Source organism: Bacteroides sp. AM07-18 (assembly GCF_003602695.1).
Classification (GTDB): domain Bacteria; phylum Bacteroidota; class Bacteroidia; order Bacteroidales; family Bacteroidaceae; genus Bacteroides; species Bacteroides uniformis.
Genome location: NZ_QTLM01000006.1, coordinates 92,930 through 208,272 on the forward strand (window position 1 = coordinate 92,930; position 115,343 = coordinate 208,272).

Annotated in this window: 72 protein-coding genes and 2 tRNA genes (2 of these 74 running past the window's edge); 51 read left to right on the forward strand and 23 right to left on the reverse strand. The window is 49.0% G+C overall.

Annotation, left to right across the window (positions count from 1 at the left end):
* Window positions 1-695, reverse strand: partial view of a glycoside hydrolase family 2 protein gene (locus tag DW096_RS10205; RefSeq protein ID WP_005830268.1) — the start only. 1,303 nt of this gene lie to the left of the window's left edge; the window shows 695 of its 1,998 coding nt (coding positions 1-695); the start codon lies at window positions 693-695; the stop codon falls past the left edge of the window.
* Window positions 696-939: 244 nt separating this feature from the next.
* On the opposite strand from DW096_RS10205, the gene DW096_RS10210 reads away from it, so the two are divergent.
* The 28 genes from DW096_RS10210 to DW096_RS10350 all read left to right on the forward strand — a co-directional run bounded on the left by DW096_RS10210 (window position 940) and on the right by DW096_RS10350 (window position 59,668).
* Entirely contained in the window at window positions 940-4,950 is a 4,011-nt protein-coding gene (locus DW096_RS10210; RefSeq protein WP_057281385.1) for a hybrid sensor histidine kinase/response regulator transcription factor, read from the forward strand.
* Window positions 4,951-5,069: 119 nt separating this feature from the next.
* A complete protein-coding gene (locus DW096_RS10215) occupies window positions 5,070-8,246 on the forward strand; it encodes a TonB-dependent receptor (RefSeq protein ID WP_005834643.1) in 3,177 nt (1,058 codons plus the stop codon).
* A gap of 43 nt (window positions 8,247-8,289) precedes the next feature.
* A complete protein-coding gene (locus DW096_RS10220; protein ID WP_009037735.1) occupies window positions 8,290-9,912 on the forward strand; it encodes a RagB/SusD family nutrient uptake outer membrane protein in 1,623 nt (540 codons plus the stop codon).
* Window positions 9,913-9,952: 40 nt separating this feature from the next.
* Window positions 9,953-11,410 (forward strand): glycan-binding surface protein, encoded by a 1,458-nt coding sequence (locus DW096_RS10225; RefSeq protein WP_057281386.1) that lies wholly within the window; start codon window positions 9,953-9,955, stop codon window positions 11,408-11,410.
* Window positions 11,411-11,540: 130 nt separating this feature from the next.
* The gene (locus DW096_RS10230) at window positions 11,541-12,974 is read left to right on the forward strand and encodes a cellulase family glycosylhydrolase (RefSeq protein ID WP_005830286.1); all 1,434 of its coding nucleotides are present in this window, start codon (window positions 11,541-11,543) and stop codon (window positions 12,972-12,974) included.
* Between the two features lie 31 nt (window positions 12,975-13,005).
* Window positions 13,006-15,078, forward strand: a complete 2,073-nt coding sequence (locus tag DW096_RS10235) for a glycoside hydrolase family 97 protein (RefSeq protein ID WP_005834638.1) — start codon at window positions 13,006-13,008, stop codon at window positions 15,076-15,078.
* Entirely contained in the window at window positions 15,075-18,800 is a 3,726-nt protein-coding gene (locus tag DW096_RS10240) for a glycoside hydrolase family 2 TIM barrel-domain containing protein (RefSeq protein WP_227212764.1), read from the forward strand. The genes DW096_RS10235 and DW096_RS10240 overlap by 4 nt, the downstream gene beginning before the upstream one ends.
* A gap of 26 nt (window positions 18,801-18,826) precedes the next feature.
* The gene (locus DW096_RS10245) at window positions 18,827-20,887 is read left to right on the forward strand and encodes a beta-galactosidase (protein WP_057281388.1); all 2,061 of its coding nucleotides are present in this window, start codon (window positions 18,827-18,829) and stop codon (window positions 20,885-20,887) included.
* A 22-nt stretch (window positions 20,888-20,909) separates the two neighbouring features.
* Complete coding sequence (locus DW096_RS10250; protein WP_120028747.1) at window positions 20,910-24,017, forward strand: glycoside hydrolase family 2 TIM barrel-domain containing protein; 3,108 nt, start codon at window positions 20,910-20,912, stop codon at window positions 24,015-24,017.
* Between the two features lie 57 nt (window positions 24,018-24,074).
* Window positions 24,075-25,691: an alpha-L-fucosidase gene (locus DW096_RS10255; protein WP_057281390.1), complete on the forward strand. Its 1,617-nt coding sequence runs from the start codon at window positions 24,075-24,077 to the stop codon at window positions 25,689-25,691.
* Between the two features lie 14 nt (window positions 25,692-25,705).
* The gene (locus tag DW096_RS10260; protein ID WP_009037730.1) at window positions 25,706-28,096 is read left to right on the forward strand and encodes a TIM-barrel domain-containing protein; all 2,391 of its coding nucleotides are present in this window, start codon (window positions 25,706-25,708) and stop codon (window positions 28,094-28,096) included.
* Window positions 28,097-28,145: 49 nt separating this feature from the next.
* Window positions 28,146-30,986, forward strand: coding sequence for a family 43 glycosylhydrolase (locus DW096_RS10265; protein ID WP_227212766.1), 2,841 nt, complete (start codon window positions 28,146-28,148; stop codon window positions 30,984-30,986).
* 158 nt (window positions 30,987-31,144) lie between these two features.
* Window positions 31,145-31,270, forward strand: coding sequence for a hypothetical protein (locus DW096_RS19660; protein ID WP_255342453.1), 126 nt, complete (start codon window positions 31,145-31,147; stop codon window positions 31,268-31,270).
* 137 nt (window positions 31,271-31,407) lie between these two features.
* Window positions 31,408-34,089 carry a DNA gyrase/topoisomerase IV subunit A gene (locus tag DW096_RS10275; protein WP_009037727.1) on the forward strand — a complete coding sequence of 894 codons (2,682 nt, stop codon included), beginning with the start codon at window positions 31,408-31,410 and terminating at the stop codon, window positions 34,087-34,089.
* 61 nt (window positions 34,090-34,150) lie between these two features.
* Complete coding sequence (locus tag DW096_RS10280) at window positions 34,151-35,005, forward strand: DUF3316 domain-containing protein (RefSeq protein WP_005830316.1); 855 nt, start codon at window positions 34,151-34,153, stop codon at window positions 35,003-35,005.
* A 44-nt stretch (window positions 35,006-35,049) separates the two neighbouring features.
* Window positions 35,050-36,066 carry a S41 family peptidase gene (locus DW096_RS10285; RefSeq protein ID WP_085931088.1) on the forward strand — a complete coding sequence of 339 codons (1,017 nt, stop codon included), beginning with the start codon at window positions 35,050-35,052 and terminating at the stop codon, window positions 36,064-36,066.
* A gap of 76 nt (window positions 36,067-36,142) precedes the next feature.
* Window positions 36,143-36,224: transfer RNA gene (locus DW096_RS10290), tRNA-Leu, on the forward strand.
* Window positions 36,225-36,392: 168 nt separating this feature from the next.
* Entirely contained in the window at window positions 36,393-39,257 is a 2,865-nt protein-coding gene (locus DW096_RS10295) for a hypothetical protein (protein ID WP_117963385.1), read from the forward strand.
* Window positions 39,258-39,435: 178 nt separating this feature from the next.
* Window positions 39,436-42,459, forward strand: coding sequence for a TonB-dependent receptor (locus DW096_RS10300; protein WP_005830322.1), 3,024 nt, complete (start codon window positions 39,436-39,438; stop codon window positions 42,457-42,459).
* Between the two features lie 18 nt (window positions 42,460-42,477).
* Complete coding sequence (locus DW096_RS10305) at window positions 42,478-44,028, forward strand: RagB/SusD family nutrient uptake outer membrane protein (protein WP_005830324.1); 1,551 nt, start codon at window positions 42,478-42,480, stop codon at window positions 44,026-44,028.
* Between the two features lie 12 nt (window positions 44,029-44,040).
* Window positions 44,041-46,140 (forward strand): family 43 glycosylhydrolase, encoded by a 2,100-nt coding sequence (locus DW096_RS10310; RefSeq protein ID WP_118930971.1) that lies wholly within the window; start codon window positions 44,041-44,043, stop codon window positions 46,138-46,140.
* 17 nt (window positions 46,141-46,157) lie between these two features.
* Window positions 46,158-47,549: a glucoamylase family protein gene (locus tag DW096_RS10315; protein WP_118930970.1), complete on the forward strand. Its 1,392-nt coding sequence runs from the start codon at window positions 46,158-46,160 to the stop codon at window positions 47,547-47,549.
* A gap of 119 nt (window positions 47,550-47,668) precedes the next feature.
* Entirely contained in the window at window positions 47,669-49,960 is a 2,292-nt protein-coding gene (gene bglX, locus DW096_RS10320; RefSeq protein ID WP_005830329.1) for a beta-glucosidase BglX, read from the forward strand.
* Between the two features lie 137 nt (window positions 49,961-50,097).
* The gene (locus DW096_RS10325) at window positions 50,098-53,133 is read left to right on the forward strand and encodes a TonB-dependent receptor (protein ID WP_035447064.1); all 3,036 of its coding nucleotides are present in this window, start codon (window positions 50,098-50,100) and stop codon (window positions 53,131-53,133) included.
* 80 nt (window positions 53,134-53,213) lie between these two features.
* Window positions 53,214-54,734, forward strand: a complete 1,521-nt coding sequence (locus DW096_RS10330) for a RagB/SusD family nutrient uptake outer membrane protein (protein ID WP_005830332.1) — start codon at window positions 53,214-53,216, stop codon at window positions 54,732-54,734.
* Window positions 54,735-55,049: 315 nt separating this feature from the next.
* Entirely contained in the window at window positions 55,050-57,386 is a 2,337-nt protein-coding gene (bglX, locus tag DW096_RS10340; protein WP_034525957.1) for a beta-glucosidase BglX, read from the forward strand.
* A gap of 39 nt (window positions 57,387-57,425) precedes the next feature.
* Window positions 57,426-58,289 carry an endonuclease/exonuclease/phosphatase family protein gene (locus tag DW096_RS10345; RefSeq protein WP_008662722.1) on the forward strand — a complete coding sequence of 288 codons (864 nt, stop codon included), beginning with the start codon at window positions 57,426-57,428 and terminating at the stop codon, window positions 58,287-58,289.
* A 44-nt stretch (window positions 58,290-58,333) separates the two neighbouring features.
* Window positions 58,334-59,668: a glucoamylase family protein gene (locus tag DW096_RS10350; protein ID WP_034525907.1), complete on the forward strand. Its 1,335-nt coding sequence runs from the start codon at window positions 58,334-58,336 to the stop codon at window positions 59,666-59,668.
* 87 nt (window positions 59,669-59,755) lie between these two features.
* On the opposite strand, the gene DW096_RS10355 is transcribed toward DW096_RS10350, so the two are convergent.
* The 13 genes from DW096_RS10355 to DW096_RS10410 all read right to left on the reverse strand — a co-directional run bounded on the left by DW096_RS10355 (window position 59,756) and on the right by DW096_RS10410 (window position 80,324).
* On the reverse strand, window positions 59,756-62,287 hold the full coding sequence (locus tag DW096_RS10355; protein WP_008662721.1) for a TonB-dependent receptor domain-containing protein: 2,532 nt from the start codon (window positions 62,285-62,287) through the stop codon (window positions 59,756-59,758).
* Window positions 62,288-62,437: 150 nt separating this feature from the next.
* The gene (locus tag DW096_RS10360) at window positions 62,438-63,733 is read right to left on the reverse strand and encodes a DUF4010 domain-containing protein (RefSeq protein ID WP_005830344.1); all 1,296 of its coding nucleotides are present in this window, start codon (window positions 63,731-63,733) and stop codon (window positions 62,438-62,440) included.
* 34 nt (window positions 63,734-63,767) lie between these two features.
* Entirely contained in the window at window positions 63,768-64,235 is a 468-nt protein-coding gene (locus DW096_RS10365; protein WP_009037712.1) for a CYTH domain-containing protein, read from the reverse strand.
* Window positions 64,236-64,254: 19 nt separating this feature from the next.
* Window positions 64,255-64,389, reverse strand: coding sequence for a hypothetical protein (locus DW096_RS19665; RefSeq protein WP_005830349.1), 135 nt, complete (start codon window positions 64,387-64,389; stop codon window positions 64,255-64,257).
* An 80-nt stretch (window positions 64,390-64,469) separates the two neighbouring features.
* The gene (prfB, locus tag DW096_RS10370) at window positions 64,470-65,585 is read right to left on the reverse strand and encodes a peptide chain release factor 2 (RefSeq protein WP_005830350.1); all 1,116 of its coding nucleotides are present in this window, start codon (window positions 65,583-65,585) and stop codon (window positions 64,470-64,472) included.
* Window positions 65,586-65,699: 114 nt separating this feature from the next.
* Window positions 65,700-66,452 (reverse strand): carbohydrate-binding family 9-like protein, encoded by a 753-nt coding sequence (locus tag DW096_RS10375; protein ID WP_008662718.1) that lies wholly within the window; start codon window positions 66,450-66,452, stop codon window positions 65,700-65,702.
* Window positions 66,449-67,849 (reverse strand): family 10 glycosylhydrolase, encoded by a 1,401-nt coding sequence (locus DW096_RS10380; RefSeq protein WP_008662717.1) that lies wholly within the window; start codon window positions 67,847-67,849, stop codon window positions 66,449-66,451. Before DW096_RS10380 ends, DW096_RS10375 begins: the two co-directional genes overlap by 4 nt.
* A gap of 5 nt (window positions 67,850-67,854) precedes the next feature.
* Window positions 67,855-69,081 carry a DUF5009 domain-containing protein gene (locus DW096_RS10385; RefSeq protein ID WP_008662716.1) on the reverse strand — a complete coding sequence of 409 codons (1,227 nt, stop codon included), beginning with the start codon at window positions 69,079-69,081 and terminating at the stop codon, window positions 67,855-67,857.
* A gap of 11 nt (window positions 69,082-69,092) precedes the next feature.
* Window positions 69,093-71,543 (reverse strand): glycoside hydrolase family 9 protein, encoded by a 2,451-nt coding sequence (locus tag DW096_RS10390; protein ID WP_057258726.1) that lies wholly within the window; start codon window positions 71,541-71,543, stop codon window positions 69,093-69,095.
* 85 nt (window positions 71,544-71,628) lie between these two features.
* On the reverse strand, window positions 71,629-72,714 hold the full coding sequence (locus DW096_RS10395) for a M57 family metalloprotease (RefSeq protein ID WP_008662714.1): 1,086 nt from the start codon (window positions 72,712-72,714) through the stop codon (window positions 71,629-71,631).
* Between the two features lie 129 nt (window positions 72,715-72,843).
* Window positions 72,844-74,445: a SusD/RagB family nutrient-binding outer membrane lipoprotein gene (locus DW096_RS10400; protein ID WP_005834583.1), complete on the reverse strand. Its 1,602-nt coding sequence runs from the start codon at window positions 74,443-74,445 to the stop codon at window positions 72,844-72,846.
* Between the two features lie 15 nt (window positions 74,446-74,460).
* A complete protein-coding gene (locus DW096_RS10405) occupies window positions 74,461-77,550 on the reverse strand; it encodes a SusC/RagA family TonB-linked outer membrane protein (protein WP_005830357.1) in 3,090 nt (1,029 codons plus the stop codon).
* 968 nt (window positions 77,551-78,518) lie between these two features.
* Window positions 78,519-80,324, reverse strand: coding sequence for a long-chain fatty acid--CoA ligase (locus tag DW096_RS10410; protein WP_009037703.1), 1,806 nt, complete (start codon window positions 80,322-80,324; stop codon window positions 78,519-78,521).
* Between the two features lie 217 nt (window positions 80,325-80,541).
* Here DW096_RS10410 and DW096_RS10415 point away from each other — a divergent pair, with 217 nt between their 5' ends.
* On the forward strand, window positions 80,542-81,159 hold the full coding sequence (locus DW096_RS10415) for a porin family protein (protein ID WP_005834577.1): 618 nt from the start codon (window positions 80,542-80,544) through the stop codon (window positions 81,157-81,159).
* A gap of 90 nt (window positions 81,160-81,249) precedes the next feature.
* Window positions 81,250-82,320 (forward strand): M20 family metallo-hydrolase, encoded by a 1,071-nt coding sequence (locus DW096_RS10420; RefSeq protein ID WP_118930969.1) that lies wholly within the window; start codon window positions 81,250-81,252, stop codon window positions 82,318-82,320.
* A gap of 7 nt (window positions 82,321-82,327) precedes the next feature.
* On the opposite strand, the gene DW096_RS10425 is transcribed toward DW096_RS10420, so the two are convergent.
* From DW096_RS10425 to dut, 4 genes are read right to left on the reverse strand one after another with little or no spacing between them, the layout of a single operon-like run.
* Window positions 82,328-83,629: a murein hydrolase activator EnvC gene (locus DW096_RS10425; protein ID WP_044468528.1), complete on the reverse strand. Its 1,302-nt coding sequence runs from the start codon at window positions 83,627-83,629 to the stop codon at window positions 82,328-82,330.
* 49 nt (window positions 83,630-83,678) lie between these two features.
* Window positions 83,679-84,266: a DUF4292 domain-containing protein gene (locus DW096_RS10430; RefSeq protein ID WP_057086959.1), complete on the reverse strand. Its 588-nt coding sequence runs from the start codon at window positions 84,264-84,266 to the stop codon at window positions 83,679-83,681.
* Window positions 84,244-86,094, reverse strand: a complete 1,851-nt coding sequence (locus DW096_RS10435; protein WP_005830367.1) for a tetratricopeptide repeat protein — start codon at window positions 86,092-86,094, stop codon at window positions 84,244-84,246. The genes DW096_RS10430 and DW096_RS10435 overlap by 23 nt, the downstream gene beginning before the upstream one ends.
* Window positions 86,095-86,140: 46 nt before the next feature.
* The gene (gene dut / locus DW096_RS10440; protein ID WP_025831605.1) at window positions 86,141-86,575 is read right to left on the reverse strand and encodes a dUTP diphosphatase; all 435 of its coding nucleotides are present in this window, start codon (window positions 86,573-86,575) and stop codon (window positions 86,141-86,143) included.
* A gap of 212 nt (window positions 86,576-86,787) precedes the next feature.
* On the opposite strand from dut, the gene DW096_RS10445 reads away from it, so the two are divergent.
* On the forward strand, window positions 86,788-88,116 hold the full coding sequence (locus DW096_RS10445; protein ID WP_005830369.1) for a deoxyguanosinetriphosphate triphosphohydrolase: 1,329 nt from the start codon (window positions 86,788-86,790) through the stop codon (window positions 88,114-88,116).
* A gap of 28 nt (window positions 88,117-88,144) precedes the next feature.
* Here the strand turns inward: DW096_RS10445 and DW096_RS10450 are convergent, their stop codons facing one another.
* The gene (locus DW096_RS10450) at window positions 88,145-89,122 is read right to left on the reverse strand and encodes a GNAT family N-acetyltransferase (protein WP_005830370.1); all 978 of its coding nucleotides are present in this window, start codon (window positions 89,120-89,122) and stop codon (window positions 88,145-88,147) included.
* A 43-nt stretch (window positions 89,123-89,165) separates the two neighbouring features.
* Window positions 89,166-89,984, reverse strand: coding sequence for a 1-acyl-sn-glycerol-3-phosphate acyltransferase (locus tag DW096_RS10455; RefSeq protein ID WP_005830371.1), 819 nt, complete (start codon window positions 89,982-89,984; stop codon window positions 89,166-89,168).
* A gap of 215 nt (window positions 89,985-90,199) precedes the next feature.
* On the opposite strand from DW096_RS10455, the gene DW096_RS10460 reads away from it, so the two are divergent.
* The 17 genes from DW096_RS10460 (at window position 90,200) to DW096_RS10545 (ending at window position 110,362) form a co-directional block, all read left to right on the forward strand.
* A complete protein-coding gene (locus DW096_RS10460) occupies window positions 90,200-90,703 on the forward strand; it encodes an RNA polymerase sigma factor (protein ID WP_008662699.1) in 504 nt (167 codons plus the stop codon).
* Between the two features lie 376 nt (window positions 90,704-91,079).
* Window positions 91,080-91,583: an RNA polymerase sigma factor gene (locus DW096_RS10465; protein ID WP_005830374.1), complete on the forward strand. Its 504-nt coding sequence runs from the start codon at window positions 91,080-91,082 to the stop codon at window positions 91,581-91,583.
* 168 nt (window positions 91,584-91,751) lie between these two features.
* A complete protein-coding gene (locus tag DW096_RS10470; RefSeq protein ID WP_085931532.1) occupies window positions 91,752-93,173 on the forward strand; it encodes a glycoside hydrolase family 125 protein in 1,422 nt (473 codons plus the stop codon).
* Between the two features lie 521 nt (window positions 93,174-93,694).
* The gene (mraZ, locus tag DW096_RS10480; protein WP_005834563.1) at window positions 93,695-94,171 is read left to right on the forward strand and encodes a division/cell wall cluster transcriptional repressor MraZ; all 477 of its coding nucleotides are present in this window, start codon (window positions 93,695-93,697) and stop codon (window positions 94,169-94,171) included.
* Window positions 94,172-94,181: 10 nt separating this feature from the next.
* The gene (rsmH, locus tag DW096_RS10485) at window positions 94,182-95,102 is read left to right on the forward strand and encodes a 16S rRNA (cytosine(1402)-N(4))-methyltransferase RsmH (protein ID WP_008662693.1); all 921 of its coding nucleotides are present in this window, start codon (window positions 94,182-94,184) and stop codon (window positions 95,100-95,102) included.
* A 9-nt stretch (window positions 95,103-95,111) separates the two neighbouring features.
* A complete protein-coding gene (locus DW096_RS10490) occupies window positions 95,112-95,462 on the forward strand; it encodes an FtsL-like putative cell division protein (RefSeq protein ID WP_005830386.1) in 351 nt (116 codons plus the stop codon).
* An 87-nt stretch (window positions 95,463-95,549) separates the two neighbouring features.
* Entirely contained in the window at window positions 95,550-97,688 is a 2,139-nt protein-coding gene (locus tag DW096_RS10495) for a penicillin-binding protein (protein WP_005830388.1), read from the forward strand.
* Window positions 97,689-97,733: 45 nt separating this feature from the next.
* On the forward strand, window positions 97,734-99,182 hold the full coding sequence (locus DW096_RS10500) for a UDP-N-acetylmuramoyl-L-alanyl-D-glutamate--2,6-diaminopimelate ligase (protein WP_016272445.1): 1,449 nt from the start codon (window positions 97,734-97,736) through the stop codon (window positions 99,180-99,182).
* A 122-nt stretch (window positions 99,183-99,304) separates the two neighbouring features.
* Window positions 99,305-100,573, forward strand: a complete 1,269-nt coding sequence (gene mraY / locus DW096_RS10505) for a phospho-N-acetylmuramoyl-pentapeptide-transferase (protein ID WP_005830392.1) — start codon at window positions 99,305-99,307, stop codon at window positions 100,571-100,573.
* Between the two features lie 95 nt (window positions 100,574-100,668).
* The gene (gene murD, locus DW096_RS10510) at window positions 100,669-102,003 is read left to right on the forward strand and encodes a UDP-N-acetylmuramoyl-L-alanine--D-glutamate ligase (RefSeq protein ID WP_034525910.1); all 1,335 of its coding nucleotides are present in this window, start codon (window positions 100,669-100,671) and stop codon (window positions 102,001-102,003) included.
* 91 nt (window positions 102,004-102,094) lie between these two features.
* A complete protein-coding gene (locus DW096_RS10515; protein WP_005830397.1) occupies window positions 102,095-103,411 on the forward strand; it encodes an FtsW/RodA/SpoVE family cell cycle protein in 1,317 nt (438 codons plus the stop codon).
* A 99-nt stretch (window positions 103,412-103,510) separates the two neighbouring features.
* Complete coding sequence (murG, locus tag DW096_RS10520) at window positions 103,511-104,734, forward strand: undecaprenyldiphospho-muramoylpentapeptide beta-N-acetylglucosaminyltransferase (RefSeq protein ID WP_117878562.1); 1,224 nt, start codon at window positions 103,511-103,513, stop codon at window positions 104,732-104,734.
* Window positions 104,735-104,803: 69 nt separating this feature from the next.
* On the forward strand, window positions 104,804-106,249 hold the full coding sequence (murC, locus tag DW096_RS10525; protein WP_055288254.1) for a UDP-N-acetylmuramate--L-alanine ligase: 1,446 nt from the start codon (window positions 104,804-104,806) through the stop codon (window positions 106,247-106,249).
* On the forward strand, window positions 106,242-106,979 hold the full coding sequence (locus DW096_RS10530; protein WP_005830403.1) for a cell division protein FtsQ/DivIB: 738 nt from the start codon (window positions 106,242-106,244) through the stop codon (window positions 106,977-106,979). Before murC ends, DW096_RS10530 begins: the two co-directional genes overlap by 8 nt.
* 83 nt (window positions 106,980-107,062) lie before the next feature.
* Window positions 107,063-108,496, forward strand: coding sequence for a cell division protein FtsA (gene ftsA, locus DW096_RS10535; RefSeq protein ID WP_008662688.1), 1,434 nt, complete (start codon window positions 107,063-107,065; stop codon window positions 108,494-108,496).
* A 33-nt stretch (window positions 108,497-108,529) separates the two neighbouring features.
* On the forward strand, window positions 108,530-109,843 hold the full coding sequence (gene ftsZ, locus DW096_RS10540) for a cell division protein FtsZ (protein WP_005830408.1): 1,314 nt from the start codon (window positions 108,530-108,532) through the stop codon (window positions 109,841-109,843).
* 69 nt (window positions 109,844-109,912) lie between these two features.
* A complete protein-coding gene (locus DW096_RS10545) occupies window positions 109,913-110,362 on the forward strand; it encodes a GatB/YqeY domain-containing protein (RefSeq protein ID WP_005830410.1) in 450 nt (149 codons plus the stop codon).
* A 337-nt stretch (window positions 110,363-110,699) separates the two neighbouring features.
* On the opposite strand, the gene recO is transcribed toward DW096_RS10545, so the two are convergent.
* Window positions 110,700-111,428: a DNA repair protein RecO gene (gene recO / locus DW096_RS10550; RefSeq protein ID WP_087332315.1), complete on the reverse strand. Its 729-nt coding sequence runs from the start codon at window positions 111,426-111,428 to the stop codon at window positions 110,700-110,702.
* A gap of 288 nt (window positions 111,429-111,716) precedes the next feature.
* Between recO and DW096_RS10555 the strand changes: the two genes are divergently transcribed.
* The 3 genes from DW096_RS10555 (at window position 111,717) to gyrB (ending at window position 114,250) form a co-directional block, all read left to right on the forward strand.
* Window positions 111,717-111,788 (forward strand) — tRNA-Glu (locus DW096_RS10555).
* A gap of 40 nt (window positions 111,789-111,828) precedes the next feature.
* Window positions 111,829-112,083, forward strand: a complete 255-nt coding sequence (gene rpsT / locus DW096_RS10560; RefSeq protein ID WP_005830420.1) for a 30S ribosomal protein S20 — start codon at window positions 111,829-111,831, stop codon at window positions 112,081-112,083.
* Between the two features lie 205 nt (window positions 112,084-112,288).
* Complete coding sequence (gyrB, locus tag DW096_RS10565) at window positions 112,289-114,250, forward strand: DNA topoisomerase (ATP-hydrolyzing) subunit B (RefSeq protein ID WP_005830422.1); 1,962 nt, start codon at window positions 112,289-112,291, stop codon at window positions 114,248-114,250.
* 129 nt (window positions 114,251-114,379) lie between these two features.
* Here the strand turns inward: gyrB and DW096_RS10570 are convergent, their stop codons facing one another.
* Both DW096_RS10570 and gpmI read right to left on the reverse strand, forming a co-directional pair.
* Window positions 114,380-114,961, reverse strand: a complete 582-nt coding sequence (locus tag DW096_RS10570) for a DUF3109 family protein (protein ID WP_008662683.1) — start codon at window positions 114,959-114,961, stop codon at window positions 114,380-114,382.
* Between the two features lie 112 nt (window positions 114,962-115,073).
* Window positions 115,074-115,343, reverse strand: the 3' end of a protein-coding gene (gpmI, locus tag DW096_RS10575; protein ID WP_005830427.1) for a 2,3-bisphosphoglycerate-independent phosphoglycerate mutase. The gene runs 1,245 nt beyond the window's last position; the window shows 270 of its 1,515 coding nt (coding positions 1,246-1,515); the start codon falls outside the window, past its right edge — the gene reads right to left on this strand; the stop codon is at window positions 115,074-115,076.

A 115,343-nucleotide genomic window follows, 5' to 3' on the forward strand; every position in this document is an offset into this window, starting at 1 on the left:
TCTGCACTGGCAACACGGCAAAGCAACTTTTCCTTGTCATATAGTCGAAACTCCACCTCGCAACCGGTCACAGTAGTTTCCCTTGCCGAAAGCAGTGCTTCAATTTTCAAATGGGCCTTTTTCTCCGATACATCGGACTGAGTGAAGAATACACCTGAAGAGGCATAATAAGCAGGTTCTATGCAGACATCCTCCGTCACCAGCAGTTCCACCCCCCGATACAACCCACCAAACATATTGAAGTCGCCGCAAATGGGAGCGACATCCATAGTCTGAGCATTGCTGACACGAATTTCCAATACACTTTCTGTTCCCGGGACCAGGAAATCAGTCAATTCTGCCACAAATGCCGTATAACCACCCTTATGTTGCATCACAAAATGATGGTCGATAAAAATGTCGGCAACCGTCTGTGCAGCCATCACTTTCAAGAAAAAACGTTTGCCCCGATAATGGGCAGGAACAGACAACTTACGACTGTAATTGCATAATCCCCTATAATAATCGGCATTGCCAAACATGCCATCGCCCGCATTCCAAGTGTGAGGCAAAGTAACCTTCACTATTTCCGAAGCAGGTGCCTGAAAACCCCGGTGGAAATTCCATCCTTCATTCAGTGGAATCACCTCTACGGCAAATACACATGTTGACAATATTCCCAAAGAGAATAAAAATAAAATGATGAATCTGTTCATTTTCGATAAAGTATTAGAAGGTTAATCATATTGGCAGGAACCAGTCCTTCCCTGCAAAGGTATGAAATAAATGTTGAATAATAAATGAGAAAAACACTTCAAGACACGCAAGACAACAAACGGATGGCATGTTTAAGACTTATACGACCGCGATGCAACATTACAGACCTATTAATGCAACATATTTACGTTTATTTAAATAAGATATTGCTATCTTTGAGAATTCAATTTCAGATTATATAGTATGTCTTTTACAAACTATTTACACAAATTAGTGTTCCCCCTCATTATTCTGTTACTGGCTTATCTGCCGTTAGCAGGACAAACTCCGTATGTATTTCGCCATCTGAAAGTAGAAAACGGGCTTTCAAACAATAACGTAAAAACCATATTGAAAGACTGTGAAGGCTTTTTATGGATAGGGACCGCCAATGGATTGAACCGATACGACGGATATAGCTTTAAAGTGTATCAACCCAAAGAAAAAGACATCCATTCTTTATTGTCTAACGACATCTGGAACTTACAGGAAGACGGTTTGGGCAATTTGTGGATTGGAAGCGAGGCAAGATATTGTATATACGACCGAGACAAAGACAACTTCATTACCGATATTCCCTCATACCTCCTTAAAATAGGCATCCAGATAAATGGTACCTACAAAGTACATGTTGACAAAAGACACAATTTATGGGTACTGCAAGGCCAAAATGCTTTTTACTTCAATTTTTCTCATAAAACCCTTAAAACATTCAAAATAGAAAACTTTCCAGAAGAAACTCCGGAACTGAGTATCAGCGATGATGGTGAAAACCTATATCTTCTTTGGAATTCGACCTTATTGAAACTAGAGAACAACGCAAAGAAATGTAAACGGGTAGATAACATCAGCTTACCCTCCAACTCTATTATCGAAAAGCACATATACACTGATTATCATGGAGGCATCTGGCTATATTCATATACCGATGAACAAATATTCTATAAGAAAAACATAAAATCGGAATGGAACCAAATCAATCTCCATTCCAAAATAGAGACAAAAAGTAATGCGGTAAGGAGCATACTGGATGACTCGAACGGACATGTCTGGATAGGAACGGACCATAAAGGAGTATTCATTTATGACTACGTAAATGATAACCTTGTCAACCTCCTGAATACCCCTATGTCTTCCACATCCCTTGCTTCCAACAGAATAAATACAATCTACCGTGATGATTCAGGCGTCATTTGGTTAGGAAATTTCAAAAAAGGAGTTTCTTATTATCACGAAAGCTTCCATGAATTTATTGATACCCAGCATAAAGAATGCGGTGATATAGCCTCCATTTTAGAGGATAAGGCCGGAAACATTTGGCTGGGAACAGATGGGAACGGACTTTATGTAAAAGAAAAGCAAAAAGGATTTGCCATTCGCAAACTATCCATCCCCGACATAGCCATCATCAGTCTTCTCGAAGACCATAAAGGACGGATTTGGGCAGGAAGTTATCAAGACGGATTGTTCTGCTATGAGAACAACAGTATTCGCCATTTTACTCCAGAGAACAGCCAACTGCCATACAGTGGCGTATGGAGTATGAAGGAAGACCGATATGGAAACTTATGGATAGGTTATGTACTGGAAACTTTGGTTTGTTTTAATCCGGACGCAAATACTGCGACAAGTTATCTACTACCTGATGGGAATAATATCAATGTACTCAATATCTGTTATGACTATGGAGACAAAATGTATATCGGGACTACATACGGACTCTGTGTAATGGACATCGTGACGAGAAAACCCGAAATGATTTATGCCAATCGAAAAGAGACACAGCCATTCAAGCAGCTCTTCATTTCCACTGTATTCAAGGACGACAGAGATATATTGTGGTTAGCCCATAAACAAGGATTGACTGCCTGGGACTTAAAAAATGATTCACTACACTGGTTCGACGTAAACAACGGATTGTGTGACAATCTCATTAACAGTATAACCCAAGACAATCATGGTAACATGTGGCTTGCAACAAGTAACGGATTGTCTATATTGGAAGTAACCCCAGACACCCAGGAAGGAGTAGACTTTTCTTTCAAGAATCTTTCTACCAGAGACGGATTGCCAGAAAATCATTTCAACTCCCATTCCGCTTGTAAATTGTCCAGCGGAGATTTACTGCTGGGAGGCACCAGTGGCTATACATCTATAAATCCGAACAAGCTGACCGAAAAGAGCCGACCGCTGGCAAAGGTGTATTTTACAAATCTGACCATTGGCAATCAACATATAGAAGTAGACTCAATATATGAAGGGCGTAAACTATTAACAACTGTACTTGGCAGAACCCCATCATTGTCTGTCAGATATGACGATTATTTAATCTCCATCGAATTTGCCGCAGGCGATTTGCTGAATGCTGATAAAATAAGATATGCCTATAAACTGGAAGGATTAAATACCCAATGGTACTATACAAACGAGAACAAAGTAGCTTTCACCACCCTTCCTCCTGGCAATTACAAACTATTGATTAAAGCTTGTAACAGTGACGGTATATGGAATGACGAAGCTAGTGAGTTGAATATAACCGTTTCATCTCCAATATATTTATGTAATGTTGCTATCATCTTATACATATTGTTTGCCATTGGTATAATATCCTATGTAATATACCGATTCAAAAAGCATCACAACATAAGACTGGAGCAACAACGAGCAAAACTGGAGCAAGAACAAAAGTTGCTCCTGAATGAGATGAAGCTAAAGTTCTTTACAAATATAAGCCATGATTTACGTACACCACTGACGCTTATCATTAGCCCGTTACAAATGTTATTGTCAGAAACCCTGGATGACGGAATACGCAAAAAACTAAATACAATCAATAAAAATGCACAACAATTACTTACATCGATAAACTCTCTGCTTGATTTCCGGAAACTGGATGTAGGAGCCGAGACAGCTCATTACAAATCGGGAGATATTGTCAACTTTATCCGCGAGATTTGCAGTACTTTTCAAGAGTATGCTCTTGACCATACCATCAGCTTCTGTTTCATGTGCGAAGTAGAAAACCTGAACATGTCCTTCGATCCGGTTAAAATAAAAAAAGTAATGAACAACTTGTTGTCCAATGCCTTCAAATACACTCCTGATAAAGGAGAAATCAATGTACATCTTTATCGCGAAGATGACAATGTATGCATCTGTGTGGCAGACAACGGACAAGGTATCATAGACAAAGACAAGAAACATATCTTCGAACGTTTTTATCAGGTGCAACAAACTTCGGAAAAAACCGGCAGTGGAATCGGCCTGCATATTGCAAACGAATATGTACATCTACACAAAGGAACAATCTCCGTTACAGACAATTTTCCTAAAGGTTCCGTATTTACCGTTAAATTGCCTATCGTCACATATGCCAGTGAAAAGGAGGAATTACTTCCGGAACTGCTAAACAATGACAAAGCTCCGAATGAACTTCCCGTTCCAAATGCGGAAGAATTGCGGTATACCATCTTGTTGGTGGACGACAACAAGGATTTCTGTAGTTTCATGTCTGAATACCTGTCCGATGAATACGCCATACAGGTTGCCTACAATGGAGCAGAGGCATTGAAGATATTAGAAAAAAACAGTGTCAATATTGTAATAAGCGACATCATGATGCCAGTGATGAATGGAACAGAGCTATGTCGGCAAATCAAAACAAACATGCAATGGTCCCACATTCCCGTTATATTGCTTACAGCCCGTATGGCAGAAGAATACAAAAGTGAAGGATTTGAGCAAGGAGCCGATGACTATATCGTAAAGCCTTTTGACTTCAAATTACTAAAGCTGCGCATCAGGAAATTTATTGAATGGACAGAAAAAAGCCATCGTAAATTCAGTCAGAAAATAGAAGTGACACCTAATGAAATAACAATCACTCCACTAGACGAACAATTTATTGAAAAAGCTATCAAAATAGTAGAAGAGCGCATGAGTGATTCCGACTTCTCTGTGGAAATGTTAGGAGCAGAATTGGGGTTGAGTCGTAGCCATCTCTACAAAAAGCTGATGTGTATCACCGGTAAAGGTCCGGCAGAATTCATCCGGATTATCCGTTTGAAGCGCAGTAAGCAACTTCTAAAGGAAAGCCAGAAACAAATTGCAGAAATTGCCTATGAGGTGGGATTCAGTTCTCCAAAAAGGTTCACTGTAAACTTCAAGAATGAATTTGGAATATCACCATCTGATTACATCCGCAGTCTAAAATGATAACTTGAAACATAAAGGTATGTTATTTGAGACATGATAGACCTATGCTATTATGATAACTTTCCATATTTGCAGTAGCTTTTAATAACAGTTATTTTTAAATCTTAAATTAAAGTATTATGAAGTTACACGCAAATGTATGCTCTCAATGGGAATGGACAAAATTGAGACAATTGCTTGTTATCGTGTTACTAGGTTTGGGTATTGTTTCCACGTATGGACAAACCAAAACAGTATCCGGTATCGTTAAATCAGAATCGGGCGGTGAGCCACTTGTAGGAGCCACCGTCAAAGTGAAAGAAACCAATACGGGCGGCATTACCGACATCGACGGCCGTTACACCATCCAGGCAAATCTGGGACAAACATTGATAGTCTCTTACATCGGCTACCGCACCAAAGAGGTGAAAGTAGAGCGCACCACCCGCATCGACATACTGCTGCAAGAAGACAATGAGATGCTGGACGAAGTAGTAGTAGTGGGATACGGTACGATGAAACGCAGTGACCTGACCGGTTCCGTAGTCAGCGTGACGGGTGACGAACTGAAAAAGTCCGTAGTCACCTCGCTCGACCAAGCTTTGCAAGGACGTGCCGCCGGTGTGCAGGTGACCCAGAATTCCGGAACTCCGGGTGGCGGTATCTCGGTCAGCATCCGTGGTATCAACTCCTTGAACGGCAACGAACCGCTCTACGTTATCGACGGTGTAGCCATCTCAGGCAACAACACCAGCAACAGCAGCGTGCTCAGTTCCATCAACCCTGCAGACATCGTTTCCATGGAAGTATTGAAAGATGCATCGGCCACAGCCATCTATGGTAGCCGCGCCTCCAACGGTGTAGTACTCATCACCACCCGTCAGGGCGAAGAGGGCAAAACGAAGGTCTCCTACGAAGGTTACTATGCCTTGCAACAGCTTCCCAAGAAACTGGAAACACTGACACTCCCCGAATATGCAGTTTACCAGAACCTCCGCGCCGCCACCATCGGCTTCGGTGCACGCGAAGAGTTCAAAGACCCCTCACTCCTCAGCCGCGGTACCGACTGGCAGAATGAAATCTTCCGCACTGCCCCGATGCACAACCATCAGATAAACATCTCCGGAGGTTCGAAGAGCATGAAATACTCGCTCTCCGGCGGCTACATGCAGCAAGACGGTATTGTATTCGGTTCGGACTTTGAGCGTTTCTCTTTCCGCGTCAACATGGACAACGACATCAACAAGTGGCTCACCACCGGCTTGCGCGCCTCCGTAGCCCGTACACAGCAGACCAACAACGTAGACGGTTCGGGTGCCATCTACAATGCCCTGAACCAGCTCCCCGAAGTGCCTGCCCGCAACCCGGACGGCAGTTTCGGCATGCAGACGGAGAACATGTATGGAACTTACTTCTCCAACCCCCTCTCCGACCTTATCCAAAATGAAAACTATAGTCGCAACACACAAGTCTATGTCAACGCCTTTGCCGACATCAAGCTGTGGAAAGGACTCGTATTCCGCACGGAATATGCCGCCAACTTCAATTACAGCAACGACTATAAGTTTACCCCCTCCTACGACTACGAGCACTTCAAGCAGCAGTCGTCAGCAAGCCGTGGAGCCGGCAACGGAAGCAACTGGACATTGAAAACTTACTTTACTTATAATAATACCTTCGGCAAACACGGCCTCTCTGCCATGCTGGGACACGAAGCGCAAGAAAACAAGTACGAGTCGCTGAGCGGCAGCCGTACCAACTTCCTCTTCAACTCCGTACACGAACTGGATGCGGGTGATGCCACAACAGCAAAAGCCAACAGTTCCCGTGGTTCATCCGCCATCGAATCATACTTCGGCCGTCTGAACTACAACTACGACGACCGCTACTTGCTGACCGCTACGCTCCGTGCCGACGGTTCGTCTTCGTTTGCCAAAGAAAGTCGTTGGGGTTGGTTCCCTTCGGTAGCATTGGCTTGGAAAGTCAACAACGAAGCTTTCCTCAAAGATGTGGAAGCCATCAACTCACTGAAACTCCGCCTGGGTTGGGGTGTAGTAGGTAACCAATGGGCGGGTTCCTATGCCTACGGCGTCACCATGGCTTCGGCAGCCTCCATCTGGGGTACTGGTTTCTATGCAGGCAACTATCCTAATCGTGAACTGAAGTGGGAAGAAACAAACTCCTTCAATGTAGGACTCGACCTCGCCCTCTTCAACAACCGCATAGAGTTCATCGCCGATGCTTATTACAAGAAAACGGACAATCTGCTGATGCAAGCTTCTCTTCCTACCTACGTAAGCGGTCTGATTCGTGCACCGTGGGTCAATGCCGGTGCCATGACCAACAAAGGTGTAGAATTTACCCTGAACACGCACAACATCCAGACACGTGATTTCACCTGGACCTCAGGACTCACCTTCTCCATCAACCACAACGAAGTGACGAAGCTCTACTCCGAATCATCCGCTATTTCGGGAATCAACGGTTCGGAAACACTGACCTACACCATGGTGGGCGAACCGGTCGGGCAGTTCTACGGCTATAAAGTAATCGGTATGTTCAAGGAAGAAGGAGATTTCTACAAGAAAGGTGCCGACGGCAACTTCCTGCTCGACGAAACGGGCAACCGCATCCAAGTAGCCATCCCGAAAGACCAGACCATCGGCAAATCGGGCATCTGGGTAGGTGACTACATCTATGAAGACCGCGACAACAACGGTGTAATTGATGAGAAAGACCGCACGTTCCTCGGCAATCCGGCACCCAAATTCACGTTCGGCTTCAACAACTACCTTTCTTATAAAGGATTTGACCTCAACATCTTCCTGAACGGCTCGGTGGGCAACAAGGCTATCAACCTGATTCGCCGCACCTTCACCGATCCCATGCGTAACAGCAACCTGCTGAAAGAAGCTACCGGCATTGCCCAAATCGCCATGCACGACCCCGAAGTGGGCGACGAGGTACTTTCCAATGTTTACGTGGCCAACGCCGATGCAGCCAAAGTACAACGCATCACTACCAGTAGCGCCAACGACAACAACCGTATCTCCGACCGCTTTGTTGAAGACGCTTCCTACCTCCGCATAAAAAACATCTCGCTGGGGTACACCTTCCCACAGAAATGGTTGCGCCGTTTGCAGATAGACCATCTGCGCCTCTACGTCAACATCCAGAACCTCTGTACCATCACAGGCTACAAAGGCTACGATCCCGAAATAGGCGCTTTGAACTACAATGTATTGCTACGTGGTGTGGACGATGCGCGCTATCCTTCGCAACGTATCTATACATTTGGCCTTAACTTCAATTTCTAATGAGCCAGACAAATCATTTATCATTTAAAATCTCAATATAGTTATGAAACACAGATTTCTAACCCTTATATCATCGCTCCTTCTGCTTACGGCATGCAGCGACTCATTTTTGGAACGTGCTCCCGAAGGAAACTACGTAGATGTGACATACTACACTTCCGACGATGCACTCGAACAAGCCACTGCACCGCTTTACAACCGTGCATGGTTCGACCTCAACTCCCGCGCCATCGTGCCGCTGGGCAGTAACCGTGCCAACGATAACTTCAGTCGCTGGGGAGCTCCCGAGTTCACCAACTTCAAGGTGACAGCCCTGAGCGAAAACCTTGCCAATGCATGGACAGGTTTCTACTCGGTCATTACAATGGCCAATGCAGTTATCAGTGATGTGCAGACCAAATGTAGCAACAGCGTAAGCGAACGTGCCAAGCGCACAGCCATTGCCGAAGCCCGCCTGATGCGTGCTTGTGCCTACTTCTACATGGTTCGCCTCTGGGGACCGGTTATCATCATCGAAGACAACGACAAAGTGGTTGCCAATCCCATGCAACCGCTCCACCGTGAAGAAGATGTGCTGGAACTCGTTATTCGTGACCTCACTTATGCAGTCGAGAATCTTCCTGAAGTGGCAACCGCCAAAGGACGTGTCAACGCATGGGGTGCAAAAGGCATGCTTGCCAAAGTCTACCTCGCCCGCTCAGGCTGGAAAGGAGGCACACGCGACAACGCCGACCTGGAGAAAGCCAAGGAACTGGCCGCCGACGTGATAAACAACAGCGGCATCAGCCTTTACGAAAACTATGAAGACCTCTTCAAGTATAAGCACAACAACAATCCCGAATCGCTCATTGCCATGCAGTGGGTGCCACTGGGTGATTGGGGCGTATGCAACACTCTGCTTGCCGACCTCGCCGGCAACAGCAAGATGACCGGCGGTGTAAACGTATGGAGCAGCTATCAGGCAAGTATAGATATGCTCCAGCAATATGAGTTGGGCGACACTATCCGCCGCAACGCCACCTTCTGCACACCGGGTACATACTATTCATACATCTGCATTGCCGACGGTGGTTATACTTACGACGGCGCCACCTCTTGCATTAAAAAAGGTGTACCGGGCGGTCCGGACGACGACAACGACGGTTATATCCAGTCCATGAACTCTCCGCTCAACACCTACATCCTACGCCTTGCCGATGTTTACCTGACCTATGCCGAAGCTTGTCTGGGCAACAGCGAAGAACTGACCGGTGGTCCCGGCCTGGAAGCATTGAACCAGGTGCGCGACCGTGCACGTATCCCCCGCAAGGAACGCGTAACCTTCGAAGACATCATTCGCGAACGCCGCGTAGAGTTCTCGATGGAGTATTGTAACTGGTATGACATGGTATCGTGGTATCACTGGAAACCCGACTACATGCTGAATTACTTCCAGAACCAACACCGCGGCTACACAGTAGACCTCATCGTGAAAGACGAAGACGGTTACCTCCACTTCGGCAAGAAAGAAGGCGACACTTTCCTCGAAGGCATAGAAAATTGGCAGGAACCGGGCGAGAACATCGAAATCCACCACGGCAACATCCTGATGCCTTATCCGGAAAGCGATGTCATCCAGAATCCGCTACTGAACGAAGAACCGGTAGCATACGAATTCAGTGAATAAACCAAGTTATACATTCATTATCTCAAATAACGACTTTAATATGAAATATATACATTTTCCTTTTGTGTTGCTCACCATCCTGTTGGCATGCAACCTTTTCACCGCCTGCAACGATGACGAGGGCGGCGGTGTTCCCGTAATCCACCACATCCGTCTTGTCGACCCAGAGAAGGCCGACAGTACGTTCACCGATGTAAATCCGGGCACCATGATTGTAGTCATCGGCGAAAATCTGAATAATGTGCGGAAAGTGTTCATCAACGAACAAGAAGTTTCGTTCAATAGCAACTACGGCACTTCCACCAGTCTCATCCTCACTATCCCCGGCGAATTGCAACTGACGGGTGCCAACCCCGAACTGAAAGGCGAACTGCGTATCGAGACCTCGCACGGCATTGCCACGTACTCCATGCATGTACTCTCGCCCGCACCCTACATCACCCGTGTAGCCACAACCTTCCCCGTGGAGACGGGCACGCCTCTGCGCATCGTGGGCGGTAACTTCTACGAAATTCAGCGCGTTTATTTCACCACTGCCGTGGACGACATCACCAATGCACCTGTTTCGGTAGAAGTAACGGACTACACGGTAAACAAGAACTTTGACGAAATATCATTCAATGCTCCCGCAGGCCTGATTGATGAAGGCAGTCTGGTAGTGGAGTGCTATACCGCATCCGCATTTACTCCCTTCCGTCGCACAGCCCTCCCACCAAGTATCAGCAAGGTAAGCTCCATGATGCCTATCACGGGTACCACAGTTACCGTACTGGGACAGAATTTTATGGATATCGCCTCCATCACAATGGGCAATCGCTCGGTAGATCTCTCTACTGTTACCGTAAGCGAAGCTAACGATATGCTTACCTTTACCATGCCGCGTGCACCGCAAGGCACTTGCTCACTCGCCATTACCACAATGGGCGGTACTGCCGAAGTTCCGGGCTTCTATCCTTTGGAGAATATAGTATTGAACTATGACAACATCGGTTGGTTCTCCTGGGGCGGGCAAGCTGTACCCGTCACTGCCGACGGTACAGCAGCTCCTTTCTTCTCGGATGGTAAATGCTACAGCATATCAGGGGAACTTTCAGCATGGAATTACTGGTGGGGCCAATTGCAGAACGGTGCCGTATGGGGCATTGACACAGCCTTCCTGCCTACCGATACACCGACTTCCGAACTGGCTTTGCAGTTCGAATGCTTCGTGGCAGTGGAATATGGCGAAGGTCCTGTATTCCGCATCTACCTCAAAGGGAATGAGGCTCACAACTACACGAACTATCGTCCGGTGAGCGACTTCACCGGAAAAACCGAAGTAGGCCAATGGATGCAGTGCAGCATTCCGCTCTCCGAACTGGTAGACGAAACCACTTGGGGCGAGTTCCAAAAACGTGACGGTGACGAGTTGGCACTCCAGATGACAAATCCCAGCGAAAACGGTCCATACAACATCGAAATGTATTTTGATAATTTCCGAGTTGTCAAGATACAATAATTTGAATTAAATTCTGGCACAGGATTACACAAAGTGACACCTTCTTTTAAACTCTTAGACGCTGATTCAATTGAATCAGCGTCTAAAAATAAATACACCGAAATTATTAAAACGAAATTTTACCGATACCATGACACAAATCTTCAAGAAAACCTTATTAACCAGCCTGGTTCTATTTCTGATGACAGCTTGCTCTGACGATAAAAAGGAGCTGAAAATCATCGTAGAGCCTACTTCTTTCCATTTTGAACAAACGGGTGGTAGCAAGAAATTCGGTATCACCCCCAATGAACCAGCCACTTTCCAAAGTTCGGAAGCATGGTGCAAAGTAACCTCGGAAAGCAGCACTCCCGTACAGGCAATCTATAACATAACCGTAGAACCCAACACTACGCCCGACGTGCGCAACGCCATCATCACCGTCAGCGTAAAGGAGCATATACAAGAAATCAACGTGGAGCAGGCGGCCTATATCCAAAGCGATGAACCGGAAAAATACACTGTACGCGAGAATCTCACAACCCACCAACTGATTAACGAAATGGGACTGGGCATCAACCTAGGCAACACGCTGGATGCCGTGGGCGACTGGATAGACCCAAGCAACATTCTCAATTACGAACAAGCATGGGGAAGCCCTATTATCACACAAGAAATCATTGAAGGATATGCCAAAGCGGGCTACTCATCTCTGCGCATACCGGTCAGCTGGGGCAATCTGCTGTCCGACGACTTCAAAGTGCATCCTGACCTGATGGACCGCGTAGAGAAAATCCTAAACTGGACCCTCGACTGTGGCATGGTGGCTATCATCAATATCCACCACGAAAACGAATGGATTAAACAAGTACCCACCGACAGCAAAGCAAAAGAAAAATTCACTTCCATCTGGAAACAGATATGTGAACGCTTCGAAAAGTACGGTGACCACTTACTGTTCGAGCCAATGAATGAAATCGGATACGATGAGATTTGGACTCCGTGGGGCGGTAGTGAAGCCGACAAGGCAAAGGCACTGGGATACGTGAACGACCTCAACCAGCTCTTTGTCGACATAGTAAGAAACAGTGGCGGCAACAACGCCAAACGTCATCTGTTGGTGGAAATCTACAACACCAACTTGGAGTATGCTTACGACCCCTTGTTCAAGATGCCGAATGATCCCGCAAACCGACTTGCTCTTACAGTGCATTACTATACTCCCGCAAACTTTGCCATACTGGGTGGAGGCGAGGTTGTCGATTGGGGTGTAGGCCGGGAAAGCTGGGGAACGGAAGCTGACTTCAAGGAACTGAACGACAATATGGACCTACTGAAGAAGAATTGCGTAGACAAAGGAATCCCCGTCATCATAGGCGAATATTGCGCCGACTCCAGAAACAGAACAAAGGAAGTGATAAGACTCTTCTGTGTTTCCGTAACCGAAGCCATCTACTCGCGCGGCATGTGCCCAATGCTATGGGACACTCCGGGGGGACAATACAACCGACAGACTTGCCAGTTCGACGACCCTCTCTTCTTAGAAGAAATGATGGCTATTCCGGTTAAATATCCACGGAATTAAACAAATATTCATAATCAATAATCAAATAAAAATGAACAGAATCAGCACTTGTTTCGCCAGCCTATTGCTTTCTTGTGCATTGACGGCACAAGCACAGCAATATCAACTGAATTCACCGGACGGAAAACTAATTGTCAACATCGAAGCCGGACAAGCCCTCAACTGGGCGATTGCCCACGACGGTACCACCGTTCTTTTGCCTTCAGACATTGCCATGCAATGCACTGAATCTGAGGGAAAGCCCATTGCTTTCACCTTCGGCAAAGATGTGAAGGTGACCAAAGCTACCCGCACTTCCGTCGACACTTCCTTCCCCACTCCTTTCTACAAAAAGGCGAGTGTGAAGGACACTTATAACCAACTCACGCTGAAATGCCGTAACGGCTATAGCATACAGTTCCGCGCCTACGACGACGGAGCCGCCTATCGTTTTGTTTCCGAACTGCGCAAACCTTTCTGCGTGAAGGACGAGATTGCCGAGTTCAACTTCGACCGCGATTACCACGCTTTCGTGCCCTATATTAACGACAATCGCGCCGGCGAGCGTTACTGCTACTCCTTCGAGTCCTACTACGATGAGGCCCCCCTCTCTCGCATGTACAAAGACTCGCTTGCCATTACTCCGCTGATGGTAGAACTGGAGAACGGAAAGAAAGCCGTCATTATGGAAGCCGGATTGTCCAACTATCCCGGCATGTTCCTCACTGCCAACCCACAGATGCCCCACGGAGTGAAGGCAGAATTCGCCCCCTATCCACTGGAAACAGTCATCGGAGGCTATGACCGCTTGAACCTCGTCCCTACCAAACGTGCCGACGTTATCAGCAAGCCCAACAATGCCCCCTACTTCTGCCCCAACGGGCGTCCCACAGGGAAACAGACCTATCCTTGGCGTGCCGTGCTTGTTGTTACCCACGACACACAACTCGCCAACAACGACATGATGCAACGCCTCGCACCCGAATGCCGCATCGCTGACACATCCTGGATTAAACCCGGAAAAGTGGCATGGGACTGGTGGAATACTTGTAACCTGACCGGCGTGGACTTCAAGGCAGGCATGAATACGCCCACCTATAAGAAATACATCGACTTTGCCGCCGAAAACCAGCTGGAGTATATCATCATCGACGAAGGTTGGAGCGGAAAGGAATCATTAATGGAAGACATCAGTCCCGAAATCAATCTCGAAGAACTGGTGGCATACGGCAACCAAAAGGGCATAGGCATCATCCTCTGGGCAAGCTGGCGCAATCTTACGGGAGGAGGCGACATCTCCCCTGCCGTGGAACAAGTTATCAGCCACTACGCACAAATGGGAATCAAAGGTTTCAAAATTGACTTCTTCGACCGCGACGACCAACTCGCCATCTCTTCTACCGAACAACTCGCAGCATGTGCCGCCAAGCATCACATGTTGCTTGACCTACACGGACTGAAACCCTTCGGCATCCAGCGCGCCTATCCCAACATCCTCAACTTTGAAGGTGTGAAAGGACTGGAAAACAGCAAGTGGGAGCCCATCGTGAACGGTGCACCCTTGCATGACTTCCCGCGCTACGACGTTACCGCCCCCTATCTGCGCCAACTCGCCGGTCCGATGGACTATACGCCGGGAGCTATGGTAAATGCCACCCGTTCCCTGTTCCGCTCCGTCAACGACCACCCCATGAGTCAAGGTACACGTGTACACCAGATGGCTATGTACACCGTCTTCGAAGCACCCTTGCAGATGCTTGCCGACAGTCCCAGCAAATACATGAAGGAACAGGAATGCACCGACTTCATCGCCAAGGTTCCCACTACCTTTGACGAAACCATTGCTCTTGATGGTAAAATAGCCGAATACATCACGATAGCACGCCGCAAAGGAAACACTTGGTTTGTAGGCAGCATGACCAACTGGACTCCGCGTAGCTGCACCATCGACCTCTCCTTCCTCAGCGAAGGCAACTACGAAGCCGAAATCTTTGCCGACGGCATCAATGCCGACCGTGAAGCTACCGACTATAAAAAAGAAGTACGCATCGTCACTGCCAAAGACAAACTCAATGTACAACTGGCACCCGGCGGTGGATGGACAGCACGAATTACAAAAAAATGAATCTGAGAAAACTGTTTCTGCCATTGTGTTCAGTAGCCTTGTGCCTGCAATCCTATGCACAAGACAAATCCTTCCTTAAGGATATGCTCTGGTATATAGACAACCCTTCTGTATTTGAAAAAGGACAAGAGGAAGGACACGCTTGGCATATGCCCGAAAAGAGCATGCTACTGAATGGGACATGGAAGTTTTTCTGGTGCGATACACCGGAAGGGATACCTGCACACTTTTTTAACCCCGAATTCCCGGATAAGCAATGGGGCGACATCAAAGTTCCCTCAAACTGGGAAATGCAAGGTTATGGTGACAAGCTGTTCAGAAATGTATCTGCTCCCTTCGGGGTGAATCCACCACATGCTCCCAAAGAGTATAACCCTACCGGACTATACCGGCGAACATTCAAGGTACCTGCAAGTTGGGCAGCAAAAGACCAGATATTTTTAAGGTTCGAGAAAGTGGCATCCGCTTCTTTTGTATGGGTCAACGGTCATGAAGTGGGCTACAATGAAGGAGCACAAGAACCTGCCGAATACAACATCACTCCTTATTTGAAGCCGGGCGAAAACACGCTGGCTGTCTGTGTACTAAAGTATTCGGACGGCTATTACCTGGAAGGACAAGATTATTGGCGACTGGCCGGAATCTTTGACGACGTATGGTTGTACGCCACACCTGCTGTCAGGATATTCGACTGGCAAGTAATCACAGAGTTTGATAATACGTATACCGATTCGCAGTTAAGTATTCAGGTAAAAATCAAGGACTACCAAAAGAAGCCAAATGAGAATTATGGATTGAAAGCTTACTTAAAGGATAAAAACGGCAAGATTATCTGTAACTTTTCCGCAACTCCATTTGAAATGGACGCTGCGGAAAAGACAATACAGTTGCATACCTTGGTACAAGAACCCCGGAAATGGACAGCCGAGACACCCGAGCTTTATACGCTCGGTCTGGAATTATCCAATCCGGCCGGTCTGCAGAAAGACAAGATAGAAACGGTCATCGGATTCAAAAAGACGGAAATCAAAGACGGTGTTTTTTATCTTAACGGTATCCCACTGAAAGTCAATGCACAAAATTCGCACATGCAGCATCCCGAAGAGGGACATGTCATGGACGAAGCCACCATACGCAAGGATTTTGAATTGTTGAAACAGTTTAATTTCAATGCCGTACGTACCTCTCACTATCCTCCGGTGAATAAGTATTTGGAACTGGCCAATGAATACGGGCTTTATATCATAGACGAGGTGGGCGATGAAGCCCATGCCTCGGAATGGATTTCAAGTCTCCCGGAATACGAAGAGATGTATCGCGAGCGATGCCGCAGAATGGTGTTACGGGACAGAAACCATCCCTGCGTCTTGTTCTGGAGCGCAGGAAACGAAAGCGGTGAAGGTATCAACATTACCCACACCATTGAAGAAGGGAAATCGCTGGACCCCACCCGCTTCTGGATGTATGGCGGAAATGCATTCTCCCATCCGGCAGAAGATATTATCGGACCCCGTTACCCTACTCCTATGGAACTGGAAATGCAGGTAGGCATAGGAGAGGATTCCCGACCATCGTTTATGGATGAATACTTATCGGTTGCAGGCAATGCCGGCGGTGCCCTGGACGATTATTGGGAAGCCATCTACCGACATCCCCGCCTGATAGGAGGGGCCATCTGGGATTTTGTAAGTCCGGGACTGACCGAACGGATAAGGCAAGTGGACGACCTTTCGCCCTTCCATACTCCCGCCCATCTGATGGGAAATGCCCGCTTGGTGAAGGAAGGAAAGAACACGGTGCTGGACTTGAACGGTCACGACCAATGGGTAGAGGTCTATCGTGCAGACAATGTGGAGTTGAACAGTAATGAACTGACACTCACTTGCAGAATCTACCCCCGGAAACTGGTAAGCAGTTGCGGCTCATTCATCACAAAAGGCAATTATCAGTTCGGGCTGCAACAACGCGGTAAAGACAAACTGGAATTTTATATCTATACTGATAAAAAGCATTCCGTATGCGCCTCCTTGCCTACTGACTGGGAATACAACTGGCATCAAGTGACGTGCGTCTACGACGGACAGAAAATGTCCATCTATATAGACGGAGCAGAAAAGGCCTCCACACAAGCATCGGGCAATATCCGGAACTTCCCCTACCCCGTCAACATCGGTCGGAATGCAGAAACACACGGCCAAGAGACTTCGGTCTACATCTGCGATGCTCAAATGGACGAAGTCGGCATTTTCGCCAAGGCACTGACTTCCTCTTTTCACCCGGAAGAAGCCGCTCTGTGGCTAGATTTTGAGCAAGAGACGGAAAATGGTACATTCTACAGTTACGGCATCGGTGCACGTACGTACGGCAGCATCTGGCCCGACCGTAGCGTACAGCCCGAAATGTGGCAAATGAAGAAAACCGGACAACCTCTTTCTTTTTCCATGTCGGATGTGACAGAGGGAGTCGTTGAGTTATGGAATCGCAATCATTATACAAATGCTTCCCGATATGCCATACGATGGGAATTGAAAGAAGATGACAAGGTTATTCAATCGGGCGACTTGGCACTCTCAACAGCACCGCTTAGTCGTGAACTGGTGCACATACCTTATAAGAAGCCTGCCCTGATTCCCGGCAAAGAATACCGCCTGATGCTTCATGCCGTCCTGAAAAAAGATGAATTGTGGGCAAAAGCCGGACATGAGGTGGCATGGGAAGAACTTGAACTGCCTTGGAGCCTGCCATGCTCTTCGGAAGAAAAGGTTCAAGGCATACCTTCCTATTCACTTTCGGAGAAAGAATTGATTGTCTCCGGAGAGGGCTTCAAATATGTTTTCAACCGTACTGACGGACAACTGACGTCGATGGTTGTTCAAGATATGGAACTGCTGGAGTCACCGCTCCGGCTGAATCTTTGGCGTGCCCCGCTGGCCAATGAGCTGGACAACTGGAATGCTTCCAGTGCCCGCTCCTCCAACTGGAAAGAAGGTTACGGATACACGGTAGCCACAGAAATGTATTCTGCAGGGATTGACCGCCTGACACATCAGCCCCTCTCTTTTTCGGTGTCCGAAACCACCGAAGGCGTACATATACACATCATTGATGCGGAATTGATGGGCAAAGGAGAAAAAGAGAAAAAAGACCTCTACATCGAAGGAGTACAGAACAACGGCATCATCAACCACTATGAGTATATTATCAATAGTGAAGGGACGATAGAGATACGCCATGTATTGAAGCCTGAAGGGAAAATGCCGCTTTGGTTTCCTCGTATAGGACTTACGCTGACCGTAAGCGATGCGCTCGACCAAGTGAAATGGTACGGCCGAGGACCGCAAGAGAACTATCCGGACCGGAAAACCGGCTATCCGACGGGGATATATGCCTCTACCGTACAAGCTATGTACGAGCCCTATCTAATGCCACAAGATTACGGATTGCGGACAGATGTACGCTGGTTGCAACTGACTACGGACAAAGGCATCGGCCTTCAATTCAAGATGAACGAATGGTTTAACTTCAACATTTATCCGTACAGCACGGATAACCTGACGAAAGCGATGTATACCTACCAATTGCAGAAGCAGAAAGGCATGACCCTGAATCTCGATTATGCCACTACCGGGGTCGGTTGTACAGCCCGCGGTGTATTCGGTGCTTACAAAGCGATGCCGCAGGAATATCGGAGAACCATCAGCATAAAACCTATGATGAAATAAAAACATTGTATCGGACTGGTAAGATTATGAAAAACAAAAATTACTTTATTCTATTAGTGTTGTTTTTAAGCGCTCTACAAATAAAAGCGCAGTATTCATTCGACAACGTGCTTTATGGCGCAGCCTATTATCATGAGTATATGCCCTATGAGCGACTGGATGAAGATATCCGGCTGATGAAAAGAGCCGGCCTGACAGTAGTGCGCGTTGGAGAATCTGCCTGGGGAGTATTTGAGCCGCAAGACGGAACCTTTGAATTTGAATGGATGGACCGCATTCTGGACAAGATGCATGCAGCAGGAATCAAAGTCATCTTGGGAACTCCCACCTATTCCATTCCTGCATGGCTGGCATACAAACACCCGGAAGTGCTGGCAGAACACGCTAAAGGGAACAAAGCCTATTATGGAATCAGACAGAACATGGATTTTACAAACCCGACCTACCAATTCTATTGCGAACGGATTATCCGCAAGATGCTGGAAAGATATGCACAGCATCCGGCAGTCATCGGGTATCAAGTGGACAACGAAACAGAAGCGCGCGGAGTAAACAACAGAGACTATTTCTTCGGATTCAGGAACTACATCAAACAGAAATTCAACAATGACCTGAACCTGCTTGCCAAGGAATGGGGAATGAACTACTGGGGAATGAACATCAACACCTGGGAAGAGTTCTATCCGCGCGATGGAGTGACAAGCCCTTCGTACAAGAATGAATGGGAGCGCTATAACCGGAAGGAAGTGGCCGATTTCCTGAATTGGCAGTGCGACCTTGTAAATGAATACAAGCGTAAAGACCAATTTGTTACTCACTGCTTTATGCCCGACTTCCATAATATAGACCAAGTGGAAAGTTTCAGGCAAATGCAATATCCTGCCATCAATGTCTATCACGATGTACAGGATAAACAAGACGGCCAGCGCATCGCTTATGCCGGTGACTTCGTGCGCACCGTAGCCGACAACAATTACATCGTCATGGAAACCAACGCACAAGGCATCGGCTGGGATGCCCGCACCCAGTTTCCTCCATACGACAACCAGTTGCGGCAGAATGTGTACGCACATTATGCTTCCGGAGCCAATATGGTGGAATACTGGCACTGGTCTACCCTGCACTATGGGCAGGAGACATACTGGCGCGGCGTGCTGGGCCATGACATCCAACCCAACCGCATATACAAGGAATTCACCACCACCGCCAAAGAGTTGGAAAGAATAGGCAGCCACATCGTGAACTTGAAAAAGAAAAACCGAGCAGCTATCCTCTACAGTCATGATTCTTATCATGCTCTCGGCTTCATGCCCTACACTTACAAGAGCAATTATCCCATTGATATGGTGCATAAAGCCCTCTATTTCCAAAACATAGAAACGGACATCATCCCTTGTGACAAGACAACCGATTTCAGCGGATATGACATGCTTGTCATTCCCCCTTTGTATGTGGCTACCGACCAATTACTATTAGCCATTGATGAATTCGTACAGTCCGGCGGACACGTGGTAATGATGCACAAAAGCGGTTACTGCAATGAGCACTCCGCAGTTCGGGCCACCTTGGCTCCCGGGCCGCTACGCAAAGCCTGCGGCTTCCATTACCAAGAATTCTCCACTATCGGTGACTTATCATTAAAGGATAACCCCTTTCAATTAGAGGGAAAGAACCAGATAAGCGACTGGTATGAATTCCTGATTCCCGAGACAGCCACCCCGTTGGCTTATGCAGAGCATCCATTCTTCGGCAAATGGCCCGTTGTCACCGAAAACAAGTATGGCAAAGGCAAACTGACCTACATAGGAGCCTACCCTTCGCAGGAATTGCTGAATGCCATCGTGCGAAAGGCAGCCATCCATGCCGGTATCATCTCTTCAGAGAGCGACGTGTTCCCCATCATACAGCGTTCGGGAATAAACAAAGCCGGAAAAGCCATCCGTTACTTCTTCAATTACAGCAGCGAGAGCAAAGAAATCACTCATAACTATCCGACGTCCAAAGAGCTGATTTCCGGCAAGACTGTAAAAGAAGGAGACCATGTAACATTGCCCCCCTGGGGAATTCTCATCATGGAAGTTTATTGACCATCAGAAAACATGAGAAAAAATGAGAAAAAAGATATTTGCCTTTCTATTGCTAAGTGCCCTATATGCCGGCGCCCAAGAAGTTCCGGACTGGGAGAATCCTATTGTAGTCGGCATCAACAAAGAGCCGTATCATGCCACACTGACATTGCCTTCGCAAAAAGTCGATTGCAAAGAAATCATATCCCTGAACGGCAAGTGGCGATTCCAATGGTCTGCCGACCCGGGAAAGCGCCCGGCCGACTTCTACAAGAATGATTTCAATACCGACACATGGGATACCATCACAGTGCCGGGAGCATGGCAATTGCAAGGTTATGGGAAACCTATCTATTCCAACGTAAACTATCCCTTCCAGAAGGATGCACCCAGAGTGACAAGCGAGCCTCCCGCCGAATATTACAGTTACGGGCACAGAAATCCCACAGGCTCTTATGTCACCACGTTCGAAGTGACGCCCGATATGAAAGACAAGTGCCTATACCTTCACTTTGAAGGAGTAAAATCGGCCATGTATGTCTGGGTAAACGGAGAGCGGGTAGGCTACAGCCAGAATTCGATGTCGCCTGCCGAGTTTGACATAACCGAATTTGTGAAGAACGGAGCCAATCGTCTGGCAGTGGAAGTGTATCGGTGGTCGGACGGCAGTTATCTGGAAGACCAGGACATGTGGCGGCTTAGTGGAATACTCAGGCCGGTAGAGCTATGGGTACGTCCCCGGACAAATATCCGGGACTATAGGTTCAGCAGCGACTTGTCGGACGACATGCGTTCAGCTACATTCGGAACCGAAATTTGGATAAGAAACCAGACCGACCGCAAAGTAAAAGACCTGACCGTAGAAATAAACCTGGTGGGGAAAGACAACAGAGGAAATAAACTCGACAAAAAAATGGTGGCTCCCGTAGGTACTATTCAGGCCTTTTCTGAAACGAGCGTCACACTGTCCGAAATGCTCCGGGAGCCTCAACTATGGTCTGCCGAAAAACCGCATCTATATGACATCCACATCAAGCTTCGCAGGAAGAATGAACTTTTGGAATCGTTCGAATACCATTGGGGCATACGGAAAATAGAAATCGCGGGAGACGTCTTCAAAGTCAACGGGAAAGCCGTCAAGCTGAAAGGAGTGAACCGTCACGACTTCCATCCCCGTATGGGATTCTTTGTCGACAGCCGGACGATGGAGAGAGATATCCGGCTGATTAAACAAGCCAACATCAACATGATACGCACGTCCCACTATCCACATCTGCCATTGCTGTACGAGCTATGTGACAAGTATGGAATCTACGTAATGGACGAAGCGAACCACGAAAGTCATGCCTACGGTTTGGGGAACAAAGTATTAGGAGACAACCCTCAATGGACACTGGCCCATGTGGACCGGGCAGTAGCCGTGGTGGAAAGGGACAAGAACCATCCGTGCATCCTATTCTGGTCATTGGGCAACGAGGGTGGAAGCGGTGCCAATTTGCGAGCTATGGCAGACACAATCCGTGCCTTAGACCCCACCAGACCGATATACGACGATACAGACCGCACCGTATCCGATGTCTATGACGAAGCTTATCTGCATCCCAACGCTTTGAAGGAACTTGGCGAGAAAATAACCGACCGCCCCGTATTCATGAGAGAGTATGCCTACGCCATGGGAAATTCCATCGGCAACCTCAAGGAGTATTGGGATGTGATTGAAAAGGACGAAAGTATTATCGGAGCTGCCATTTGGTGCTGGGTAGACCAAGGCATTCCTAAAAAGCTTAACGGTGCACCGTTAAGTTTCGGCGAGAGCCCCTCGTCACTCCCATTACTGCCCGATGAATTCTGGGCGTATGGAGGAGATTTCGGGGACTATCCCAACGACGGTCCCACCGGCATTAACGGGCTGGTATCTCCCGACCGGGTGCCTCACCCCCATTACTATGAAGTACAAAAAGTATATCAATACATCAAGTTTGAAAAGAAGGGAACACAGCAAATCAAATTGACCAACGGGTATGCGTTTTCCGATTTGGATGAATTCGATTACAGCTATGAGTGGATATGCAACGGAAAGGCTGTACGCAACGGCGACCTCCACTTGTCCGAAGGGAATCTGCTGGAGGTACCTTCAAGACCGGATAAGTGTGGGGAACTTTGCCTCAATGTATATGCCACGTTGAAGGAATCCACGACGTGGGCAGAGAAGGGCTTCAAAGTTGCCAAGGAACAACTTACGTATCATGACTATGAATTCCCACAATTGAAGGATGACGGCGGGAAGGCCACGTTTAAGGAGACACCCGAAGCGGTGGAAATTATAGCCGCCGATGCCTTGTTCACCATAGAAAAAGGTACCGGTGCTTTGGTGAGTTGGCGAGTCAAGGGAGAAGAGTTGTTGCACAGTGCCTTGGAACCCTATTTTTGGAAACCGGCAAATGACATTCAGGTCCGCAACGGCTACAATGAACGTTTGAGCGCTTGGAAAAATGCAGAGCAAAAACGTATCGTAAAGGCATACCAAGCAACCGTAAACGATGGTATGGTGATAGCGGATGCCAGTCTCTCCCTCCCCCGGATAGGAGCCGGTTACCATCTCCGCTACACTGTGGACGGCAAAGGCCGCATACAAGTAGAAGCAACCTATCAGCCTGAAAAGGAAGATATTCCGCTGATGCCCAAATTCGGTATGCGCATGAGAATGCCCTCGGCGCTGAACCGGATAGCCTGGTACGGACGCGGCAAGTTCGAGAACTATCCCGACCGCAAGAGCGCCGCTTTCCTGGGAGTCTACGAGTGTGGCATACACGAATTTATCACGAACTACATCGTACCGCAAGACAATGCCAACCGGTGCGATACACGCTGGTTCATGCTGGGAGACAGTGAGCGATGGAAAATACAAGTCAAAGGCTTGCAACCCCTATGTTTCCGTATATGGCCCTACGGGGAAGAAGACCTGGAAGGGAAAGAGCATGCGCACGAACTGCCCGAACGCGACTTCATCAACCTGAATATCGACTCCAACATACACGGAGTAGGTGGAAACGACGGATGGGGCGCACAGACCATGAAGCCATACACCATTGACGGCAATCGCTCTTACCGGTATGGGTTTATCATGGAGTATATGGACAAAACAGAATAATCCGTTCATCAATGCATTCAAAAAGGGAATAAACATTTTGTAAACAACAATAAAGGTATGAAAAGAAACATCTTTAAAACAATTCTCCTATCCGCCTGCATCCTGCAAGGGGGCAGTGCATTGGCACAACAAGAGAAAGCAGAACCGGGCAAGTTCTCACCTACCTGGGAGTCATTGTCCCAATACGAAGTGCCCGAATGGTTCCGCAACGCCAAATTCGGCATATGGGCACACTGGGGTCCGCAATGCCAACCCGAAGCCGGCGACTGGTACGGTCGTGGCATGTACGAAGAGGGCGGTGCTGCCTACAAGTGGCACTTGGAGCATTACGGACATCCTTCGGAATTCGGCTTCAAGGATGTAATCAACGAATGGAAAGCCGAAAAATGGAATCCGGAGAGGCTGGTAGCCCTTTTCAAGAAAACCGGTGCCCGATATTTCTTTGCTATGGGCAACCATCACGACAACATGGACTTGTGGGACAGTAAATACCAATCATGGAACTCCGTCAACATGGGCCCCAAGCGAAACGTACTGGGCGAATGGGAGAAAGCGGCCCGCAAAAACAAACTTCCCTTCGGTGTCAGCATCCACTCCTCCCATGCTTGGACATGGTATGAAACTGCACAAGGAGCCGACAAGAAAGGCCCATACGCAGGAATCTCCTACGATGCCCGCGTAGTGACTAAGGAAGACGGCAAGGGAAAATGGTGGGAAGGCTACGACCCGCAAGAGCTATACGTACAGAATCATGCCCTGAGCGGACATGCTTGGGCTGCATGGGACTGGCCCGAAGGAACCTCTGTCCCCCCACAGAGCTACTACGACAACTTCTTCGACCGCACAGTGGACATGATAAACAAGTATCATCCCGACCTGGTCTATTTCGACGACAGCGTACTCCCCTTCTGGCCCATCAACGATACGGGGCTGAAAGTCGTGTCGCACTACTATAACCAAAACATGAAGCTTCACAAGGGCAATCTCAATGCCGTAGTCTTCGGAAAGAAGCTGGAAGCTAAACATAAAGAGGCCATCGTATGGGATGTAGAAAAAGGGGTTCCATCGGAATGCCAGGACAAGGCGTGGCAAACCTGTAGTTGCCTCGGTACTTGGCACTATAACCGCTCTGCTTACGAAGACAACTGGTATAAATCAGCCGAGACCGTCATCCACATGCTCATTGACATCGTCAGTAAAAATGGCAACCTATTACTAAGCGTACCAATGAAAGGAAACGGCACCATCGACGACAAGGAAGAAAAAATTCTGGAAGACATAGCCGCCTGGATGGAGGTGAACGGAGAAGGAATATTCGACACACGTCCCTGGTGTATTTATGGTGAAGGTCCCTCCACAGAAACAGCAATACCTTTGGACGGAGCAGGATTCAACGAAGGCAAGAACGCACCCTACACTTCTGCCGACATCCGGTTTGTGAAAAAAGGGAAATACTTGTATGCCCATATCATGAAATGGCCCTCAGACGGAAAAATACAGATAAAATCACTGGCTATCGGCAGTCCCTACTGCAAAGGAGAAATCGAAAAGGTAGAATTATTAGGAGGTGGAAAGGCAAAGTTCAGAAGAACTTCCAAAGGCTTGCTTATTGACCTTCCCAAAGACAAGACACCCAATCCTATTTCTTTGGTACTGAAAATCACTAACCGTTAAACTGCTGATATTGTATGAAAAAGGGATTTTTTTTAAGACTATTTGTCCTGCTGATGCTGACATTTTTCATAGCAGAACAAGGCAGAGCACAAACCTACCAACGCACCTCACAAGGCATAAAAAGCACTGTGCAAGGTATAAATATAGATATTAGCTTCTTCTCTCCTGTCACAGTGAGAATCTTAAAATCGCCTGACGGCTGGAAGTATACCAAAGAAAGTTTGTCGGTCATCGGGCAACCGGAAAAAGTAAAACTATCCGTCTCTTCGAAAGGGGGCATATTGACTATCAAAAGCCATCAGCTTACAGTCCATCTCAACGAAGAGACCGGACAAATAACTTTTGCCTCTTCCGATGGAAAATCGCTGTTGCAGGAACAAAATAAAGGCGCACGTTTTGATGATTTCAACGATGCCGGCACAAAAACCTTCAGCGTTTATCAATCGTTCACCTTAGAGAAAGACGAAGCTATTTATGGATTGGGACAATTGCAAAACGGCAAAATGTCGCAACGTAACCAGACCAAACGCCTTATCCAAGACAATCTTGAGGATGTGATTCCCTTCTTCCAGTCCGTCAAAGGCTACGGTCTCTTTTGGGACAACTATTCGCCAACCATCTTCAAAGACAATCAAGAAGAGACATCCTTCCTTTCTGAAGTCGGCGACTGCATTGACTACTATTTCATGTACGGCGAAAATGCCGATGGAGTAGTTGCCCAGATGCGCTACCTCACAGGACAAGTGCCCATGTTTCCATTATGGACATATGGATTCTGGCAAAGCCGTGAACGCTACAAAAGCCAAAAAGAGATTGTTGGCGTAGTGCAAAAATACCGCGAACTGGGTGTGCCCCTCGATGGAATTATCCAGGATTGGAGATACTGGGGAAGCAACTACCTGTGGAACGCAATGGATTTTTTGAACGAAGAATTCTCCGACCCCAAAAAAATGATGGAAGACATACACGGAATGAATGCCCACATTATCATCTCCATTTGGTCAGCTTTCGGACCACATACCAAACCCTATCACGAGTTGGATAAAGGGAACATGCTCTTCAACTTCCGCACATGGCCCGAATCCGGTTCCGAGAAGTGGCCTCCCAATATGGACTATCCATCCGGTGCCCGCGTGTACGATGCCTACCATCCGCAAGCACGCGACATCTATTGGAAGTACCTGAACGAGAACCTACGTTCTGTGGGTATAGACGGCTGGTGGATGGACTCTACCGAACCCGACCATTTTCACCCCATTCCTGAAGATTTTGACACGCCCACCTATTTGGGGTCATTCCGTAAAGTACGCAATGCCTACCCTTTAATGAGTGTAGGTGGAGTGTACGACCACCAGCGTGCCGTAACTTCGGATAAACGCGTATTTATCCTTACCCGCTCAGCCTTTGCCGGCCAGCAACGTTATGGTGCCAATACATGGACAGGAGATATCACAGCATCATGGGAAGTTTTGGAGAAGCAAATACCTGCGGGATTAAACTTCTCACTATGCGGCATTCCCCATTGGAACAGCGATATCGGCGGATTCTTCCTATGGCAATATCCCTTGATGCTGGATGACCCGGATTATCGCGAGCTTTATGCCCGTTGGATACAGTTCGGTACATTCTGTCCCATGATGCGATCACATGGGGAAGGTGCTCCCAGAGAAATCTATCAATTCGGCAAAAAAGGCGAGCCAATATACGATGCGATTGAGAAATACATTCGGTTACGCTACAGTTTGTTACCATACATCTACACAACTGCCTGGGAGGTAACTGCCAATCAGTCCAGCTTCATGCGTGCCTTGGCAATGGATTTTGCCCACGATCGCAACGTGTGGAACATCCACAATCAGTATATGTTTGGCAAATCCCTATTGGTATGCCCTGTAACCCAACCCATGTATACCCAAACAGTTTCGGACACCATCCGTGTAGAAGATTTCAGTACCGTTAAGTCTATGCGAATATATCTGCCTAAAAATACGGAATGGTATGATTTTTGGACCAATCAGAAACACTCCGGCGGACAATATATCGTGAAAGATACCCCTATTGACATTTTACCACTTTATGTGAAAGCAGGTTCCATCCTGCCAATAGGTCCCGAAGTGCAGTATAGCACCGAAAAATCATGGGACAACTTGGAGATAAAAGTGTATCCCGGTTGTAACGGCGAATTCACACTTTACGAAGACGAGAATGACAACTACAATTATGAAAAAGGAATGTACAGCACCATTACGATGAAATGGAATGACCGTACTCGCATGCTCACTATTGAAAATCGGAAAGGAGAGTTTTCCGGTATGTTGAAAGAACGGAAATTCAACATAGTAACTGCTGATGGCGCAAAAAAGGCAGTGGCTTATAATGGGAAAAAAGTAACGGTTAAAATGTAATGGTTTCTAAAAACAGCTATTAATTTGCATTATGGAAATAAATACTCGTATGAAAAAATATCATCATTATCTTACCCTTTTAAGTTTATTTATGCTGCTCGGCATCCTGAAATTGCAAGCAGCGATACAACTCCCTGCCATATTTTCCAACCATATGGTGCTACAACGTAACTCAGAACTTACTTTCTGGGGATGGGGTATTCCGGGAGAAACAATTTCCATCGCCCCCGAATGGATGAAAGGAGAAATAATCAAAACCCAAGTCAATAATACGGGGAAATGGTCAGCCCGTGTACCTTCCGGCGAAGCCGGCGGACCTTATGAGATTCGTTTCAGCGGCTCGTCAGAAGTAACCTTGACCGATGTCATGCTAGGCGAAGTTTGGCTGTGCAGCGGACAATCCAATATGGAATGGAGCGCCAACCACGGCATAAAGAACGGAGACGAGGAAACGGCAAATGCCCATTGTCCCAATCTCCGAATTTTTCACGTGGCCAGAATAGCCGCCCCGTTCCCTCAAGAAAACTGTTTCTCGCAATGGACACAGTGCACGCCCGAAACGATGCGCAGCACGAGTGCCCTGGCCTACTTCTTCGGCCGCAACATCCAGGAAGAGCTGGACGTGCCGGTAGGAATCATCGTAGCCGCATGGGGCGGAACCACCGCCGAGACATGGACGCCCCGCGAATGCGTAATGAGCGACCCGATCTTGTGCGACTATCCGTATGAATCCAATCCTTGGTTTCCGGCTGAAACAGGCACGTTGTACAACAGCATGATTTATCCCGTGATGCCCTACGGCATTGCCGGATGCATCTGGTATCAGGGAGAAGCCAACCAAGGCCGTGCCAGCTCCTACGCCCGGGTGATGCAGCGGCTAATAGGCTCGTGGCGTACCGGATTTAACAAGGAATTCCCATTCTATCTGGTCCAGATAGCCCCCTTCCAATACCACTCCAAAGACAACGGACCGGCACTGCTACGCGAGCAGCAGGCCATGTTGCCCGAAATGCTGGACAAGGTCAAGATGATTACCGTGTCAGATTTGGTGGACAATGTGCAGGACATCCATCCACGTGACAAAAGAAGCGTAGGCAAACGTCTCGCCAATCTTGCACTGGACGATACATACCATATATATGCAGGCCCCTATAAAAGCCCGGTCTTTGAAAGCGCCTGCCGCAAAGGCAACCATGTGACAATCTCTTTCAAAGACATAAAGAACGGACTGGCCGTACACGGGAAAAGGATAGAGGGGCTGATGATGGCCGCAGCCGGCCAGGAATGGCAAGAGGCCCGGGCCAGGATAGACGGGGGAAAGCTGATTGTCCCGGTAAAAGGAATCGAAAGCCCGGTTTCCATTCGCTACTGCTTCAGTGACGCTGCTCAAGGCAACCTTTTTTCAACGGAAGGCATCCCCTTAGCCCCCTTCCGGGCAGACAGCATCGCCTCTTCTGAAAACATTCCGGTTTCTACAGACAGCGCTTTGGAAGAATCTTTTGAATTCTCGCCCAAGTTCTCTACCGGCAATGCCAATCCCCTTCTCGACTTCCAATACATGGCCGACCCCACAGCAGTGGTGCACGACGGCCGCATTTATGTGTACGGCACTAACGACCACCAGCAATATGATGTAGTGGGCCGTAACGGGAAAAACACCTATCAGCACATCCATTCGCTGACGATGGTCTCTTCTGACGACATGGTGAACTGGACTTATCACGGAGTAATCAATGTAAAGGCTCTGGCTCCCTGGGGAATGGCTTCGTGGGCACCTTCCATCGCTTCGCGCAAGGAGGCCGACGGCAAAACCCACTTCTATCTGTACTACTCCAACAGCGGTTCCGGTGTAGGTATGCTGACTGCCACTTCCCCCGTGGGGCCCTGGACAGACCCATTGGGCAAATGTGTGGTAGACGGCAATACTCCAGGACTCGGCAAGTGTAAAGCTCCCTTCGATCCGGGAGTAGTCATCGACGACAAGGGCATCGGCTGGCTCTCCTTTGGCGGGGGCGACAGCGACGACTACATTCCCGGAGACGCACGCATCGTGCGGCTGGCAAATGACATGAAGACGCTGGACAGCGAAATAGTTGAAATAAAAGCGCCATACCACTTTGAAGCAAACGAACTGAACTATCTGAACGGCACTTGGATTTACACCTACAACACCAACTGGAAGAACCGGGATGCATGGCCCCACAAGGATATAGACAAGCCGAGCCGGTGCTGCATGAGCTACATGACGAGTCGCACGCCACTTGAGACAGACAGCTGGACCTATCGGGACAACTACTTCAAAAATCCCGGCGACTATGGCATGTCCGACAGCAACAACCATACACATCTGGTAAAATTTCAAGGGAAGTACTATCTCTTCTACCACTCACTGGGCTTGCAGGACAGCCGCGACCTCAAAGTGGGCGTCCGCAGTATCTGCGTGGAAGAAATAGAGGTGGACGAAAAGGACCTCACTATCCACATGGGCACAGCCACAGCCAAGGGCGTTTCACAAATCAAGCCTCTCGACCCGTTTGCGCAGCAACAGGCCGAGACCACAGCCGCCACACGCGGCGTTGCCTTTGAACCTACCGGACAGACAGGCAACATGTCTGCCGTAGGAAACAAGAGCGGACAGGCCATCTGTGTCCGCGGTGCGGAATTCCCGCAATCACCTCAAGCCATACAGATGAAGATAAAAGGGAAAGGCTCCATCGAAATACACATGGACAGTCCAGACGGTCCGCTCCTATCCACCTTGACCTTTGATACCGATACGTGGCAAACATTGACAAAGCCGTTGGACAAACAGATAAAAGGCAAACACGACATTTACTTCGTATTCGGGAACGGAAAGTTCTTATTTGACGAATGGAAATTCACAAAATAATGAATCCGTCGGCAGAATCTGCCCAGTATCTCTTCACCCTTGTGATGATATCGCTGCACAATTCGAGCCAACACACAACAAGCTAGCAAGTTACTTTGCCAGCGTTTTGCCACCATATTGGCAAAGTTTTGCCATGCCTTTGGCAAAGCTTTGCCAATGTGGTGGCAAAACCTTGCCAACTTGTCGGCAAGAAAGACAAAAGCAACATCGCTGTCCGCAAAGAGGCGGAAGCACGTCCTCAATATAATTCCGCTAACGGGAAAGAGACAGATTGGTTCCATTAACGGGCAGAAGTTTTAAAAAATGGGAAGGATTTGGCACAATAGTTCCGCGCAAATTCTCATTTATCGAACAAAAATTGTATTTTTGCCTGCGACTGAAAAATCAGTAATATCATAGAATAGACAATTCCCGAACAAATATGAGCGAAGATTTTGAAGCACCGAAAGATGATTTGGACAAGGAACTCCCGGCCGGGAGCGAAGAACACTCGGATTACAAACCTGCGGACGCAAAGGATGCCAATATAAAGCACCAACTGAGCGGCATGTACCAGAATTGGTTTCTGGACTACGCCTCATACGTTATATTGGAACGTGCCGTACCCCATATCATGGATGGTCTGAAACCCGTACAGCGGCGTATCCTCCACTCCATGCGCCGCATGGAAGACGGGCGCTACAACAAGGTGGCGAACATCGTAGGACATACCATGCAGTTCCATCCGCACGGTGATGCTTCTATCGGCGATGCTCTGGTACAGCTGGGACAAAAGGACTTGCTCGTGGATTGCCAGGGAAACTGGGGTAACATTCTGACGGGTGACAGCGCCGCTGCCCCCCGTTATATCGAAGCACGTCTCTCCAAGTTCGCACTGGACGTGGTATTCAACCCCAAGACCACCGAATGGAAACTCTCTTATGACGGGCGAAACAAAGAACCGGTTACACTACCGGTAAAATTCCCACTGCTGCTTGCACAAGGTGTGGAAGGTATTGCCGTAGGCCTGTCATCCAAAATATTACCACATAACTTCAATGAGCTGTGCGATGCTTCCATCAGCTATCTGCACAACGAAGAATTCAAGCTGTACCCCGACTTCCAGACGGGAGGCAGTATCGATGTATCCAAATACAACGACGGTGAACGTGGCGGTGCGATACGCGTGCGCTCCAAAATAGAAAAGATAGACAACAAGACACTTGCCATTAAGGAAATTCCTTACGGGAAAACGGTGGCCAGTGTATGCGACTCCATCGTAAAGGCCAGCGAAAAAGGAAAAATCAAGATACGTAAGGTAGAGGACCTGACATCCGGCAGTGTGGAAATATTAGTGCATCTAGCCCCGGGTGTATCATCCGACAAGACCATCGATGCCCTCTATGCCTTCACCGACTGTGAAGTGAGCATCTCTCCCAACTGCTGTGTCATCGACGACCAAAAGCCCCACTTCCTCACCGTGAGTGATGTATTGCGCAAATCAGTCGACAACACATTGGCACTGCTACGCCAGGAACTGGAAATCCGTAAGGGAGAGATACTGGAAAGCCTGCATTTCGCTTCACTCGAAAAGATATTCATTGAAGAACGTATTTACAAGGATAAGGAGTTTGAACAAGCCAAAAACATGGATGCCGCCTGCGAACATATCGATGAGCGCCTGACTCCCTACTACCCGACTTTTATCCGCGAAGTGACCAAGGAAGACATCCTCCGGCTGATGGAGATAAAGATGGCACGTATCCTCAAATTCAACTCCGACAAGGCAGAGGAACTGATAGCACGCATGCGAAAGGACATAGAGGAGATAGACTGCCATCTGGCAAACATCGTGGAATATACCGTCGACTGGTTCCGTATGTTGAAGGACAAGTACGGCAAAGCCTTCCCCCGCCGCACGGAACTGCGTAACTTCGACACCATCGAAGCAACCAAAGTCATCGAAGCCAACGAAAAGCTGTACATCAACCGCGAAGAGGGTTTCATCGGAACTGGATTGAAGAAAGACGAATTCATAGGCAACTGCTCGCCCATAGATGACGTGATTATCTTCTTCCGCGATGGAAAATATATCATCACACCGGTGGCCGACAAGAAGTTCGTGGGCAAGAATATACTTTATGCCAACATTTTTAAGAAGAACGACAAACGTACCATCTACAATGTCTGCTACCGTGACGGCAAGGAGGGGACAAGCTATATCAAGCGTTTTGCCGTCACTTCCGTGGTGCGTGACCGCGAATACGATGTGACGCAAGGTACTCCCGACTCCCGTATCACCTACTTCACCGCCAATCCCAATGGAGAAGCTGAAATCATCAAGGTAACCCTGAAACCCAATCCCCGTGTACGCCGTATTATCTTCGAGGAGGATTTCAGCAACATCAATATCAAGGGACGGCAGGCCATGGGAAATATACTCACGAAACTCCCCGTACACAAGATAGCCTTGAAACAACGTGGAGGCTCCACGCTGGGTGGACGGAAAGTCTGGTTCGACCGTGATGTGCTACGTCTCAACTACGACGGGCGCGGAGAATATCTCGGAGAATTCCAGAGCGAAGACACCATCCTTGTCGTACAGAACAGCGGAGAGTTCTATGCCACCAACTTCGACTTGAACAATCACTATGACGATGGCATACGCGTATTGGAGAAATACGATCCGAACAAAGTATGGACCGCCGTACTCTACGATGCCGACCAGCAGAACTATCCTTACATCAAGCGTTTCTGCTTCGAGGCAACCGCCCGCAAGCAAAACTACTTGGGAGAAAACAAGAACAGCAGCCTCATTCTGCTGACAGACGAGTGCTACCCACGTTTAGAAGTGGTGTTTGGCGGCCACGACAATTTCCGAGAGCCGATGGTGGTGGAAGCCGACGAATTCATCGCCGTGAAAGGCTTCAAAGCAAAAGGTAAGCGCCTGACCACCTATACTATAGAAACCATCAACGAGCTGGAGCCTACCCGTCAACCGGAACCCTCGCAGAAAACCGAAGAGCAGGAAACGGATGAAGAACCGGAAATTCTGGACCCCGACCACGGTAAAAGCGAAGGGGACATACTGGACGAGATGACAGGACAGATGAAACTCTTTTGATGAAGGACGGAAATGAAGTATTAGTGGCTAACGATTACTAATTTGTAATTGATAATTTAATATGTACATATACAAGATAATAATCCTATGCGGACTGCTCTTGGGAAGTGTCGGACTGAAAGCACAAGAAGCACAATGCAGCATCGACCGGAAGCTACGGGCTGACTCCACCAACCGTAACCGTATTATCACCCGTGCCACCATGTATGGTGTCGGCTTCACCAACGTGTTCGACACTTATCTTTCACCTCAGGAGTATAAGGGAATCGATTTCCGTATCTCCCGCGAAAGCATGCGGATGACACGGTTGATGGACGGCAACGTGTCTCTGCAAACTTTCTTCCAGGCAGACTTAGGATATACACACAACAAAGTAGACAATAACAATACATTCTCCGGACTGGCCAACTGGAACTACGGCCTGCATTATAATTTTCCAATCACGGGCAATTTCAAACTGCTTGCCGGAGGAGTCGGCGACTTCAACGGTGGCTTTGTCTATAATCTGCGCAACGGAAACAACCCCGCCCAAGCACGTGCCTATATCAACCTTGCCGCATCTGGAATGGCTATTTGGGACTTGCGCATCAAGAACCGTCCCATCACACTACGCTATCAGGTAAATCTTCCCTTGGCAGGTATCATGTTCATGCCCAACTATGGACAGTCCTACTACGAGATATTTACGTTAGGACATTGGGACGGAGTAGTGAACTTCACCTCCCTGCACAACCAGCCCTCTCTGAGACAAATGCTGACCGCAGACTTTCCGGTGGGACGTGCCCGGATGCGTTTCGCTTACATATGGGACGCACAACAGTCCAAAGTAAATGAAATAAAGACACATACTTACTCGCATGTATTCATGGTGGGGTTCGTAAAGGAACTCTATCTGTTTCCTAACAAGAGAAAGTAAAAAGTGACAAGGTGATAAACGATAAGATGATAAGGATAATGTGCATGAAAAGAAGATATATTTTAATAATTTGGAGTATCCTACTCACGTTATTGCCCCTATTGAACGGATGTATTCGTGAGGAAGAGTTCGACAATACCCCACAAGGCAATTTCGAAGCCTTGTGGAAAATAATAGACGAACAGTACTGCTTCCTGGACTACAAGCAAATAGACTGGGATGCCATCCATGACAAGTACCAGCCACTCATTACCCCGGGAATGAGCTACGACGGTCTATTTGAAATATTAGGTAACATGCTTGCCGAGTTAAAAGACGGACATGTCAACTTGTACTCTTCTTCCAACATGGCGCGCTACTGGGACTGGTATCTGGATTATCCTCGTAACTTCAACGAAAGTATCATTGAAAAGTACCTGGGAAGAGACTACCGCATTGCTGGAGGCGCCAAATATACCATATTGGAGGACAACATAGGATATATCTATTACGGTGATTTCTCCAGCGGCATCGGAAACGGCAACCTGGATGAGATTCTGTTATACCTTTCCGCTTGTAACGGCCTAATTATCGACGTGCGCAACAATGGTGGCGGCAACCTGACAAACGCCACCCGAATGGCACAACGCTTCACGAATGAAAAAGTACTGACGGGATATATTCAGCACAAGACCGGCAAAGGCCATAGCGATTTTTCAGATCCGACTCCCATTTATGTGGAACCTTCCAACAGTATCCGCTGGCAAAAAAAGGTAATTGTCCTGACCAACCGTCATTCCTATAGTGCAACCAATGATTTTGTCAACTCCATGCGCTGTTTTCCCAATGTCACCCTGGTTGGTGACAAAACCGGCGGCGGGTCGGGCCTGCCATTCTCTTCGGAACTGCCCAACGGATGGGGGGTACGCTTTTCTGCCAGCCCGCACCTCGATGCCCAAAAACAGCATATCGAGTTCGGCATCGACCCGGACAAGAAAGTGGATATGAGCAAAGAAGATGAGAACAATGACTTGGACACCATCATTGAGGAAGCAAGAAAAATACTGAAAGTGACTTTCTAAAACGACTTTATCTACAAAACAATTTGCCAAAACGAAAATTCTTTCTATCTTTGCTCCCGCTAATCGGAATTATTCCGCGGATGTGGCGTAATTGGCAGCCGCGCCAGACTTAGGATCTGGTGCCGTGAGGCGTGTAGGTTCGAGTCCTATCATCCGCACAATCCCTATAATAAATTTCAAAAGACAAACAACTAAGAGGGGAGGATATTCATTAAGAAGCATCCTCCCTAACCGCTTCAAGTACCTTTTTTATCTCATCAAAACACAATATTTAGAATACTTATTGTATCTTTGCTTCCAAGAAACACTTCGATTAACCTGAAAAAATGAAACAAAATACGATAAGACCGATGCTTTTCAAGTATTGGGTAGTGTGCCTTCTATTGTTCATCCTCTTCATCCAGGCCAGGGCTTCTTCCTTCATGCCCGCCGTCACCAACTATCTTGCCAAAGACTATGAAGCCGGTTATCAGAACTGGGCATGTGCGCAAGGCAGCAACGGCGAAATGTATTTCGGCAACAGCCAGGGGCTCCTGGTATATGACGGTTATCGCTGGACTCTCCACAAAGTGCCGGGGAACCATATTGTCCGTTCGGTGTATGTGAAAGAAGACCGTATCTATGTGGGGGCATTCGAGGAATTCGGCTATTTCAAGTATTCGGAGGCAGGCACTCTCCGGTACCATTCTTTGAGCAAATTCCTGAAAAATTTCCCCATGGAGAACAACGAGATATGGAACATTGTAGAGCTGGACGGTCGCATCTACTTCCAGTCGTTCAGCGCCTGGTTCTCCTACGACGGGAAGATGGTACGCGCTTTCCGCAACAGACAGCAACAGCCGCTCTACTTCTACACCCAAAACGGACATATCTACACACAGATGATTGATGAGGACTTCTATGAATTCGACGGCAAGGATTTCCATCATCTCTTCCCCCGCAGCCAAGTGAACGATGACAATGTAGTGTCATTGTTACCCGACGGGGACGACAGCTTCTTGATGGTCACAGAGAATAACGGATTGTTCCGCTACAACGGTGACATCACTCCCTGGAAAACGGACATTGATACGGAACTAAAGAAACAGCGGGTGAACCGTGCTGTAATGACCAATGACTCTATATTCATGATAGGCACGGTCTTGAACGGTATATACGCCATCGACCGCAAAGGACATTGCCTTTGGCACTTCAACCTGGACAACCGCCTGGACAACAACACCGTCCTGGGGCTGTTCTGTGACAAAGACAACAACGTATGGGCAGCATTGGACGACGGCATTGCATACATCCACCACAACTCCCCCGTTATGCTGCTAACCCCTGCCAACCATGAAACCAAATTGGGTATGGTGTACGACATAGCCCATCGGGATGACTGTTTCTATCTGGCCACCAACCAGGGCTTGTACGAATACCACCAGATTACCGGAAATCTGCGCCTGCTTCCCCATACCGAAGGTCAGAACTGGTATGTAAAGGACATTGACGGGCAACTCTTTGCAGGCAACAATGCCCATACCTTATTAATAGGTGAAAAAGGGAACGTTTCCGTCATAAGCAATACCAACAGCAGTACGTGTCTGATAAAGTGCACCCTCTATGGCGAAGAGATACTGTTGGAATCATCCTACGCCGACTTGCGTATCTATAAAAAGAAGAACGGGCAATGGACCTTTTCGCATGTCATAGACGGCTTCATTGCACCGGTCATGCACTTGGAGGTGGACCAAAGCGGTGTCATCTGGGCTTCACACATGTATCAGGGAGTCTATAAAATAGTCTTGAGCGATGACTTGTCGGCTGTAAAAGGCGTACGGCACATCTCCCATTTAGGCTCGGAATATATCATCGGCCCTATCCAAGTAATGAAAATGCGAGGACGTATCGTCTTTTCCAGTCCCAACGGCTTCTATACCTATGACGACATCACCCGGCAGATTATCCCCTTCCAAAAGCTGAATGCCATTCTGCCCTATATCAGGAATGCTCATTCTGTGGTATCCGTCACGAACGACCGCTTCTGGCTGTCCGGTTCACATGAGTACGTACTGGTAGAGTACGCAGAAGGAGAGTACATCGTGAAGCAGCGCATCCTCATCGAACTGTTTGATTCTCCATGCATAGAGAACTACAACAATGTGTTCGTCGACAATGACGTTGTCTATTTTAATCTGAACAACGGAATCGCCAGTTACAGCAAAAACACAGACAGCCTCAGTCCTACTCTGGAGTCCGCCCTCTCACTGAGCTCGGTCACTGCTTCCTCTTCCGATAAAAAGGAGAAACGCCTGCCTCTGTCTGGAAATGTCGAACTGGAAAGCAATTACCGGGATTTGCTGTTCTCAGTAAGCCTGCCGCATTACAATAAATTGTCCGTACATTTCCATTATGTCCTGCAAGGAGGACAAGGCATGGCGCTGACATCGGACCTGAAAGAGCCCGAAATCCGCTACGGTAGCCTGGATTACGGAGAATACACATTCCAGGCAGAAGCCTATAATGATTTGGGACAGAAAATCGGTGAGGTGGAATATCATTTTGCCATAGCCCGCCCTTTCTACCTCTCCTATTATGCCTTTGCGCTCTATCTCATAGTTCTCACAGCGCTTGTCTACTTTTTCTCCAAGTGGCGCGCCAACCGTGCCATGGAAAAGAAACGGAAGGAGTATGAGGCAGAGCAGGTGCAGCAGAACATCAAGATGCGCGAGCAGGAGCATCTGATAACTCTGCAGCAACAGCAATTGCTGGAAGCCGAGTTGTCGGCAAAGAGTAAAGACCTTGCCAGCATGGCACTGGGTGTATTTGCCAAGAACGAGGTCCTGGAGAAACTTCGTACTGTCGTACAAGAGTCCCTGGTGAAAGGGCAATATGGACGCAAGAACCTCGAATCTCTGCTGAAGCTCATCAACGAAAACATCGAGACACAGGAATTTTGGGATGTATTCCAGAACAATTTCGACCTGATTCATGAGAAATTCTTCCGTAATTTGCGCGAACGTTATCCCAGTCTTACCGCTACCGACCTCCGTTTTTGTGCGCTGCTGCGCCTGAATCTTTCTACGAAAGACATTGCGCAAATGACCAACCTCACTATCCGGGGAGTAGAGGCAGCACGCTACCGTTTGCGCAAGAAACTGGATATCCCCGACGGAACGGGATTAGTGGATTTTCTCATCGACTTGAAATAAAGCGGCTACAAATCATTCAATCATAACAAACTGATTATTAGAAACAAGTAACACGAAAACGTAGTAAAACGGTACCCATTTTTACCCTAAACGTATTATCGTGGTAGTGTTTTTTTTTGCCTTACTTACCGTAATTACTTCCTTTGCCGGCAGAATTATTAACTCTTAAATTTAGTTTATGAGAAGGCAAACTTTATTTCTTCTATTCATGATTTTGTTCTCATTGCCACTGACAGTTTTGGCACAAGGAACAAAGACAGTTAAAGGAACTGTTGTTGATCAGAACAACGAACCGATTATTGGAGCCACGGTTGTAGTAAAAGGCTCTACTATTGGAGCAGCTACCGACCTCGACGGTAACTATGTACTGAACGGCGTCCCCGAAGACGCAACTCTCGTATTCAACTATTTGGGCATGTTGCCGCAGGAAATAAGCGCTGCGGGACAATCCGTCATTAATGTAAAGCTACGTGAAGATGCACAACTACTGGAAGAAGTTGTTGTTATCGGTTACGGTTCGGCCAAGGCGAAAGACCTGACGGCCCCGATTGACGTTGTCAAAGAGAAAGAACTTATCAATGTTCCTACCTCCTCCCCGATGGCAGCATTGCAGGGAAAGGTACCGGGTGTTAACATCATCAATTCGGGAACGCCGGGCGAAGGTCCTAAAGTGACCATCCGTGGTATGGGTTCCTTCGGTGACACTTCTCCTCTCTATGTAGTGGACGGAATGTTCTACGACAACATCAACTTCCTGAACAATTCCGACATTCAGGACATGACCATCTTGAAAGACGCATCCGCATCTGCCATCTACGGTGTACGCGCTGCCAACGGTGTTGTAATCATCACCACCAAGAAAGGAAGCCGCAACCAGGATGCCAAGATTACCTATAACGGTTATGTAGGTATTCAGAAAGCCACCAACCTGCTGGAGATGTGTAACTCTCACGAGTATGCCACCATGATGTTGGAAGCCAACCCGGAAGCTTACCGGTCGATTTTCGAAAAGTCAGTAGCCGAATTCGGAGGCAATATGGAAAACCTGCAATTCAATGCCGATACCAACTGGTATGACGAACTGTTGCGCACAGCCATGATGACCAATCACAGCTTGAATATCTCCGGTGGTACGGAAAAAGCGACCTACTCTGCCGGCATGAGCTATCTGGCACAAGACGGTATCATGGACGTGGAAAACTACTACCGCCGCTTGAACTTCCGTGCCGCCCTTGACTACGAAGCCCGCAAATGGCTGAAAGTAGGCTTCAACGGCGTATTCAGCAACTCGCAGCAGCAGCTTCCCAAGAATGCCGCATGGCAACAGGCATACAACACACCGTCTATCATCCCGGTGTATGATGACCGCCGCGACGATGCCGTGTTCCCTAAGAAGTACACATCGCCCGAGCAGGTGGGCCTGACCAACAACTTCAACAATCCGGTAGCCACTGCCAACTATTACGACAACCGGAACGAGACCTACCAAGTGCTGACCAACTTCTATGCACAGCTCAACCTCATCCCCGACAAGCTGAATATACGCAGTAGCTACAGCTACGACTACTCAATGATTCGCGGTTCTGAGTTCACTCCTACCTACTATGTAGGCACCAACCAGAAGAAAGAGGTTACCGAACTCACTAAAAAGAACACTAACTACTACAAATATATATGGGACAACGTGGCCACTTATACTGACAAGTGGGGCAAACACTCCTTTACCGGTATGCTGGGTGCATCCATGCGTCAAGAGCAATACCGCCTGCTCGAAGGTACCGCCACCAACGTGCCCGAAGGTGAGGACGTGTGGAAATACATCGCACTGGGCAACAAGGAAGGCGCTACGGTGAAAGACGACGGCTGGAAATACCGCGGTCTCTCCTATTTCACCCGACTGAATTACAACTACAACGACAAGTACATGTTGATGTTCACCTTCCGTGCCGACGGCTCGTCCAAGTACAACGACAAATGGGGCTACTTCCCCTCCATCGGTGCCGCATGGGTCATCTCCCAAGAACCGTTTATGAAGAACCAGAATATCTTCGACTACATGAAGCTGCGTGCCAGCTGGGGTAAGCTGGGTAACGACAAGATTGCTGCCAGTGCAGGCTTCGCAAGCATACAGAACGTACAGTCCGTATTCGGTCCCAATACCGCCATCGACGGATTCATCAACACCACCAACTTCAGCTGGCTGGGTTGGGAAGTAGTGAACGAAACCAACGTGGGCGTCAACTTCAGTACACTGAAGAACCGCTTGAACGCCGACATCGACTGGTACTACCGTCTGACTGACAACGCCGTGATTTCACCCAAGCTCCCGATGAGTGGCGAGCTGCTGGCCGGCAACAACGGACAGATTCTGAATACCGGTATCGACCTCTCCTTGAACTGGAACGACAAGATTGGCCAGGACTTCAATTACAACATCGGCGTCAATCTCTCTTATCTGCATAACGAAGTGAAAAGCCTAAAAGGAAACATGAAAATCATCAAAGGCGGAAAGACCGTGAATATGGTGGGCGAGACGATGAACTCATTCTATGGCTACAAGGTCATCGGCATCTACCAGACTCCTGAACAATGTGCTGCCGACCCCATCGCCGTGGCCAACGGACTGGAACCCGGCGACTTCATCTACGAGGACGTGAACGGCGACCATGTGATAGACGGAAACGACAAGCAGGTGTTGGGCTCATACGTGCCCAGCTTTACTTATGGCTTCAATGCCGGATTCTCTTATAAGAACTTCGACTTCAGCCTCACTACCTACGGACAAGCAGGCGGCGAACTGTGGAACCGTAAGCGTGCCCTGCGCTATGCAGCCGACTACTATAACTTTGACCGTGCACAGTATGAGAACCGCTGGACGGGTGCAGGCTCTACCAACGAACATCCGTCGGCCAAGGCTCTTCTCAAAACCTGGAACAAATCAGACAGTAACAACGCTTCCTATTTCGTAGAAAGCTCCGATTACTTCCGCATCCAGAACATCACGCTGGGCTACTCGTTCAAGAACTTGAAGATAGGCAGCTACGTGATGCCGGGACTCCGCCTCTCATTGACGGCCGACCGCCCCTTCACTACCTTCAAGGCCAACAGCTTCACACCTGAAGTGTCGGATGCCGAAGGTTGGGATACCGAAGTATACCCTCTGACTTCAACCTATACTTTCGGAGTGCAAATAGATTTCTAAACCCTAAAACGTAAAACAATGAAATTCTTAAAGAAAACATTCGCATATATACTTCCGGCCATGATGGTACTGGGAGGAGCTACCGCTTGCACCGATTTCATAGAAATCGATCCGGAGAACAAAGTTCCCGAACAAGGCGTGGACTTTACCAACAAGAACAATATGTACCAACCCGTAGTGGGTGCCTACTCCAAAGTACGCACACAGGGCATGCACTGGTGCAACGCACTATTGATGTTCACCCGCGACGGTGACGTGTGGTCGGGCCGTACCGATGACCAGGGCGATGCCGTGGCCTTCGGACGCAAGTTCAACTACAACAACTCATTCTGGGCACTGAACCAGGTATGGATGAACTTCTACGACATCATCCGCATCACCAATGCCGCCCTGCAAAGCCTCGACGGTTATGCCGAATATCTTGCTGCAGGAAGCGAAGATTACAAAACCTACGAATCCTATTGCGGCGAAGTACGTACCATCCGTGCATGGGCCTACTATTGTCTGGTGACCAATTTCGGTCCCACCGTCATCTACCGTGACAACCTGCAGACCGATTTTCGCCGTTCTACCGTAGAGGCCGTATATAATTATATGCTGGAAGATTTGAACTACGCCATCGACAAACTGCCCCGCATGCGTCCCAACCAGATGGAACACAAGGGAGCCGTGACAGCCTTCACCGCCCAAGCATTGGCCGCCCGCATCTATCTGCTGAAAGGAGACTATGCACAAGTGGAGACACTGACCGATGACATCATCAAGAACGGTGGATTCCGTCTCTACGACGACTTCTACCAGCTGTTCAAAATTCCCGGAAAGTTGTGTGACGAATCTTTGTTCGAATGCCAGGTAACAGACTACGGCAATGGTTCCGGCGATTACCTGGGCGTAGACCAATGGTTCAATTTCCAGGGTCCGAACATGGCAGAGAGGTATGATGAAGTAGTGAACGCAGACGGTACCATCAGCTACAAGCAAGCCGAAGGCACCAAGTCCATAGGCGGCTGGAATTTCATAGGCTATGAACCCGAGTTCGTGGCATGGGCCGAAGCCCGTGGCGAAGGTGTGCGTGCCGAAACTTCTTTCCTGAAAGCCCTGAGCAAGACGCGCGAGGGTTGGCAGGTAGGTCCCACATCGGCCACCAAGACCGACTGTTGGAACGGCAAAGGTTACCTTCCCTACAATCAGATGACTCTTCCACGTACAACCTACGGAGCCAACAATAATGTGCGTATCATCCGCTATGCCGAAGTACTGCTGATGAACTCCGAAGCCAAAGTCAGACTGGGCAAGGATGGAGACGCAGGCTACAACGAAGTGCGCCGGCGTGCAGGCATGAGCACCAAAACCGGTGTTACCCTGAAAGACGTGATGGACGAACGCCGGATGGAACTTTGCGGCGAATGGTGTGCCCGTTATGTGGACTTGGTGCGTACCGGCGATGCCGCCACCGTACTCGGTCCCAAAGGATGGACAGCAGAAAAGACTTATTGGCCCATACCGGCCAACCAGTTGGACGACCTTCCTGATTTGAAGCTGGAACCCATTGACGGAATTGCCGAATAAATCCGTTCCAATATGGTAAAAAGATTCCTAATCAGTTGTGGAATAGCCTTTGCCGCTCTGGCGGCAAAGGCAACCCCTGACGATTCCATCAAAGTGGTGAAGGGGCAAGTCAGTGACTATTACATCACTGTAACCCAAGACCGTATCGTAAAAGGACACGTACTGGACACCAACCGCCAGCCACTCGCAGGCGCCACAGTCATGTTCTTCGCAAGTCCCATGCACAATACCACTGCCCACGACGGCAGCTTTGCCATCAAAGGAGCGAAGAACGACGTGCACCTGTATGTCTACTATCCCGGGAAAAAGATAGTGAACAGAATCCTGGCACTGGATGAAACCGATATTGAGGTAGTGATGGAAAAAGAGGTACACAAGGCAACCGCAATCTGCCGCCCCGCCCAGGCGACCCGGTGGTATGACCCACAGGCGCCTCTGTCGCGCACCTTCTGCAATCCGATGAACATCAGTTACAACTTCGAGCCTTTCAACAACAATGTGCGTCCCAACGGTTCGTTCCGTTCCTCTGCCGACCCGATGGCTGTGGAATACAAAGGAGAATATTTTCTGTTCTCCACCAACCAGGGCGGTTTTCATTATTCCAAGAACCTGGTGGATTGGGATTTCGTTCCTGCCAGCTTCCAGCGCAAGCCTACGGACGATGACCAGTGTGCGCCGGCCGCCTATGTAAGCGGCGACACGCTGTTCTATACCGGCTCCACCTACGAAGGTCTGGCCGTGTGGTACAGCACGCATCCCAAAACGGGACGTTTCAAACGTGCCATCGAAAAGAACGTACTTCCTTCATGGGATCCTTGTCTGTTTCTGGACGACGACGGCAGATTGTATCTGTACTATGGCTCCAGCAATGAATATCCCTTGAAAGCGGTAGAACTGGACCGGAATGATTTCTACCCCATCAGCAAGATTCACGATGTCATGATGCTCCGCCCCGAAGAACACGGCTGGGAACGTTTCGGCATGAACAATGACGATGAAGTGACACTCCGCCCATTCACAGAGGGCGCTTACATGACCAAACACAATGACAAATATTATTTCCAATATGGTGCTCCGGGCACTGAATTCAAAGTCTATGCCGATGGCGTATATGTTTCGGATTCCCCGCTGGGCCCGTTTGTCTACCAGAAGCATAACCCGATGTGCTACAAGCCGGGCGGTTATGTGCAAGGTGCCGGTCATGGAGGCACGTTCTGCGACGTGAAAGGCAATTACTGGCACGTGGCCACCTGCATGCTCTCCCTGAAGTACAAGTTCGAACGCCGCATCGGTCTTTATCCGGTGGCTTTCGACAAGGATGGTGTCATGTATTCGTCCACTGCCTTCGGCGATTATCCCAACTGGGCAGAACCGATGGACGTAAAGAACCCTGCAGAGCGTTTCACGGGATGGATGCTTCTGTCCTACGGCAAACCGGTGGAGGTATCATCTACGGATAGCATCCATGCAGCTTCCAACCTGACGGACGAAAGTATGCGCACCTACTGGGCAGCCCGTTCCGGCAACCCCGGCGAATGGGCCGGGATAGACCTGGGCAGTACAAAGAATGTACGTGCCGTGCAGTTGAACTTCTACGACCATAAAGCGGTTCAATACAACCGTGCCATGGATATTTATCACCAATACCGTATTTTTGCTTCCGAAGACGGAAAAGAATGGACATTGGTCATAGACAAGAGCGACAGTGACAAGGATTGTCCGCACGACTACATCGAGCTCAACGAGCCGTTGCGTGCCCGTTATCTGAAATACGAGAATGTGCACATGCCTACGGGAAATGTCGCCTTGTCCGGCTTCCGCGTCTTCGGGAACGGTGACGGCGATGTCCCGCAAGCCGTGAAAGGACTGACTGTGAAACGTGACAGGAAAGACCGCCAGAATGCCCTTATCTCCTGGCAACCCGAAGCAAGCGCCTATGGCTACAACATCTACTACGGCACCGCCGAAGGCAAGATGTACAATGCCATCACGGTACTGGGACAGACGGAATATGACTTCCGCGGACTGGATGCGGACACGGACTATTACTTCACTATCGAGGCGCTGAACGAAAACGGCCGCTCGCCATTGTGCAAGACGACAAAAAATTAAACACAAGAAATAAAGATATGAAAAAACCAATAATGATACATGTGCTGGCTTTGTTCCTGATTTCCACATTGGCGGGCTGTGCATCCTGCTCTTCCGACTTGAAGGAAAACGGGAAAGAGAACGGAAAAGAGGAAAAGCCCGACACAGAGGAAGTACGTCCCGAATCATTCGCTTCGGATGACGAAATGCTTGATTACATCCAGAAGGTACATTTGAACTACATGTGGGACGGTGCGGAACCGACCTCCGGACTGGCACGCGAACGCATCCACCTGGATGGGGATTATCCCGAAAAGGACCAGAATGTTGTCACCACCGGCGGCAGCGGATTTGGTATAGCCGGACTGCTGGTAGGCATCGAACGCGGCTTCATCCCCAGGGAAGAAGGCGTGAAGCGCCTGACCAAGATTGCCGATTACCTGAAACGCGCCGACCGCTTCCACGGCGTATGGCCCCATTGGTTGTACGGCCCTACCGGCAAGGTGAAACCTTTCGGACAAAAAGATAACGGCGGAGACTTGGTGGAAAGCTGCTTCCTGATGCAAAGCTTGCTTTGCGTACGCCAATACTTCCGCGACGGCAACGAGCAGGAAAAGGCGCTGGCAGAGAAGATTAACCAATTGTGGAAAGAGATGGAGTTCAGCTGGTATCAGAATGGCAAGGATGTCATCTACTGGCACTGGTCTCCTGAATACAACTGGGAAATGAACTTCCCGCTGGAAGGCTACAACGAAGCATTGATTGTGTATGTGCTCGCAGCCTCCTCCCCCACTTATCCCGTTCCGGCTTCAGCCTACCACAACGGCTGGGCACGCGGCGGCGGCATCAAGTCCGACTCTGCCCCCTACGGCCTGCCTTTGGAATTGAAACACAACGGAGCCGAGAAACTGGGCGGTCCCTTGTTCTGGGCACAATACTCGCACATCGGTCTGGACCCGCGCAACCTGAGCGACCGCTATGCCAACTACTGGAACGTGGTGCGCAACCATGCCCTCTCCAACTACCGCTACTGCGTGGAGAATCCCAAACAATACAAAGGTTACGGCGAGGACTGCTGGGGACTGACCGCCAGCTACTCTACCAAAGGCTATGCAGCCCACTGCCCGGGCGACAACGACCATGGTGTCATCACACCGACAGCAGCCTTGTCCAGTTTTCCCTACACACCGGAGGAATCCATGCGTGCACTGAAGTATTTCTATTCCAAAGGCGACTGGATTTGGGGCAAGTACGGATTCTACGATGCCTTCTCCGAGGGAAGTGACTGGACGGTGCCCCGCTATCTTGCCATCGACCAATGCACCATTGCCCCGATGATTGAGAACTATCGTTCCGGCTTGTTGTGGAAACTCTTCATGAGCTGTCCCGAGGTTCAGGAAGGATTGCAGAAGCTGGGATTTAAGGCTTAGGGATTTACGATTGAAGTTAGTATGCGACATGATGGAGCAGCTAAGCTTAAGTTGAATTTCTATATCACTATTCCCCTCCCCCTTCAGGGGGCCGGAGGGGATAATCAAAATTATATCATATGAAGAAATACACATTATTAGCAGCCTTGGCTTTCTCTGCCCTCACCGTGACGGCAACGCCCAAAGAAAACACATCCCAAGGCAATCCGCAGGAGATGGATAAATTCATTACGGAGCTGATGGGCAAAATGACGCTGCACGAGAAAATCGGTCAGCTCAACCTGCCGGTAACGGGAAACATCGTCACCGGACAAGCCAAGAGCAGCGACGTTGCCGGTAAAATCCGCAACGGTGAAGTCGGAGGTCTGTTCAACCTGAAAGGCGTGAAGAACATCCGCGAAGTGCAGAAACTTGCCGTAGAGAACAGCCGCCTGGGCATCCCCTTGCTGTTCGGTATGGACGTGATTCACGGTTACGAAACGGTATTCCCCATCCCCTTGGCACTCTCGTGCAGTTGGGACATGGAGGCTATAGAGAAATCGGCCCGTATCGCCGCCATTGAGTCGAGTGCAGACGGTATCTGCTGGACGTTCAGCCCGATGGTGGACATCTGCCGCGATGCCCGTTGGGGACGTGTATCAGAAGGCAACGGTGAAGACCCCTTCCTGGGTTCAGCCATTGCACAAGCCATGATTCGCGGTTATCAGGGCAAGGATATGAGTGCCAACAACGAGATAATGGCTTGCGTAAAGCACTTCGCACTGTATGGCGCCGGAGAAGCCGGCCGCGACTACAACACGGTGGATATGAGCCGCAACCGTATGTTCAACGAATACTTCCCTCCCTACAAGGCTGCCGTAGAAGCCGGTGTGGGTAGCGCAATGACCTCCTTCAATGAAATTGACGGAGTACCCGCCACTGCCAACCACTGGCTGCTGACCGACGTACTGCGCAACCAATGGGGCTTCGACGGCTTCGTGGTGACAGACTATACAGCCATCTCCGAAATGATAGACCACGGAATCGGCGACCTGCAGGAAGTATCCGCACGTGCCTTGACCGCCGGAACAGACATGGACATGGTAGCCGACGGATTTATCGGCACACTGGAAAAATCCCTGAAAGAAGGCAAAGTGACTGAGGCCGACATTGACAAAGCCTGCCGACGCATCCTAGAAGCCAAATACAAGCTGGGACTGTTTGCCAATCCGTATAAATACTGCGACGTGAAGCGTGCCGAAAAAGAAGTGTTCACTCCCGAACACCGTTCCATCGCCCGCCAGATTGCCACAGAGACATTCGTACTGCTGAAGAACCAGGACAATCTGCTGCCCTTGCAACGCAAAGGCAATATCGCCTTGATTGGCCCGCTTGCCAACACCCGTGCCAACATGCCGGGCACTTGGAGTGTGGCAGCCACAGCAGACAAATACAGCACCCTGCTGGAAGGTTTCAAGAATTCTGTCGGCTCCAAGGCCAACATTCTCTATGCACAAGGCAGCAACCTGATGTACGATGCCGACTACCAGACACGCGCCACGATGTTCGGCCGTGAACTGCCCCGTGGCAATGACCAAGAACTGCTGGACGAAGCCCTGAAAGTAGCCGCACAAGCCGATGTCATTGTAGCCGCCCTCGGCGAGTCCTCCGAGATGAGTGGTGAGAGCAGTAGCCGTTCCGAACTGGAAATGCCGGACGCACAGCGCCACCTGCTGGAAGCATTGCTGAAAACGGGCAAACCCGTAGTATTGGTATTGTTCTCCGGACGTCCCGTAGTGCTGACTTGGGAGAATGAAAATGTTCCTGCCATCCTGAATGTATGGTTCGGAGGTAGTGAAGCTGCAGACGCCATTGCCGACGTAGTGTTCGGAGACGTTTGCCCCAGCGGTAAGCTGACCACCACTTTCCCGCAGAATGTGGGCCAGTTGCCTATGGCATACAACCACAAGAATACCGGCCGTCCTCTGAAAGAAGGCAAATGGTTCGAGAAGTTCCGCAGCAACTACCTGGATGTGAGCAACGACCCGCTGTATCCTTTCGGCTATGGCTTGAGCTACACCACCTTCCAGTACAGTGACATCACGCTCAGCTCCAAGCAACTGAATGCGGACGGCAAGCTGACCGCTTCCGTAACCGTAACCAATACGGGTAACTACGATGCAGATGAAATCGTACAGCTCTATATCCGCGACTTGGTGGGCAGCATTACCCGCCCCGTGAAAGAGCTGAAAGGCTTCGAGCGCATCCACCTGAAAAAAGGCGAAAGCAAGCAGGTGACCTTCACCATTACCCCCGAATTGCTGAAGTTCTACAACTACGACATACAGTATGTATACGAACCCGGCGAGTTCCATGTAATGATTGGACCCAACAGCCGCGATGTAAAGACTACGAGTTTTGAGTTGAAATAGGTATAGTTTTGCTTTTAGGTAAGAGGGCAGTCCGCGAAAACCGGGCTGCCCTTTTTTAACACCGTCACCAAATCTTTTTTGCATTTTGATTGTTCAGAGGAGAAACTGAATGATTTATCCACTAAAAAATCAATGTAATGAAGAAGAACCTAAACCTTCCCAAGAAGAAAACCGGAAGACTGAGAAACCTATTTCTGACGGTGTGCCTGCTGGCAAGTGTCGCCGCATCGGCGCAGGAGAAAACAGTAACCGGTACCGTGACCGATGCCCTGGGTGACCCGCTGATTGGTGCCACCGTATTGGTGCAGGGAACCTCCAATGGCGTGATTACCGACATAGACGGCCGGTACTCCATCCAGGCCACCCCGGAGAACACATTGGATTTTTCCTATGTAGGCATGGTGAAGCAAGCTGTCAAGGTAGGCAGCCAGTCGGTAATCAACGTCCAGATGAAAGACGACTCGCAGATGCTGGCCGAAACCGTTGTCATCGGTTATGGCAGCGCCAAGAAGCGAGACCTTACGGGCTCCATCACCAACATTAAAGGCGACGAAATCGCCAACAAGCCGGTGGTCAACCCCGTATCCGCACTGCAAGGAAAGATTGCCGGCGTGCAGGTGATAAACTCCGGCAAGGCAGGCTCCGACCCGGAAATCCGTGTACGCGGAACAAACTCCATCAACGGCTACAAGCCACTCTATGTGGTGGACGGACTGTTCAACGACAACATCAACTTCCTGAATCCGCAGGACATCGAATCCATGGAGATACTAAAAGACCCGTCGTCGCTCGCCATCTTCGGTGTGCGCGGTGCCAACGGCGTGATTATCATCACCACCAAGAAGGCGAAAGAGGGACAGACACGCGTCAATATCAACGGCTCGTTCGGTTTCAAGTCCGTCACCGACAAAATTGCACTGACGGATGCCGAAGGCTTCAAACTGCTGTACAACGAACAGTTGAGGAATGAAGGCAACCCGGAATACAACTTCTCGGACTGGACGGGAAACACCAACTGGCAGGATGAAATCTTCCAGACTGGGTTCATCACCAACAACAACATCAGCATCACGGGTGCCTCGGACAAGAACAGCTTCTATCTCGGTGCGGGCTATGCCTACGAACAAGGCAACATCAAGCACGAGAAGTACAGCAAGATTACGCTGAACATCAGCAACGACTATAAAGTGACGGACAACCTCAAGGTAGGTTTTCAATTCAACGGGGCACGCATGCTGCCCGCCGACACGAAGAGTGTGGCTACAGCCCTGCGCGCAGCTCCGGTGGCGCATGTATTCAACTCCGAGTACGGCCTCTACACCTCACTGCCCGGATTCCAGAAGGCACAGATGAACAACCCGATGGTGGACGTAGACCTGAAGGCGAATACCACGAAAGCCGAGAACTACCGTGGCTCGGGCAACGTGTACGGGCAATGGGATTTCCTGAAACACTTCCAGTTCAAGGCCATGTTCTCCCTGGACTATGCCTCGAACAGCACACGGACATACACCCCGGTTATCCAGGTATATGACGCAAGCGTCGAGGGAGACATAGCCACGCTGGGCAACGGCAAGACCGGAGTGTCCCAAGCCAAAGAAACGGAAATGAAGGTACAGAGCGACTATCTGCTGACCTACACCAACTCCTGGGGAGACCACAGCGTGACGGCCACAGCCGGTTTCACCACCTACTACAACAAGCTCGAGAATCTGAACGGCGCCCGTACCCAAGGGGTAGGCCTGGTCATTCCGGACAATCCCGACAAATGGTACGTAAGTATCGGCGACGCAGCCACCGCCACCAACGGCAGTACGCAGTGGGAGCGCTCCACCGTGTCCGTGCTGGCACGCGTGCTCTACAACTACAAGGGCAAGTACCTGTTCAACGGCTCCTACCGCCGCGACGGTTCTTCCGCCTTCTCCTACACCGGCAACCAGTGGCAGAACTTCTACTCCGTCGGCCTGGGCTGGCTGATGAGCGAGGAAGCATGGATGAAGGACATCACCTGGCTGGATATGCTGAAACTGAAAGGCTCATGGGGCACACTGGGCAACCAGAACCTGGACCGCGCCTATCCCGCCGAACCGTTGCTGACGAATGCCTACTCCGCCGTGTTCGGCACCCCGTCTGCCATCTATCCGGGCTACCAGCTTGCCTACCTGCCCAACCCCAAACTGCGCTGGGAGAAGGTGGAAGCCTGGGAAGCCGGTGCAGAAGCCAACTTCCTCCGCAACCGCCTGCACTTTGAAGGGGTGTACTACAAGAAGAAAACCAAAGACCTGCTGGCCGAAGTGCCGGGCATCTCGGGCACCGTACCGGGTATCGGAAACCTTGGCTCCATCGAGAATTCGGGCGTAGAGCTTGCCTTGAGCTGGCGCGACCGGATAGGCGACTGGAACTACAACATCGGAATGAACCTTGCCACCATCAAGAACAAGGTACTGAGCCTCGTGCAGGAAGGCTACTCCATCATAGCCGGAGACAAGCAGCAGAGCTACACAATGGCAGGATACCCCATCGGCTACTTCTACGGCTACAAGGTGGAAGGCGTCTACCAGACCCAGGAGGAGATTGAGCACTCTCCCAAGAACACACTGGCAACCGTCACCCCGGGCGACCTGAAATTCCGCGACGTGAACGGTGACGGTGAAATCACCACGGCAGACCGTACGATGATTGGTAATCCTACACCCGATGTCACCTACGGCTTCACGCTCGGCCTGGGCTACAAGAACTGGGAGCTTGCCGTTGACATGATGGGACAAGGCGGCAATCAGATTTACCGTACCTGGGACAACTACAACTGGAGCCAGTTCAACTTTATGGAGCAACGCATGGACCGCTGGCACGGTGAAGGGACCAGCAACACCCAGCCGCTGCTGAACACCAAGCATACCATCAACAATCTGAACTCCGAGTATTACATAGAGGACGGCTCGTTCTTCCGCATCCGTAACGTGTCGCTGGCATACAACTTCGACAAGGCGCTGATTTCGAAGATAGGCATGCAGGCGCTGAAGCTCTACGTGAACATACAGAACCTGAAGACGTGGAAGCACAACACCGGATATACCCCGGAACTGGGCGGAAGTGCCATCGCCTTCGGGGTGGACGACGGCAGTTATCCGATGCCGGCGATTTATACGTTCGGATTTAATCTGACGTTCTAAAAGCCTCTCCCCTAAAAAAGAGTAACTTCAAACCTCCCCCGACTCCTTCAAAGGGAACGGGGAATGAAAAATATAAATTTATGAAACTGATAAAATACATATTTACATTGCTGGTGGGTGCAACAGCCCTCTCACTGACATCCTGCAACGACTTCCTGGACCGCGATCCGCTGGGGCAGTTCACGGAAGATGACTCTCCCAACGCCCTTGTAGGCGGGAAGATATTCAACGTCTACTACCTGATGCGCTCGTACGACATCACTGCCGGTATTCCTGCTTTTATGGTGCACATGGTGCGCAGCGAGGACTCCGAGAAAGGCAGTGACGCCGGCGACGGCAGCAACGAGGCCGCCATGTGGGACGACTTCGAATACACTGCCTCCAACGGGCCGCTCAGCGCCTATTGGGGACAGAACTACAAAATCATCTACCAGTGCAACGAAATCCTGGACGACATTGAGAAGAGCGGACACAAGGACGACACCGAAGCCATCCGCAACCGCGGCGAAGCGCTCTTCTTCCGTGCCTGGTGCTACTTCAACCTGGTACGCGCCTTTGGCGAAGTGCCGCTGGTCACCATCAAGGTAGTGGAAGCCTCCGATGCCAACGTGCCCAAGACCACGGCGGAAAAGATATACGAACAGATTGACAAAGACCTGACCGAAGCCGAAGAATGCCTGCCCCTGCGGTGGGACAGCGACTATACGGGACGGCTGACCTGGGGCGCCGCACGCTCCCTGCACGCACGCACCTATATGATGCGGAACGATTGGGACAATATGTACACAGCCTCCACCGAAGTGATAAAGTCGGGCATCTACAACCTGAATACACCGGTCGACAAAGTCTTCACCGTAGAAGGGGAAAACTGCGGCGAGAGCATCTTCGAACTGCAATGCGAAGCCACCGATGCCATGAAAGAGGATGCCAGCATCGGCAGCCAGTTCTGCCAGGTGCAAGGGGTGCGCGGAGCCGGCGAGTGGGACCTGGGATGGGGCTGGCACATGGCCACCAAACTGATGGGAGAAGCCTTTGAGCCGGGCGACCCGCGCCGGAACGCCACATTGCTCTACTTCCGCCGCAGCACGGACGAGCCCATCACACCGGAGAATACCAACCAGCCTTATGGCGAGTCACCCGTATCCACCGCCATGGGTGCCTACTTCAACAAGAAGGCCTACACGGACCCGACACTGCGCCGCAAGTACAGCCGTATGGGTTTCTGGGTAAACATCCGCCTCATCCGCTATCCGGACGTGCTGCTGATGGCTGCCGAAGCCGCCAACGAGAAAGGGCTGACGGGCGAAGCCGCCGGGTATCTGGAACAAGTACGCGCCCATGCCCGCGGCACACTGGCAGACGTGCTTCCGAAGGTAGAATCTGCCAGCCAGTCTGTGCTGCGTGACGCCATTCGCCACGAACGCCGCGTAGAGCTGGCACTGGAACCCGACCGCTTCTACGACCTCGTGCGCTGGGGCATTGCCAAAGAAGTGCTGCAAGCTGCCGGAAAGAATTACCAGGACAAGAATGCGCTGCTGCCTCTGCCCCAGACAGAGATAGACAAATCGAACGGAGTACTGGTACAGAACCCCGACTATTGATACCCGGCCAAAGGAAACAGCCGACCCAATCAATGGCAAAAGGTCTGTTTTATAACTTGCTATCAATCAAAGCATTGCTACTGCAAAGAGCTGCAAACTTTTTGCAGTGGCACTGCAAAAGTGTTGCAGTAGCACTGCACAACAGTTGCAGTGTCGCTGCAAAGCAGTTGCAGTAGCGCTGCAAATCGTTTGCAGTATCACTGCAGAGAAATTGCAGCACCGTTGCAAAGAAGTCATAGCGCCACTGCAATAGAGTGACGGCAATCTAAAAACAATGAAGGGAACATACTTACAAACAATTAATTCAATATGAATATGAAGAAAATTTTCAAGAGAACAAGTCTGCTGCTCGCGACCGCTTTAATAGGTGTCACCGCCACCGTGCAGGCGCAGAAATCTCCGCAGGACATGGACCGCTTCATCGACGCACTGATGCGCCGGATGACTGTGGAAGAGAAAATCGGCCAGCTCAACCTGCCCGTGACCGGAGAGATCACTACCGGTCAGGCAAAGAGCAGCGACGTGGCCAAGAAGATTGAGCAGGGGCTCGTGGGAGGGCTTTTCAATCTGAAAGGAGTGGCCAAGATACGCGACGTACAGAAACTGGCCGTAGAGAATTCCCGCCTGGGCATCCCCCTACTGTTCGGCATGGATGTGATACATGGCTATGAGACCATCTTCCCCATCCCCCTCGGCCTCTCCTGCACGTGGGATATGGCAGCCATCGAGCAGTCTGCCCGCATAGCCGCTACAGAAGCCAGTGCCGACGGTATCTCATGGACATTCAGTCCGATGGTAGACATCAGCCGTGACCCACGCTGGGGACGTGTATCCGAAGGGTCGGGAGAAGACCCGTTCCTCGGAGGTGCCATCGCCCGCGCCATGGTGTTGGGGTATCAGGGAAAAGACCCGGACGACCAACTGAAACGGAACGACGAAATCATGGCATGCGTCAAGCACTTCGCACTGTACGGTGCCGGAGAAGCCGGACGCGACTACAACACGGTAGACATGAGCCGCAACCGCATGTTCAACGAATACATGTACCCCTATGAAGCAGCCGTCCGCGCCGGAGTGGGTAGTGCGATGGCCTCCTTCAACGAAGTGGACGGCGTGCCCGCCACCGCCAACCACTGGCTGATGACAGATGTACTGCGCAAACAATGGGGCTTCAACGGTTTTGTGGTGACCGACTTTACCGGTATCTCCGAAATGGTGGAACACGGAATCGGCAACCTGCAGACCGTTTCCACCCGTGCGCTCAACGCCGGTGTGGACATGGATATGGTGAGCGAAGGTTTCGTAGGCACGTTGAAAAAGTCGCTCACCGAAGGCAAAATAACCATGAAGACGCTGGATGCAGCCTGCCGCCGCATCCTTGAAGCGAAATACAAGTTAGGGCTGTTCGATGACCCTTACAAATACTGCGACCTCAGCCGTCCCGCACGCGACATCTTCACCCGCGAGCACCGCGCCGCTGCCCGCCGGATTGCCGCCGAAAGCTTTGTGCTGCTGAAAAACGAACCTTTTGAGGGACAAGGCAAGAAGTCTTCTCGTCCCGTCCTTCCCTTAGAGAAGCAAGGCACCGTCGCCGTCATCGGCCCCCTGGGCAATACCCGCAGCAACATGCCCGGTACCTGGAGTGTTGCCGCACGCCTGGACGACTATCCCTCTCTGTACGAAGGATTGAAGGAGATGACAGCCAGCCGGGTGAACATCACCTACGCCAAAGGTAGCAACCTCATCAGTGATGCAGCCTACGAGGAACGCGCCACCCTATTCGGCCGTTCGCTGAACCGGGACAACCGTACGGATAAGAAACTGTTGGACGAAGCTTTGAAGGTGGCCTCCGGTGCCGACGTGATTGTAGCCGCCCTGGGCGAGTCTTCCGAAATGAGCGGTGAAAGCTCGAGCCGTACCGACCTCGGCATCCCCGACGTGCAACGCACCCTGCTGGAGGCCTTGCTGAAGACCGGCAAGCCCGTTGTACTAACCCTCTTCACCGGCCGGCCGCTGACGCTCACCTGGGAGCAGGAACATGTGCCCGCCATCTTGAACGTATGGTTCGGTGGCAGCGAAGCGGCCTATGCCATTGGCGACGTGCTGTTCGGCGACGTGAACCCAAGCGGTAAGCTGACCATGACTTTCCCGAAAAACGTGGGGCAGATACCCTTGTTCTACAACCATAAGAATACCGGACGACCGCTGGCAGAAGGCAAATGGTTCGAGAAGTTTCGCAGCAACTATCTGGATGTGGACAATGAGCCGCTGTATCCCTTCGGCTACGGTCTCTCGTACACCACTTTCCGGTACAGCGACATCGCCCTCAGTACCCCGGTCATGGGACAAAATGGCTCCACCACTGCCGTAGTCACCGTGACCAATACCGGCAAGCGTGACGGCGCAGAAGTCGTGCAGCTCTATATCCGCGACCTCGTAGGCAGCATTACCCGCCCCGTACGCGAGCTGAAAGGCTTTGAAAAGGTGTTCCTGAAAGCGGGCGAAAGCAAGACCGTATCCTTCAAGATTACCCCTGAGCTGCTCCGCTTCTACGACTACGACCTCAACCACGTGGCCGAGCCGGGAGATTTCGATGTGATGATAGGTGGCAGCAGCCAGGCAGAAAAGACAGCCCGACTGACACTGAAATAAAATAAAATATTTAATATTGCACTCTAAAAACAAGAAAACATGAGATATACTACTTTACTCCTTTGTTTTTGCAGCATTCTGCTCCTTGGCAGCTGCAAGAGCCAGCCCTCCGCACAGAACGGACAGCCGCTGGAAGTGATGACGTTCAATGTCCGCCTGGATATTCCTTCGGACAGTGTAAACAACTGGAATTACCGCAAGGGTGACGCCTGCCGTATGATAGCCTACTACAGCCCCGACTTGCTGGGCATGCAGGAAGTGCTTCACAACCAAATGGAAGACCTAAAACGCGGGCTGCCGCAATACACAGCACTCGGTGTGGGGCGCGACGACGGCAAGGAAGCAGGCGAATACTGCCCGATATTCTTCCGGACCGACCGGTTTACACTGGTGGAATACGGCAATTTCTCCCTCAGCGAGCAACCCGAAACTATCGGCATCAAGGGCTGGGACGCTTCCTACAACCGTGTCACCACCTGGGCGATACTGCAGGAAAAGAACAACGGACAAAAGTTTGTATATTTCAACACCCATCTGGACAACGACGGAAAGACAGCCCGCAAAGAGGGCGTGCAACTCATTCTCGACAAAATCAAGGAGATAGCACCGGACATGCCCGCCATCATCACCGGTGACTTTAACTGTACGCCCGGTGAAGAACCTCTGCAAACGCTGGAAAAGGGAGGAATGGAAAATGCCGCAAAGACAGCTGCCGTCACCTACGGTCCGTCCTGGTCTTTCCATGACTTCGGCCGTCTGCCGGTGGAGGAACGCGTACTGCTGGACTATGTCTTCGTGACCAAAGGCGCAAAGATAGACCGCTACCGCGTTATCCAAGACAAACCGGAGAACAGCTACCTTTCCGACCACTGTCCTATACTTGTTGAATTGACCGTGCAATGAATATAGATAAGTAAATGATAAAAAAACAAGTAAGCATTGGTACAATGAAAATACAATACAGTTTATTATTGTTCCTGCTGTTGCTCGGTTTCACGCAATGCAAAAGCCCCGCCGCCAAAGAAGACCGGCTGAGCGACGATGCCCTGATGGACACCGTACAGCGCCGTACCTTCAACTACTTCTGGGAAGGTGCCGAGCCCAACAGCGGACTGGCACGCGAACGCATCCACATGGACGGTGTCTATCCGGAGAACGACCAGAACGTAATCACGTCCGGTGGAAGCGGCTTCGGCATCATGGCTATACTTGCCGGTATAGACCGCGGCTATGTCACCCGCCAGGAAGGGCTGGAACGAATGGAGAAAATCGTCTCCTTCCTCGAAACCGCTGACCGTTTCCACGGTGCCTACCCACACTGGTGGTATGGCGATACGGGCAAGGTGAAACCCTTCGGGCAGAAAGACAATGGCGGCGACCTGGTAGAAACAGCCTTCATCATGCAGGCGCTGCTCTCCGTCCACCAGTACTACATCGACGGTTCGCCCGCCGAGCAAGCCCTCGCCGCCCGCATCGACAAGCTGTGGCGCGAAGTGGACTGGAACTTCTACCGCCAGAACGGCCAGAACGTGCTCTATTGGCACTGGAGTTCGGAATACGGTTGGGAAATGAACTTTCCCGTACACGGTTACAACGAATGCCTCATCATGTATATCCTTGCCGCCGCCTCGCCTACCCACGGCGTGCCTGCAGCAGTCTATCACGAGGGCTGGGCGCAGAACGGGGCCATTGTAGACCCTCATAAAGTGGAGAATATCGAGTTGCATCTGCGCTATCAAGGCACAGAAGCCGGACCGCTCTTCTGGGCACAATACTCGTTTCTCGGCCTCGACCCCATCGGGCTGAAGGATGAATACTGCGCCAACTACTTCGACGAGATGCGTAACCTGACGCTTGTGAACCGTGCCTACTGTGTCCGCAACCCCAAGCACTACAAAGGTTTCGGGCCCGACTGCTGGGGACTGACAGCCAGCTACTCCGTCAACGGATATGCCGCCCACGCTCCCAACGAACGCGACGACCAGGGAGTCATCTCTCCAACTGCCGCCTTGTCATCCATCGTCTATACCCCGGAACAGTCGTTGCAAGTGATGCGCCACCTCTACGAGATGGGAGATAAGGTCTTCGGCCCCTATGGCTTCTACGATGCTTTCAGCGAAACGGACAACTGGTATCCGCAGCGCTACCTCGCCATTGACCAGGGCCCGATAGCCGTCATGCTCGAGAATTATCGGTCGGGACTGCTGTGGAAGCTCTTCATGAGTCATCCGGATGTGCAGAAAGGGTTGAAGGAGTTGGGGTTCTCAACAGTCAGCAAGTAACTTACTATCATAAAAAATCCCCTTCTGAAACTTGTATTCTCTGATGAATAGCGAGGTACAAGTTTCAGAAGGGGATGTATTTACAACCTATTCACCGCCGCCACCGGAACCACTGCCACCGCTCTTCACATCATCATTGCTGATAGTGCGCGCAGCCTTTTTCACGCTTGCCTTCAACTCACCGATACGGTAGCTGACGCTTATGCCAAAGCGTTGGCGGCTGTACTTATAATTGCTTTCCCGTATAAAACCGCTGCCTTCGGTGGTGGAGCTTTGGTCCATATACTTCTTGAAGAAGTTGCTGGCAAAGGCAGACAAGGTGAGGCGCTTGTCCAAGAAGGACTTGTTGACGCTCAAGCCATAATCAAAGAAGCTGCTGCCCTTACCTTGCAGCATAATCCACGGCGTCTGTCCGAAGACATTCAGACTGATGCGCCAGTCATGGGGCAGCGTCTGCTGTGCACCGCCGTAGGCAAAGAGGCTCCAGCCATCGTTACGCATGCCTTCACTGCCCTCCAGATAAGAGTAATTGCCGCTCATGTTCATGTAGATACGTGTACGTGGAGTGGCATTCCAGTTGACGTAACCGTTCACACTGGCATAACGGGTCTTGCCGATGTTGGCATAGGTAGAATAAAGCACATCCTTGCCCGTGGGGTTCTTCAATCCCTCAATCTCCGTATCGGGCATGAGCCTTGTCACATTCTCAATACTGTTGTTGGTAAACGAGTAGCGGGCCGAGATATTGATATTGAACTTCTGTGTGAAGTTACTGTAACTCAAGTTGAAAGCATGGCTCTTCTCACTGTCCAGCTTCGGATTACCCTGGCTGATATAGGAGGGGTCCGTATCATTCAGATAAGGATTCAGAGACCAGATTCCCGGACGATAGATACGCATGTTGTACCCCAAACGCAGATTGGACATATCCGTCAGCTTGTAGCCGATAGAAGCGGAAGGCACTACGTCGTCGAAGTTCTTTGTGAAATCCTCGCCGCGGCCCACCAGATACTTCACATCTTGGATGGTATGCTCGTAGCGTAATCCCAAACGGCCCGAAAGTCTCTTCACCTTCAGTCCATATCCCAGATAGGCGGCGATAATATCGTTCAAATGCTTGTAGTGTGAGCTCTGGTCCTTGTTGTATTCATACTTTCCGGTATCGTCCGCATCAAAACGGTCGTCTTCGGAGGAGTTGTTGCGCAGAATGTACTTGGCACCTGCCTCCAATGTATGCAGCTTGCCGATAGGCGTGGTATAGTCGGCCTGGAACGTATGCTCCGTGGTATTCTGCTCACCGTCGTTATGCTGGTTCTTCAAACGGTTCAGATAGTCTGCCCAATCGGGGTTATAGCCATTGTCTATTTCATATTCCGTATAGGAATCCGACGTTTGCGGACGGGTGTTTATCTTGTAGGAGAACGTCAGCATGCGGTCCTTGACCTTGAACAGACGCTGGTAGTCGATACCTCCGTCGATGGAATACCAGGAAGACTTGCTGCGGTTGAAGGCAGAGTAGCTGTAAATGGGAGCAGCGTTTATGTTCTCTGGAAAGGTGGCGATGTAGTCCGTAGAGCCGTTACTCTTATTCCCACCGCCCCAAAGTCCGAAAGACATGGTAACCAAGCGTAATGTATCTATTTCGTAGCTGGCCTCCATGCTGCCCGACTGGAAAGAACCGTGTCCCTTGTTGCTGCCGTCATAGTCCAGATTGGAAGAATTCTCCGTAACAGCTTCCGGTGTCACATGCTGGCTACCACTGCTGTAGTTGCGGGGCTGGTCGTTGTAATTGTAATTGTAGCGGGCGCTGACGGTCAGCTTTCCGCTCTTTATGGTACCGAATGCCCCGCCGCCTGCACCGCGGTTGCTGACGTTGGCACTGAACGTAGCCGTATAGCCTTCGAGTCCGCTGCCCACGGTGACGATGTTCAGAATACCGCCCACACCCTCGGCGTCATACTTGGGGCCGGGATTGGTTATCACTTCAATATGCTTGATACTGTTTGCAGGCATACTTTTCAGCACTTCCGTCGGGTTGTTGCTCATCATGTTGTTGGGCTTTCCGTTGACATATACCTTAAAGCTGCTACTCCCGTTCACCTGAATATTGTCCTCGCCATCCACCGTTACCAACGGTACCTTGCGAAGCATTTCCAGCACGGAGTTCGACTGGGCGTCAGGGTCATCCTGCACATTGTACTCTATCTTGTCGATATCTGCCTTCACCAGAGGCTTCTGTGCCACTATTTCCACCTGCCCCAGCTCATTGGAGGCATCTACGATATACAGCGTGCCGAAGTCCACCAGCTTCTCCCCTGCCTTCACAGAAAAGTCCTTCACGATGGGAGTACGTCCCACGGAAGTGATGGTCATTACGAAGTTGCCCGTACCGGGAACTTTTTCCTGAAACTGGCCTTTCATATCCGTTACCAGCATTTTCAGCGCCTTTGCAGGGGCCTCTTTCTTCACGATTTTAATGGTAGCATAAGGTTCACCCTCCTGGGTGAGCGAGTCGAGCAAAATTCCTTTAACCTGGAAAGAAGTGTTTGCCGTGTTTTGCGCTGCAAGCAGTCCCGAAATCATCAGCATCCATAGCAGCACAGTCCATTTTGTTCTCATTGCGTTTTTATATTTAGTGACTATTCATGTTTATTGTCTTGGTATTAGACGTTTCCCGTTCGAGTTTTGTCACAATGAATTCGGCAAAAATAGCCCCTTTTTCATGCATTTACGAGACTTTCGGAGTTAAAAAAGCAAAAAGAAAGCAATTTAGAGAAAATAGAAGAAAAGTAACAGACAGATATTTGCGGCAATAACAGAGCCGAATCCCCCCAATATCCACGGCCGCAAAGGGCTTTTTCCACCGGCAAAGAATAACGCGTAGCACATGTTTACCGCTATATTGCTGACAATAGCCTGCATGCTGCAAGCCGTAATTACCAGCACCGCCACGCTGCCCGTCCCTTGAAGCAGGTTCAGGATGAAAGGAGTGATGTCACTGAAGCCCGAAATGAAAGAGAGCAGGTTCAGCCCACCCGTACCGGCATACACCAGCGTATAGTGTGTCAAGATAGTGAACACGACAAACAGCATGGCAAAAATCAGCGCCACTTTAAACTCCAACGGATTACTGCTGTCCTCGTCCTCCGTGGTCTGCGTGCCGTCGTCCACCCGTTTCCGCTTGGAATGCAGATACCATGCCACGGCTGCCGTCACCACCGACATTATCAGCAGGTAGGGATAAATGGCCAGTAGCGTCTCCCGGCTGAAAATACCTATCAATATCAAGAAACGGAGGAACATCATACTGACCGCCAACAACATGGCCGCCACATATTCGGGAGCATCCTGCACAGAAGCCTTACGGCTCTTTCGCGCCAGTACGGAAATGGTAGCCGTGCTGCTGTACAAGCCTCCCACGATGCCCGAAACCAGAATGCCCGACTCATGGAAAACGTAACGCTTCAACAGATAAGAAAGGTAGGAAATGCCCGATACAACCACCGTGGCCAGCCAAATACTGTATGGCGTCAGGTTGATGCCGGGAATAAGATTCTCATTGGGCAGCATCGGCAGGATAATGCCGCTGATGGCAAGGAACTTGGCAAGCGTAATCATCTCGTCGTTCTTCATGCGCTGGGCCAGTTCCGTGAAGGTGTGTTTCAGCTCGGTGAAGAGCAGGACGGTCACTATGACCATGACGTAGAACCACGACGGCTGCGTGGCCACAATGGGAGCAATGCAGTAGGTGATGAGTGCAATAATGATGGTGGTTACTCCGAACACATGGTACTGTGACTGCTTCACATAATAGTTCAGTCCGAGCAGCAGTCCCAGAATGGCTCCTCCTCCCATGAACAGACGATAGCCCGTAGGGTCGAGGATATAGAGCAGATAGCCCAGAATGCCTATAAAAGTGAAGGTGCGGTCGGTACCGAAAAGCGTAGTTTCCCCTTCGCGCTTCAAGCTGATTTTACGCTGTGAAAGCCCGATGAGTAAAGAGAATACAGTGACCAAAAGGAAGGTGACCAGTTCTCTTGGCAGGTAGTCGTAAAGTTTCTCCATGACGATTAAACAAGTACGGCATACAATTGGTTTGCTACCATGTGGTGAAAGGGTGTTTCATCAGTTGCGAGTTATAGTAGCGGACATCTCCCGTCACCTCCCGTCCGATGAATGCAGGTTTCACGAAAGGCTCGTCTTCCGAGGAGAGTTCCACCTCGGCCACAGTCAGTCCCTCATTCTCGCCATAGAATTCATCCACCTCAAAGACGTGCTGTCCGCTGCGCACCAGGTAACGGGTCTTGTCGATGATACCCGGTTCGCACAGCTTCAGCAATTCCCGCGCTTCGCACAGCGGAATTTCCTTTTCCCACTCGTAGCGGCTGGTTCCCGATTCATTGGATGCACCCTTGATGGTGAGAAATCCCCGTCCATCGCGGATGCGCACCCGTACTGTCCGTCCACGTACACTGCTGATGTATCCTTGTACGATACGGCTGTGTGCATACGCTTGTGGCTTGTATTCTCCCGTCACGAGGAATTTCCGTTCTATCTCCTGCGGCATGTCGTTTCCAGTGATTTTATCAGCCCCAGTAAGAGTAAGCCACAAACATGGCGATGACCAATACAATGGCTATTACTCCCATCGTCATCATCACTTTCTTGGCTTGTTGCTCTTCCTTCTGGCTGTGCATTGCTTTCTTTTTACTTTTTCCCATGGTGTGTTTTATAGTTTAAAGTTCAACGATGAACAAAGTAAGAAGAAATTCGGGAAGAATGCAAATGAAAGGGAGAAAATTTATTCGCCACTTCCTGCAAACTCCATCAGGTAAGCTTTGATAAAGCCGTCTATCTTTCCATCCATCACACCATTCACATCACTGGTCTGGAAGTTGGTACGGTGGTCCTTCACGCGGCGGTCGTCGAAGACGTAGCTACGAATCTGGCTACCCCATTCGATTTTCTTCTTACCGGCTTCCACCTTTGCCTGCTCGGCCATGCGGTGTTGGAGTTCCTTGTCGTAAAGCATGGAACGGAGAAGGCGGAGAGCGTTCTCGCGGTTCTTGGGCTGGTCTCGTGTCTCGGTATTTTCAATCAGGATTTCTTCCTCTTCGCCCGTATATGGATCCTTATACTGATAGCGCAGACGGACACCGGACTCTACCTTATTGACGTTCTGTCCACCGGCGCCACCACTTCGGAAGGTATCCCATGACATGCGGGCAGGTTCGATGTTCACCTCGATGGTATCATCTACCAAGGGAGTGACAAACACGGATGCAAAAGAAGTCATACGCTTGCCCTGGGCATTGTAGGGCGAAACACGCACCAAGCGGTGTACACCGTTCTCACCTTTCAGGTAGCCGTAGGCATAATCGCCGGAAATCTCGATGGTACAAGTCTTGATACCTGCCTCGTCTCCTTCCTGCAGGTTGGCGATGGTGGCCTTATAGCCGTGAGTCTCGGCATAGCGCAGATACATACGCATCAGCATGCTTGCCCAGTCCTGGCTCTCCGTACCACCGGCACCAGAGTTAATTTTCAGCACACAGTCCATCTGATCGGCTTCCTCGCGAAGCATATTCTTGAGTTCGAGGGCCTCGACAGCAGTGATTGCCTTGGCATAGGCATCGTCCACTTCCTCTTCAGTCACCAGTTCGTCTTTGTAAAAGTCGAAAGCCAGTTGTACCTCGTCAGTCAAGGTCTTTACCTCATTGTAGCCGGAAATCCATTGCTGCAAGCCTTTCACTTTCTTCATCTGAGCCTCGGCAGCCTTCTGGTCGTCCCAGAAACCGGGAGCCTGGGTGCGGAGCTGCTCTTCTTCCACCTGTATCTTCTTTCCTTCAATGTCCAGATAGCGATTCAACGCCTCGGTACGTTCTTTGATATCTTTCAGTTGTTCTGCGGTAATCATATATGCATTTACAATTTAGGAAGTGCAAAGGTATAAAAAAACACATAATTCCGCAATTGTCAATCCAATAAGTAATGCTAACGGCAAATGATTCCACCAGAACACCCTAAAGATTTATTCAAAAGACAAGGTGCCGAAAAAGGCCGGACAGTGGAACATGGGGCGTTCCAGCCCGATAGGACTCCAAGAAAGGAAGTGGGGAGTCTGGAGTTTGTCACCACACTTGTAGAAATTCCCTTTCATTGTTTTTCCGTCCAGAGAACCGACGGAATGCTGGAAGAAAACGGAAACGGGAATAACCATGGCCAGTTCCCATCTGCACTCGCCCAAACGTTCCTCGAAAGGTTCGCCGCCCAACGAGCTCCAACGTTTCACCATGCCCAGCACCTCCTGACTCGCCGTAGGACGGCGCTCATTGACTGCACCTCCCTGAATCAGCAGCCTGCCGGCGCAGTTACATTCGAAATTGTAATAGCGGTCGTCACCTTCGGGAGATACGAAGAATTCCACACAAGCATCTTCCCATACCCGGCCATTGTCTCCGGAGGCCACTGCACGCACACTGGCTTCCTTCACTTTGTAGTGGAGCAGGATTTCGCGCCCCGTATGGGCTATGCGGAAACTCACTTCCGGCTTGTAGGGATAATCTTTCCAGTTGACCACATCAAGGGGCTGAAACTCTATCCCGTTCCCGTCCAGCAAGGACGGCACAGCCCCACCTTCCGGTGAAGCCGTACACATTACTTTCCTTACGGGCAAACTCTTTCCACTCTGAGCATTGCAATAAACCATGCCTACCATCGAAAACACAAAGAGCAGAAAGAGTTTGCTCCCGTAATCTCTCACTATCATAAAACGTCCTTTCATTTCTTAGAAGAATCCTTGTCTGCCACTGTCACATCCCATCCGGAAACGACATCGCCGTAAAGATAGAACGTCACGTCAAAAGTAGTCTTGCTATTATTGTCTACCACCTGATAACAGCGCGTTGCGTCGTAGGAATCCACCTCCTTGTACTCGCCCAATGCCAGCGGAGCCGGCTCTTCCTTACCGGCAGCCGTGGCTATGATTTGCTGCATGCGTTCCTGCATCAGTTTCATAATGCCTTCGTGTTTGAACGGATCCGGTTCGGCCACCTTAGGATAGGTTGCCTTTATCACTCCACCGTTGGCGGCACGCACGGCTCTGACACTGTCCGTATAAGCCTTGAACTGCTTCTTCACCTCCGGAGAACGCAGACCGAGCATCGTAAACACGGCAATTCCCTGGGCGCCGTTGTTCAAGGCGGCATCCATGCACTCAAACATCATCGGCCCGTCCGTGGCGGTCATGCCACAATACAGCGTCGTCATGTCGTTCTTGTCGCGTGCATTCTCCACCGTACAGTCGGAAATGAAGCTGGCATCGCCCGTATAGAAAGTATGGTAAACCATCGGGAATACAATGTCAAGATTCCATTTGCCCCAGTCCTGACGTACCATGCGCGAGGACATCTTCGGAGTAGGGAACGGAGAGGCAGCCATTGTCTTGCCGTAGGAGTGTACCACTTCGGCAATCATATTGGCCACTTCGGTTATCTGGTCGCAACGGAACTGACGCCACTTCACATCAAGCGAAGGGTCTTCCTGTTCGCGAGGGTCATAACCATGCTGCTCCTTGAACTTCTTGAGCATTTCCGGATGATAGCCGTAATCCCATGCAGCGTATTCACGGTCCTGCACAATGCCGTAGCGAGGCCACAAGGTAGTAGGAAGCACCACATCCACAAAACGGTGGTAGTCGATGGCAATGCCGTTCAAACCTTCCACTTCGCAATAGGCCTTGATTTTCTCCTTGATGAACTCACGGACTTCGGGCAGTGCCGGGCAAAGGAATTTGTAATAGCCTACGTAGGCGGTAGTGTCTGCCAGGCTCTTGCCGTTACGGTTCACACTGAACCATTCGGGATGTTCTTTCAATATTTTGTCACGGTCGTGTTCCAGATTCATGGTCCATAGCCAGGCATACACTTCGATTCCGTGTTTATGGGCAATCGGTATGGCTACCCGGTAATCGTCGGGAGTCGGTGCATTCAGCATGATTCCGTCCATGCCGATGTCGTTCATCACTTGGCAAATGGAGTCGAAGTTCATACCGGGACGATAGTCCAGCCACGTCCAGAACATGGGATATTCTTTGTTTGTCTCTTTAGTTCCCTGCTGGCACGAAAACAGGCCCAGCGCCAGGAACAGCAATAAGAATGCAGGTAAAAAGTTCTTTTTCATTCTATCTAAATTTTAAGTTTAACGTGCAGTTTTTCCATCACCCAGGTAACGCCGATTACCACAAAGGCAAAGCAGAGGCAATTGACCAGTCCCATGAATCCATGCGTAAACCAGTCCGGCAGGATAACACCGGTCACATCGGCGAATCCATAAAAGACATAAGGCACCAGATAGGTAGTCAGCGTAGCCGTTCCGGCAGGGCGTATCAGATTGAACCAGCCCGTGACCTGATGACTGACCAAGCAGCCAAGCACCGTATAGAGTGCCACGGAAATGGCAGTTACATAGAACACCCAGGGAGGAGTGCCGCCTATCTTGGCTACAATCCAAAAATGATGCGCCCCTATCCCGGCCAACAGAAGCAGGACAGCAGCCGTCAGCCCGTTGCGAAGTTTCCAACCGTCACCCTTGTCGGCATAGCGGGCACTGAGAATGGAAAGGATGATACCTCCCATTGTAAATGCGGGCAAAGCTCCGTTGCCGATGTGCAGGATGCCCAGCATACCTTGATAGAAGTTACGTTCGGGAAAGGTAAGAATGGCCTCGCCGCCAAAGCTTTCGCGCAAAGGCGTGCCCAACAGACATATCAGAATGAAGACTCCCCAGATGGGCAGCAGATACTTCAACCGGTCACGGCTGAAGAAATAAATCACGGCACATACCAGATAAGTCCAGCCGATGGATCCCAATATTCCCCAATAAGCCCCGAATACACCTTCCTGCGGATTGCGGAAGGTAAAGGCAAGGTAGAGAAGAACCAATACGCCGATTATCTTGAAAGCACGGAAAAGGTTCTTCTGAGTACCGGAAGCCGGTTTCGGATATTGGTTCCACACGCCGATAAAGCCTATGGCCATCAAGAACCAGTATACCCCTATCGGATAGGGAGCTTCCGGTGAAAGCCGGAACTCCGAGTTTGTGATGAATGCCCCCATCACCAGCAAAGCAAAGGTGCGGGAAAGGATATGTCCTAAGGTGGATTCTGCCGAAAAGCCTTTGGCATATCTGCGTTCGATGGCGTATGGTATGGACATTCCCACTGCAAACAAGAAGCAGGGGAATACAATATCCGCCAGTCCCATAAAGTCTTCACCATAAACGGCATGTTCCAGCCAATGGGGTACGTCATGCACTTTCCAGAAGTCATTGACGAAAATCATGGTGAACATGGTCAACGCCCTCAGCATGTCAATGGCCGGATTGCGCCGTGAATAAACAGTCTTGTCACTCATATCATCTTGCTTTAGAATTCGGAAACCAACATCAGCCATCTGGCAGCCGAAGAGCCCCAGACTTCCTTATAAGTAGCCGTATTGAACTGCGGCCAGTAGGGAGCATCTTCATTGAAATAAGACTGCATACCTACGGGTATCTCTCCTACCGTTTCTCCGGGCAGTGCCGTATAGAGCTGCGGATAGTTGCTGCCCTCCCCATAAATCATGGACTGTCCGAAAGGATTCCTGCCTACAACCCAGAAGAGCTGCTGTTCGGCAATGTCTTTCAGTTCCTTGTCCTTCAACACTCTGGCGCAAATGGCTGCGGCTTTTCCGGTAGACAAATGTACGGCAATATTTCCTTTGAACGAGAACCAGACGGGGAATATACGCAAGTAATGCTCCTTATCCAGACGGATACCGTTCTCGAGCTGTTCTTTGAAATCCTTCGCAGCACCACTGCGAATGCCTACCTGGACGGCGTAGAAGTTGACGGAGTCCTTCACTTCATCCTTGTGATAGATGCCGCTGGGCACCATTCCATAAGGATATACATACTTCATGATGTTCTTCAGATAACCGCCATAGAGTTTCATGGCACGAATCCACTGCTCATACTCGGCATGACGGGGCTGCGTTTCGCAGAGGGCGGCAAGGGCTTCCATGTAGGCATAATCGCGAGACTGATGAGTATAGTGTACAATGGACTTCTTTGCCAAATCGCGATAGAAGAAGCCGCAGGTCTTGTCTTTGTCTTTCAACGGTTCGGTGCGCTGGCACTGCAAGGTGTAGCGGATGGCTTTTACAGCCTCATCGGCATACTGCTGTTCGCCGGTCAGCTTATAGAGCATGCTGGCCGCCCATGAGATGTTGGCGTGATACTGGCTCTCGGATGCCATGGCGGCATGTCCCCCACCCTTCTTTATCAGCTCGGCAAAGCCAAGTTCGTTGAAGCGCTTCATGGCATAGCCGAAGTCTTCCTTTGCAATCTTCTTCAGATTACCCTTAAGCGACTCGTCATTTTCAATCCTCATGGAGGCATACGCTTCAATTCCTGCAAGCAGGAAATTCTCCAAAGCTCCGTTATGGACAAGCAGTTCGCGGCGACCGGCATCATCGTCGGTGCCCACCTTACCGTCGGTCCATAGGTTGGTGCCCCATGTCTGTGCACGGTAGCCATCGCCCAGACGGGTCTTCATCACATAGTCCATTCCCCACAAAGCCTCTTCCATCAGGCGGTTGTACAAGTCTATATTGCCTTTTTCTTTGGCACGTTCGGCCATCAAGAGCAAGGAATAGGCTATCTCTCCCGTCTGTAAGGTCTGTTGGGACATATCGGCGGCATCGTGCCATCCTCCGTTTATATGAATGATATGTCCGTTGTAAGTGGCATGCAGGTCATTATGACAAGCCCCGTGCTTTCCGGGAACGGGATAACCGCAACGCTCGCAGAACAGGAAGTTCACCATACGCCAGGCAGAATCATCCCACACATCCTGATGGATATAGAAAGGCAAGGTGGTGACATCCCCTACCTGAATGACGTAACGGCCTTGTGTCTTGAAGTCCGAGAAGTCTATTGTCTCGAACTCTCCCAGGCCGGTCTTTTCCTTACGAACGGGACCGGTATAAACAATGGCCTGCGTAGCGGCATCCTTCAACTGGAACTGTCCGCCGTGCTTTTCCACATTGACAATGGCGCTTTTGGGGCTCTCTATACTATAACCGGTAGTAGAGAAGATGATGCGATTCTGTGCAGGCATCCAGCCTTTCACGGTTTCCGGGTTCTCCACCTTCTGAAGTTCCACGGCATCTACATCGAAGCGAAGGAAGTCGCCCATAGTACGTTCTTTGCCGAACACTTCGATGGCAAATGAAATCTTGGTTACCTTGTCGCGCGCCAGTCCGGACATCTCGACGAAGCATTCGTTCCATTGGTTATTTTTCAGATTGATTTCGTGGTAGCCTTCCCGACCGTAAATGTCGGGTACTTTTATTTCTCCGTCATTCTCCACATAAAGGTTGAGGTAGATGCTGCGTGCTCCTTCGCACGTGGGATAGATATAGAACTTCAGGCGGTTGTAACCTTCCCAGTTCACACCTCCTATATCATAAGAGGCCATGCAAGTGCCGCGTCCCAAACCCCAGCCAAGAATCTTCTCCGGATGGGCGGGAGCTTCCAGACGCAGACTGTGCTTGCCGGACTTGCTCCGTTCGTCAGTCAAACCAATCTTACCGATGCCCTTATGCGACCATTTGGAGAAATCCTCCATATCACACAGCATCACGGTTTCCAACACTTTCTTTTTCAAGCCGAATGTTTCGAAAGCCTTTGTCTCGTCGAGCGGTAACGGACTGTGCACGTAGCCCGTGCTGACGATGTCGGCTTTCAACTTTTCATCTACCTGGGCATGAAGCAAAACGCAGCAACCGATAACTAAATCAAAAAGCAAAAAGATAAGTTTTATTACATTCTTCATCATATTATAATTATTAAGTTATAAGGTGATTAAAGCATAAAGGAGAAGAAAATTAGTACAAATATATGAGGAACTATGCCTAATCTCAATTTTCAACAAGTCTTTGAATAGTTGTTTGAGTGGCATACTCTCTACTAATACAATAAGTTTCTCCATATACAGTAGTAACATATGCCCTAAGTTCAGAAGTTACAGGACTACCAAAAATAACTTTAGCAGCATCTCCTTCGGAAGCAAGCAAAAACATGCCTGTAGTCCCCCATTCATATTTCAGAATAGGGTGATTGCCGACAACACGTACCATATACACGTCAACTCCAAAGCGCTTTACCTCTGTTGGGTAATTAACAAAATCTCCTTCAAAAAATCGAGGATACAAATAACTTATCGCTGATTTATCTCCCTCACTAAACCCAGACCATTGATATTCGGCAGTTCCTCCATTCATCACAGAATAGGGATCTGAATCAAAAGTTCCAGTAATACCATTGGCCACAGATTCACCCAATGATTTCCAATTTGTATGCCTTAGTCCGAAGCAATGTCCCAACTCATGTACCATATTATATATCTTCTGAAGTCTTGGAATGGTTTTGTTATAATCATAATCCAAATTTATCCAAATAGAGGAACCTGGTTTTCCATTCATAGGCCAAGAGCCTGCCGCAATAGTATTGTTCGGTAAAGGAGCGCTAGCATCACTACGGATGAGTATATCCGGATTGGCAGCTGTAGTATAAGTCATTTTAAGGTTACTAAGAGGATTCCACAGATTGATGGCTTCCTGTATTTCATCTCGCCAATCATCCACACCTGATGCAGGTATCGAGCTATCAACACCAACGGTAATTGCTCTTTGTTTGGGGTGACCAATTAAACCGGTAGTATGATAAGCCTGCCTTGTTTGTGGTTGACTATAAGTGACAAGTTTACTTTTTTCAAGGTATATATCACCTTGAATAAGATAACCTGACTTCAACTCTACCACATCTAAAGTATCGAATCCAAGTGATTGGATTATACACATACCATCTTCTATTGAAACGCTTTGCTGTTCTTCTTGTTCTTCAAAGTCAACAGTTTCCAACTCATTATAACAAGCGCTCATAAACATTAAAAACATAGAATAGCATAATATAAACAAGCCATTCACGAGATATTTTGAATTCATAATAATCAATTATTATATTAAACAAAAAATACATAAAGGGAAATATGAAATATGTTTTTTCATACTTCCCCTTAAAAAAACATGCTTCAAAAAGTCCTCATCACTTAATCTCTATGATAATAATGCGGATTAGAAGTTCGGTTTATCTACATCCCAGAAGATGCGAGTACCGCCATTGTCCGGTCCGCCCAACATTTCGACGGCTTTGGCATAACCGGTAGGATTATTGCCTTTTTCATTGATGGTGAAGGGTAAACGGCGTGGGCCAAGATCTGTATCAATCTCACCTTGACTGTAGTTCACCATTACCGGGAATAATTTGGGATAACCAGTGCGACGTATCTCAGCCCAGCCATTCATACCTTCAGGATAAATAGCAATCCAGCGTTGTGTGGCAATCTTAGCAAATTTTTCCTCGTTACTCAAAGACTCGTCCCATTTAGCAGTCACCTTGCTCTGGCCTTCAATGCTGGCAGCGGGAATAACGGGGTCTACATACGCTGCAGCAGTAGTCGTACTGCTTAAATAATCGCCCACAGCGGCTCCCCATTGTTCGAACGATGTCCGTATACCCTTTTCATACAAGCTCTGAGCGGTGCCCTTACCATTTACATCCCAACCACGCAAAGCAGCTTCGGCTTCCAACAAAATGGTTTCGGCAGCAGTTGCCAAAATAGCAGGAGAGGTTTCTGTCAAGTTGGGTCGACTTACAATCGCCTTATAGGCATCCGAAAACCCTTCTTCTTCCAGTCCTTTAATACCAAGACGAATACCAAAATATTCACTCTTGCTGTTCTGTGTAGCATACTTATCAAGACGCGCATCGCCCATACCAGACAAGATAGAAGGAATATTAGCGCCTAAAACACCATCTCCATAGTTGAATGCAATACCGTAAAGCGGATTGACATAACCGTTTCCTGCAATACCGAAATTAGCATCATTGGTTTCAATCAATCCATTACTATCGTTCATGGCAGCTTCCGCCTCACTTTTTGCCCAAGCAGCATCATACTTCACAATACGCATGGCCAAACGCAAACGAATGGTGTTACACAACTGCGCCCATTTGTTCAAGTTACCTCCATAGGCATAATCAAACATCATAAACGAAGCCACATCCTTTTCTTTAGCAGTACGCAGCACGTCTGCAGCTTCTTTCAATTCTTCAAAGAATTTTTTATAAGCATCCTGTCCTGAATCATACTCACCACCAGTAGCCGATTCGCCATAGTGAGAATAGATAATACATCCGTATTGGTCGGCAAGACGCGACATAGCTATTACGCGGCAGATGGTATTGATAGCCTCGAAATGGGCATACGTCTCCATATCGTCTTTGCACTTGTTGGTGATTTTCAAGCTTTCCACCATTACGTTTCTATAAGCATAATCCCAACAGTTGTCATTCCATCCTGCATTCATGGCATAGGTCACATTACTTACATTGCCGGCAAATGCAGTAGCCGTACTGATATAGCCTGACCACAAATCGGCATTCAAATTTTGAATAAGCTGATATTCCCATACATTGACACCTGCATTTTTATTATAATAGATAGACTGCATCATGGGAATGAAGTGCATACCAATGTAGTTGTTATCTTGTTTTAGTTCTTCATCGCTCACTCCCTTCGGATTAGTGTTCATATCCTCGAACGCTCCCGTACATGCCGAGAATAAGGTAGCTGCCAGCAGCGCTACAGCTGTAAGTCTAAATATATTTTTCATAATCATATCTACTGTTTAAAAATTAACTTTCAAGTTGAACCCAATCGAACGGTTGGTAGGCATACCAAACACATCAACTCCTTGCAGACGGTTGCTGGTAGAAAGCATGCCATCAGGATCATATGGAGCATTGTTCTTGAAGAAGAACAGGTTGCGGCCTACAAGTGAAACCTGTGCGTTCTTAATGACACCAGTCTTTGCCAACCAAGCCTGAGGCAGACTATAGCCAATGGAAAGTTCGCGCAAACGTATGTTGGTAGCACTGTACATATAATGCTCGGTCACACCCGCACGGCCACCAACCTGATTATAGAAGCCTTCCACATCTGTAATTTGACGGCCTTCCAGCATCACGTAACCACGGTCACGAGCATCACCCGTTGCCTTGCTTACTCCCTGCTGATCGAGGTCGGCTTCCGTCAAAGACATCACTTCACCTCCAAAACGTCCATCAATCAAGAAGTAAAGAGAGAAGTCCTTCCACGTGATTGTATTGCTCCACCCCAAGTTAAAATCAGGAGTAGAATTACCCAGTTTCACCGGATTTGTCTTGTCCACCAATGGAAGTCTATCACTATCTTTTTGTCCTTCTTTTGCAGGTTCATACTGAATATTGCCTTTTTCGTCACGTACAAAAGTAGTACCGTAAATGTCACCAAACGAACCACCTACTTCTAAACGACTCCATACATTGTTACTTTCGCCACCGCTAAATGTAAAATAACCAAAGTCATCACCAGCCAGTGCCTTTGCTTCGTTCTTATTGGTTGCAAAGTTAACACCGGTTTTCCAGCGGAAATCCTTAGTCATGACAGGAGTTCCATTCAACATAACTTCGACACCGGTATTCTGAATATCACCGGCATTGATGTAATATCGGGCGTATTGTGAACCTGACGGAGCATCCAACGTAAAGAGTTGATTCTTTGTATTAGTCTTATAATAAGTGAAGTCGAACTCCAAGCGGCTATTGAAAAAGCGCCACTCAGTACCAAACTCAATGGAAGTAGTCATTTCCGGTTTCAGTTCTGCAAACGGAGCTGTACTGTTGAAATTGATGCTACCACTCTTTGTAATGGAGTTGAGAGGATTTGAAGTATAAGTATTCAAACCGTTACCCACCTTCGACCATGCACCGCGAATCTTACCTAAATCAATCCAAGAAGGTAATTTCAATGTTTCGTTCAGCAACCATGTCACACCTACTGACGGATAGAAAAAGCCTTTGTTTTTGTATTTGGTAAATGCCAATGTTGAAGTCCAGTCGTTACGTGCTGTCACGTCCACATAAATCTGATCTTTGAAGCCTACCTGACCGGTGAAGAACACACTCTGGCTTTGAGTATGGGTTTTCCAATCGGTCAATGAGCCCTTGTTCAAGGAGCAGTTCTGCATAGTGAATACGTTGGGCACAGAGAGTATACCCGGATAGGAATCGAAACCTGTACCGTTTCCTGTATAATCGTTGATGCTGGCACCTACCGAAGCATTGACACTGAAGTTAGTGAATTGCTGTTGATAAGTAAACAAAACATCCCCATAAGAAGAAAGGCTACTTGATTCACCGTAGATGTAACGACCGTTAGTTCCTGTTCCAGCCGGATTCATACCACACAACACCGGGCTGGTACCTGCATACATACGTGTATTGTTCTTGTCTACAACATAGTCGGCACTACCACGAGCCTGTATACTGAACAGGTCATTGAACTTATACTTCACACTCAGATTCAACAATGTACGATAACGGGTATCCTCATTCGGAACCTTATTAATCAACCAATAGGGATTCTGCTCCATATCAGTACCTTGAGATTTATACCAGTTCTGGTCCATTATGTTACGACCGGCATTAAGAATCTGATAATTATCTTTGTAGTAGTTAAAGTCCTTTCCACCTTCAACACCACCACGCGGGAAGTGATAAAGACCTACCAAAGGATTCATGTAATAACCTCCCGAAGTAGTACGGTTGTTCCCCCTTTGATACATCGCATTGATATTGGCATCAACAGTCAGTTTGTTATTGAGGAAGTTGGCAGTTTCGCGAAAATTGAAATTATGCTTCACCAAGCTATTACCTTCCACCACGCCCTTGCCGTAAGTATTAGCATAGGAAAAGTAAGTTTGCATAGCTTGCGAACCCATGCTCAACGAGAGCGAGTTGATAGTAGTGACACCTGTTTTGAAGAAATCGTCTGTATAGTCGGGACTACCTTTGATATCACTGCCCCAACTGGTTGACACACCCGTATAGTGATTCTGGAATTCGGGAATACCGTATGCAGCTATATCGAAAGTGGTGCTGGTATTGAAACTGATACTGGCGCGTCCTTCCTTGCCCTTCTTAGTGGTAATAATCACCACACCATTGGCAGCCGAACTACCGTAAAGTGCAGCTGCGGCAGGGCCTTTCAATATGTTCATGCTCTCAATATCATCGGGATTCAGATTGGAAATACCGTCGCCACGGTCGTAGTTACCACTGTCGTTGTCTCCGCCGATAGTAGTTGAGGTATTTTCGTTGGTAGATGAACCGAACGGTACACCGTCTATCACATACAACGGCTGGTTACTTCCGCTTACAGAACGGTTACCACGAATAATCACTTTAGAAGAACCTCCCAAACCGGAAGAACTCTTATTAATCTGCACACCTGCCGTCTTACCGGCCAATGCGTTCATCATATTGGGGTCTTTCACGCGTGCCAATTCATCACCGTTTACTACCTGAGTAGAGTAAGTCAGTGATTTTTCTTTCTTTGCGATACCCAATGCCGTTACCACCACTTCATCCAGCAGCTTGGCATCATTCTTTAATGTGACTCTTATCGTCCCCGGAGTGATGGGAACTTCTTGTGTTATCATACCTACGAAAGACACTTGCAGGATTTTCGCACCTGCGGGCGCATCTGTAATAGTGAATTTGCCGTCTAAATCTGTTACGGCTCCGGTAGTGCTTCCTTTTACCAATACGGAAGCTCCGATAATCGGTTCATTGTCCTCAGCTGAAATAACGATACCGGTAATGGGGGAATTCTGGGCTGCTACCCAACCGATGGCTGCCAGCAGGCAAACCAAGGTCAGCATAATTCTTTTTTTCATAAGCTGTTTTTCGGAAAATAAATATTAGATTAAATGTGTTAAGTTAATAAACAGATTCTGATGGGGTCTGTCTTTCCGATTGACAAGCAGGGTTGAATGTCAATCTCATTTGTTTCTTTTTGTATGCTACATAGGCTATTAGAATGTTACGGTTAATACTCGAGCTTATTAAAATGTCTCTTATTCTGCAGATTTCTTTTTAAGCTTCGTATATAAAACCGGGTAGAGAACCGCAACCCTATCGAGAAACAGAAGTTTCTTTGCTAATAAAAGTTAATCGGGTTCGGAAGAAGAAGGAAAAACTAATACGATTTTCTTAATGTTGCCCTCACCGCCCTCACTCACTTCCCGAACCGCCCTGTTCATCGGCATTACATGGGTGAGTGAGGGCAAATAAAAAGGGTGAGGGCAAATTTTGCCCTCACCGGTGTTCGGTCTGTCCCGTTCCCTTGCTTTCTCTTGTCTCGTCCCCTTCTTTCTCTTGTTGTGTCCGCTTCTTTGTCTTATAGAGGCTTTGAGTTTCTGAGCGGCTCACTATAGTGGTCTGACTCGTTCACTATAGTGAACGGAGTTGTTCACTATAGTGAACGGAGTTGTTCACCATAGTGAGCTGATTTGTTCACCCGAGTGAGCCGACAATGAACAAAGGCTGTTTCGGGGACAGACACCAAGCGTTTGAGGGATAAAGCAACGGGGAAAGACGGACTGAACAAGGGGAGCGTTCCGGACTACGTGCTTGAATCCCGTGACAGATGACAGACGGTTCTTCCCCTTTATCTTTGAAGAAGCTGTTTTGAAATGATAAATCCCCATTTATCTACCAGGCTGTTTTTTTAAGCCTAACTAACGTGCACATACTCGAGAGTCCTATCTGCCAAGGGCAAGTCCATACATAAAACAAACCGTCCGGCCCGGAATGAAAATAATTCACTCCAAGTCGGACGGTTCAAAAACAAACAAATGGAAATCTATTCCTCGTACATCTTGTCAATCAGCCCCTTGTAGTTCTTTGCCACTACAGAGCGTTTCAGCTTCAGCGTGTTCGTCAGCTCGCCACGCTCCATGCTGAACGGTTCGGTCAGGAGCGTGAAGCGCTTCACTTGCTCGTAATGGGCGAACTGTTGCTGCAAGGTATCGATACGGGCACGGAACAACGCTTGTATCTTGGAATGTTGCAGTAACTCATCCATATTGTTGTATGCAATGCCTTTCTCCTTGGCATAATCCTTCACAAAGCCATAAACGGGAACTATCAAAGCGGAAACAAACTTACGCTCATCGGCAATGACAGCAATCTGGTCAATGTAACGGTCAATAGCCAGCTTCGTTTCCAATGCCTGCGGCGAAATGTATTTTCCGTTGGAGGTCTTGAACAAGTCTTTGATACGCTCCGTCAGATACAGATGGCTATCCTTCAAATAACCGGCATCACCCGTGTGGAACCAACCGTTACGGTCGATGGCAGCAGCCGTTGCCTCCGGTTTCTTGTAATAGCCGGTAGTGATAGTCTTACCACGAAGAAGTATCTCGTTGTTCTCGCCAATCTTCACCTCCACATCAGGCATCACCGTACCTACGGAACCAATCTCATAGCCTTCGTTGAGGAAGCAGGAAACGGTAGCCGTAGATTCCGTCAGACCATAGCCCACCACCATGTTTATACCTACAGAATGCACAAACTCGCAGATTTCATCGGGCACAGCAGCACCTGCCGTAGGGAAGAAATTACCGTTCTCAATACCTATCGTCTTCTTCAGCAGAGCATAAATGGTCTTTTCGTAGAACTTGTATTTCAGATGAAGCATCATCGGAGGAGTCTTTCCTTGGCGCAAATAATCAATGTTATGCGTCCTGCCCACCTTGATGGCATCCAACATCATCGCTTTACGCAGACCGGTTTCCTGGGAAATCTTCTCCTGCACACCGGCATAGACTTTCTCCCAAAAACGGGGTACACTGCACATCAGTGTAGGGCGTATCTCTTTAATAGTAGTTTGGATATCTTGTGGACGGAGATTGATGCAGACCTGCACCCCCCGGTGTATACAAAGGTAGGTCCATGCCTTTTCGAATACATGGGTCAGCGGAAGGAAGTTCATGGAAACATCCCGGTCTGTCATGAAAGGCAATCGGATATCATGAATGCGGAAAGCCTCTCTATAATTGAAATGATGGAGCATGACACCTTTCGGCTCACCGGTAGTACCGGAAGTATAAAGGATATTGGCGAGGTCATCATCTGAGGCAGCTGCTGTACGTTCTTCTACAATGGCATTGTGCTGCAACTCTTCATCCATTGCCATAAATTCATCAAAATAGATGGAAGTCATGTCGCGCGGATCTTTCACCACAGCACGGTCGAAGATGATGAGCTGCTGCAGAGACTGGCAAAATCCGAACACGCTGAAAGCGGCATCGTACTGGAACTGCTCGCCTACAAACAGATAACGTATCTGTGCATCGTTGATGATATACTGTGCCTGGGCCGGTGAGCTGGTAGCATACAAAGGTATAGTCACCGCCCGGTTGGCGAATGCACCGAAATCAGTAAAGAGACATTCGGGTTTATTCTGCGAGAAGATACCGATATTCTCTTGTGGCTCTATTCCCAAAGCCACCATTGCATTGGCAGTCCGGCGTACAGTCTGTGAGAACTCTTTCCAAGAGATGGGTATCCATTGTGCAGTTTCATAGTCCCTGTATTTCAGGGCTATTTTGTCTCCATACTTCTCTGCCTGGCGATGCACCAGGACAGATAAATGATGATAAGTCATAACTTTTGATATTGGTAAATACGGTACAAAGGTAGTGGTTTCATTTGAAACTAATTTGATATTAGCGGGTAATTATTCAAACTTTACCTTTAAAGTATCCGACCATCCGTTAGCAAATTATCCACAAAAGATACTTTCTTTACCATTAAAACAATAGAAATATATTAAATATCTATATATTTGTGGTGATATACAAACTAAATCAAATTCAATGAACATGAAAAAAGTATTGCTTTTAATGGCTATGCTGACCATAGGTTTAGCAAGCATCAATGCTCAAGACAACCTCAGATGGGGAGCAACAGTCGGCATGAACTCCAGTAACTTCTCCATTACCGGTTTCGACAGTAAAATAGGCTTTCATGCTGGGGTAAAGGCTGAAGTAGGATTGCCTCAAATTTCAGAAGGAGTCTACCTCGATATGGGTGCATTACTTACGCTGAAAGGAGCCAAAATAGACGGAGGCTCTGCTGCTTCTATCAAGTTCAATCCCTACTACCTGGAAATTCCTGTACACATTGGCTATAAATATGCAGTGAATGAGAACTTTGCCATATTCGGCAATGCCGGTCCTTATTTAGCCATCGGTCTTTTTGGCAAAGCCAAGGCAGAAGGAGATATTCTTGACGAATATGAGTTTGATGATAACTCCACCAATGTATTCGGGGATGATGCCATGAAGCGTTTTGATTTCGGTCTCGGATTAAAAGCCGGAGTCGAATTCAGTCAGAAATATCAGATTTCCATCGGTTATGACTGGGGACTGGTAGAGAACATTAAAGATTCAGGCAACAAAAACCGCAACTTGATGATATCACTCAGTTGCTTCTTCTAAACAATATTGAAAAAACAGAAAGGACGTCGGTTTGGCGTCCTTTTCATTTTTTATCCGTAAGTTTGCGGCCAGATTATTTATTTACCGAATATGATTTACGATATACCGACTTTAACTTCCGAAGCAATCGGATTGCTCAAATCACTGATAGCCATTCCTTCCTTGAGCCGCGACGAGGAGAAGGCGGCAGATTATCTGCAGAACTATATCGAAATGCAAGGCATGGCAACAGGACGTAAAGGCAACAATGTATGGTGCCTCAGCCCGATGTTCGACCTAAAGAAACCGACCTTGCTGCTGAATTCCCATATCGACACCGTAAAACCCGTCAACGGGTGGCGGAAAGATCCTTTCAAACCAACGCTGGAAAGTAATGGAAAGCTCTACGGGCTGGGCAGCAACGATGCCGGAGCCAGTGTAGTCAGCCTGCTGCAAGTATTCCTGACATTGTGCCGCACCACTCAGGCCTACAATCTGATATATCTTGCCTCGTGTGAGGAGGAAGTATCAGGCAAGGGGGGAATAGAATGCGTATTGCCGGAACTCCCTCCCATACAGTTTGCCATTGTAGGCGAGCCGACAGAGATGCAACCTGCCATTGCAGAAAAAGGATTGATGGTGCTGGACGTAACTGCTACCGGAAAATCGGGACATGCAGCCCGAAACGAGGGAGATAATGCTATATATAAGGTATTGGATGATATTGCCTGGTTTCGTGATTACCGTTTCCCAAAAGAATCTTCCCTGCTGGGTCCCGTGAAGATGAGCGTAACCATGGTAAACGCCGGTACACAGCATAACGTCATTCCCGACCGTTGTACTTTTGTCGTAGACATTCGCAGCAACGAGTGTTATAGCAATCAGGAGCTATTCGATGAAATACAGAAACACATCACGTGTGAAGCCAAAGCCCGCTCCTTCCGGCTAAGCTCTTCACACGTAGCTCCGGAGCATCCGGTAGTGCAAAAGGCTATTGCCATGAAACGTACTCCTTTCGGCTCACCGACCTTGTCCGACCAGGCACTGATGCCATTCTCTTCTCTGAAGATGGGACCGGGGAAAAGTGCCCGTTCACACACTGCCGATGAATTTATCTTTGTCAAGGAGATAGAGGAGGCGATAGGGATGTATCTGGAGCTGCTGGAAGGAGTAAAAATTTAAATTATCATTATCTGTTCAGCCACGGCTCCGGATTCAGTTTTTCCTTCTCTTTCCTCAATTGGAAGTGTAGCACCGTACGGCCATTGTCGGCCCCATCCGAGAAGATTTGTCCGAGGGGCTGTTTGGTGGTGACATCATCGCCCTGCTTCACCGAGGCCGATGACAAGTTGCAATAGACTGATATATAATTCCCGTGACGGACAAGGATATTGAACAGTCCGTTCAGTTTAAAGACAGCCGCCACTTTACCATTGAAGATGGCACGGGCTTGGGCACCCGGTTTCCCTTGTATATCAATGCCCTTATTGTCCAGCTTGACATTGCGCAAACCTTCCACAGAATACTGGCCGTAATGGCTGGTAATGATATACGCTCCGGTGATGGGCATCGGCAACTTACCGCGATTATTAGCAAAGTTCCCTGATAATTCACGGTCTGCCTTACTCATGGAGTAAGTTTCCAAAGGCTGTGCCTTCGGCTTTGCGGGCGTAGAGGCAGTTGCCGTTTTTTCGGTTTTCTCACCAGCCTTTTTACGTGCGGCTGCCTCACGGCGCGCTTCTTCTGCCGCACGCTTACGCGCTTTCTCTATTTCTTCCGCTATCAGACGGTCAATGCGTGCATTGAGCTGATTGGCTTCACGGCGTTTCTTATTCAGTTCGTTCTGCAATCCCCGCTGTTTCTTTTTCAGATTGGCTACCAACAACTTTTGTTCCTTCTCCTGCGCTTCCAGCTTGACTTTCTCCTCTTCACGTTCTTTCAACAATCCTTCCTTGGCAACCTTCACTTGCTGAAGCTCAGTCTTCTTACGGTTCACCTGCTCCTGCTTTTTCAACACTTCCTCGCCTTGCAGGCGCTGATAAGTAGCATATTCACGTACATAGCGCATGCGTCGATAGGTCTGTGCCAGGCTCTTGGCAGAGAAAATGAACATCAGCTTCTCTTCAATGGAGCGGTTCTTATACAAATATTGAACGGACGATTCGTATTTCTTCTTCTTGTCCCTTAGGTCACGTTGCAGGCGGGTCAACTGACGTTCTAATGAAGACAACTCGCGCTCTATGGATTCCACATCATTATTGATAGTCAGAATATAGCGTTTGCGCTCTTCTATCTGTCCGGTCAGTGCAGCAAGACCGTTCAACTGGCTTCCCACATCCTTCTTGGTGGTTATCAACAGCGTTTCCGACTCTGCTATCTGTTTCTGCAAGGCACCACGCTTGCTTTCCAGTTCCTTAATCAGCTTGTTGGACTGGGCAAGGAGCGGAGAAACCGGCAAAAGGAGGAGAAAGAAGAGAAGGAGAAGCTTCATAAGTTATGAGTTATAAGTTATGAGGGATTATCTGACAATTATCAACTAATCAAAGGTCCATCAGCATTTCCAGCAGTTCTTCCAGCTCCACCTCTTTATATTTCTGTGAGAGCTGGGTAGGAGTCAGGGCAAAAGGCTTATCCGAGAAGTTGGAAAGTTCAATCTTTCCCTTTTCCAGAGAGGGTATCCCGAGTTCCTTGCCGGTAAGCACCTTCTTGCCATTGGGTTTGGAAGCAGCATAAAGCAGTTTCTCCAAATGGGCAAAATCCGCCTTCTTGGGCAGCACATCCTTCAGTTCCTTACGTGTTGCACGGACATAACGTTTTCCCATACGGTCTACCAACAGAATCTCATCCGGGGTGACTTCCATACGTGCCACCTCCGTACGAAGTATCGGCATCAGAAAGGAAATCTGCATGCATTCTTCCTTCTTCAACTTCATCGTACCGTTCACAGTAAGGGTGGCATCTTTATGGGGTACCGTCAGCTGCACTTTGGAGGAAAGGCAGGCAGATTCTCCGGACAGAGGACTTGAGTGACGCGAAGTCTTGCAACCGGCAAGCCCCACAGCCAGCAACAACAGCAAGGACAATAGGCGGCACGTCCTTGCCATATCATTCAGCAGGTTTAGTTTCATCTGATATATATTTCTTTTTTTGTATTTTCTGTTTCAACGTATCAGAGCGATTGCCCTTATCCCAGGCTTGTTTCCAGTATTTCAAGGCACCTTCCGCATCGCCAGTCATGTAATAGATATCTCCGCAATGTTCCAAGACCACGTCACTGCTATCTTTATCATTCTTTATCGCCTCATCTATGTAGAGACGCGCCTCGGCATAATTACCTTTAACAAACAATATCCATGCATATGTATCGAGATAGGTGGAATTGTTCGGCTCGGCTTTCACTGTCTTGTAGCTCATCTCTTCCGCCTTGTCCAAGTCGCGGCGCTCCACGGAAAGATAATATGCGTAGTTATTCAAGGCACCGATGTTTGAAGGATTGTACACCAAAGCGGAATCATAAGCCGCATAAGCTTCCGCATGCAGATTCTTGGTGTGATAAGCATCACCGATAATGGCATAAAAATCTGATACGACCTCCTTCTTGCTGTCGTCCTTGACGTGCGACAAAGCCTTTTGACAGATGGCAAGGGCATCATCCGTCCGTTCCGCCTGGTTGTAGGCAATGGCCAGATAGAAATAGAACTCCAACATATCGGGATTGGACTCCACACCGGCTTCGCACAAATTCATTATTTCCTTGTAATCCTCCTGGCGCACAGCTTCCCCCAGCAATGTCATACGAGCCGCTGTGTTGGTAGGGTCTATCGCCAGAACCTGGCGCAGAACCGGTCCTGCCTCCTTGTTCATTCCTTTGGAAAGAAGATATTGGGCATACAGCAAAGGTAATTGCGCCTCATCGGGCTCCTGCTCCATGATACGGTTGAAGAGCGTAATGACACGTGTACTGTCCTTGCCTGCCTGCTCGTTCTGCACGATGAACTGCCGCATCACATTCAGTTTGGTGTCCGAAGCCACTTTCTTGTTCAGCAACAGCGTGTCCAATTGCTGTTCATACAGCTCCTTCTGTCCGGTCTCTTCGTAGTAAGAAGCCAATGAGTACATGGCCATTGCATTGTCCGGCTCTTCGGCCAGCACCTTCTTGTAAATCTCATAAGCTTCCTGCTTTTTCCCGTTCTGCATATAGACATCCCCCAGCACAACTTGATAGCGCATATCGTTGGGATACTCTTCTACCAGACTTTCTATTTCATGAAAGGCGCTCTTGTCGTCCTTCTTTTGCAGATAGATGCGGAACTTCTCCATACTGAGCTGTTCATTCTTGCCCATCCGTTCCTCGAGCTTGTTCAGTATACCGATAACTTTGTCATACTCTTCCTGGCGGTTGTAAATCTCCAGCAAGTTGTATAGCGGGTCCAGCTTATCCGAGAAACGTACCGCCATATTTTCCAACAAGGCAGCGGCTTTCTCCGTTTCGTTTTGCTGCATATACAGATTGGCAAGCCCCTGGGCATACCAGTAATTATCGGGAGCATTCTCCACCGCCTTTTCCAAGGCGGCTTGTCCCAACGGCACCTGCTTGAGGTACATATAATACTGGGCCATCTCATACAAAGCCGATGATGCGTTCGGGTTTATCGTCAGGCAATGTTGCAGGACATCGAAAGCCGCATCATAGTCTTTCTGGACTTTCAGACGGGCGGCTTCAAGAAAGAAGTAGTCGTAACGGCGCTGCTGTTCGGGGGTAAGCTCCTTTACGGGCGAAACGTCGGCTTTCTTCGACTTCTTCCGTTTCTTCAATTCCTTCCGTGCCTTTTCAGACCGACCATACCCGCTCATTTTCTCCTTAGAAGCTTGAACGTTGGCAGCCTGCACTCCGTACGTAGTAAAGCAGAAGGTACCTATCAACAACGCAAGTATTATTTTTACTCTGATTCTCATCTATTTAATTATAAATTCTTAACCCGTAAAACGGAACAATATCCATTCATTTTTTACCCGTATGCCCGAAGCCACCGGCACCGCGCTCCGTCTCATCCAGCACTTCCACTTCCTGCCAAAGAGCTTGTTCGTGACGCGCTATCACCATTTGTGCAATCCTCTCCCCATCTTCGATGACGAAGGTTTCTGCAGAAAGGTTGACGAGAATAATACAAACTTCACCACGGTAATCGGCATCAATCGTTCCAGGGGAGTTCAGCACGGTAATCCCCTTCTTAATGGCCAATCCGCTACGCGGACGCACTTGCGCCTCAAATCCTTCAGGAAGAGCGATATAAAGGCCAGTAGGCACCAGACACCGCTGCATCGGAGCCAGCGAAATAGGTTCATTAAGGTTTGCACGGATATCCATTCCTGCAGACAGCTCAGTGGCATAAGCCGGAAGCGGATGCTTTGATTTATTGATGATTTGTACGTTCAACATGATGTTATTTACGATTTGACGATTTACTATTTACGATTGGGGCTACTTCTATTCTTACAATTCGAGTAATTCAAGTTTCGCAATTCATCTTCCTTTTACTATAAACTTGGGCGAAAATACGGCTTTTTATACAAAATAGTGATACATTTGCAGTTAAATAATAGTAACTTCAATCGTAAATAGTAAATCGTCAAATCTCAAATAACATCATGATGAATTGGAATACGCTCATATCTGCCAAACGCTTCGGACTGGAAGAGTTTCACCAGGAACGCCATGAAAACCGCTCGGAATTCCAACGTGACTATGACCGCCTTATCTTCTCTGCCCCCTTCCGCCGTCTGCAGAACAAAACCCAGGTATTCCCTCTTCCCGGTAGTGTATTCGTCCACAACCGATTGACACACAGCTTGGAAGTATCATGCGTAGGCCGCTCATTAGGCAACGATGTATCGAAAGTTCTCATTGCCCGCCACCCGGAACTGCAAGGCAGCTACCTCACCGAAATAGGCTCCATCGTTTCGGCCGCCTGCCTGGCACACGACTTGGGAAATCCTCCTTTCGGACATTCGGGAGAACGAGCTATTTCCACCTTTTTTTCTGAAGGAAAAGGAATGTCCCTGAAGGGCCAACTGACACCTTCCCAATGGGAGGACCTTACCCACTTTGAAGGGAATGCAAATGCGTTCCGCCTGCTTACCCACCAGTTTGAGGGAAGGCGACAGGGAGGATTTGTACTCACCTACTCCACCTTGGCAAGCATCGTGAAATATCCCTTTTCATCGAGTCTTGCAGGCAAAAAGTCAAAATTCGGTTTCTTCATCACAGAGGAAGAAAGTTTTCGCCGCATAGCAGAAGAGTTGGGTATGGAGAAGCAGAACGATGCCCCGTTGAAATATGCCCGCCACCCGCTGGTCTATCTGGTGGAAGCCGCCGATGACATCTGCTACCAGATGATGGATATTGAGGATGCTCACAAACTGAAAATTCTGACTACACAAGAAACCAAAGAGTTGCTTCTTTCTTATTTCTCGAAAGAGCGCCAAGCACACCGGCTCAAAACGATGGAGATAGTAAGTGACACCAATGAACAAATAGCCTATCTGCGTTCCAGCGTTATCGGACTGCTTATCGGCGAATGCGTGCAAGCCTTTGTAGACAATGAAGAAAAGATTCTGAAAGGAGAATTTGAAGGAAGCCTCATCAACCATATATCCGAGGTACCAGCCAATGCCTACAAGCACTGTGCAGACATCTCCCTGAAGAGGATTTACCGTTCACGCGATGTACTGGACATTGAACTTGCCGGTTTCCGCATCATCAGTACCCTGCTCGAACTGATGATTGACGCCGTGCGTTCTCCGGAAAAGGCATATTCGCAACTGCTCATCAATCGCGTATCGGGCCAGTACAACATAAAAGCGCCTGCACTCTACGAAAGAATACAGGCGGTATTGGATTACATCTCCGGAATGACGGATGTATTTGCACTCGATTTATATAGGAAAATAAACGGGAATAGCTTGCCAGCGGTATAACAGACGACAAACATTCCTCCGGATAGTCCTATGATACAACCTTATTTGCTCCCGACGTAAGCTTGCACGCCTCCGGTTCGCTCGCTATGAACGACTCGATGTGGCGAATGCGCTTTTCTGCCAAAATCTCGTCCACGGCAATTAGGATACCCGTTTCCTCCACATCTCCGAAACCGTAATTGATGGCTGTACCGAACATACGCATGGTAGGGCTGAGACTCATATAGGCATTCACCAGCGGGGGAATATTATACCCCGCCTTACGGATTTCACAATTCAAAATCTTATAGTCTTCCTTAAAAGAGTCTTTACAGAAGAGAGCCGCCAATTCATTCTCGTCCGATTCCAGAAGCAACGGCTTCATCGGAGTAATCAGGTTGTCCTTATCCGCAAAATGTTTCCGAAGGAAATAAAGAATCTTATCACGGCTCTGACGATGATAGCTGGGATACATAGTCACCTTTCCGAAGAAATACTTCACATTGGGCATGACTACGGTCAGTGCGCCCAAACCATCCCACAGATTATCCAACGCAAACAGACCTTTACTGTCTGCACGCGTAGACTGATACTCCAACGTAACGAACGAACGTCCTAACTCGATGGTCGTAGGAAGATAGTCCTTCAAAAACTTATCCGAAAAGTTAAACATATGGGCAGTTGCCAGAATAGGGGCACCATGTTCATCAAAACGCACATCCGTACCTAAGATATAACGGTATCCACCCAAAATTTCTTCTGCTTCCGGATTCCAGACAATCAACTGCTTGTACGGGTTGTCCATGATGTCATATTCATCAATATCCATAGACTTGCCCGTTCCTCCTCCCGCAGCACGGAATGCAATCTCGCGCAAACGGCCGATCTCCTTCATTGTATTCGGAGAGTCTTGGGCAGTAATGATATATATCTGATTATGACTTCTATTGGTCATGCGCAGACGCTTTTCCTCAGTCAACTCCGCTTTCAACAGCTCCTTGCTTATCGGTGCAATAACATCTTCCATATTTTTCTGTTAGTAGTTCTTCTTTAATATAAATACGGTCTCTCTACAATTTATATACAATATCCTTCACATATTGCGCCCATCCGGCCGGGCTTTTCGATTTGTCGAAAGTTTGCCAGGGGATAGGCTTCCCTATGGTGATGGTAAATGTTTTATGGCGATTCTTCAGCATTTCATCTGCCAGGTAAAGCATGGCGATATTGAACTTGATGCCCAACATCTTACAAAAATTGGCAAGATTATAAAAGAAGTTGGAGTTCCGCCCCTCGAAGTGGATGGGAACTACATCACGGTGGGCTTCGACACTCTTCACGATAAAGGTCTTTTTCCAATCCAAGTCACGGATGACCCCATTCTGCCTACGCGAACAAAGCCCTGCGGGAAACATGATGAGCTGATTGTCCGAAGCAAATCCCGCCTCCACCATTCTGGGGAAGTCTTTGGCCTGCTTTCCCGTCTTGTTGATGGGGATGCAAAGCGGCGCCAGTCCGTGCAGGTTCATCAGCAGGTCGTTGACCATATATTTCACCTTGCCACCATAAAAGGAGCCCAGGACATAACCCAGTGCCACTCCATCCTGCCCACCCAGGGGATGGTTGGACACAAAAGTATAAAGCCCTTCTTTAGGCAGATTTTCCTCCCCCTTTACCACAATATTGGCATCAAGGAACTCCAGACAAGCTTTCAGGAAATCTACACCGACTTTATCTTTCGACTCCCGCAAAAAGACATTCAATTCCTCTTGATGAACGATGTGCTTCAAATAAGAAACCACGAACTTGGGGATATACTTAGACTGCTTCGGAGCCTTTTCCCGAAGTATCTTGTCTATGTCAATCAAAAATAAAGAGTCGTCAGCCATTCTTCTTTTGATGAAATGAATGCGCAAAATTAACTCATCTTTTTAATTAATCGCAAAAAAATGACAGAAAACTGCACCCGAAATCTATCAAATAGCACCTAAAAACTGTCAATTGATAGTTTTTCCCCTAAAGTATGTTTGAAATCCGTCTGCCTGAAAGAGAAAACTTCCGTAAACTTGCAATATCAAGATTAACGAAAAAAAACATAGCACATATGAACAATATAACATTTAAAAAAGACCTGCTCGGAGTTCAAGACGATTTATTGCGTTTTGCATACAAACTTACTTCCGACCGTGAAGAAGCCAACGACCTCTTGCAGGAAACATCCCTGAAAGCTCTGGATAACGAAGAGAAGTATACGCCCGATACTAATTTCAAAGGATGGATATACACCATCATGCGCAATATCTTCATCAACAATTACCGCAAAGTGGTGCGTGACCAGACTTTCGTGGATACCACGGACAATCTCTATCACCTGAACCTGCCGCGCGACGCCGCTTTTGAAAGCACAGAAAGCGCATATGACCTGAAAGAGATGCACCGCATTGTCAACGCCCTTCCACGGGAGTACAAGATTCCCTTCTCCATGCATGTCTCCGGCTTCAAATACCGCGAAATTGCAGAGAAGCTAGGGTTGCCCTTAGGCACGGTAAAGAGCCGCATTTACTTCACCCGCCAAAAACTACAACAAGACTTGAAGGATTTTGTTTAAGCACTCAGCATATAAAACCAGTGATTTCCATAAATTAAGAAGAGTACAGATTTTAGTTGTATCAAAAGAGAGAAAGGCAGGCCGGGACAATCCCGCGTCTGCCTTTCATGGTCTCGCCCCTTGTATTTCGTACACAAACTCATTCAAGCCGTTACGCTTTGCGACAATATTATTTACAAAAATCAGGATAGCAATCTCTGGCTACATCCCACTTTTCCACCTATCCGAGGCACTGAAAGCTAACCAAAGCCACCCGAAAACTGCCAATTGTTAGATTTTACCCCAAAGAGAGTTTGATTTCCGTCTATCAAAAAGAGAAATCATCCGTAGCTTTGCATCATCAATAAAACGAACAATAATTTAAAAAACATCCATTATGAATAATAGAACATTTACCCAAGACCTACTCGGAGTTCAAAACGACTTATTACGCTTTGCATATAAATTAACCTCCGACCGCGAAGAGGCCAACGACCTGCTTCAAGAGACATCCCTGAAAGCTCTGGACAATGAAGAGAAGTACACACCTGATACCAACTTTAAAGGATGGATATATACCATCATGCGTAATATTTTCATCAACAATTACCGTAAAGTGGTACGTGACCAGACATTTGTAGATACCACAGACAATCTCTATCATCTGAACACGCCGCACGACCTCACACTCGACAGCACAGAAGGCGCCTACGACCTGAAGGAAATGCACCGCATTGTCAATGCCTTGCCACGTGAGTACAAGATACCTTTCTCCATGCATGTCTCCGGTTTCAAGTACCGTGAAATCGCAGAAAAGCTGAACCTCCCACTTGGAACAGTAAAGAGCCGCATCTTCTTTACCCGCCAGAAACTGCAACAGGAACTGAAAGATTTCAGATAAGAGAATACGACAACCTAAGAATTGTTTATTAATTGGCCGGATAAAAAAGTAAATATGCTTATCTTTGGGCAATCATGGGACACAAACCAAGATACCTAAAGAAAAACCGAGTAATTAATAAACAACATGAAGAAACAGACAATCATTACAGCCTGCACATTTGCAGCAATGACAATGGCTACTCCTGCCGTTTTTGCCGTACAGCCGGCCATGAGTAACCACGTATGCGCCTCCGACGCTATCAAGAAAGACAACCGACCGGTAGAATCAAAACGACTGTTCCGTTCCAAAGCCGTAGAAGAACAAATTCAACGGATACAGCAGCTGCTGAAAAATCAGAAGCTGTCATGGATGTTCACTAACTGCTTTCCCAACACGCTGGACACCACCGTCCATTTCCGCAAGGACAAGAAAGACGGGAAGCCCGACACATTTGTCTACACCGGAGATATCCATGCCATGTGGCTCCGCGACTCAGGTGCGCAGGTGTGGCCCTACGTACAGCTGGCCAATGAAGACAAGGAACTGAAGACGATGCTTGCAGGAGTCATCAACCGCCAATTCAAGCTGATTAATGTAGACCCGTTTGCCAACGCCTTCAACGACGGCCCCATCCCCGACGGACACTGGAAAACCGACCTTACCGACATGAACGACGAGGTGCACGAGCGTAAATGGGAAATCGATTCACTGTGTTATCCGCTACGCCTTGCCTACCATTACTGGAAAACGACCGGTGATACAAGCATCTTCGATGCCGAGTGGATAAAAGCAATCCAAAACATCCTGACCACCTTCCGCGACCAACAGCGCCGTGACGGACGCGGTTCCTACCATTTCCAGCGGGTAACTGAACGCGCACTGGACACGATGACCAACGACGGCTGGGGCAATCCGGTGAAACCGGTCGGACTGATTGCATCTTCTTTCCGCCCTTCCGATGACGCCACCACCTTCCAATTCCTGATACCCTCCAACTTCTTCGCCGTATCTTCGCTGCGTAAGGCAGCCGAGATTCTGACTGAAGTCAATAACCGCCCGGAGCTTGCAAAAGAATGTACCGACCTGGCCGGAGAAGTAGAAACCGCCCTACGAAAATACGCTACCTACAACCATCCCAAATACGGCACCATCTATGCCTTCGAGGTAGACGGTTTCGGCAACCACCTTCTGATGGACGACGCCAATGTACCGAGCCTTATCGCACTGCCCTATCTGGGCGATGTGGACATCAACGATCCTATTTACCAGAACACCCGTCGTTTCGTATGGAGCGAGGATAACCCATACTTCTTCAAAGGTACGGCAGGCGAAGGCATTGGAGGTCCGCACATCGGCTACGACATGATTTGGCCGATGAGCATCATGATGAAAGCCTTCACAAGCCAGAACGATGAAGAGATTAAAACTTGCGTGAAGATGTTGATGGATACAGAAGCCGGAACCGGCTTTATGCACGAGTCTTTCCACAAAGACAATCCCGCCAAGTTCACCCGCGCCTGGTTTGCATGGCAAAACACATTGTTTGGCGAACTCATTCTAAAACTGGTGAACGAGGGCAAGCTAGACTTGCTGAACAGCATACAGTAAAAAAACATTTATCCCCCCTGGATTCTGTGGATGAATGTAATAATCAACCACTCCAGGGGGAATATTATCACTCCTCCCTCCCATCATCTTCCGGTAAGTAGTAACGTTCACAAAATAGACGGGAAGTTAACAAAAAAAGTTTCAGAAGTTAATACTAAAACAAGAAAGAGTTAAGAAAGAGCTTTATCCCAAACTTTGGTTTTTCCAAACCAAGCCTGGGGATAGAGAAACCAAGTCTTGGTTTAGATATCCGCAAAGCTGGGAAAGAAGTTTCCCACCCAAGACACCATTCCACCAACAAGCGACTTTCAAACCAAAGACCGTCATCCTCAACCGAATCTTTTCAAAAGAGACTACACGAATCCCCCACCAGCAAAGCGTTTCAAAAGCAGCTTCATTATCAAATGAATAAGCTATCAACAAGGTGTTGAAAACTTCTTCCTAAGATTTTAGTTAAAAGATTGTGGGGAATTGTGGGGAAATGTGTATTTTTACCGTCGCTTATTATAATAAGGTGAGAAATGATACAATTTTTAGGTAATATCGAGGCTAAGGCGGATGCAAAAGGAAGAGTTTTCATCCCGGCCACCTTCCGGAAACAGCTGCAAGCCGCTTCTGAAGAAAGACTCGTGTTGCGTAAGGACGTGTATCAGGATTGCCTGGTGCTCTACCCGGAAAGTGTATGGTTTGCCACTCAAAACCAACTTCGCTGCCGGCTGAATAAATGGAACGCCAAACAACAAATGATTTTCCGCCAGTTCGTAAGTGACGCGGAAGTCATGACCCCTGACGGGAACGGACGCATCCTGCTCCCAAAACGTTACCTGCAAATGGCGGGTATACAAAGTGATGTCCGCTTCATTGGTGTGGACAACACAATAGAAATCTGGGCTAAGGAACGTGCCGACCAACCATTCATGAACCCCGACGAGTTCAGCGAGGCTCTTGAAGAACTGCTGGGAGACGAAAATATTTGTTGTGACGAAAATAAGCTATAAACAACAGATGATGAAAGAAGAAACAACATATCACATCCCCGTATTGCTGATGCCGAGCGTAGATGCAATGAACATCCGTCCGGACGGCACGTATGTAGACGTAACGTTTGGTGGAGGAGGACATTCGCGCGAGATACTGTCCCGCCTGGAAGACGGCGGCCGGCTGCTGAGCTTCGACCAGGACGAGGATGCGGAACGTAACATTGTGAACAACCCGCATTTTACATTCGTACGCAGCAACTTCCGCTACCTGCACAACTTCCTACGCTATCACGGCATCGAAAAAGTGGATGCCATACTTGCCGACCTCGGCGTATCTTCCCATCACTTTGATGACAGCGAACGGGGATTCTCCTTCCGCTTCGACGGGGCACTGGATATGCGTATGAACAAGCGTGCCGGCCTAACCGCTGCCGACATCGTGAATACCTACGAAGAAGAAAAGCTGGCCGATATTTTTTATCTGTACGGCGAGCTGAAGAACAGCCGGAAACTGGCATCTGTCATCGTTAAGGCACGGGCTACGCAGAGAATTGCCACCATCGGCGAATTTCTGGAAATCGTCAAACCACTCTTCGGCCGCGAACGCGAGAAGAAAGAACTGGCAAAAGTATTCCAGGCATTGCGCATTGAGGTAAACCAGGAAATGGAAGCACTGAAAGAAATGCTGTATGCGGCAACAGAAGCGCTAAAGCCGGGAGGCCGCCTGGTGGTGATAACCTATCACTCCCTGGAAGACCGTATGGTGAAGAATATCATGAAAACCGGCAACGTGGAAGGCAAGGCCGAAAAAGATTTTTTCGGGAACGTATTGACCCCGTTCCGGCTAGTCAACAACAAAGTGATTGTACCGGACGAGGAAGAGATAGAGCGCAATCCGCGTTCGCGCAGCGCCAAGCTGAGAATTGCAGAAAGAGTAATGAATGATTAGTGACTAGCAATGGAAAAGAAGCAAGAAGAAAAGAATACGGAAAAGGTGAAAAAACGCACCTCACTGAAGAACATCATCGGAGGCGACATTCTGGCCACAGACTTCTTCCGCCGCCAAGCCGGATTGTTGTTCCTTATCATGGTGCTTATCATTATTTACATCAACAACCGTTACGAATGCCAACTGCAACTGATAGAGATAGACAATCTTAAAAAAGAGCTGATAGACATCAAGTACGATGCCCTGACACGCAGTTCGGAATTGATGGAGCGGAGCCGCCAATCGCGCATCGAGGAATACATCGCCACCAAAGAAAGCGATTTGCAGACTTCCACTAATCCACCGTATTTACTAAAATAATGGAGAATTGAGGATTAAAGTAATTTCAATAGTACATCGTAAATCGTTAAATCGTAAATAACATTGGCTGTAAATAAAAAAAACATAATGACCCGTTACTTCTTCGTCGTCCTACTCATGGGGTTGGTGGGGATAGCTATTGTTGTGAAAGGCGCCATGATTATGTTTGCCGAGCGACAGTACTGGCACGATGTAGCCGACCGCTTCGTAAAAGAGAATGTAACGGTGAAGCCCAACCGGGGAAATATCCTGTCCTCGGATGGCAAACTGATGGCTAGTTCGCTGCCGGAATATAAAATATATATGGACTTCATGTCCGGCGAAAGGGACGAGAAGCGCCGCAAAAAGGACCAGCAGCGCAAGGATTCTATCTGGAAAGCCAATTTCGATTCCATCTGTATCGGGCTTCATCAGATTTTTCCGGACATCAGTGCCGCCACCTTCAAAAGCCATCTGCGCAAGGGGCGGGAGATGAAGAGCCGGAACTACAACATTCTTCCCAACCGCAACCGGCGCATCTCTTACATTCAGTATAAGGAAGCCAAGCGGTTACCCGTATTCAAGATGAACAAGTACAGAGGCGGGTTCCACGAACAGATATACAACCAGCGTAAAAAGCCGTTCGGTTCTTTGGCAGCCCAAACCCTGGGCCGTCTCTATGCCGATACAGCCATGGGAGCCCGTAACGGCATTGAACTGGCCTTCGACACCCTGCTGAAAGGACGGAACGGTATTACCCACCGTCAGAAGGTGATGAATAAATACCTGAATATCGTAGACCTTCCCCCGGTAGACGGTTGTGACATCATATCCACCCTCGACGTAGGCATGCAGGACATCTGCGAAAAAGCCCTGGTGGACAAGTTGAAGGAAATCAATGCCAACGTCGGGGTAGCCGTACTGATGGAAGTGGCTACCGGAGAAGTAAAGGCCATTGTCAACATGATGAAAGCCGGAGACGGCAATTACTACGAAATGAACAGTAATGCCATCAGCGATATGTTGGAACCGGGCTCCACCTTCAAGACAGCCTCCATTATGGTGGCACTGGAAGATGGCAAGATAACCCCGGATACCGAGGTAGACACGGGCAACGGTATTATGAATATGTACGGCAGCAAGATGAGGGACCACAACTGGCACCGGGGAGGTTACGGAAAGATAGATGTGACACGTATTCTGGAAGTTTCTTCCAATGTGGGTGTCTCCTACCTCATCGACAAGCACTACAAGGATAATCCGCAGAAGTTCGTGGACGGTTTGAAGCGCATGAGCATCGACCAGCCGCTTCATCTGCAAATACCCGGTGAAGGGAAGCCCAACATCAAAGGACCCAAAGAGCGTTATTTTGCCAAAACGACTTTGCCGTGGATGAGTATCGGCTACGAGACTCAGGTACCTCCTATGAACATACTGACCTTCTACAATGCCATAGCCAACAACGGGGTCATGGTACGCCCCAAGTTTGTGAAAGCAGCGGTAAAGGACGGTGAGGTAGTGAAAGAATATCCTACGGAAGTAATCAATCCCAAGATATGTTCCGACCATACCCTGACACAGATCCGCGAAATCCTTCGGAAAGTGGTATCGCAAGGTCTGGCAAAACCCGCCGGCAGCAAGCAATTCTCCGTATCGGGCAAGACGGGTACGGCACAGATTTCACAAGGAGCCGCCGGATATAAGTCGGGACGGGTGAATTACCTTGTAAGTTTCTGCGGATATTTCCCCTCGGAAGCACCCAAATACAGTTGCATCGTTTCCATTCAGAAGCCTGGGTTACCAGCTTCAGGCGGTCTGATGGCAGGTAGTGTCTTTGGGAAAATAGCAGAAAGAGTTTATGCCAAAGACCTGCGTTTTGACATACGCAGTGCCATAGACAGTACCACCAATGTGATTCCTCCCGTGAAAGCCGGAGAGATGAACGAAGCACTCCTTGTACTGAATGATTTGAAAGTGCCCGTTCAGAAACAGTTCGCCGGACAAAAGAAAAAGGAACAGTGGGGGCATACACAAGCAGCTCCGTCGGCAGTCATCCTGCAAGACCAGGAACCGGCCTCGGGCACCGTGCCCAGCGTGGTAGGTATGGGAGCGAAAGATGCTGTCTACCTTTTAGAGAGTAAAGGACTGAAAGTAAGGCTAAACGGCGTAGGACGGGTGAGGAACCAGTCCATAGCAAGCGGTAGCCGGATAGTGAAAGGACAAACCATAGCCCTGACACTACGTTAACATGAGAATAAACAAGATTTGGATATACACTATATATAATAAGGTATGAGATTAAGTGATTTGTTGCAAACAATACAGCCGGTCCGGATTACCGGAAGTACAAGCATGGAGATAACGGGGGTGAATATAGATTCCCGCCTGATAGGAACCGGACATCTGTTCATGGCCATGCGTGGTACGCAGACCGACGGGCATGCCTATATTCCGGCTGCCATCGATAAAGGGGCTGTTGCAGTATTGTGTGAAGAATTGCCGGAAGAGCTTAAGGCCGGCATCACCTACATTCAGGTGAAAGACAGTGAAGATGCCGTAGGGAAAGTGGCTACCACTTTCTATGGCGACCCTACATCCAAGATGGAACTCATCGGCGTGACCGGAACCAACGGAAAAACAACCGTTGCCACCTTATTATATAATACTTTCCGCTATTTCGGCTACAAGGTCGGACTGGTTTCCACTGTATGCAATTACATCGACGACCAGCCCGTACCGACCGAACACACCACCCCGGACCCGATAACCCTGAACCGCCTGCTCGGAGAAATGGCAGATTCCGGCTGCAAGTATGCCTTCATGGAAGTCAGTTCCCATTCCATTGCCCAAAAGCGCATCAGCGGTCTGAAGTTTGCCGGCGGTATTTTCACTAATCTGACCCGCGACCATCTGGATTATCATAAAACGGTGGAGAACTACCTCAAAGCCAAGAAAAAGTTCTTCGACGAACTGCCAAAAGGAGCTTTCAGCCTGACCAACCTGGATGACAAGAACGGACTTGTGATGACGCAGAATACCCGTTCGAAGGTATACACCTACTCTTTGCGTAGTCTTAGCGACTTCAAAGGCAAAGTCTTAGAGTCTCATTTCGAGGGAATGTTGCTCGACTTCAACAATCACGAACTGGCAGTACGTTTCATCGGAAAGTTCAATGCCTACAACCTGCTGGCGGTATTCGGTACTGCCGTATTGCTTGGCAAGAAAGAAGAGGATGTACTGGTTGCCCTCAGCACGCTGCATCCGGTAACCGGCCGCTTCGATGCCATCCGTTCACCGAAAGGCTACACCGCCATTGTGGACTATGCGCATACTCCAGACGCCCTGGTCAATGTATTGAACGCCATTCACGGAGTGCTGGAAGGAAAAGGGAAAGTGATTACCGTTGTGGGCGCCGGCGGCAACCGCGACAAAGGCAAGCGTCCCATCATGGCCAAAGAATCCGCCCGCTTGAGCGACCGGGTCATCATCACCTCCGATAACCCGCGCTTTGAAGAGCCGCAGGACATCATCAACGACATGCTGGCGGGACTGGATAAAGACGACATGCAGAAAACCATCAGCATCACCGACCGCCGCGAAGCCATCAAGACAGCCTGCATGCTGGCACAGCCGGGAGACGTGATTCTCGTTGCAGGCAAGGGGCATGAGAATTATCAGGAGATTAAAGGCGTGAAACACCATTTTGACGACAAAGAGATATTAAATGAGATAATGTGCTAATATGCCAATGTGCTAATCGCCATGCGTCATGTAGGATATTCATTCCTTTACCAGCAGATATACCAGACTATCAATTAGCATATTGGCACATTAGCACATTAAACAATTAAATAATTAACATCATGTTATACTATTTATTTCAATGGTTAGACAAATATGACTTCCCCGGTGCGGGCATGTTTGGCTATACATCCTTCCGTTCGTTGATGGCAATCATTCTGGCATTGCTCATTTCGAGTATCTGGGGAGATAAGTTCATCAATCTACTGAAACGCAAGCAGATTACTGAAACGCAACGTGATGCCAGCATCGACCCGTTCGGCGTAAACAAGGTGGGAGTACCCAGCATGGGCGGTGTCATCATTATTTTTGCCATACTCATTCCTTGCCTACTACTGGGCAAATTGAGCAATATTTATATGATATTGATGCTGATTACCACAATCTGGCTGGGGTCGCTGGGCTTTGCCGACGACTACATCAAGATATTCAAGAAGGACAAGGAAGGCCTGCACGGTAAGTTCAAAATCATCGGTCAGGTAGGCTTGGGACTTATCGTCGGACTGACTCTCTACCTCAGTCCGCAGGTGGTTATCCGCGAGAACATAGAAATAGAGAAACCGGACGGACAGATAGAAGTGGTGCATGCCGCCAAGGAAATCAAGGCAACACAGACCACCATCCCATTCTTCAAGAGCAACAACTTCGACTATGCCGACCTAGTGGGCTTCATGGGTGAACATGCCCAGACAGCAGGTTGGATACTGTTTGTGATTATCACGATTTTCGTAGTTACCGCCGTCAGCAACGGAGCCAACCTAAATGACGGAATGGACGGAATGGCGGCAGGGAACTCTGCCATTATCGGACTGACCTTGGGAATACTCGCCTACGTATCGAGCCACATTGAATATGCCGGCTACCTGAATATCATGTACATTCCCGGCTCGGAAGAACTGGTAATCTTTATCTGTGCCTTCATCGGTGCACTTATCGGCTTCTTGTGGTACAATGCCTATCCGGCCCAGGTATTCATGGGCGATACGGGCAGTCTGACCATTGGAGGAATCATCGCAGTATACGCCATCATTATTCACAAGGAACTGCTGATACCCATCCTTTGCGGTATCTTCCTGGTGGAGAACCTTTCGGTCATCCTGCAACGCCTCTACTACAAGGCAGGCAAGCGGAAAGGCGTGAAACAACGTCTCTTCAAAAGAACACCGATACACGACCACTTCCGCACTTCCATGAGCCTGATAGAGCCGGGATGCAGCGTAGTATTCACCAAACCGGACAAGCTGTTCCACGAATCCAAAATCACCATCCGCTTCTGGATTGTGACGATTGTATTGGCAGCGATAACGATTATAACATTAAAGATTAGATAATAATTATTCAATATGCTAATGTGCCAATGTGCTAATTGCCATGCGGCACGACAGCGCAGCTCATTAGCACATTGGCACATTAATCATATTAGTACATTATGAGAATTGTAGTATTAGGAGCTGGCGAAAGCGGCGCAGGCGCTGCCGTACTGGCCAAAGTGAAAGGATTCGACACGTTCGTCTCCGACATGTCCGCCATCAAAGACAAATACAAGGAACTGCTGGATAAATACGGCATTGCCTGGGAAGAGGGACACCACACAGAAGAGTTGATTCTGAATGCTGACGAAGTGGTGAAAAGTCCCGGTATCCCCAACGACGCACCGCTCATTATGAAATTAAAGGAAAAAGGTACGCCCATCATCTCTGAGATAGAGTTTGCGGGACGGTACACTGACGCAAAGATGGTCTGTATCACCGGCTCGAACGGAAAGACTACAACCACCTCGCTCATTTATCACATCTTCAAGAGCGCAGGCCTGAACGTCGGCCTCGCCGGCAACATCGGCAACAGTCTGGCCTTGCAGGTAGCCACGGAGCAGCATGATTACTATGTCATTGAGCTGAGTTCCTTCCAGCTGGACAATATGTATAACTTCCGTGCCAACATTGCCGTACTGATGAACATCACACCAGACCACTTGGACCGTTACGACCACTGTATGCAGAAATATGTGGACGCCAAATTCCGCATCACCCAAAACCAGACACCGGAAGACGCTTTTATCTTCTGGAACGACGACCCCATCATCAAGCGCGAATTAGACAAGCATGGCCTGCGCGCCCATCTCTACCCGTTCGCTGCCGTGAAGGAAGACGGGGCCATCGCATACGTGGAAGACGGTGAAGTGGAAATCAACGAACCGATAGCCTTCAATATGGAGCAAGAGGAGCTGGCGCTGCACGGCACACACAACCTATACAATTCGTTAGCCGCCGGCATCTCGGCCAATTTGGCCGGCATCCGGAAAGAATATATCCGCAAAGCCTTGTCCGACTTCAAGGGAGTGGAACACCGGTTGGAGAAAGTAGCCACCGTACGCGGCGTGAGCTTCATCAACGATTCCAAGGCTACGAACGTAAACTCCTGCTGGTATGCCCTACAAAGCATGACCGGCAAAACCGTACTTATCCTCGGCGGTAAAGACAAAGGAAACGATTACACGGAAATCGAAGACCTCGTACGCGAAAAGTGCTCTGCCCTGGTCTATTTGGGTTTGCACAACGAAAAGTTGCACGCCTTCTTCGACCGTCTGGGACTGCCCGTAGCCGACGTGCAGACCGGCATGCAGGATGCCGTAGAAGCAGCCTTCAAGCTGGCAAAGAAAGGTGAAACCGTGTTGCTCAGTCCTTGCTGTGCCTCCTTCGACCTCTTCAAGAGCTATGAGGACCGCGGCAATCAGTTCAAAGCATGTGTCAGAACACTATAAGATACGGATGCCGCAACAGTCCTATTACGCATCCCGTAACAAGAATGGCAACTTTTAATTCTTTAATTATTAATTTTTAATTTGCGAAGCATTGGATTTATTAAAGAGCATATTCAAAGGCGATAAAGTGATTTGGATTATTTTCCTTTTCCTTTGCCTCATCTCCATCACAGAGGTATTCAGTGCTGCCAGTACGCTGACCTACAAGAGTGGCGACCACTGGGGACCGATTACGCAGCACAGCATCCTCCTGATGGTAGGCGCCGTCATTGTAGTACTGGTACACAACATCCCCTATAAATGGTTTCAGGTGTTCCCGGTATTCCTGCTTCCGATATCCATCGGACTGCTGGCTTTTGTGATGCTGATGGGATTCATTACCGGCGACCGCGTAAACGGCGCAGCCCGCTGGATGACCTTCATGGGCATTCAGTTCCAGCCGTCAGAAATAGCGAAGATGGCCGTTGTCATCGTTACCGCCTTTATCCTCTCGAAAGGGCAGGATGAAGACGGTGCAAGTCCGAAAGCCTTTAAGCGCATCATGATTATTACCTGCATTGTCTGTGGCCTTATCCTGCCAGAAAACTACTCGACGGGAATGCTGCTCTTCGGAACGGTCTACCTGATGATGTTCATCGGACGGGTATCTGCCAGGAAACTGCTGATACTGGGAGGAGGAATTGTGGCATTCGTAACAGTCTTTGTCGCCTTCCTGCTGGCCACGCCAGACAAGACATTGGAAAATATACCGATGGGACACCGCTTCACCACTGTAAAATCCCGTATTGCAGACTTTACCAACAAGGAGGAAGTTCCTGCCGCCAAATTCGACATCGACGGCGACGGGCAAGTGGCACATGCCCGTATTGCCGTAGCTACGAGCAACGTTGTAGGCAAGGGTCCGGGAAACTCCGTACAGCGTGACTTTCTGAGCCAGGCATTCTCCGATTTCATCTATGCCATCATCATCGAGGAACTGGGACTGGTAGGCGGAATAGTCGTTGTGTTCCTTTATGTCTGCCTATTGGTGCGAGTGGGCCGTATCGCCAAAAAATGCGACCGCACTTTCCCCGCTTTCCTCATTACCGGAATAGCCTTGCTGCTCGTCACGCAGGCGCTGTTCAACATGATGGTTGCCGTAGGTCTGGCACCCGTCACGGGACAACCGCTTCCACTCATCAGCAAGGGTGGTACATCCACTTTCATCAACTGTGCCTACATCGGCATGATACTGAGTGTCAGCCGCTATACAGCCAAGCTGGAGGAACAGCGGATGCATGATGCGCAAGTGCCGATGCTGATAGATGCCGGAAATGCCGAGCACCCGGAACAACCGGCCGATAGCGAAGCACAGACAGCCGCCGAGCCGACAGCAAAGGTACTGAACAGTGATGCGGAGTTTGAATAACAGCCTCTCCCCCAACTCCTCCCCCGTAGGGAGGGGAGAAAAGAATAATAGAGTAATGGAGAGCATGCCAATAATACAAAAATAAAAAAGAACAAGAATATGAGTAAAGAGGCGAACAACTATACAACCCAAAGTAACTCTACCCCTCTCCCTACGGGGAAGGGGGTGAGGCTTATCATCAGCGGCGGCGGTACCGGAGGACATATCTTTCCGGCCATCTCCATCGCTAACGCCATAAAAGAGTTGTGTCCCGACGCGGAGATTCTCTTCGTAGGTGCCGAAGGAAGAATGGAAATGCAGCGTGTTCCAGATGCCGGTTACCGGATTATAGGCTTACCCGTTGCCGGATTCGACCGTAAACATCTGTGGAAGAACTTCTCCGTACTGCTGAAACTGATACGAAGCCAGTGGAAAGCACGGAGCATCATCAAGGAGTTCCGCCCGCAAGTAGCCGTCGGTGTAGGTGGCTATGCCAGTGGTCCTACGCTGAAAATGGCGGGCATGATGGGTATTCCCACGCTGATACAGGAACAGAATTCCTACGCCGGTGTCACCAACAAGCTGCTGGCACAGAAGGCATGCAAGATTTGCGTGGCCTACGAAGGCATGGAAAAGTTCTTCCCGGCAGAAAAGATAATCATGACAGGTAATCCGGTGCGCCAGAACCTGCTCGGACATTCCATCCTGCACGCAGACGCCGTAAAGTACTTCGGATTGAACCCGGAAAAGAAGACTATCCTCATTCTGGGCGGTAGTCTTGGAGCGCGTACCATCAACCAGACACTGACCGCCGGCCTGGATATCATTCGTACCCACCCCGACGTACAGTTTATCTGGCAGACTGGCAAGATATACATTGACCAAGTCAGAGAAGCCATTACAGCCACTACGGGAGAAGCCGTACGTAACCCGCATATCAGTGCCATTCCGAATCTGTATGTGACGGACTTCATTAAGGATATGGCAAACGCCTATGCCGCTGCCGATCTGGTGATTTCACGTGCCGGAGCCGGTTCCATCTCCGAGTTCTGCCTGCTGCACAAGCCGGTCATCCTGGTTCCCTCACCCAATGTGGCCGAAGACCATCAGACCAAGAATGCGCTGGCGCTGGTGGATAAGGATGCAGCTATCTATGTGAAGGATGTGGAAGCGAAAGAGAAGCTGCTGCCGGTGGCGTTGGAGACAATCGCTAACCCCGAGAAGCTGCAAGACTTGAGCAAGAATATCGCCAAGCTAGCGTTGCCGGACTCGGCGACAATTATTGCGAAGGAGGTATTGAAGAGCCTCTCCCCTTGTCCCTCCCCCGTAGGGAGGGGGGAATAGATAGTACTGCTATCGTTCTTTTTATAATATCATACTTTTGGAAGAAGAGTTTGAAGAAAAAATTTGAATATGAATAAAAATATAAGCAATAGTAACTCATCTCCCCTCCCTACGGGGGAGGGGCAGGGGGTGAGGCTTGAAGCCATCCACTCCGTTTATTTCGTCGGTGCCGGCGGCATCGGCATGAGCGCTCTGATACGCTATTTCCTCTCTAAAGGAAAGACAGTAGCGGGCTACGACCGTACGTCGAGCGAACTGACAGAACGTCTGATTACGGAAGGAGCACAGATACACTACGAAGAGGATATCAACCTTATTCCGGAGGAGTGCAAAGACAAGGCAAGCACGCTCGTGGTCTATACCCCCGCCGTGCCGCAAGAGCATGCAGAACTGACCTATTTCCGTGAAAACGGTTTCGACATACATAAGCGCTCCCAAGTATTAGGCATTATAACCCGCAGCAGCAAAGGCCTGTGCGTGGCAGGTACGCATGGCAAGACTACCACCAGCACCATGGCTGCCCACCTGCTGCACCAGTCACACGTGGGCTGCATCGCCTTCCTCGGAGGTATTTCGAAGAACTACGGTACGAATCTGCTGCTTTCCGCCACCAGCCCTTATACCGTTATCGAAGCGGATGAGTTCGACCGCTCCTTCCACTGGCTATCGCCCTGGATGAGTGTCATTACTGCCACCGACCCCGACCACCTGGATATATACGGCACCAAAGAAGCCTATCTCGAAAGCTTCCGCCACTACACCACGCTTATCCAGCCGGGCGGCGCCCTGATTCTGCACAAAGGACTGGAAATGCAAGCCGACGTACAACCGGGCGTCACCACCTATACCTACTCGCGCAACGAAGGCGACTTCCATGCCGAGAATATCCGCATCGGAAACGGTGAAATCTTCATCGACTTCGTGGCGCCTGACACCCGCATCAACGATATTCAGTTGGGGGTTCCCGTCAGTATCAACATCGAGAATGGTGTTGCCGCCATGGCACTCGCCCATCTCAGCGGTGCCACCGACGAAGAAATCAAGCAAGGCATGGCAAGCTTCCGCGGAGTGGACCGCCGCTTCGACTTCAAGCTGAAGAACGACCGGATTGTATTCCTCAGCGATTACGCCCACCACCCTGCCGAAATAGCCCAAAGCGTGAAGTCCGTCCGCGAGTTGTACCAAGACAAGAAGATAACCGTCATCTTCCAGCCCCACTTGTACACCCGTACTCGCGACTTCTATCGTGACTTTGCAGACAGCCTTTCCCTATCCGACGAGGTGATTCTGACAGAGATATACCCTGCCCGCGAGCAACCGATTCCCGGCGTGACGAGTCAGCTGATTTATGACAACCTCCGCCCCGGCATCGAGAAATGCATCTGTAGGAAAGAAGACGTCCTCAGCCTCCTCGCCCAAAAGCACACCGAAGTATTGGTAGTGCTGGGAGCCGGAGACCTGGACAACTATGCGCCCCAAATCACCCAACTATTATCAGAAAAATATCATGGTTAAAAGGATTCTACTTTCTATCGTTCTGTTGCTTGTCATTGCTTACCTGGTAGTGGCTGTCACAGCTTTCAACCGCAAGCCCACCTCGCAGGTGTGCCAAGACGTGGAACTGGTGATAAAAGACACGGTATATGCCGGCTTCATCACGAAGAAGGAAGTAGCTACCCTGCTGGAAAAGAAAGGCATCAGCCCCATTGGGAAAGACCTGGAACGCGTGCGTACCAAGACCTTGGAGCGCGAACTTGCCAAGCATCCCCTCATCGACCAGGTGGAGTGCTACAAAACCCCGAGCGGCAAGCTCTGCATCGAAGTGACCCAGCGCACCCCCATCCTGCGCGTGATGAGCGCCAACGGCGAAAACTACTATCTGGACAACAAAGGTACCGTGATGCCCCCCGATGCAAAGTGCGTTGCACACCTCGCCGTTGTAACCGGAAATGTAGAAAAGTCGTTTGCCATGAGGGATTTATATAAGTTTGGTGTATTTTTGCAAAAGAATTCTTTTTGGAATGCACAGATAGAGCAAATTCACGTATTGCCCGGCAAGAACATCGAGTTAGTGCCCCGTGTCGGCGACCATCTTATCTATTTAGGCAAGATTGCCGGATTCGAGAAGAAGCTGAAACGTGTAAAGGCATTCTACGAAAGAGGATTGAACCAGGTGGGTTGGAACAAATACTCCCGTATCAGCGTTGAATTTGATAATCAAATCATCTGCACAAAGAGAGAGTAGAGAAAGGGATTTACTAATAGTCCTTCTTTATCAAAGCGCAGCAAATAGTAAATTGTAAATAGTAAAATAGTAAATAAATAGATATGGCAACAACAGATTTCATCGCCGCTATCGAGTTGAGTTCTTCCAAGATTTCCGGTATCGCAGGAAAGAAGAGCAGTGACGGAAGTATCCAGGTGTTGGCTTATGCACGCGAAGATGCATCCCCGTTTATACACAAAGGGGCCATCTACAACATTGACAAGGCCGCACAAGCGCTGACTTCCATCATCAACAAGCTGGAAGGCCAGTTGAACAACTCCATCGCCAAAGTATATGTAGGCATCGGCGGACAATCATTGCGCACGGTGAGGAATGCGGTAAGCCGTACGCTGGAGGAAGAGAGCATCATTTCGCAAGAACTGGTAGACGAGATTTGCGACGAGAACCGTGATGTACCCTTGGTAGACATGAGTGTGCTGGATGTAGCCCCGCAAGAATACAAGATAGACAACACGCTGCATGTGGAGCCCGTAGGAGTTGCCGGAAGATACATCACCGGGCAGTTCCTCAACATCGTGGCGCGTGCCTCGCTGAAGAAGAACCTCGAACACAGTTTCGAGCAAGCCAAAGTGGAAATTGCCGACGACCTGCTCGTGGCTCCCACTGCGTTGGCCAAAGCCGTGCTGACCGAAAACGAGATGCGTTCGGGCTGTGCACTGGTGGACTTCGGTGCCGACACCACCACCGTGCTGGTCTATAAGAACAATATCCTGCGCTACCTCAGCGTACTGCCGCTGGGTGGAAACAACATTACCCACGACATCACTTCCCTGCAAATGGAAGAGGAAGATGCCGAGAAGCTGAAACTGCAATACGGTGATGCCCTCTACGAGGAGGAAGAAGACGCCGAGACCCCTGCCGTATGCACGTCGGAAGACGGCCGTACCTTTGAACTGGCCCTGCTGAACAATATTATCGGAGCACGTGCAGAAGAAATTCTTGCCAACGTATGGAACCAGTTGCAACTTTCCGGCTACGAGGACAAACTTTTCTCCGGTGTTGTATTCACCGGTGGAGGAGCCAATCTGAAGAATCTTGAGAAAGCCTTCCATAGAGTGAGCAAGATTGAAAAGGTAAAGACCGCCAAGTTCGTACAGACCACCGTCCACACACGCAGCGACGAGCCCAAGAAGGACGGCATGCACAACACACTGCTGGGCCTGCTGGCTGCCGGCAACGAGAATTGCTGCCTGCAAGAGGTGAAGCCGGTGCAGCAGCCTGCCTCCAATGTTCCTCCCAAACCGGTCGACATATTCGTTGACGACGAAGCGCTGAAAGAGCAGGAAGCCGCCGCACGCGCCGCCAAGGCACAGCGCGAGAAGGAAGAGAAAGAACGCAAGGAGCGTGAGCGCAAAGAAAGGGAGCTGCGCGAAAAGGAAGAAAAGAAGAAGAAAAAGAAAGAAGGCCCCAGCTGGTTCGAAAAGACTTTCAACAAGCTTTCCAACGAAATCTTCTCGGACGACGATATGAAGTAATAATGTGATAATGTGCCAGAAAATTAAGTTATTATGGAAGATATAGTACAATTCGATTTCCCGACCGATTCACCGAAAATCATTAAAGTAATCGGTGTAGGCGGAGGTGGCGGCAATGCCGTGAACCATATGTACCGGGAAGGTATACACGACGTGACGTTCGTACTGTGCAACACAGACAACCAAGCGTTGAAGGACTCTCCCGTGCCCGTGAAGTTACAGCTTGGAAAAGAAGGCCTGGGAGCCGGAAACCGCCCTGCCCGTGCCCGCAAGGCAGCAGAAGAGAGCATCGAAGACATCAAGAATATGCTGAACGACGGCACCAAGATGGTATTCATCACTGCCGGAATGGGCGGTGGTACCGGTACGGGTGCCGCACCCATCATTGCACAAACCGCCAAGGAAATGGACATCCTGACCATCGGCATCGTCACCATCCCTTTCCGCTGGGAGGGTGACAAGAAGATAGACCAGGCACTGGATGGCGTAGAGGAAATCAGCAAGCACGTAGATGCCCTGCTGGTCATCAACAATGAAAAGCTGAGCGAGATATACAGCGAGCTATCCGTGGACGACGCGTTTGACAAGGCCGACGACACCCTTTCGGTAGCCGCCAAGAGTATTGCCGAAATCATCACCCTGCATGGAAAGGTGAACCTCGACTTCAACGACGTGAAAACAGTGCTGAAGGACGGCGGCGTAGCCATCATGAGTACCGGCTACGGCGAAGGTGACAACCGTGTCAGCGAAGCCATCAAGAACGCGCAGCACTCGCCGTTGCTGAACAACAACGACATCTTCAACTCCAAGAAAGTACTCCTCAACATCTCTTACAGTGCACAATACAAGCTGATGATGAGCGAGATGGACGAGGTGAAGGAGTTCATGAACCGTTTCAGCCGCGACTTCGAAACCAAATTCGGTATGGCCATTGACGACAAGCTGGAACAGAAAGTGAAAATCACCCTGCTTGCCACTGGTTTCGGTATCCAGGACATCCACATGAAGGAGATGGACGACCGCATCACCCAGCGCACCGCCGAAGAACAGCAACGCCTTGCCGAGCTGGAGGAGGAAGAGGAACAGAGACGCAACCGCCGCGAAGTGTACTATGGCAAGGATGCCAATGCCCGTTCCCAGCGCAGCCGCCGTCGCCATATCTATCTCTTCAATCCCGAAGACATGGACAACGCCGACATCATCAGCATGGTAGAGAATTCTCCGACCTATCTGCGTGACAAAAGCACGCTGAACAGCATCAAGATGAAGGCAGAGCAGGAAGGGCAGCTCGCCACCGAAGCCGCGCAAGAGGCAGAAGGCGGTGCAGGGGGAGTCATCACCTTCTGATTTTTCCGTTCCCGATATGTAAAACCATCCTCCTCCCCTTCGGGGGAACAGGAGTAAACCTATAACAATATGGATTTATTTGAAAAAGTCAGCGAAGACATTAAAACAGCCATGAAAGCCAAAGACAAAGTGGCTCTCGAAACATTGAGAAACGTAAAGAAAGTATTCCTTGAAGCCAAAACCGCTCCCGGAGCCAACGATACCCTGAGCGATGCAGATGCTTTGAAGATTATCCAAAAACTGACCAAGCAAGGCAAAGACGCCGCTGAAATCTATGTACAGCAAGGTCGCCAGGACTTGGCAGACGATGAGCTGGCACAAGTAAAGGTGCTTGAAACCTATCTGCCCAAGCAGATGAGCGCCGAAGAACTGGAGGCAGCCTTGAAGGAAATCATAGCCGAAGTCGGCGCCACCAGCGGCAAGGACATGGGCAAGGTGATGGGTGTAGCCAGCAAGAAACTTGCCGGACTTGCCGAAGGCCGCGCCATCTCAGCCAAAGTAAAAGAGTTGCTGGGATAAAGAAATACACTTCCCCTATCATATAAGCCGTGCTTCAACAGAGGGACTCAGCGTCCAAAGTCTGTTGAACACGGCTTTTTACATACCAATCCATATCCTCCCCCACAAGAGATTATACGCTATCTATCAACGCATTATATTTACCGACCGTTTACCATAAGATGTAAAAGCCGTTACCTAATGATGTAACGACGGTTACCCTATATTGAAACGGTCGTTACCCTATATTGTAACGACCGTTACAGCTTATCGTAACGACCCTTACAGCAGTAAGTAAAACTCCCTACTCCTATAATAAAGGCAGCGCACACTTATTGGGCCGTTACATCGACGATAATCAATCAAAAAGCTCCTTCAATACCTCAAGTGATTTCAATACCGGGAAATCCGGCAGATGCAGACGATAATATTCATTCATAATGTTCAGGCAGCGGGTACGCTCCAACCGGTTCATGGTGAAAAGATGCATCGTTTCATAATTCATGCGCATCAACTGTGTCAGGCGGGCCGCCTCCTCGGGAGCGATGTAATTGGAATGGAGCTGCGGACGCAAGGGAGTGAAACAAGCATTCTGCAAATCGAAGTAATCTCCGGCATGATAATCCTCCAGGTTGGGATACAAACCGAGAAAACGGGAAAGGCGCATCAGGAAGACCAGATGGAAATTGGCAAACCCCTCCCTGCATTCATCCAGCCAGACGATGGAATGATACAGATAGGCAAACAGCGGACGGTTCTCTGCCTCCTCCCGGACGGCGCGATAAAGGAATTCCGAAAGAAACAAAGCGATGGCAGATTTGTAGGGATCGTAGGGAAGCGTGGCGAAAGGATAAAGGGACTTCGCCTCCTTCACCTTATATATAGTGGCATTAGGACGGAAATCGGCTTCAAGTTCCACCAATGCCAGCGGCTGGAAGAGTACCGGCTTCACCGCCGCCTTGCGCGAACGGGGTATGGACACCATGAAGGAAGCCCTGCCAGCCACCTCCGTATAGATGTCTGCAATGAGAGATGTATCCTTATATTTCAAGGTATGCAGTACAATTCCCAGTGTTTTCTGTAACATTCCCGATTTCTTTATCTGGTTTCAATCTGATAACAAAGCTACAAAAAAAGCCCGAAAGAAGAGAAACAAAAGGAGAAGAATAAAAAAATAAGGTAAGGAGTGTAAAAAAATAAAAGCACATACCACACTGATTTTCAGCAGATAAAACTCCACCCTAAGACAAAAAGCGACAAAAAGCTATATTTTTTTCTTGCGAATGTTTTGGTAATTCAAAAATAGTTTCTACCTTTGCATCCGCAAACGAGAAATAAAGGCTCTTTGCAAGAGCGGAAACGCTCACCAAAGGATGGCCCGTTCGTCTATCGGTTAGGACGCAAGATTTTCATTCTTGAAAGGGGGGTTCGATTCCCCCACGGGCTACAAAATAAAAAAATAAACGAATTAAAAAAGATTAGTCGAGATGGCAAATCATAAATCATCACTGAAGAGAATCAGACAAGAAGAAACAAGAAGACTTCACAACAGATATTATGGCAAGACCATGAGAAACGCTGTTCGTAAGCTTCGTGCTACTACAGACAAAGCTGCAGCAACAGCAATGTATCCGGGTATCACAAAACTGTTGGATAAATTGGCTAAGACTAATGTAATCCACAAGAACAAGGCTAACAACCTGAAGTCAAAATTGGCTATCTATATCAACAAGCTGGCTTAAGTTGACTGTTACACAAAAGATATTACAAGGCTGGACTTTTTAGTCCGGCCTTTCTCATTTATACCTCTCTATTTACCTGCTTCCACACAAGTTTCTTTTCTGTGCTAAAAAGCTGTAAACTACCCGAATTTATCCGTTTGTTTAGCACCATATCCCGAGGATTTTCACTATATTTGCTCTGTTATTACAATAAGGAAAAAAGATTATGACTGAAGAACAGATTCACTCCAATAACGGGAGCTATTCTGCCGAAAACATCCAGGTACTGGAAGGTTTGGAAGCAGTGAGAAAGCGTCCCGCGATGTATATTGGCGACATTAGCAGCAAAGGACTTCACCACCTGGTGTACGAGGTTGTGGACAACTCCATCGACGAGGCACTTGCCGGCTATTGCGACCACATCGAAGTCACCATTAACGAGGACAACTCCATCACCGTACAAGACAACGGACGTGGTATCCCGGTAGACTATCACGAAAAGGAAAAGAAATCCGCACTGGAAGTTGTAATGACCGTACTGCATGCCGGAGGTAAGTTCGACAAAGGTTCCTACAAGGTATCGGGAGGTCTGCATGGTGTAGGTGTATCTTGCGTAAACGCCTTGTCTACACACATGACTACCCAGGTTTTCCGTAACGGAAAAATCTATCAGCAGGAATATTCCTGCGGACATCCGCTCTACTCCGTCAAGGAAGTGGGCACAACAGACATTACCGGTACACGCCAGCAGTTCTGGCCGGACGATACCATCTTTACGGAAACAGTCTACAACTATGATATTCTTGCCACCCGCATGCGCGAGTTGGCTTACCTGAACGCAGGCATCAAGATTTCACTGACCGACCTTCGCGTAAAGGACGAAGAGGGAAATGCCAAGAAGGAAATCTTCTACTCGGAAGAAGGCCTGAAGGAGTTTGTGCGCTACGTGGACTCCTCACGCGAGCACTTCATGAACGATGTAATCTACATCAACACCGAGAAGCAAGGCACACCGGTGGAAGTAGCCATCATGTACAACACTTCTTATAACGAAAATGTACACTCTTACGTAAACAACATCAATACCATTGAAGGGGGTACCCACTTGGCAGGTTTCCGCCGTGCACTGACCCGTACATTGAAAAAATACGCCGAAGACAACAAGATGCTGGAGAAAGCCAAGGTAGAGATTGCAGGCGACGACTTCCGCGAAGGATTAACTGCCGTTATCTCCATCAAGGTGGCAGAGCCTCAGTTCGAAGGACAGACCAAGACAAAGCTGGGTAACAACGAAGTGATGGGTGCCGTAGACCAGGCTGTGGGCGAAGCCCTCACCTACTACTTGGAGGAACACCCGAAGGAAGCCAAGCTGATTGTAGACAAGGTGATTCTTGCCGCCCAGGCACGTATCGCCGCACGTAAGGCACGCGAATCCGTACAACGCAAATCGCCGATGTCCGGCGGTGGCATGCCCGGTAAGTTGGCCGACTGCTCCAGCAAGGACCCGGAAGAATGCGAATTGTTCCTCGTCGAGGGTGACTCGGCAGGCGGTTCAGCAAAGCAAGGCCGTAACCGTGCGTTCCAAGCTATCCTGCCGCTTCGCGGTAAGATTCTGAATGTGGAAAAGGCCATGTGGCACAAGGCATTCGAGAGCGACGAAGTAAACAATATCATCCAGGCGCTGGGCATCCGTTTCGGCGTGGACGGTGAAGACAGCAAAGAAGCGAACATTGACAAGCTGCGCTACAAGAAGATTATCATCATGACCGATGCCGACGTCGATGGTTCTCACATCGACACGCTAATTATGACGCTTTTCTTCCGCTACTTCCCGCAAGTTATCCAGCAGGGTTGCTTGTACATCGCCACTCCTCCCCTTTACCTTTGCACCAAAGGCAAGGCGAAAGAGTATTGCTGGACAGACCAGCAGCGCCAGAAGTTCATCGACACTTACGGCGGCGGTTCGGAAAACGCAGTACACACCCAACGCTACAAAGGTTTGGGTGAAATGAACCCGGAACAGTTGTGGGAAACCACCATGAATCCGGAAAACCGCATGCTGAAGCAGGTGCATCTTGAAAATGCAGCCGAAGCCGACTATATCTTCTCCATGCTGATGGGCGAAGACGTGGGCCCTCGCCGCGATTTCATCGAAAAGAATGCAACGTATGCAAATATTGACGCTTAATTAATTTAATAACCAACCTCACATCTTACAACGAGGAAGCCCCGGACGGGCAGGATAATCCTGCTGACCGGGGCTTTTCCTTTATTCCTCTTCTCTTCCAAAGAAGAGACCCGTCTCCATACAGAAGAACTATAGGATTCCTTGTTTTTTCATCTCTTCCACTACCAATTCCAACTCTGCATACCAGTCCTCACCAAACTTACGGATAAGCGGTTCTTTCAGGAACTTGTACACGGGCAGATTTTCCTTTTGTCCCAACAACATAGCGGCTTTGCAGACATCCCAACGATGATAGTTCACTGCCTTATAGAGTCCGTAGTTCCCCACCCTTATCGGATAGAGATGACAGGATATGGGTTTGTAGAAGTTGGTCCTACCCTCACGGTAAGCCTTTTCGATGGCACAATAGCAACAGCCTTTATCATCATAGCAGGTAAAGACGCAATCCTTGTTGTTTACAATAGAAGTCACCAGGTCACCTTCACAATCGGTATAGACCACACCTTGCTCCTCTATCACGGTGCGGGCTTCGGGAGAAAGCTCGTCCCAAATCAGCGGAAGCACCTCTTCCAGTTTCTCCACCTCGTCCAGCTCTACGGGAGCACCGGCATCGCCCTCAATGCAGCAAATCCCCTGGCAGGCACCCAAGTCACACAAGAACTTCTCGCGCAAGACATCGAAAGAAACCACAACATCACCAATCTGTATCATAATCGTTCTATTGAAAAAAGACGCGGATTATCCGGATTGCACAGACTCAACTTTAAGAGCATCCGTGGAATCCGTATAATCCGCGTCTAAATATTGTTACGGCTTTGACGCCTTACTTAATCAAATCCTTACCAGTCATTTCGGCCGGCTGCTCCATACCCAAGATATGCAGGATAGAAGGAGCTACGTCAGCCAATACACCGTTCTCAACCTTGGCGTCCTTGTTTGCAGTAACGTAAACGAAAGGAACGGGGTTCAGAGAGTGGGCAGTATTCGGAGTACCATCCTCATTCAGAGCATGGTCGGCATTACCGTGGTCGGCGATGATGATTACTTCATAATCGTTTGCCTTGGCAGCCTCAACGGTGTCTTTCACACATTC

Bases quoted from the DNA above. Each gene is read 5' to 3' on its own strand.
- DW096_RS10420 (WP_118930969.1), top strand. From the start codon at position 81,250: ATGATTTACGATATACCGACTTTAACTTCCGAAGCAATCGGATTGCTC.
- DW096_RS10450 (WP_005830370.1), bottom strand. From the start codon at position 89,122: ATGGAAGATGTTATTGCACCGATAAGCAAGGAGCTGTTGAAAGCGGAG.
- DW096_RS10460 (WP_008662699.1), top strand. From the start codon at position 90,200: ATGAACAATATAACATTTAAAAAAGACCTGCTCGGAGTTCAAGACGAT.
- DW096_RS10295 (WP_117963385.1), top strand. From the start codon at position 36,393: ATGAAACAAAATACGATAAGACCGATGCTTTTCAAGTATTGGGTAGTG.
- prfB (WP_005830350.1), bottom strand. From the start codon at position 65,585: ATGATTACCGCAGAACAACTGAAAGATATCAAAGAACGTACCGAGGCG.
- DW096_RS10225 (WP_057281386.1), top strand. From the start codon at position 9,953: ATGAAATATATACATTTTCCTTTTGTGTTGCTCACCATCCTGTTGGCA.
- DW096_RS10490 (WP_005830386.1), top strand. From the start codon at position 95,112: ATGGAAAAGAAGCAAGAAGAAAAGAATACGGAAAAGGTGAAAAAACGC.
- ftsA (WP_008662688.1), top strand. From the start codon at position 107,063: ATGGCAACAACAGATTTCATCGCCGCTATCGAGTTGAGTTCTTCCAAG.
- DW096_RS10300 (WP_005830322.1), top strand. From the start codon at position 39,436: ATGAGAAGGCAAACTTTATTTCTTCTATTCATGATTTTGTTCTCATTG.
- DW096_RS10530 (WP_005830403.1), top strand. From the start codon at position 106,242: ATGGTTAAAAGGATTCTACTTTCTATCGTTCTGTTGCTTGTCATTGCT.
- DW096_RS10400 (WP_005834583.1), bottom strand. From the start codon at position 74,445: ATGAAAAATATATTTAGACTTACAGCTGTAGCGCTGCTGGCAGCTACC.
- DW096_RS10235 (WP_005834638.1), top strand. From the start codon at position 13,006: ATGAACAGAATCAGCACTTGTTTCGCCAGCCTATTGCTTTCTTGTGCA.
- rpsT (WP_005830420.1), top strand. From the start codon at position 111,829: ATGGCAAATCATAAATCATCACTGAAGAGAATCAGACAAGAAGAAACA.
- DW096_RS10330 (WP_005830332.1), top strand. From the start codon at position 53,214: ATGAAACTGATAAAATACATATTTACATTGCTGGTGGGTGCAACAGCC.
- DW096_RS10390 (WP_057258726.1), bottom strand. From the start codon at position 71,543: ATGAAGAATGTAATAAAACTTATCTTTTTGCTTTTTGATTTAGTTATC.
- DW096_RS10380 (WP_008662717.1), bottom strand. From the start codon at position 67,849: ATGAAAAAGAACTTTTTACCTGCATTCTTATTGCTGTTCCTGGCGCTG.
- DW096_RS10240 (WP_227212764.1), top strand. From the start codon at position 15,075: ATGAATCTGAGAAAACTGTTTCTGCCATTGTGTTCAGTAGCCTTGTGC.
- DW096_RS10425 (WP_044468528.1), bottom strand. From the start codon at position 83,629: ATGAAGCTTCTCCTTCTCTTCTTTCTCCTCCTTTTGCCGGTTTCTCCG.
- DW096_RS10265 (WP_227212766.1), top strand. From the start codon at position 28,146: ATGAAAAAATATCATCATTATCTTACCCTTTTAAGTTTATTTATGCTG.
- bglX (WP_005830329.1), top strand. From the start codon at position 47,669: ATGAAGAAATACACATTATTAGCAGCCTTGGCTTTCTCTGCCCTCACC.
- DW096_RS10220 (WP_009037735.1), top strand. From the start codon at position 8,290: ATGAAACACAGATTTCTAACCCTTATATCATCGCTCCTTCTGCTTACG.
- murC (WP_055288254.1), top strand. From the start codon at position 104,804: ATGAATAAAAATATAAGCAATAGTAACTCATCTCCCCTCCCTACGGGG.
- DW096_RS10365 (WP_009037712.1), bottom strand. From the start codon at position 64,235: ATGCCGCAGGAGATAGAACGGAAATTCCTCGTGACGGGAGAATACAAG.
- DW096_RS10500 (WP_016272445.1), top strand. From the start codon at position 97,734: ATGAGATTAAGTGATTTGTTGCAAACAATACAGCCGGTCCGGATTACC.
- murG (WP_117878562.1), top strand. From the start codon at position 103,511: ATGAGTAAAGAGGCGAACAACTATACAACCCAAAGTAACTCTACCCCT.
- bglX (WP_034525957.1), top strand. From the start codon at position 55,050: ATGAAGAAAATTTTCAAGAGAACAAGTCTGCTGCTCGCGACCGCTTTA.
- DW096_RS10215 (WP_005834643.1), top strand. From the start codon at position 5,070: ATGAAGTTACACGCAAATGTATGCTCTCAATGGGAATGGACAAAATTG.
- mraY (WP_005830392.1), top strand. From the start codon at position 99,305: ATGTTATACTATTTATTTCAATGGTTAGACAAATATGACTTCCCCGGT.
- DW096_RS10375 (WP_008662718.1), bottom strand. From the start codon at position 66,452: ATGAAAGGACGTTTTATGATAGTGAGAGATTACGGGAGCAAACTCTTT.
- DW096_RS10570 (WP_008662683.1), bottom strand. From the start codon at position 114,961: ATGATACAGATTGGTGATGTTGTGGTTTCTTTCGATGTCTTGCGCGAG.
- DW096_RS10210 (WP_057281385.1), top strand. From the start codon at position 940: ATGTCTTTTACAAACTATTTACACAAATTAGTGTTCCCCCTCATTATT.
- DW096_RS19665 (WP_005830349.1), bottom strand. From the start codon at position 64,389: ATGGGAAAAAGTAAAAAGAAAGCAATGCACAGCCAGAAGGAAGAGCAA.
- DW096_RS10470 (WP_085931532.1), top strand. From the start codon at position 91,752: ATGACAATGGCTACTCCTGCCGTTTTTGCCGTACAGCCGGCCATGAGT.
- DW096_RS10415 (WP_005834577.1), top strand. From the start codon at position 80,542: ATGAAAAAAGTATTGCTTTTAATGGCTATGCTGACCATAGGTTTAGCA.
- recO (WP_087332315.1), bottom strand. From the start codon at position 111,428: ATGTTACAGAAAACACTGGGAATTGTACTGCATACCTTGAAATATAAG.
- DW096_RS10395 (WP_008662714.1), bottom strand. From the start codon at position 72,714: ATGAATTCAAAATATCTCGTGAATGGCTTGTTTATATTATGCTATTCT.
- DW096_RS10495 (WP_005830388.1), top strand. From the start codon at position 95,550: ATGACCCGTTACTTCTTCGTCGTCCTACTCATGGGGTTGGTGGGGATA.
- DW096_RS10405 (WP_005830357.1), bottom strand. From the start codon at position 77,550: ATGAAAAAAAGAATTATGCTGACCTTGGTTTGCCTGCTGGCAGCCATC.
- DW096_RS10305 (WP_005830324.1), top strand. From the start codon at position 42,478: ATGAAATTCTTAAAGAAAACATTCGCATATATACTTCCGGCCATGATG.
- DW096_RS10285 (WP_085931088.1), top strand. From the start codon at position 35,050: ATGAAAAGAAGATATATTTTAATAATTTGGAGTATCCTACTCACGTTA.
- DW096_RS10280 (WP_005830316.1), top strand. From the start codon at position 34,151: ATGTACATATACAAGATAATAATCCTATGCGGACTGCTCTTGGGAAGT.
- DW096_RS10345 (WP_008662722.1), top strand. From the start codon at position 57,426: ATGAGATATACTACTTTACTCCTTTGTTTTTGCAGCATTCTGCTCCTT.
- mraZ (WP_005834563.1), top strand. From the start codon at position 93,695: ATGATACAATTTTTAGGTAATATCGAGGCTAAGGCGGATGCAAAAGGA.
- DW096_RS10275 (WP_009037727.1), top strand. From the start codon at position 31,408: ATGAGCGAAGATTTTGAAGCACCGAAAGATGATTTGGACAAGGAACTC.
- ftsZ (WP_005830408.1), top strand. From the start codon at position 108,530: ATGGAAGATATAGTACAATTCGATTTCCCGACCGATTCACCGAAAATC.
- DW096_RS10350 (WP_034525907.1), top strand. From the start codon at position 58,334: ATGAAAATACAATACAGTTTATTATTGTTCCTGCTGTTGCTCGGTTTC.
- gyrB (WP_005830422.1), top strand. From the start codon at position 112,289: ATGACTGAAGAACAGATTCACTCCAATAACGGGAGCTATTCTGCCGAA.
- DW096_RS10310 (WP_118930971.1), top strand. From the start codon at position 44,041: ATGGTAAAAAGATTCCTAATCAGTTGTGGAATAGCCTTTGCCGCTCTG.
- rsmH (WP_008662693.1), top strand. From the start codon at position 94,182: ATGAAAGAAGAAACAACATATCACATCCCCGTATTGCTGATGCCGAGC.
- DW096_RS10245 (WP_057281388.1), top strand. From the start codon at position 18,827: ATGAAAAACAAAAATTACTTTATTCTATTAGTGTTGTTTTTAAGCGCT.
- DW096_RS10355 (WP_008662721.1), bottom strand. From the start codon at position 62,287: ATGAGAACAAAATGGACTGTGCTGCTATGGATGCTGATGATTTCGGGA.
- DW096_RS10325 (WP_035447064.1), top strand. From the start codon at position 50,098: ATGAAGAAGAACCTAAACCTTCCCAAGAAGAAAACCGGAAGACTGAGA.
- DW096_RS10430 (WP_057086959.1), bottom strand. From the start codon at position 84,266: ATGAAACTAAACCTGCTGAATGATATGGCAAGGACGTGCCGCCTATTG.
- DW096_RS10315 (WP_118930970.1), top strand. From the start codon at position 46,158: ATGAAAAAACCAATAATGATACATGTGCTGGCTTTGTTCCTGATTTCC.
- DW096_RS10255 (WP_057281390.1), top strand. From the start codon at position 24,075: ATGAAAAGAAACATCTTTAAAACAATTCTCCTATCCGCCTGCATCCTG.
- DW096_RS10445 (WP_005830369.1), top strand. From the start codon at position 86,788: ATGATGAATTGGAATACGCTCATATCTGCCAAACGCTTCGGACTGGAA.
- DW096_RS10545 (WP_005830410.1), top strand. From the start codon at position 109,913: ATGGATTTATTTGAAAAAGTCAGCGAAGACATTAAAACAGCCATGAAA.
- DW096_RS10250 (WP_120028747.1), top strand. From the start codon at position 20,910: ATGAGAAAAAAGATATTTGCCTTTCTATTGCTAAGTGCCCTATATGCC.
- DW096_RS10410 (WP_009037703.1), bottom strand. From the start codon at position 80,324: ATGACTTATCATCATTTATCTGTCCTGGTGCATCGCCAGGCAGAGAAG.
- DW096_RS10455 (WP_005830371.1), bottom strand. From the start codon at position 89,984: ATGGCTGACGACTCTTTATTTTTGATTGACATAGACAAGATACTTCGG.
- DW096_RS10465 (WP_005830374.1), top strand. From the start codon at position 91,080: ATGAATAATAGAACATTTACCCAAGACCTACTCGGAGTTCAAAACGAC.
- DW096_RS10260 (WP_009037730.1), top strand. From the start codon at position 25,706: ATGAAAAAGGGATTTTTTTTAAGACTATTTGTCCTGCTGATGCTGACA.
- DW096_RS10385 (WP_008662716.1), bottom strand. From the start codon at position 69,081: ATGAGTGACAAGACTGTTTATTCACGGCGCAATCCGGCCATTGACATG.
- DW096_RS10360 (WP_005830344.1), bottom strand. From the start codon at position 63,733: ATGGAGAAACTTTACGACTACCTGCCAAGAGAACTGGTCACCTTCCTT.
- DW096_RS10230 (WP_005830286.1), top strand. From the start codon at position 11,541: ATGACACAAATCTTCAAGAAAACCTTATTAACCAGCCTGGTTCTATTT.
- DW096_RS10435 (WP_005830367.1), bottom strand. From the start codon at position 86,094: ATGAGAATCAGAGTAAAAATAATACTTGCGTTGTTGATAGGTACCTTC.